This is a genomic window from Mesorhizobium sp. B2-8-3 (assembly GCF_006440815.1).
In the GTDB taxonomy this organism is placed as follows: Bacteria; Pseudomonadota; Alphaproteobacteria; order Rhizobiales; family Rhizobiaceae; genus Mesorhizobium.
Genome location: NZ_VFTW01000010.1, coordinates 1 through 111,386, shown reverse-complemented (window position 1 = coordinate 111,386; position 111,386 = coordinate 1). Strand labels below are relative to the sequence as shown.

109 protein-coding genes, 2 pseudogenes and 1 riboswitch (1 of these 112 running past the window's edge) are annotated in these 111,386 nt (G+C 64.1%); of the genes and pseudogenes, 47 read left to right on the top strand and 64 right to left on the bottom strand.

Annotation, left to right across the window (positions count from 1 at the left end):
* From FJ418_RS17065 to FJ418_RS17040, 6 genes are all read right to left on the bottom strand, one after another.
* Window positions 1-674, bottom strand: the 5' portion of a protein-coding gene (locus FJ418_RS17065) for a carbohydrate ABC transporter permease (RefSeq protein ID WP_140867488.1). 184 nt of this gene lie to the left of the window's left edge; 674 of the gene's 858 nt are visible here — the first part of the coding sequence; the start codon lies at window positions 672-674; the stop codon falls past the left edge of the window.
* Window positions 674-1,594: a sugar ABC transporter permease gene (locus FJ418_RS17060; RefSeq protein WP_140867485.1), complete on the bottom strand. Its 921-nt coding sequence runs from the start codon at window positions 1,592-1,594 to the stop codon at window positions 674-676. The genes FJ418_RS17065 and FJ418_RS17060 overlap by 1 nt, the downstream gene beginning before the upstream one ends.
* Window positions 1,595-2,055: 461 nt before the next feature.
* On the bottom strand, window positions 2,056-3,303 hold the full coding sequence (locus FJ418_RS17055) for a sugar ABC transporter substrate-binding protein (RefSeq protein WP_140867482.1): 1,248 nt from the start codon (window positions 3,301-3,303) through the stop codon (window positions 2,056-2,058).
* Between the two features lie 75 nt (window positions 3,304-3,378).
* Window positions 3,379-4,422 (bottom strand): LacI family DNA-binding transcriptional regulator, encoded by a 1,044-nt coding sequence (locus FJ418_RS17050; RefSeq protein ID WP_140867479.1) that lies wholly within the window; start codon window positions 4,420-4,422, stop codon window positions 3,379-3,381.
* 248 nt (window positions 4,423-4,670) lie between these two features.
* The gene (locus FJ418_RS17045) at window positions 4,671-5,528 is read right to left on the bottom strand and encodes an alpha/beta hydrolase (RefSeq protein ID WP_140867476.1); all 858 of its coding nucleotides are present in this window, start codon (window positions 5,526-5,528) and stop codon (window positions 4,671-4,673) included.
* 18 nt (window positions 5,529-5,546) lie between these two features.
* A complete protein-coding gene (locus tag FJ418_RS17040; RefSeq protein ID WP_140867473.1) occupies window positions 5,547-6,470 on the bottom strand; it encodes an Lpg1974 family pore-forming outer membrane protein in 924 nt (307 codons plus the stop codon).
* Between the two features lie 176 nt (window positions 6,471-6,646).
* Between FJ418_RS17040 and FJ418_RS17035 the strand changes: the two genes are divergently transcribed.
* Window positions 6,647-7,852, top strand: coding sequence for a cytochrome P450 (locus tag FJ418_RS17035; RefSeq protein WP_140867470.1), 1,206 nt, complete (start codon window positions 6,647-6,649; stop codon window positions 7,850-7,852).
* Here the strand turns inward: FJ418_RS17035 and FJ418_RS17030 are convergent.
* The 8 genes from FJ418_RS17030 to FJ418_RS16995 all read right to left on the bottom strand — a co-directional run bounded on the left by FJ418_RS17030 (window position 7,841) and on the right by FJ418_RS16995 (window position 16,376).
* Window positions 7,841-8,668 (bottom strand): Stf0 family sulfotransferase, encoded by an 828-nt coding sequence (locus FJ418_RS17030; protein ID WP_140867467.1) that lies wholly within the window; start codon window positions 8,666-8,668, stop codon window positions 7,841-7,843. The genes FJ418_RS17035 and FJ418_RS17030 overlap by 12 nt on opposite strands.
* Before the next feature lie 12 nt (window positions 8,669-8,680).
* The gene (locus FJ418_RS17025) at window positions 8,681-9,547 is read right to left on the bottom strand and encodes an alpha/beta hydrolase (RefSeq protein WP_140657005.1); all 867 of its coding nucleotides are present in this window, start codon (window positions 9,545-9,547) and stop codon (window positions 8,681-8,683) included.
* The gene (locus FJ418_RS17020; protein WP_140657003.1) at window positions 9,547-9,978 is read right to left on the bottom strand and encodes a hypothetical protein; all 432 of its coding nucleotides are present in this window, start codon (window positions 9,976-9,978) and stop codon (window positions 9,547-9,549) included. Before FJ418_RS17020 ends, FJ418_RS17025 begins: the two co-directional genes overlap by 1 nt.
* 142 nt (window positions 9,979-10,120) lie before the next feature.
* Entirely contained in the window at window positions 10,121-10,978 is an 858-nt protein-coding gene (locus FJ418_RS17015) for a patatin-like phospholipase family protein (RefSeq protein ID WP_140867464.1), read from the bottom strand.
* Window positions 10,975-12,369 (bottom strand): pitrilysin family protein, encoded by a 1,395-nt coding sequence (locus tag FJ418_RS17010; RefSeq protein ID WP_246683074.1) that lies wholly within the window; start codon window positions 12,367-12,369, stop codon window positions 10,975-10,977. Before FJ418_RS17010 ends, FJ418_RS17015 begins: the two co-directional genes overlap by 4 nt.
* A 2-nt stretch (window positions 12,370-12,371) precedes the next feature.
* Entirely contained in the window at window positions 12,372-13,733 is a 1,362-nt protein-coding gene (locus FJ418_RS17005; protein ID WP_140867459.1) for a pitrilysin family protein, read from the bottom strand.
* A gap of 83 nt (window positions 13,734-13,816) precedes the next feature.
* On the bottom strand, window positions 13,817-14,371 hold the full coding sequence (gene rsmD, locus FJ418_RS17000; protein WP_140867457.1) for a 16S rRNA (guanine(966)-N(2))-methyltransferase RsmD: 555 nt from the start codon (window positions 14,369-14,371) through the stop codon (window positions 13,817-13,819).
* Window positions 14,352-16,376 carry a pseudouridine synthase gene (locus tag FJ418_RS16995; protein ID WP_140867455.1) on the bottom strand — a complete coding sequence of 675 codons (2,025 nt, stop codon included), beginning with the start codon at window positions 16,374-16,376 and terminating at the stop codon, window positions 14,352-14,354. Before FJ418_RS16995 ends, rsmD begins: the two co-directional genes overlap by 20 nt.
* Before the next feature lie 181 nt (window positions 16,377-16,557).
* Between FJ418_RS16995 and FJ418_RS16990 the strand changes: the two genes are divergently transcribed.
* Window positions 16,558-17,034: a nucleoside deaminase gene (locus FJ418_RS16990; protein ID WP_140867453.1), complete on the top strand. Its 477-nt coding sequence runs from the start codon at window positions 16,558-16,560 to the stop codon at window positions 17,032-17,034.
* Window positions 17,035-17,140: 106 nt separating this feature from the next.
* Here the strand turns inward: FJ418_RS16990 and FJ418_RS16985 are convergent, their stop codons facing one another.
* From FJ418_RS16985 to FJ418_RS16960, 6 genes are all read right to left on the bottom strand, one after another.
* On the bottom strand, window positions 17,141-17,815 hold the full coding sequence (locus FJ418_RS16985) for a hypothetical protein (RefSeq protein ID WP_140867451.1): 675 nt from the start codon (window positions 17,813-17,815) through the stop codon (window positions 17,141-17,143).
* A gap of 202 nt (window positions 17,816-18,017) precedes the next feature.
* Complete coding sequence (gene ileS / locus FJ418_RS16980) at window positions 18,018-20,975, bottom strand: isoleucine--tRNA ligase (protein ID WP_140867449.1); 2,958 nt, start codon at window positions 20,973-20,975, stop codon at window positions 18,018-18,020.
* 249 nt (window positions 20,976-21,224) lie between these two features.
* Window positions 21,225-22,022 (bottom strand): MipA/OmpV family protein, encoded by a 798-nt coding sequence (locus tag FJ418_RS16975; RefSeq protein WP_140867447.1) that lies wholly within the window; start codon window positions 22,020-22,022, stop codon window positions 21,225-21,227.
* 128 nt (window positions 22,023-22,150) lie between these two features.
* A complete protein-coding gene (locus FJ418_RS16970; RefSeq protein WP_140704281.1) occupies window positions 22,151-22,363 on the bottom strand; it encodes a hypothetical protein in 213 nt (70 codons plus the stop codon).
* Between the two features lie 23 nt (window positions 22,364-22,386).
* Entirely contained in the window at window positions 22,387-23,937 is a 1,551-nt protein-coding gene (locus tag FJ418_RS16965; protein WP_140867445.1) for an acid phosphatase, read from the bottom strand.
* A gap of 262 nt (window positions 23,938-24,199) precedes the next feature.
* Window positions 24,200-25,282 (bottom strand): glycosyltransferase family 4 protein, encoded by a 1,083-nt coding sequence (locus FJ418_RS16960; protein WP_246683083.1) that lies wholly within the window; start codon window positions 25,280-25,282, stop codon window positions 24,200-24,202.
* A 309-nt stretch (window positions 25,283-25,591) separates the two neighbouring features.
* On the opposite strand from FJ418_RS16960, the gene FJ418_RS16955 reads away from it, so the two are divergent.
* The 4 genes from FJ418_RS16955 to FJ418_RS16940 all read left to right on the top strand — a co-directional run bounded on the left by FJ418_RS16955 (window position 25,592) and on the right by FJ418_RS16940 (window position 29,849).
* Complete coding sequence (locus tag FJ418_RS16955; protein WP_140867440.1) at window positions 25,592-26,485, top strand: hypothetical protein; 894 nt, start codon at window positions 25,592-25,594, stop codon at window positions 26,483-26,485.
* A gap of 119 nt (window positions 26,486-26,604) precedes the next feature.
* Entirely contained in the window at window positions 26,605-27,561 is a 957-nt protein-coding gene (locus FJ418_RS16950) for a glycosyltransferase (protein WP_246683080.1), read from the top strand.
* 10 nt (window positions 27,562-27,571) lie between these two features.
* Complete coding sequence (locus FJ418_RS16945; protein WP_140867434.1) at window positions 27,572-29,002, top strand: glycosyltransferase family 1 protein; 1,431 nt, start codon at window positions 27,572-27,574, stop codon at window positions 29,000-29,002.
* A gap of 292 nt (window positions 29,003-29,294) precedes the next feature.
* Window positions 29,295-29,849: an HdeD family acid-resistance protein gene (locus tag FJ418_RS16940; protein WP_140641117.1), complete on the top strand. Its 555-nt coding sequence runs from the start codon at window positions 29,295-29,297 to the stop codon at window positions 29,847-29,849.
* Window positions 29,850-29,856: 7 nt separating this feature from the next.
* Here FJ418_RS16940 and FJ418_RS16935 read toward each other — a convergent pair whose 3' ends face one another.
* From FJ418_RS16935 to FJ418_RS16925, 3 genes are all read right to left on the bottom strand, one after another.
* The gene (locus tag FJ418_RS16935) at window positions 29,857-30,183 is read right to left on the bottom strand and encodes a hypothetical protein (protein WP_140641115.1); all 327 of its coding nucleotides are present in this window, start codon (window positions 30,181-30,183) and stop codon (window positions 29,857-29,859) included.
* A gap of 213 nt (window positions 30,184-30,396) precedes the next feature.
* A complete protein-coding gene (locus FJ418_RS16930) occupies window positions 30,397-31,380 on the bottom strand; it encodes a bifunctional riboflavin kinase/FAD synthetase (protein WP_140867431.1) in 984 nt (327 codons plus the stop codon).
* Window positions 31,381-31,412: 32 nt separating this feature from the next.
* Window positions 31,413-32,273 carry a TIGR01459 family HAD-type hydrolase gene (locus tag FJ418_RS16925; protein WP_140867429.1) on the bottom strand — a complete coding sequence of 287 codons (861 nt, stop codon included), beginning with the start codon at window positions 32,271-32,273 and terminating at the stop codon, window positions 31,413-31,415.
* A 305-nt stretch (window positions 32,274-32,578) separates the two neighbouring features.
* On the opposite strand from FJ418_RS16925, the gene FJ418_RS16920 reads away from it, so the two are divergent.
* The 3 genes from FJ418_RS16920 to FJ418_RS16910 all read left to right on the top strand — a co-directional run bounded on the left by FJ418_RS16920 (window position 32,579) and on the right by FJ418_RS16910 (window position 37,411).
* The gene (locus tag FJ418_RS16920) at window positions 32,579-34,519 is read left to right on the top strand and encodes a pilus assembly protein (RefSeq protein ID WP_140867426.1); all 1,941 of its coding nucleotides are present in this window, start codon (window positions 32,579-32,581) and stop codon (window positions 34,517-34,519) included.
* 198 nt (window positions 34,520-34,717) lie between these two features.
* The gene (locus FJ418_RS16915) at window positions 34,718-36,691 is read left to right on the top strand and encodes a pilus assembly protein (RefSeq protein WP_181166968.1); all 1,974 of its coding nucleotides are present in this window, start codon (window positions 34,718-34,720) and stop codon (window positions 36,689-36,691) included.
* Window positions 36,692-36,778: 87 nt separating this feature from the next.
* On the top strand, window positions 36,779-37,411 hold the full coding sequence (locus FJ418_RS16910; protein ID WP_140867420.1) for a LysE family translocator: 633 nt from the start codon (window positions 36,779-36,781) through the stop codon (window positions 37,409-37,411).
* 25 nt (window positions 37,412-37,436) lie between these two features.
* On the opposite strand, the gene FJ418_RS16905 is transcribed toward FJ418_RS16910, so the two are convergent.
* Window positions 37,437-38,261, bottom strand: coding sequence for a DUF2189 domain-containing protein (locus tag FJ418_RS16905; RefSeq protein WP_140656965.1), 825 nt, complete (start codon window positions 38,259-38,261; stop codon window positions 37,437-37,439).
* 223 nt (window positions 38,262-38,484) lie between these two features.
* On the opposite strand from FJ418_RS16905, the gene FJ418_RS16900 reads away from it, so the two are divergent.
* Window positions 38,485-38,991, top strand: a complete 507-nt coding sequence (locus FJ418_RS16900) for a CAP domain-containing protein (protein ID WP_140867417.1) — start codon at window positions 38,485-38,487, stop codon at window positions 38,989-38,991.
* Between the two features lie 30 nt (window positions 38,992-39,021).
* Here FJ418_RS16900 and FJ418_RS16895 read toward each other — a convergent pair whose 3' ends face one another.
* The 3 genes from FJ418_RS16895 to FJ418_RS16885 form a co-directional block, all read right to left on the bottom strand.
* Window positions 39,022-40,554, bottom strand: coding sequence for a DHA2 family efflux MFS transporter permease subunit (locus FJ418_RS16895; RefSeq protein ID WP_140855430.1), 1,533 nt, complete (start codon window positions 40,552-40,554; stop codon window positions 39,022-39,024).
* Between the two features lie 413 nt (window positions 40,555-40,967).
* Window positions 40,968-42,266, bottom strand: coding sequence for an HlyD family secretion protein (locus FJ418_RS16890; protein ID WP_140867415.1), 1,299 nt, complete (start codon window positions 42,264-42,266; stop codon window positions 40,968-40,970).
* On the bottom strand, window positions 42,263-42,742 hold the full coding sequence (locus FJ418_RS16885) for a MarR family transcriptional regulator (protein WP_140656956.1): 480 nt from the start codon (window positions 42,740-42,742) through the stop codon (window positions 42,263-42,265). Before FJ418_RS16885 ends, FJ418_RS16890 begins: the two co-directional genes overlap by 4 nt.
* 132 nt (window positions 42,743-42,874) lie before the next feature.
* On the opposite strand from FJ418_RS16885, the pseudogene FJ418_RS16880 reads away from it, so the two are divergent.
* Window positions 42,875-43,052, top strand: a pseudogene (locus tag FJ418_RS16880) (phosphatidate cytidylyltransferase); the annotation flags it as partial.
* 7 nt (window positions 43,053-43,059) lie between these two features.
* Here the strand turns inward: FJ418_RS16880 and FJ418_RS16875 are convergent.
* From FJ418_RS16875 to FJ418_RS16860, 4 genes are all read right to left on the bottom strand, one after another.
* The gene (locus FJ418_RS16875; RefSeq protein ID WP_140867599.1) at window positions 43,060-44,046 is read right to left on the bottom strand and encodes an iron ABC transporter permease; all 987 of its coding nucleotides are present in this window, start codon (window positions 44,044-44,046) and stop codon (window positions 43,060-43,062) included.
* A gap of 395 nt (window positions 44,047-44,441) precedes the next feature.
* Window positions 44,442-45,389, bottom strand: coding sequence for an ABC transporter substrate-binding protein (locus tag FJ418_RS16870; protein ID WP_140641094.1), 948 nt, complete (start codon window positions 45,387-45,389; stop codon window positions 44,442-44,444).
* Between the two features lie 32 nt (window positions 45,390-45,421).
* A complete protein-coding gene (locus FJ418_RS16865) occupies window positions 45,422-46,210 on the bottom strand; it encodes an ABC transporter ATP-binding protein (protein ID WP_140641092.1) in 789 nt (262 codons plus the stop codon).
* Window positions 46,207-46,590, bottom strand: coding sequence for a DUF1636 family protein (locus tag FJ418_RS16860; RefSeq protein WP_181166967.1), 384 nt, complete (start codon window positions 46,588-46,590; stop codon window positions 46,207-46,209). The genes FJ418_RS16865 and FJ418_RS16860 overlap by 4 nt, the downstream gene beginning before the upstream one ends.
* A gap of 195 nt (window positions 46,591-46,785) precedes the next feature.
* Window positions 46,786-46,993, bottom strand: a riboswitch (cobalamin riboswitch).
* A gap of 334 nt (window positions 46,994-47,327) precedes the next feature.
* Here FJ418_RS16860 and FJ418_RS16855 point away from each other — a divergent pair.
* The 5 genes from FJ418_RS16855 (at window position 47,328) to FJ418_RS16835 (ending at window position 54,125) form a co-directional block, all read left to right on the top strand.
* A complete protein-coding gene (locus FJ418_RS16855) occupies window positions 47,328-48,485 on the top strand; it encodes an efflux RND transporter periplasmic adaptor subunit (protein WP_140867412.1) in 1,158 nt (385 codons plus the stop codon).
* Complete coding sequence (locus FJ418_RS16850; RefSeq protein WP_210243152.1) at window positions 48,482-50,056, top strand: FAD-dependent monooxygenase; 1,575 nt, start codon at window positions 48,482-48,484, stop codon at window positions 50,054-50,056. Before FJ418_RS16855 ends, FJ418_RS16850 begins: the two co-directional genes overlap by 4 nt.
* A 116-nt stretch (window positions 50,057-50,172) precedes the next feature.
* Entirely contained in the window at window positions 50,173-53,277 is a 3,105-nt protein-coding gene (locus tag FJ418_RS16845) for an efflux RND transporter permease subunit (RefSeq protein WP_281407573.1), read from the top strand.
* Between the two features lie 74 nt (window positions 53,278-53,351).
* The gene (locus tag FJ418_RS16840; protein ID WP_140855415.1) at window positions 53,352-53,765 is read left to right on the top strand and encodes a hypothetical protein; all 414 of its coding nucleotides are present in this window, start codon (window positions 53,352-53,354) and stop codon (window positions 53,763-53,765) included.
* A gap of 27 nt (window positions 53,766-53,792) precedes the next feature.
* Window positions 53,793-54,125: a hypothetical protein gene (locus FJ418_RS16835; RefSeq protein WP_246683071.1), complete on the top strand. Its 333-nt coding sequence runs from the start codon at window positions 53,793-53,795 to the stop codon at window positions 54,123-54,125.
* 114 nt (window positions 54,126-54,239) lie between these two features.
* Here FJ418_RS16835 and FJ418_RS16830 read toward each other — a convergent pair whose 3' ends face one another.
* Complete coding sequence (locus tag FJ418_RS16830; protein ID WP_140867409.1) at window positions 54,240-55,733, bottom strand: winged helix-turn-helix domain-containing protein; 1,494 nt, start codon at window positions 55,731-55,733, stop codon at window positions 54,240-54,242.
* Window positions 55,734-55,881: 148 nt separating this feature from the next.
* On the opposite strand from FJ418_RS16830, the gene FJ418_RS16825 reads away from it, so the two are divergent.
* Window positions 55,882-56,715: an AraC family transcriptional regulator gene (locus FJ418_RS16825; RefSeq protein WP_140867407.1), complete on the top strand. Its 834-nt coding sequence runs from the start codon at window positions 55,882-55,884 to the stop codon at window positions 56,713-56,715.
* 139 nt (window positions 56,716-56,854) lie between these two features.
* On the opposite strand, the gene FJ418_RS16815 is transcribed toward FJ418_RS16825, so the two are convergent.
* The 4 genes from FJ418_RS16815 to FJ418_RS16800 form a co-directional block, all read right to left on the bottom strand.
* Entirely contained in the window at window positions 56,855-57,790 is a 936-nt protein-coding gene (locus FJ418_RS16815) for a bifunctional helix-turn-helix transcriptional regulator/GNAT family N-acetyltransferase (RefSeq protein ID WP_140867404.1), read from the bottom strand.
* Window positions 57,791-58,111: 321 nt separating this feature from the next.
* Window positions 58,112-59,248, bottom strand: coding sequence for an alanine racemase (locus FJ418_RS16810; RefSeq protein ID WP_140867401.1), 1,137 nt, complete (start codon window positions 59,246-59,248; stop codon window positions 58,112-58,114).
* The gene (locus tag FJ418_RS16805) at window positions 59,245-60,525 is read right to left on the bottom strand and encodes a D-arabinono-1,4-lactone oxidase (protein ID WP_140867399.1); all 1,281 of its coding nucleotides are present in this window, start codon (window positions 60,523-60,525) and stop codon (window positions 59,245-59,247) included. Before FJ418_RS16805 ends, FJ418_RS16810 begins: the two co-directional genes overlap by 4 nt.
* A 14-nt stretch (window positions 60,526-60,539) precedes the next feature.
* Window positions 60,540-61,724 carry an MFS transporter gene (locus tag FJ418_RS16800; protein WP_140867396.1) on the bottom strand — a complete coding sequence of 395 codons (1,185 nt, stop codon included), beginning with the start codon at window positions 61,722-61,724 and terminating at the stop codon, window positions 60,540-60,542.
* 120 nt (window positions 61,725-61,844) lie between these two features.
* Here FJ418_RS16800 and FJ418_RS16795 point away from each other — a divergent pair, with 120 nt between their 5' ends.
* Window positions 61,845-62,471 carry a TetR/AcrR family transcriptional regulator gene (locus FJ418_RS16795; RefSeq protein ID WP_140641069.1) on the top strand — a complete coding sequence of 209 codons (627 nt, stop codon included), beginning with the start codon at window positions 61,845-61,847 and terminating at the stop codon, window positions 62,469-62,471.
* Window positions 62,472-62,694: 223 nt separating this feature from the next.
* Here the strand turns inward: FJ418_RS16795 and FJ418_RS16785 are convergent, their stop codons facing one another.
* Complete coding sequence (locus tag FJ418_RS16785; protein ID WP_140656930.1) at window positions 62,695-63,594, bottom strand: LysR family transcriptional regulator; 900 nt, start codon at window positions 63,592-63,594, stop codon at window positions 62,695-62,697.
* A 106-nt stretch (window positions 63,595-63,700) separates the two neighbouring features.
* On the opposite strand from FJ418_RS16785, the gene FJ418_RS16780 reads away from it, so the two are divergent.
* Window positions 63,701-64,462, top strand: a complete 762-nt coding sequence (locus tag FJ418_RS16780; protein ID WP_140656928.1) for an SDR family oxidoreductase — start codon at window positions 63,701-63,703, stop codon at window positions 64,460-64,462.
* Here FJ418_RS16780 and FJ418_RS16775 read toward each other — a convergent pair.
* Window positions 64,459-65,310 (bottom strand): hypothetical protein, encoded by an 852-nt coding sequence (locus FJ418_RS16775; RefSeq protein ID WP_140656926.1) that lies wholly within the window; start codon window positions 65,308-65,310, stop codon window positions 64,459-64,461. The genes FJ418_RS16780 and FJ418_RS16775 overlap by 4 nt on opposite strands.
* A gap of 76 nt (window positions 65,311-65,386) precedes the next feature.
* Here FJ418_RS16775 and FJ418_RS16770 point away from each other — a divergent pair, with 76 nt between their 5' ends.
* From FJ418_RS16770 to groL, 3 genes are all read left to right on the top strand, one after another.
* Window positions 65,387-66,187, top strand: a complete 801-nt coding sequence (locus FJ418_RS16770) for a class I SAM-dependent methyltransferase (protein ID WP_140867393.1) — start codon at window positions 65,387-65,389, stop codon at window positions 66,185-66,187.
* A 226-nt stretch (window positions 66,188-66,413) separates the two neighbouring features.
* On the top strand, window positions 66,414-66,710 hold the full coding sequence (groES, locus tag FJ418_RS16765; RefSeq protein WP_006203049.1) for a co-chaperone GroES: 297 nt from the start codon (window positions 66,414-66,416) through the stop codon (window positions 66,708-66,710).
* 63 nt (window positions 66,711-66,773) lie between these two features.
* The gene (gene groL / locus FJ418_RS16760) at window positions 66,774-68,426 is read left to right on the top strand and encodes a chaperonin GroEL (RefSeq protein ID WP_140641057.1); all 1,653 of its coding nucleotides are present in this window, start codon (window positions 66,774-66,776) and stop codon (window positions 68,424-68,426) included.
* 697 nt (window positions 68,427-69,123) lie between these two features.
* Here the strand turns inward: groL and FJ418_RS16755 are convergent.
* The gene (locus FJ418_RS16755) at window positions 69,124-69,738 is read right to left on the bottom strand and encodes a TetR/AcrR family transcriptional regulator (protein WP_140656922.1); all 615 of its coding nucleotides are present in this window, start codon (window positions 69,736-69,738) and stop codon (window positions 69,124-69,126) included.
* A 113-nt stretch (window positions 69,739-69,851) separates the two neighbouring features.
* On the opposite strand from FJ418_RS16755, the gene FJ418_RS16750 reads away from it, so the two are divergent.
* The 3 genes from FJ418_RS16750 to FJ418_RS16740 are packed head-to-tail and all read left to right on the top strand — an operon-like array spanning window position 69,852 to window position 71,741.
* The gene (locus FJ418_RS16750; RefSeq protein ID WP_140867390.1) at window positions 69,852-70,862 is read left to right on the top strand and encodes an NAD(P)-dependent alcohol dehydrogenase; all 1,011 of its coding nucleotides are present in this window, start codon (window positions 69,852-69,854) and stop codon (window positions 70,860-70,862) included.
* 37 nt (window positions 70,863-70,899) lie between these two features.
* Window positions 70,900-71,334: an OsmC family protein gene (locus FJ418_RS16745; RefSeq protein WP_140867388.1), complete on the top strand. Its 435-nt coding sequence runs from the start codon at window positions 70,900-70,902 to the stop codon at window positions 71,332-71,334.
* Window positions 71,335-71,354: 20 nt separating this feature from the next.
* Window positions 71,355-71,741, top strand: coding sequence for a nuclear transport factor 2 family protein (locus FJ418_RS16740; RefSeq protein ID WP_140785739.1), 387 nt, complete (start codon window positions 71,355-71,357; stop codon window positions 71,739-71,741).
* Between the two features lie 79 nt (window positions 71,742-71,820).
* Here FJ418_RS16740 and FJ418_RS16735 read toward each other — a convergent pair whose 3' ends face one another.
* Both FJ418_RS16735 and FJ418_RS16730 read right to left on the bottom strand, forming a co-directional pair.
* On the bottom strand, window positions 71,821-72,336 hold the full coding sequence (locus tag FJ418_RS16735) for an OsmC family protein (RefSeq protein WP_140711055.1): 516 nt from the start codon (window positions 72,334-72,336) through the stop codon (window positions 71,821-71,823).
* Window positions 72,337-72,392: 56 nt separating this feature from the next.
* Entirely contained in the window at window positions 72,393-72,818 is a 426-nt protein-coding gene (locus tag FJ418_RS16730; RefSeq protein WP_140656912.1) for a GFA family protein, read from the bottom strand.
* Between the two features lie 195 nt (window positions 72,819-73,013).
* Here FJ418_RS16730 and FJ418_RS16725 point away from each other — a divergent pair, with 195 nt between their 5' ends.
* Window positions 73,014-74,027, top strand: coding sequence for an AraC family transcriptional regulator (locus FJ418_RS16725; RefSeq protein WP_181166966.1), 1,014 nt, complete (start codon window positions 73,014-73,016; stop codon window positions 74,025-74,027).
* A gap of 7 nt (window positions 74,028-74,034) precedes the next feature.
* Here the strand turns inward: FJ418_RS16725 and FJ418_RS16720 are convergent, their stop codons facing one another.
* From FJ418_RS16720 to FJ418_RS16710, 4 genes are all read right to left on the bottom strand, one after another.
* Window positions 74,035-74,646 (bottom strand): LysE family translocator, encoded by a 612-nt coding sequence (locus tag FJ418_RS16720; RefSeq protein ID WP_140656908.1) that lies wholly within the window; start codon window positions 74,644-74,646, stop codon window positions 74,035-74,037.
* Window positions 74,647-74,910: 264 nt separating this feature from the next.
* The gene (locus FJ418_RS16715) at window positions 74,911-75,267 is read right to left on the bottom strand and encodes a YkgJ family cysteine cluster protein (RefSeq protein WP_181166974.1); all 357 of its coding nucleotides are present in this window, start codon (window positions 75,265-75,267) and stop codon (window positions 74,911-74,913) included.
* Window positions 75,268-75,329: 62 nt separating this feature from the next.
* Window positions 75,330-75,488: a hypothetical protein gene (locus FJ418_RS31935; RefSeq protein WP_181166965.1), complete on the bottom strand. Its 159-nt coding sequence runs from the start codon at window positions 75,486-75,488 to the stop codon at window positions 75,330-75,332.
* 1 nt (window position 75,489) lies between these two features.
* The gene (locus tag FJ418_RS16710; RefSeq protein ID WP_095768506.1) at window positions 75,490-75,897 is read right to left on the bottom strand and encodes a hypothetical protein; all 408 of its coding nucleotides are present in this window, start codon (window positions 75,895-75,897) and stop codon (window positions 75,490-75,492) included.
* A gap of 6 nt (window positions 75,898-75,903) precedes the next feature.
* On the opposite strand from FJ418_RS16710, the gene FJ418_RS16705 reads away from it, so the two are divergent.
* Window positions 75,904-76,215, top strand: a complete 312-nt coding sequence (locus tag FJ418_RS16705) for a hypothetical protein (protein WP_140641040.1) — start codon at window positions 75,904-75,906, stop codon at window positions 76,213-76,215.
* Window positions 76,216-76,267: 52 nt separating this feature from the next.
* Here the strand turns inward: FJ418_RS16705 and FJ418_RS16700 are convergent, their stop codons facing one another.
* Both FJ418_RS16700 and FJ418_RS16695 read right to left on the bottom strand, forming a co-directional pair.
* Window positions 76,268-77,023: an SDR family NAD(P)-dependent oxidoreductase gene (locus tag FJ418_RS16700; RefSeq protein WP_140867385.1), complete on the bottom strand. Its 756-nt coding sequence runs from the start codon at window positions 77,021-77,023 to the stop codon at window positions 76,268-76,270.
* A 67-nt stretch (window positions 77,024-77,090) separates the two neighbouring features.
* A complete protein-coding gene (locus FJ418_RS16695) occupies window positions 77,091-77,786 on the bottom strand; it encodes a glutathione S-transferase family protein (RefSeq protein WP_181166964.1) in 696 nt (231 codons plus the stop codon).
* Window positions 77,787-77,947: 161 nt separating this feature from the next.
* Between FJ418_RS16695 and FJ418_RS16690 the strand changes: the two genes are divergently transcribed.
* Window positions 77,948-78,127 (top strand): CsbD family protein, encoded by a 180-nt coding sequence (locus tag FJ418_RS16690; protein WP_140641034.1) that lies wholly within the window; start codon window positions 77,948-77,950, stop codon window positions 78,125-78,127.
* Window positions 78,128-78,184: 57 nt separating this feature from the next.
* On the opposite strand, the gene FJ418_RS16685 is transcribed toward FJ418_RS16690, so the two are convergent.
* Window positions 78,185-79,315, bottom strand: coding sequence for a metallophosphoesterase (locus FJ418_RS16685; RefSeq protein WP_140641032.1), 1,131 nt, complete (start codon window positions 79,313-79,315; stop codon window positions 78,185-78,187).
* Window positions 79,316-79,469: 154 nt separating this feature from the next.
* On the opposite strand from FJ418_RS16685, the gene FJ418_RS16680 reads away from it, so the two are divergent.
* The gene (locus FJ418_RS16680) at window positions 79,470-80,057 is read left to right on the top strand and encodes a hypothetical protein (protein ID WP_140785744.1); all 588 of its coding nucleotides are present in this window, start codon (window positions 79,470-79,472) and stop codon (window positions 80,055-80,057) included.
* Between the two features lie 49 nt (window positions 80,058-80,106).
* On the opposite strand, the gene FJ418_RS16675 is transcribed toward FJ418_RS16680, so the two are convergent.
* Entirely contained in the window at window positions 80,107-80,766 is a 660-nt protein-coding gene (locus FJ418_RS16675; RefSeq protein ID WP_140867383.1) for a TetR/AcrR family transcriptional regulator, read from the bottom strand.
* Window positions 80,767-80,996: 230 nt separating this feature from the next.
* Here FJ418_RS16675 and FJ418_RS16670 point away from each other — a divergent pair, with 230 nt between their 5' ends.
* A complete protein-coding gene (locus tag FJ418_RS16670; RefSeq protein ID WP_140867380.1) occupies window positions 80,997-81,755 on the top strand; it encodes an NIPSNAP family protein in 759 nt (252 codons plus the stop codon).
* On the opposite strand, the gene FJ418_RS16665 is transcribed toward FJ418_RS16670, so the two are convergent.
* Together FJ418_RS16665 and choX are read right to left on the bottom strand one after the other, a co-directional pair.
* Window positions 81,756-82,574, bottom strand: coding sequence for an alpha/beta hydrolase (locus tag FJ418_RS16665; RefSeq protein ID WP_140867377.1), 819 nt, complete (start codon window positions 82,572-82,574; stop codon window positions 81,756-81,758).
* Between the two features lie 14 nt (window positions 82,575-82,588).
* Window positions 82,589-83,527, bottom strand: coding sequence for a choline ABC transporter substrate-binding protein (gene choX, locus FJ418_RS16660; RefSeq protein ID WP_140867374.1), 939 nt, complete (start codon window positions 83,525-83,527; stop codon window positions 82,589-82,591).
* Between the two features lie 78 nt (window positions 83,528-83,605).
* On the opposite strand from choX, the gene betI reads away from it, so the two are divergent.
* Window positions 83,606-84,256 (top strand): transcriptional regulator BetI, encoded by a 651-nt coding sequence (betI, locus tag FJ418_RS16655; RefSeq protein WP_140867371.1) that lies wholly within the window; start codon window positions 83,606-83,608, stop codon window positions 84,254-84,256.
* A gap of 73 nt (window positions 84,257-84,329) precedes the next feature.
* Here betI and FJ418_RS16650 read toward each other — a convergent pair whose 3' ends face one another.
* Entirely contained in the window at window positions 84,330-85,301 is a 972-nt protein-coding gene (locus FJ418_RS16650) for a LysR family transcriptional regulator (RefSeq protein ID WP_140867368.1), read from the bottom strand.
* A gap of 105 nt (window positions 85,302-85,406) precedes the next feature.
* On the opposite strand from FJ418_RS16650, the gene FJ418_RS16645 reads away from it, so the two are divergent.
* From FJ418_RS16645 to FJ418_RS16630, 4 genes are all read left to right on the top strand, one after another.
* Window positions 85,407-85,889, top strand: coding sequence for a cupin domain-containing protein (locus FJ418_RS16645; RefSeq protein ID WP_140657019.1), 483 nt, complete (start codon window positions 85,407-85,409; stop codon window positions 85,887-85,889).
* Window positions 85,890-86,188: 299 nt separating this feature from the next.
* Window positions 86,189-87,586: a class II fumarate hydratase gene (gene fumC, locus FJ418_RS16640; protein ID WP_140867365.1), complete on the top strand. Its 1,398-nt coding sequence runs from the start codon at window positions 86,189-86,191 to the stop codon at window positions 87,584-87,586.
* A 385-nt stretch (window positions 87,587-87,971) separates the two neighbouring features.
* Window positions 87,972-88,394 carry a DoxX family protein gene (locus FJ418_RS16635; RefSeq protein ID WP_140710710.1) on the top strand — a complete coding sequence of 141 codons (423 nt, stop codon included), beginning with the start codon at window positions 87,972-87,974 and terminating at the stop codon, window positions 88,392-88,394.
* Between the two features lie 172 nt (window positions 88,395-88,566).
* On the top strand, window positions 88,567-88,989 hold the full coding sequence (locus FJ418_RS16630) for a DoxX family protein (RefSeq protein WP_140710712.1): 423 nt from the start codon (window positions 88,567-88,569) through the stop codon (window positions 88,987-88,989).
* Window positions 88,990-88,993: 4 nt separating this feature from the next.
* Here FJ418_RS16630 and ppx read toward each other — a convergent pair whose 3' ends face one another.
* Both ppx and FJ418_RS16620 read right to left on the bottom strand, forming a co-directional pair.
* Window positions 88,994-90,529, bottom strand: a complete 1,536-nt coding sequence (gene ppx, locus FJ418_RS16625; protein ID WP_140867362.1) for an exopolyphosphatase — start codon at window positions 90,527-90,529, stop codon at window positions 88,994-88,996.
* The gene (locus FJ418_RS16620; protein WP_140641008.1) at window positions 90,526-92,721 is read right to left on the bottom strand and encodes an RNA degradosome polyphosphate kinase; all 2,196 of its coding nucleotides are present in this window, start codon (window positions 92,719-92,721) and stop codon (window positions 90,526-90,528) included. Before FJ418_RS16620 ends, ppx begins: the two co-directional genes overlap by 4 nt.
* Before the next feature lie 252 nt (window positions 92,722-92,973).
* Between FJ418_RS16620 and FJ418_RS16615 the strand changes: the two genes are divergently transcribed.
* Window positions 92,974-93,219: a zinc-finger domain-containing protein gene (locus FJ418_RS16615; RefSeq protein WP_027169907.1), complete on the top strand. Its 246-nt coding sequence runs from the start codon at window positions 92,974-92,976 to the stop codon at window positions 93,217-93,219.
* A 29-nt stretch (window positions 93,220-93,248) separates the two neighbouring features.
* Window positions 93,249-94,481, top strand: a complete 1,233-nt coding sequence (locus tag FJ418_RS16610; protein WP_140867359.1) for an FAD-dependent monooxygenase — start codon at window positions 93,249-93,251, stop codon at window positions 94,479-94,481.
* 158 nt (window positions 94,482-94,639) lie between these two features.
* Here the strand turns inward: FJ418_RS16610 and FJ418_RS16600 are convergent, their stop codons facing one another.
* From FJ418_RS16600 to FJ418_RS16580, 5 genes are all read right to left on the bottom strand, one after another.
* Window positions 94,640-95,305, bottom strand: a complete 666-nt coding sequence (locus tag FJ418_RS16600; protein ID WP_140867355.1) for a TIGR02117 family protein — start codon at window positions 95,303-95,305, stop codon at window positions 94,640-94,642.
* A gap of 251 nt (window positions 95,306-95,556) precedes the next feature.
* On the bottom strand, window positions 95,557-96,360 hold the full coding sequence (locus FJ418_RS16595) for an amino acid ABC transporter ATP-binding protein (RefSeq protein ID WP_095768430.1): 804 nt from the start codon (window positions 96,358-96,360) through the stop codon (window positions 95,557-95,559).
* Window positions 96,361-96,374: 14 nt separating this feature from the next.
* Window positions 96,375-97,532, bottom strand: coding sequence for an amino acid ABC transporter permease (locus FJ418_RS16590; protein ID WP_140659337.1), 1,158 nt, complete (start codon window positions 97,530-97,532; stop codon window positions 96,375-96,377).
* A gap of 5 nt (window positions 97,533-97,537) precedes the next feature.
* Window positions 97,538-98,725, bottom strand: coding sequence for an amino acid ABC transporter permease (locus FJ418_RS16585; RefSeq protein ID WP_140641000.1), 1,188 nt, complete (start codon window positions 98,723-98,725; stop codon window positions 97,538-97,540).
* Window positions 98,726-98,787: 62 nt separating this feature from the next.
* A complete protein-coding gene (locus FJ418_RS16580) occupies window positions 98,788-99,816 on the bottom strand; it encodes an amino acid ABC transporter substrate-binding protein (RefSeq protein WP_140640998.1) in 1,029 nt (342 codons plus the stop codon).
* 466 nt (window positions 99,817-100,282) lie between these two features.
* Here FJ418_RS16580 and FJ418_RS16575 point away from each other — a divergent pair, with 466 nt between their 5' ends.
* From FJ418_RS16575 to FJ418_RS16560, 4 genes are all read left to right on the top strand, one after another.
* A complete protein-coding gene (locus FJ418_RS16575; RefSeq protein WP_140867353.1) occupies window positions 100,283-101,455 on the top strand; it encodes a cystathionine beta-lyase in 1,173 nt (390 codons plus the stop codon).
* 138 nt (window positions 101,456-101,593) lie between these two features.
* Complete coding sequence (locus FJ418_RS16570) at window positions 101,594-102,292, top strand: RNA polymerase sigma factor (protein WP_140867351.1); 699 nt, start codon at window positions 101,594-101,596, stop codon at window positions 102,290-102,292.
* Between the two features lie 99 nt (window positions 102,293-102,391).
* On the top strand, window positions 102,392-102,916 hold the full coding sequence (locus FJ418_RS16565; RefSeq protein WP_140640992.1) for a DUF4142 domain-containing protein: 525 nt from the start codon (window positions 102,392-102,394) through the stop codon (window positions 102,914-102,916).
* Entirely contained in the window at window positions 102,913-103,215 is a 303-nt protein-coding gene (locus tag FJ418_RS16560; RefSeq protein ID WP_140867348.1) for a cupredoxin family copper-binding protein, read from the top strand. The genes FJ418_RS16565 and FJ418_RS16560 overlap by 4 nt, the downstream gene beginning before the upstream one ends.
* Window positions 103,216-103,258: 43 nt before the next feature.
* Here FJ418_RS16560 and FJ418_RS16555 read toward each other — a convergent pair.
* Window positions 103,259-103,411: pseudogene (locus tag FJ418_RS16555) on the bottom strand (CGNR zinc finger domain-containing protein); the annotation flags it as partial.
* Between the two features lie 41 nt (window positions 103,412-103,452).
* Between FJ418_RS16555 and FJ418_RS32390 the strand changes: the two are divergent.
* The 3 genes from FJ418_RS32390 to FJ418_RS16540 all read left to right on the top strand — a co-directional run bounded on the left by FJ418_RS32390 (window position 103,453) and on the right by FJ418_RS16540 (window position 105,261).
* Window positions 103,453-103,623 (top strand): hypothetical protein, encoded by a 171-nt coding sequence (locus FJ418_RS32390; RefSeq protein WP_246683087.1) that lies wholly within the window; start codon window positions 103,453-103,455, stop codon window positions 103,621-103,623.
* Between the two features lie 61 nt (window positions 103,624-103,684).
* Window positions 103,685-103,969, top strand: a complete 285-nt coding sequence (locus tag FJ418_RS16545; RefSeq protein ID WP_140867344.1) for a hypothetical protein — start codon at window positions 103,685-103,687, stop codon at window positions 103,967-103,969.
* Between the two features lie 215 nt (window positions 103,970-104,184).
* Window positions 104,185-105,261: an HPP family protein gene (locus tag FJ418_RS16540; protein ID WP_140867341.1), complete on the top strand. Its 1,077-nt coding sequence runs from the start codon at window positions 104,185-104,187 to the stop codon at window positions 105,259-105,261.
* 46 nt (window positions 105,262-105,307) lie between these two features.
* On the opposite strand, the gene FJ418_RS16535 is transcribed toward FJ418_RS16540, so the two are convergent.
* Window positions 105,308-106,144: a crotonase/enoyl-CoA hydratase family protein gene (locus tag FJ418_RS16535; protein WP_140867338.1), complete on the bottom strand. Its 837-nt coding sequence runs from the start codon at window positions 106,142-106,144 to the stop codon at window positions 105,308-105,310.
* An 81-nt stretch (window positions 106,145-106,225) separates the two neighbouring features.
* On the opposite strand from FJ418_RS16535, the gene FJ418_RS16530 reads away from it, so the two are divergent.
* Complete coding sequence (locus FJ418_RS16530) at window positions 106,226-106,810, top strand: TetR/AcrR family transcriptional regulator (RefSeq protein ID WP_140867335.1); 585 nt, start codon at window positions 106,226-106,228, stop codon at window positions 106,808-106,810.
* Window positions 106,811-106,866: 56 nt separating this feature from the next.
* Here FJ418_RS16530 and FJ418_RS16525 read toward each other — a convergent pair whose 3' ends face one another.
* Window positions 106,867-108,090: an anion transporter gene (locus tag FJ418_RS16525; RefSeq protein ID WP_140867332.1), complete on the bottom strand. Its 1,224-nt coding sequence runs from the start codon at window positions 108,088-108,090 to the stop codon at window positions 106,867-106,869.
* A 638-nt stretch (window positions 108,091-108,728) separates the two neighbouring features.
* Here FJ418_RS16525 and FJ418_RS16520 point away from each other — a divergent pair.
* Window positions 108,729-110,588 (top strand): CHASE3 domain-containing protein, encoded by a 1,860-nt coding sequence (locus FJ418_RS16520; RefSeq protein ID WP_246683069.1) that lies wholly within the window; start codon window positions 108,729-108,731, stop codon window positions 110,586-110,588.
* 14 nt (window positions 110,589-110,602) lie between these two features.
* On the opposite strand, the gene FJ418_RS16515 is transcribed toward FJ418_RS16520, so the two are convergent.
* Entirely contained in the window at window positions 110,603-110,767 is a 165-nt protein-coding gene (locus FJ418_RS16515) for a DUF3309 family protein (protein WP_082048942.1), read from the bottom strand.
* A 94-nt stretch (window positions 110,768-110,861) separates the two neighbouring features.
* Window positions 110,862-110,999, bottom strand: a complete 138-nt coding sequence (locus tag FJ418_RS31930) for a hypothetical protein (protein ID WP_181166962.1) — start codon at window positions 110,997-110,999, stop codon at window positions 110,862-110,864.
* Window positions 111,000-111,145: 146 nt separating this feature from the next.
* On the opposite strand from FJ418_RS31930, the gene FJ418_RS16510 reads away from it, so the two are divergent.
* Window positions 111,146-111,313, top strand: a complete 168-nt coding sequence (locus tag FJ418_RS16510; RefSeq protein ID WP_140867329.1) for a Thivi_2564 family membrane protein — start codon at window positions 111,146-111,148, stop codon at window positions 111,311-111,313.
* Window positions 111,314-111,386: the final 73 nt, after the last annotated feature.

Genomic DNA, 111,386 nt, shown 5'->3' with positions numbered 1-111,386 from the left:
ATCAGCACGAGTGCTGCCAAGAACTCGTTCCAGGCGCCGAGGAAGGCGAACAGCGCGATGGTGACGATGCCGGGCCAGACCAGCGGCAGCATCACCTTCACCAGCATGGTGACGTTGTTGGCGCCGTCCATGCGCGCGGCCTCCTCAATCTCGCGCGGCACGGCGTCGAAGGCGTTGCGCATCATGAAGATCGAGAACGGCAGCTGCAGCGTGACATAGACGCAGACCAGCCCGGTCAGCGTGTTGTGCAGGCCGAGTTTCGTCAGCACCAGGAAGATCGGCGTCAGGATCGACTGGAACGGGATCATGATCGTCGACAGGATGAGGACGAAGAAGAAATCCCGGAACGGAAAGCGGAAGCGCGAAAAACCGTAGCCGGCGAGCACGCTGACCAGCACCGAGAGCAGCACCGTCATCACCGAGACATAGATGCTGTTCTGCGCCGAGACCCAGAGCCCGTCGCCGAAGGAGTTCAGCGTCTGATAATTCTCGATCGAGAAGCCGGTGGTCGGCCAGGGTGGCAGCGGCGGCTGGCGCGCTTCCTGCGCCGGCTTGAAGGTCGACAGCACCGTCCACACGATCGGCGCCAAAAACAGCACCGAGGCGACGATGCCGGTCGTGTGCCTGGCGAGGCTGAAGGCCGCTTTGCGGTTTTGCGACATCGCCTCGGCCATCAGTCGAGCCCCTCGGGCTTGCGCAGCAGCCAGAGCTGGATGAGGCTGAGCGCAACCAGGATGACCAGCAGCACCATGGAGAGCGCCGCGCCGTAGCCAAGCTTGAACGAGACGAAGGACTGGTTGAAGATCCAGTAGACGGCCGTCAGTGTCTGGTTGCGCGGGCCGCCGCGCAGGATGATGTAGAACTGGTCGAAGGCCAGGATCGAGCCGGCGACCGACAGGATCAGCGCCAGCGCCAGCGTGCGGCGCATCAGCGGCAGCGTGATCGCCCTGAACCTGGCGAACGGGCCGGCGCCATCGATGACGGCGGCCTCCTGCAAATCCTGCGGGATCGATTGCAGGCCGGTCATCAGGATGATCATGGTGAAGCCGGCGACCTTCCAGACCACCATGGCGATGATCGACCAGAAGGCCGGCTGGAAGGTGGCGAGAAGATTGACCTTCTTGCCGGTCAGGCCGAGGTCAAAGGCGGCTGGGCTGAACAGGCCGGAATCGACGTTAAGCAGCCACGACCAGAGCAGGCTTGCCGAAGCAAAACCCACCACCGCCGGCATGAAGAAGGCGGTGCGGTAGAGATTGGTGAGCGGGCGCGGTCTTTCGATGAAGATCGCCAGCGGGAAGGCGACGGCGAAGATCGCGATGGTGACGATCACCGTGTAATAGAAGGTGAATTTCAGCGCATTCCAGAAGCGCGTGTCGCGCAGGATGGCAAAGTAGTTGTCGAGGCCGATGAAGGAATGCTCGCCCATCAGCGGCCAGTTGTGCAGCGACATCCACGCCGTCATGCCGAGCGGGATGACGAAGAAGACGGTGACCAGGGCGACGGCCGGCAGGACATAGAGCAGGCCCACCCATTGCCGCAGGCTGGTGCGTGAGCGGGCTCGGGCGGGCGCGGAGGTGGTGGCGATGGCGGTCATGGCTGGGCCTCCCCTTCTCCCCTTGCGGGAGAAGGTGGATCGGCGCGCAGCGCCGAGACAGATGAGGGGTGTTCCAGCGGAGTGAGGCGTCGGCGTTCCCTGGAGCGCCCCTCATCCGACCGAGCTTCGCTCCCCCTTCTCCCACAAGGGGAGAAGGCGGAGCCAGCCCGCCGGCGCCCCCTCACCCGGATTGCCGACCGGATTGCGAAGGGCAATCCGGGGCAATCCGACCTCTCCCCAAGGGGAGAGGAGATCGCAAGCGTCGGCGCCAAACTCTTCTCCCCACCGGAGAGAAGGTGGCAGCGAAGCGGCCGGATGAAGGGGTCTTTTCTCAACGCGTCAGTCCCTGCCTTTCAGCGATGGATCATCCGGCCGCCCGGCCAGGGAGACGGAGCGGGCGGCCGGTCAGAGCCTTGGCGGCGAGGCGTTGCGCGATCCTCGCCGCCGGCTGGCCCTGGTGTTTACTTGTTCGGCGCCTGGTCGATGATCGACTGCATGGTATCCTGCGCGTTCTTGATAGCGCCGTCGACGTCGTCGCCGAAGAACACCTCGTTGATCATCTGCGTCCACGGACCGTTGGCAGAGTTGATCAGGTCGTTGAACACCACCGAATACGGCGTCTTGCCCTTGGCCATGGCCTCGGCTGCCACCTGGTAGCGCGGATCGAGATCCTTCAGCGCATCCTTGGCGATGTCGTTGCGCACCGGCAAGCTGCCATATTTGGCAAGGATGGTCTGGCCCTCGAGCGAATAGGCGAAGTCCAAAAACTCCTTCACCACGGCGATCTTCTTGGTGCCCTTGGTGACGACGAAATTGTCGCCGCCGGCGAAGGACGACCAACCGCCATCCTTGCCCGGCAGGAAGGTGATGCCGTAATCGACATCCGGGTACTGCGTGTTGAGCGCGCCGATGGCGAAGGCGCCGGACGGCGAGATGCCGATCTTGCCGCCGGCGAAGGCGGCGAAGAAATTGGCGCCGGTATCGGTCTGCGCGCCCTCGGGCACCAGCCCTTTCTTGACCATCGAGCGGTAGAGGTCGATCGCGCCGCGCAGCTGCGGGCTGTCGAGCGTCGCCTTCGAGCCGTCCTCGGACAGGATGTCGCCGCCCGAGGCCCAGATCAGCGGCGTGAAGGTGAAGATGTTGCAGCCGCCGCAATTGCCCGAGAAGTAGAAGCCCTTGATGTCGCCGCCAAGCGCGTTGACCTTCTCGGCGTCGGCCTCGATCTCGGCCCAGTTGGTCGGCCCTTTCTCGGGGTCGAGCCCCGCCTGCTTGAACAGCTTCTTGTTCCAGATCAGCACCGAGGCGTCGGCCGAGAACGGCAGGCCGTAGATCCGGTCCTTATAGGTGCCGGTCTTCACATGCGCCGGCGACAGGCTCGAAAAATAGGGCAAGGATTTCGCCCAGTCGGTGATGTCTTCCAACTGGCCGGCGGCGGCGAAGGACGGCGTGTAGATCAGGTCGAGCGAGAGCGCGTCGGGCGCCGTGCCGCCGGCGGCGGCCGCGCCATATTTCGGGATGATCTCGGCGTTGGGGATGATGTCGAGCTTGACCTGGTCCTTGTTCGCCTTGTTGAAGGCGTCGACGATGCGCGGCATGAAGTTCGAGCCGTCGGCGCGCACCCAGATGTTGGCAGTCTCGGCGGACGCCGCCTGCAGGCCGCCACCAATGACGGCTGCCGCAAGCGCCAGCCTGGCAAAAATGGTCTTCATCTTACTCCTCCTCATGGTTCTCCTCCCTGTTCTGGCCACGCCGCCCTGCTTGTTCGGGCGCGTAGCCTTGTTGCTTCATTGCGGCGGACTGCCGCATGACTGACGCACCACCAGCCGGCACGGCAGTTTCCTGATGCCCGGCACGGCCGGCTGGCCGTCGACGAGCGAAAGCAGGGCAAGCCCGGCCTCGCGCCCGAGGCTCGCCAGGTTCATGTCGATGGAAGTCAGCGGCGGACGCGTCGCCTCGGCCACGATCTCCCAATTGTCGAAGCCGATGACGCCAACATCCTCGGGCACGCTTATGCCGCGCTCGCGCAGCGCGTCGATGACGCCGCGGGCAATCTGGTCGTTGCCGCAGAAGACGGCGTCCGGCCACCCCTCCCTGCCCGCCTTGCTGAACAGTCTTGCCACGGCATCGTGGCCCCAGGCTTCCGACCATGCGCCCAGCAGCGGCTCGGCTGCGGGCAAGCCGTTCTCCGTCAGGACATCGCGGTGAGCCTCGGCCCGCGTGTGCACCACCGCGAAGCTCGCCGGTCCGGTGACATGGGCGATGCGGCGGCGCCCGAGCCGCACAAACTGCTCTACCGCCAGCCGCGCGCCGCCGGCGTCGTCGGAGACAAGGCCGACCGCGCCGGGATCGGGCTGGGTGAAGGCGTAGACGACCGGAATGCGCAAGTTGGAGAGATCGACCGGCAGATGGCGGTCGATGCGTTTTCCCGTGGCGACGATGCCGTCGACGCGCTTGTCAAGCATGGCCTCGACATGCAGCTGGCCGAGCCGCTGGTCATCCTCGACATTGCACAGGAACACCGAGACGCCCTTGTCGACCAGCGCATCCGAAACGCCAGCCATCAGCGGCAGCGAGAAGCGACCATAAGTATCGTTGGTAAGCAGCCCGACGGTGAACGAGCGTTTTCGCAGGAGGCTCTGGGCCAGGCTGTTCGGCCGGAAGCCGAGCAGCCGCGCCGTCTCGCGGATGCGCTCGCGCGTCTCCGCCGTCATCCGCCCCTGCCCGTTCAGCGCCTTCGACGCCGTGGCGACGCTGACGCCGGCCGCGGCAGCGACCTCGCGCAGCGTGACCGGCAGCTTGGCGGAGACAGGTGAGGCATCCGAAGACATATCGTGCAACCATTCCCTGAGTTGGGAAAAGGTTTTCTCTTGCCGGCCTGCGTGGTGATGACGGATGAGGTCAGCAAGCGCAGGGCGATTTGGGAAAAGGTTTTCTCAAGCGAAATCTAATCCGAAAACAAGGGTGAACGCAAGGGGGCATGAAGAGGGCCCAACGCCTTGTCCGGAAACCTCACAGCAACGAGGGCTCAAAGTGGCAACCGTGCTGACGCTGCCCGGCTCGATTGCCGATCGCGTCTCTATCCCGCGACCCGAAAGCTCGACAGCGGCCGCGACACCCAACCTTCGATCTCACGCGTGACGAAGGTGGCGGCCTCATGATGGATGAAATGGCCGGCGTCGGGCAGCGCCACCACGGAGCTGATGTTGTCGACTTCGCGGAATGTGCCTTCGAAAGCACTGGCCGGAACATAGGGATCGTGGGCGCCGAACATCACCAGCGTCGGTGCTTTGACCAGAGGCAATTGACCGATGTCCGGCACCCTGCCGAGCGGAATATTGGCCCTGTAGTAACCCAGCATCGCCTCCGGATCGGAATGCCGGAGCGACGCTGCGAGAGCCTGTCGGTCGGCCTCGTCGGCGACCCATCCGGCAAGCTCCTCCGGCGCCGGCATGGCGGACGCGCCTGCCTCCTGGAAGCGGCGCACATAGGCGAAATACCGGGTGTTGGCTGGATCGGCGATGGCGCGCAGATAGTTGCGCGGATGAGGGGAGGAAAGGACAACCAGATGGCGAACCACCTGCGGGATCCGCATGGCCAGCCACCAGGCAATGGTCCCGCCCCAGTCATGACCGACGATCGAGGCCTGGGAGAGTTGTTCGGCCACGAGCACCGAAAGCACGTCCTCGACCAGATGCGGCAGCAGCGTGTAGTGGGCATGTCCGCGCGGCGCATCGCTTCGCCCGAATCCGCGCAAATCCGGTGCCAGCACCCTGAAACTGCCGCACAGAGCCTCGATCTGCCTGCGCCAACCAAGGCCATGGTCGGGAAGGCCGTGCAGGAAAAGGATCGGCGGGCCGGAGCCCGCCGCGACGTAATGCAGTTTGACGTTCCTGTTAGATGCGAACCTGGACTCGAAACCTGTCTCCGAAGTCACCCTGACCGGCCGCCGCGATCACATTTTGACTTCGAGGCGCAGGAACGGGCCTTGGAAAACCTGATTCTTGTGATCTGCGTTCACAAGCAGATTGTGCCAAGCCTCGATCTTGTAACCAGCAGTGAAGGTGGCGTTCGTTATCGGCGTCCAGCTCAGGCCAAGCGATGCGTCGAGGTTCGAGACCGTTTCGTTCGAGCCCTGACTGGCCAGAGTTTCGGAAAAGTGTTCGTCTGGGTTTGTGGACGAGATATTGACACCGACATGCGCAGTGCGGCGGCCCCACATGACTGCGCCCGAAGCCGAGCCTGTCAGGCCCCAGTTCTCGCCAACCGGATAGTAAGCTTCCGCACCAACGCGCGGGCCGATGCCCCAGTACTCGGCCGTACCGATCTTGTCAGCGGCGATGCCCTTGTCGGCAGGATTGGTGGGGGTGAACTTTTCGGAAATCTCGCCCAATGTTTCATCGGAATGCACTAGCCGCAGGCCGCCGAAGAAACGGATATCGGCCTGTTGCACCTTGACGTGCTTGCCGACGTCAAAATCGAAAGTCTGGAAGCTGTAGCCGTCGCTGTAAGTCCCTGTAACAAGGCCGTCAGGGTTCGTCTCAGGCTGCTCGAAGAGGAGGGCAGAGCGGTCCTTGCCGAGTTGGACAGCGGCGGCAAGACGCCAATCCCAGTCCGGAGAGATCTGCTTGGTCAGCGAAACTGCCCCGGAAATATCACCGTTGCCTTTACCCAGCTTGTCGCTGCTCAGCTTGTCGTCGTTGTGGAGATTGTTCCAGAAGTACGAGCCTTCGAACGACATCTTGATGCGCGAATCGATGACCGTCTGATCCGAGGGCTGCGCCTCGGTTGCGTTAGCCGTGGCCACGCCTGTTGCCGTTAGGGAGGCAGCCGAAGCCGCCACCGTAGCTAAAAATTTACCCGTGCCCTGCGAATGCATTTAAGTCCCCACCCAGATTCCAGCCGGGTTGTTATTGCAGACAAGTTTATAACCGCCTATTGCCGCTGCGGGATGCCAACGACTTTGCGGCGTGACTGTCGCATTTTTGCAACAATAAGGGACATCGTTAGCTGAACGAATACCGAAGTGGTCGTGCGTTCAGACATGGAGGTAGGGTGAGCGATCCAGCACAAATTGAAGGCATGCTCAACAGTCTCGTCTACAACCTATTCGCGCGGAGCGGGCAGGATGATGGACGAGCAACCGGCGCTAAGGAAATCGGCAACCTCGTCGTATTCGACCATCCGGAGAGCGTCGACGAGATCGTCAAGTCGCCTGCCCTGTTCCGGAAGAACTTCTCGCTGATCTCGGCCCTCGGCTTCAGCCGCTTCAACACCAATGACGAGGAATGGGCGACAAGACGCGCCATCACCCAGGATCGCTATCTCGCGGCGGCCAAACCCCCCCATGGGCAAAGCGTGTCGGATATATTCAGCGGCGACCTTGCCGATTGCGAGACCTCCCTCGCAGGAATCCACCAGGCGCTTTTCACCGGCGCCATGACCATTTTCTATCAGGCCTTCGGACTTGTCGCGGAAGCGCGACCAACCGCTGTGCTTTTCGACCGAGTCCGTGAGACATTGCGCCGCCTGCAGTATTATTCCTGGGTCACGCCAACCAATGCCGAAAGAGACAGCGCCATCCAAGATGCCCGCGCGGTCATCGCGGATTTCGGTTCGCAACTGATGGCGGATCCACGGGCGGCCGCGGAAATGGACCGTTTCTCGGAAAGAGCAGCCGGGATCGACGGCTTTTCCCCGATCGAAGAATTCGTGATGAATCTGTTCGCTGGCGTCGAAACCACCGTCACGACAGTGCAGTGGGTGATCGATAGGCTCGGCGCCAACCAGCAGGTGCAGGAGCGTATCTATAGTGAGATTGCTGACGGCAAGGCACAGACACCGTTTACTGACTGCTTCATCAACGAGACGATGCGCTATTTCCCACCTATACCGTTCCTCACCCGCGAAGTAAGCACCGATGCGGTTCTGGATGGCACGTCGCTACGGGCCGGGCAACTTATCATGCTGTCCGTCGTCGGTGTGCACCAGCATCCTGAATTCTGGGAAAATCCGAGGACTTTCGATGCCAGCCGCAAGGAGTTCATCAACAACAGTTTCGACCGCCGCGCCTTTATTCCCTTCCTAACCGGACCGCGTATGTGCGGGGGCGCACGCCTGGGCCGACTCGAGGTGGAGCAGGCGGTTCGCGCGGTCGTGCGCCAGTTCGCCTTTACTCGCGCCGACGACGTTATCCGCTTCGACTATGCGCTGGCGCTGCGCCCGGCGAGCGGCATGTCCGTCCAAGTGTCAAGGCGCTGATCGGCTCTGCTCCGCCTCGACAGGCATGTCGCGCCAAAGCTGACGGATCAAGCCTCCGAACTGTCTTGCGATAATCGACTTTACGGAGGCGTCGTTGCTGTAGCGACCATTTGCAGCGAGGGCATCATTGCGCAGATTGCGGGCTGGAAACCAGTTCCGCATCGTCGCCTTCACATTGCCGTGGGGATTGACGACGAAATCCTCATAGGCCACATGGGCAACCCTCGTCACGTCAATGGTCGAAAGGTAGCTCCGCCACTTTGCCTCGGAGTCCGCGATGTGTCGCACGGTGTCAATAACCGCCTTCTGACTTATCGTTCTCAACATAGGGACACCGGGCAGCGTTTCCCCGCCATCGAATGGCTGACCAGTATGCAGCATCGAAAGCAGGCTGACCGTCTGATCGACTTTGTTCCGGCGGGACAGGAATACATAGAACGAGCTTGCATCATCCTCGCCGATCGAGAGGCGGGCGAAGTCCAGATTGCCGAAAAACAGCTTGGCCGCGAATACGCCTTCGACTGAGCGCCGCATCAGAAGATGCTTTCCATATGACGACGCACCGCGATCGAGCGCCGGGACGTCGAATGTGTCGTCTCCCGTCCAGCGCCGCATGAGCGGTACCGCGAATTGCCACTGGAAGTATTCGGTGGGCAGGCCAAGTCCAAAATGCCGCATGACCTGGCAATAGGTATGGCCGGCGGTTCTCGGCGTGGTGCAAATCAGGATTCTATACGGATTTTCGGCCGCGTCGTCGCGATCGAGATCAGCTGAGAGCAATCGGGTATATGTTTCATCGAAGTGCGATGCCGCCATGACGGATACTGCTCACATGGCGGACAGAAACCCGAAGATCAGGAGAGCCTGATCGGGCGTCATCAGCGACGGCGGATGGCCGACATCGATATTGTCGACGATGCAAAGACCGGGTCGGACGCAACGGGTCCGCTCAAAGGCCTGCCTGTCGATAAATACGCTCTCGCGACCGTACAATAGCATGATTTGGGCGTCGAGCTTAGCGACCATGGGAAACAGGTCGTATTCGCGGCCGGTCATGGCCTCGAAATTCCCGGTCGTGGCCGGATCGTAGGCCAAACGAAACTCGCCAGCCCTCGCGGCAATTCTGTTATCGATGAAGCGGTCGAGGACCGGCCTCTCCACCCGCCCCATGCCTGGATTTGAGGCACGCAGATATTCCCCTGCCTGGGCGCGCGTCTGGAATACAAGCGCGGCTTCGCGGATGGCTTCGTTTCGCAAAGCATCGACCTTCGGCCCGCCAATCAGGGGGACATCGTTGAGGATGATCCTGTCGACGCTGCCGCGGTTCGCGTAGAGAAAGAGAAGCAGGATCAGCCCGCCCCATGACGTGCCGACGAAATGGTTCTCCTTGCCGGCAAACTGGCTGAGCGCGCGCAGGCACCTGGAATAGAGATCCATATCGTAGCCCGCGCCGAGATAGGCGCTGCGCCCCCGTCCGAGCAGGTCGGGGCAGATCACCAGATAGCCGTTGCGGCAGAGGAAGGACGCGAGGTAATCGAAATCGCAGCCATTGCCGGCAAAGCCGTGCAGGCAGAACACGGTGCCGCGCGGTTGGCCGGCCGGTTGCCAGATGCGCACGAACATCGAGGCGTAACGGTCGCCGAGGCGGATCAGGATTTCCTGGGTCAGCGCCTCGCCTGGGGTAGCCTGTTCCATCACGCGTCCCGCTTGCGGACGGCGCGTTTCATGGCACCGCGGGCGTCGATGAAATCGCGCTTCCAGTAGACCGACTTGTCGAGGTTGAGCAGTTTCGCTTCCTTGATCATCGGCAGGATGTGCGAGGACGAGCGCGTAGCCATAATCGTCGCGGCAATCGCGTTGCCGCCGGGATCGGGGTTGAGTGGCCCTCTGTTTGCAACCCACGTCTCGGCAATTTCGCGGCTGGTCACGATCCAGCCGACGTAAGCGACGATCGCATCGTCGATGGAACCGATGAGGTGCGTCTGCTGCTCGATCTGGTAGCGCAAGGACTTCACCATCTGTCCAAACTCGTATCCGTCGAAGGGCGGATAGTGCGCAATGAAATTGCAGACGAGCCCGAGAGAGACCGGGTTGAAAGGAACGCGGGTGAAAAGGAGCTTGGTCATGCGGCCTCAAGGCACTTCGAATGGGCGCGACATTATGATGTGCGGTCTGTTCGCCGCTAGTGGTAAAATGCGCGCCGCGACAGGTCGAGAGGCGGCTTACACCGGCGATCCAGCCTGGCCGAGGCCTGAGCCTTCCACGGATCTACCTAAACCGCCCTTCTCCCCGCCTGCCGCTATGCGCTTCCACGGCCTTCTCGACGGCGCGCTTCAATTCGTCCTTGATCTCGACCGTCTCGGCCATCAGCGTCTCGATCTTGAGGAATTCGAGCACGCGGTATTTCGAGACATTCGGCCGGATCAGAATGTCCGGCGGGTGCTGCCTGAGCTTGTTGGCGATGATCGACTGCATCATCAGCTGGGTGGCGCCATACATCAGGTCGACTGTGGTCGGATGCCTGCGCTCGGCCTCGCTCGGCGCGCCGACGACATCGACGGCGATGATGATGTCGGCGTCCTTCTCGATGAGGTCGAAAGGCACGGGGTTGTAGATACCGCCATCGATCAGCACGCGGCCCTCGCGCGTCACCGGGCGGAAGACCGCCGGGATGGCCGCCGATGCGGCAAGCGCCGAATGCAGGTCGCCTTCGGCGAATACCGCAAGGCTGTGGCCGAAATAGTCGGTCGCTGTAACCTTGAGCGGCACCTTCAGCGCCTCGAACGTCTGCGGGATCGCCTCGGGCAGGAACGCCTTCAGAATGCGCTCGATGTTGAACTGGCTGACGCGGATGCCGCCCTGCATGGCCTCAGCGATCGTGCCCGGCCGCGAGCGCCACATGCGCGCGGCCACTTCAGCCCGGCTGCCGAGGATCGACCGGGCATAATCGTGAATCTCGGCACCCTTCATGCCCGACGCCATGCCGGCGCCCATGATGGCGCCGATCGACGAGCCGGCAATCGCCACCGGCTTGATGCCGAGATCGTCGAGAGCCTCGATGATGTGGATATGCGCGAGACCGCGCGCGCCGCCGCCGCCAAAGGCCACCCCGAAGGTCGGGCTCATCCCTTGCCGCCTCCCGCCACCTGCACCAGCGGCGGCCCGATGACCATCACCGCGGGGTCGGACGACAGGAGCTTCTTCGCCGCCGCCTTCACGTCGGCCAGCGTCACCGCGTTGATGAGAGCCGCGCGCCGCTTGATATAATCGATGCCGAGATCATCGATCTGCAGCTCCACCAGCGTCGCTGCGATGGAGCTGGACGAATCCAGATTGCTGATGGCGTAAGCGCCGACCATGTATTTCTTGGTCGCCGCGAGTTCCTCCTCGGTGGGGCCGTTCTCGGCCATGTCCTTCACCACCTGGCGCACGATCGAAAGCGTTTCGGCGGCGCGGTCGGAACGCGTCGCCGTCGTCACCACCAGCGCGTTGGAATGCTCGTGATCGACGAGATCGGAGCTGACGCTATAGGCAAGGCCGCGTTTCTCGCGCACCTGCTCATACAAGCGCGACGTGAAAGTCGAGCCGCCGAGAATCTCGTTCATCAGCACGGCGGCGTAGAAATCGGGATCGCTCCGCTTCACGCCCGGCCAGGCAAGCTGCAGGGAGGTCTGCGGCAGATCGTAATTCACTTCGAGCTGCTGGCCGAGCTTGGGCGTGATGTCGGCAACCGGCGCCAGTGTCTGCCTGTCCGGCAGGTCGCCGAACACCTCGTCAAGCCTGCCGCTCAACGTGGCGGCGTCGATATCGCCCACCACCGCCACATGCAGGCCGTCGCGGGCGAAATTCGCATTGTGGAAGGCCTTGAGGTCGTCGGCAGTGATGGTGGCGAGGCTGTCTTTGTTGCCCTCGTCCGGCCGCGCGTAGGGATGCTGGCCATAGATCGCGCGCAGCCAGCGCTGCTGGGCGATCGTATTGGGATCCCGCTCATTGGCGAGGATGCCGGAGAGTGTCTGGGCGCGGATGCGGTCGATCGGCGCCTGATCGAAGCGCGGGCTGTTCACCGCCAGCTTCAGCAGGCCAAAAGCCTCGTCCTTCTGGTCGGACAGCATGCGCATCGAGCCATAGGTGCCGTCGCGCGCCGCCTGAAAACTCATCTCCGCGCCGGCATCGTCGAGCTTCAACTGGAAGGCCTCGCTGTCGAGGTCGCCGGCGCCCTCGTCGAACAGGCCGGTCATCAGGTTGACCAGGCCTTCCTTGCCGGCGGGGTCCTGCGCCGTGCCGCCGTCGAAAACGAAACGGATCGCAACCAGCGGAATCGAATGGTCTTCCACCAGCCAAGCGGTGACGCCCTTCTTCGACTTCACCTCCTGGATGTTCATTTCGGCGCGCGCGGCAAGCACCGGCAAAAGCAGGAAGAACAGGGCGAAGCAAAGGGTGGCGACGGCGCGATAGAGCTTGCCTTCCTCGCTCGCCGGAGAAGGAGAAGCGATCGTATGGCCAAGAACCATGCTCATCATCAATTCCCCGCCTGCTGCTGCGGCAAGAGATAGCCGGTTGTGGAACGATCGAGCACGAGGTAGCGGGCGGCAGCCGCCTTGACTTCATCGGCGGTCACGTTGCGGATGCGGTCCGGCCATTCCTGGACGTCCTTGACATTGCCGCCCGTGGCAAGCGTCGAGCCATACATGTTGGCCATGTCGTCCTGCTTGTCGCGCGCAAAGATCATGTAGCGCACATAGCGGGTCTTGGCCCGCTCCAGCTCATCGTCGCTCACGCCGTCCTTGACGATGCGGGCGATCTCGGCATCGACAGCCGCCTCGACATCGGCAAGCCTGGCGTCGCCGCGCGGGGAGCCATAGACGGTGAAGTTGGTGGCGTCGAGCATGGTGCCCTGGAAGTAGGCGCCGGCCTCTGAGGCGATACCCTGCTTGACGACGAGCTGCTGGTACAACCTGCTGCGGTTGTCGCCGCCGAGGATCTCGGCAAGCAGGTCGAGCGCCTCGGCTTCGCCGGGCTTGGCCGTGTGATAGGACGGCACGACCCATTGCGTCGAAAAGCTCGGCACCGAGACGCGCGCGTCGGTGAGCGTCACCGTGCGCTTCGTGTTCTGCTCCGGCTCCACGGGGCGGATGCGCGGCCGCAGGTCCGGGCCGCGGGCGACCTTGCCGTAGGTGCGCCCGGCCATCGCCTTCACCGCGTCGGGATCGACGTCGCCGGCCACCACCAGCACCGCGTTGTTCGGCCGGTAGTAGGCATCGTAGAAGGCTTTCGCGTCCGGACGGTTCAACTGCTCCATTTCCTGCATCCAGCCGATCACCGGAATGCGGTATCGCTGGTTCTGCCAGAGCGTCGCGTCGACCTCCTCGTCGAGCACCGCCTGCGGATTGCTGTCGATGCGCGAACGGCGCTCCTCCAGGATCACGTCGCGCTCGGTCTTGATGACATCGTCTGTCAGGATGAGGTTGCGCATGCGATCGGCCTCGAAGCCCATCATCTGTTCGAGGGCGGAAGGCGGCACCGTCTCGTGGAAGGCGGTGTAGTCGTAAGAGGTGAAGGCATTGTTGGAGCCGCCGATCTCGGACACGGCGCGGTCGAACTCGCCGGCGGCGTGGTTGGTCGTGGCCTTGAACATCAGGTGCTCGAAGAAATGCGCGATGCCGGATTTGCCGAGAGGCTCGTCGGCGCTGCCGATCTTGTACCAGACCATGTGAGTGACGATCGGGGCGCGGTGGTCCGGGATGACCACCACTTCCATGCCGTTGTCGAGCAGGAAATCCTTGACCTCGCCGTCATCGGCTGCGCGGGCCGGAGCGGCCGCCGCAAGCGCCAGCGCGCTGGCCAGAAGCGCTGCGCGCAGCCCAATTCCTGTTCGTCTCATCAAGTTCTCCGGTCGCGGTTGCGCGACGATAGGCAAGGTTGTTGGCAAGGCAAAGTGAATTGTGAGTCATTTTCGAGGCGGCGCTAGCCAACCTCGATGAAGCGAATGACCGTTTCGCCATAGCCCCGCTCGTCCACCACGGAAAAACCCGGGCCTGCCTCGAACGGCGCCGAGGCCGCCTCCTCGACCACGAACAAGGCGCCGGGCAACAGCCAGCCGCCGGCCTTGGCCGAGCGCAGCGCGCGTTCGCCAAGCCCCTTGCCATAGGGCGGGTCGGCGAAGATCAGGCCGAAGGGCGAGAGCGTGCCAGCCTCACCCAAATGAGCGGCGTCGCGACGAAAAATCTTGGTGCGGCCGGTGAGTCCATAGGCCTCGACGTTCTCGCGGATCAGGCCGCGCCCCTCCGTCGATTCCTCGATGAAGACGCAGTAGGAAGCGCCGCGCGACAGCGCCTCAAGTCCGAGCGCGCCGGTGCCGGCGAAGAGATCGAGCACGCGGCCGCCTTCGAGCTTTTCGGCATAGCGATGCGCGAGCACGTTGAACACCGCCTCGCGGGTGCGGTCGGTGGTCGGGCGGATGGCACTGCTTTTCGGCGTCGCCAGCGGACGCCCGCGGAACTCACCGCCGACGATCCGCATTGCCGCCCCTCTTCGGACCGCGCGGCCGGTCGCCGCCATCGCCTTCAGGACGCTCGCCGCGGGGCTTGCCGAACGGCTTGCCCTTGCCGCCCGGCTTGTAGGACGCCTTGCGCGCCTTCGCCTCGGCGGCCCTGGCGGCATCGGCTTCCGCCCTGCCCTTGCCGATCGGTCGAGCGCCCGGCGCCATCCAGACATTGGCCTTGCGCTGGCCCGGCGGTTCGATCGGCCGCTGCTCGCGCTCGGATTTCTTGCCGCCGAAACGGGGCTTGTCGCCGAACCCACCGCGCGGCTTTTCGCCGAAACCGCCGCGGTCGGATTTAGGGCCGCGCTCGCCGAACGCCCGGTCCGGCCCAAACGCCCTGTCCGGCTTTGTCGAGAGCTTGCTCAGCGCCTCGTCGCGGCTGCCTTCGCGGCGCTTGCGCGCCTTGATCAGACCGCCCTCGCCGATCGGCCGGTGGTCGCCGTCGCGCGTGAATTTCGGCCGGTCGACCTCTTCGCGGCGAGGGCCGCCGCCGCGCACCGGCTTGTTGGAAAACGGCTTTTGGATGTCGGCATCGAAATTGGCGCCGGACTCCTCGATCAGCCGTTCGCCGAGCTGTTCGCGCAGCACGCGGCCCTTGATCTCCAGCACATGGCCCTCGGGCAGATCCTCGAGCTGGAACGGTCCGTAGGAGATGCGGATCAGCCGCGTCACGTCGAGGCCAAGCGCGCCGAGGATGTTCTTCACCTCACGGTTCTTGCCTTCGCGCAGGCCCAGGGTCAGCCACGCATTGGTGCCCTGCTCGCGGTCGAGCGAGGCTTCGATCGAGCCGTAGAAGACGCCGTCGACGGCGATGCCTTCACGCAGGCCGGCGAGCGCGCTCTCCTCGACCTTGCCGTGGACGCGCGCGCGGTAGCGCCGCAGCCAGCCGGTGGCCGGCAATTCGAGCACGCGCGACAGCCCGCCGTCATTGGTCAAAAGCAGCAGGCCCTCGGTGTTGATGTCGAGCCGGCCGATCGTCATCAGCCGCGGCAGGTCGGACGGCAGCACATCGAAGACGGTCTTGCGGCCTTCCGGATCGCGGTTGGTGGTGACGACGCCCGCCGGCTTGTGGAACAGGAAGAGACGCGTGCGCTCGATCGGCGGGATCTCGGTGCCGTCGAGATGGATGATGTCGTTGGCGCTGACATTGAAGGCCGGCGAGTCCAGCACCTTGCCGTTGACCTTGACGCGACCGGCCGCGATCAGTTCCTCGGCGTCGCGGCGCGAGGCGATGCCGGCGCGCGCCAGCCGCTTGGCGATGCGCTCGCCGCTTTCGGGCGCAGCTTCAGAGGGCCGCGGCCGTGGCTTGAAGCCGCCTTCCGGCTTTCCGCCAGTTCCGCGTGGACGATCGCTGAAGTCTCGCTTCGGCCGGTCGGCGAAATCGCGTTTGGGACGGTCGTCGAATGCCCGCTTGGGGCGGTCGAATCGTCGTTCGCCCCGATCGCCTTCGGCAGCCGCCGGTCGGTCGCCACGCGGTGCGTAAGGCTTGCGGTCCTCACGCTTCTCGAAAGGCTTGCCATCGCGCGGCGGACTTTTGCGGAACGGCCTGTCGCCACGCTCCCCGCCTTCACCCATTTCACGCGGCCCCATCTCACGCGGCTTGTAGCTGCGCTTGAAATCGCGCGCAGGGCGCTCACCCTCCGCGGCCATCGGCCAGTCGCCGCGCGGTGTGTAAGGCTTGCGGCCCTCGCGCTTCTCGAAGGGCTTGCCTTCGGGGCGCGGACCTTTGCGGAACGGCCTTTCGGCGCGCCCAGCGCCTTCGCCTGTCTCGCGTGGCTTGTGGCTGCGCTTGAAGTCGCGGCGTCCCCCGTCGACATCGCGGCGTTGGCCGTCAACGTCGCGGCGCTCGCCTTCGGCAGCCATCGGTCGTTCACGCTTGGCGAACGGCTTCTTGGCGCCGTGGGCCGGTTTTCCGTCACGCCCGCCCGTCGGTCTGGAGTAGCCCTTGCGCCGCCCGCGTGGAGATTTCTTGTCGTCGTCCATTACTTTGCTCGTCTTCACCTGCTACAGCGCCGCGCGCCCTTGCGGACGCCCAGCGCAGGCGGTGTCATCTTGATTATTGCGCATATGCCAGCGCGGCAAAAACCGATTCCGGTTTTCAAGGTCTCGCGCTAGATAACAGGATCGCTCTCGGGTGGCGAGGAGTAATCGGAATGGAAACCGCTTGAAACGACCGGATTTCATGGCCCTGGCGCTTGAAGAGGCCGAGGCGGCCGCCAGCCGCGGCGAAGTGCCGGTCGGCGCTGTGATCGCCAATGGCGGCACGGTGGTCGCGAAAGCCGGCAACCGCACGCGCGAGCTGGCGGACCCGACCGCGCATGCCGAGATGCTGGCGATCCGCGAGGCCTGCCAGAAGCTCGCCAGCGAACGTCTCACCGGACATGATCTCTATGTGACGCTGGAGCCCTGCGCGATGTGCGCCGGCGCGATCTCCTTCGCCCGGCTGCGGCGGCTCTATTTCGGCGCCGCCGATGTGAAAGGCGGCGCGGTGGTCAACGGCGTGCGCTTCTTCGCCTCACCCACCTGCCACCACACGCCGGACGTCTATCCGGGGATCGGCGAGAGCGACGCCGCCCTCATCCTCAAGGACTTTTTTCGCGAGAGACGGAATGGCGGGCGAGGTGAAGTGAGTAGTGGTTAGTGAGTAGTGAGTAGTGAGTAGGTCACTACTGACTACTGACTACTGACTACTGACTACTGACTACTGACTACTGACTACTGACTACTGACTACTGACTACTGACTGTTCACAGCCCTAGCCAGTCGAACCAGCCGCCCTTCTTGCCTTCGGCCTGCGCCTTGAGACGGCGCTCCTTCTTGTACTCGTCCTCGCCGAGCTCGTTCTGCGGCGCGGCGGCGGAGGGCTGGCGATAGGCAAGCGGCGGCTCGCTCAGATATTTGCGAGTGGTCGGGTCGCCCTGCTTCTGTTCGGCCAGCCGGCGCTGAACCTCGGCGCGGCGCGTGGCACTGGAATCATCCGGCGACCAGCGCGGGGGGTGGCTGGAACCCGACTCCGCCATCGCCTTCTTCACCGCTTCGGGATCGGTCTGGACATCCTCGGCCGCTTCGGGCTGGTAATTCGGATCGTTCTGGTGCGCGGTGGCGTCGGCGCGGATGCGGGCGCGGCGCGCCTCCGGCGATTCGGGCCAGTCGGCGCTCGCCGTCTCGATGCTCTGCTGCGGCGGCGGCAGGTTTTCCTTATGCCCCGGAGCGGGCTTAACCAGCTCAGGACGCGGCTTGTAGTCGATCGGATCGCGGCGCTTCGGCGTGATCGCGGCGGCTCCGGAAACGTCGTCGAAGAGCTGCGCGGCGGCCGTCTTGCCGGTTCCGTAGGTGGGCGAGCTCATGCAGCCGGACATGGCGACGGCCGATACCACAAGCGGCGCCATCAGCGCGGCGCGCGCGAACGTTCTGTCGGTCATGCCAAAAAGTCCCACTCTAACAGCCTTTCAGTCGCCACCGGCCAAGGGCACGGTCCCCTTCTTCCCCGCATTTGCGATGGAAATCCGGCGACAATTTGTCTGCCGGAGTGTCGCGTGTTTACCTCAACCACTTGTTAAGGGCAACGCGCGGGCGGTTTCAGGCCGCCCGGCGTGGCATTTGTGCACCGGCTTATCGACAGGACTACAGCCGCCCAAGGGCCTTCAGCTCATGCAACACGGCGGCATCGCGGGCCGAGACATCCGGAAATTCCGGATCCTGCCCGACATCGGCGGTGTAGCGCCAGGAGCGCGCGCATTTGACCAGACCGCGATCCTCGGCTTTCCCGACCACGACCGCCACCCCCTTGACGTCGTCGAGCGTGAAGGCGCCTTCCGGGGCCTTGCCGTGTTTGACGACGAGATCGCTGGTGATCGCCATCTCGGCCATATCGACATCGGCGATCGCGGCCTCCAGCGCCGCGTCGTCGAGCGTCACCACCGGCACCGCCTCGAGCGAAGAGCCGATCAGCTTGTCGGCGCGCGCGATCTCCAGCGCGCCGGTGACGACGCGGCGCACCTGCCTCACCTTGCGCCATTTCTCGGCCAGCGCCTCGTTGCGCCAGTCCTGCGGGATCGCGGGGAACTGGCCGAGATGCACCGACACGGCTTGCGGATGGCGGTCGAGCCAGGCTTCTTCCGTGGTGAAGGGCAGCATCGGCGCCAGCCACTTCACCAGGCATTCGAAGAGGTGGCGCACCACCTGCACGGCCGCCCTGCGGCGCAGGCTCGACGGCCCGTCGCAGTAAAGCGCGTCCTTGCGGATGTCGAAATAGAAGGCCGAAAGCTCCACCACCATGAAGTCGAGCAGCGTGCGGGTGATGCGCTTGAACTCGAAGGCGTCGTAGCCCTGGCGCACCATTTCGTCCAACTCGGACAACCGGTGCAGCATCAGCCGCTCCAGTTCCGGCATCGTCTCGACCGGCACGTCCCGGCCGTCGTCATGCGCAAGCGTGCCCAGCATCCAGCGGATGGTGTTCCTGAGCTTGCGGTAGGCGTCGATGTTGGTCTGCAGCACGTTCTTGCCGAGCCGCTGGTCTTCCCAATAATCGGTCGTGACCACCCAAAGCCGCAGGATGTCGGCGCCGGATTGCTTGATGACGTCCTGCGGCACGACGGTGTTGCCGAGCGACTTCGACATCTTGCGGCCTTCCTCGTCCATGGTGAAGCCATGGGTGATGACCGTGTCGTAAGGCGCCCTGCCCCTGGTGCCGCAGCTTTCGAGCAGCGAGGAATGGAACCAGCCGCGATGCTGGTCCGAGCCTTCGAGATAGACGTCGGCCGGCCATTTGAGGTCCGGACGGTCCTCCAGCGTGAAGACATGCGTCGAACCGGAATCGAACCAGACGTCGAGGATGTCCATCACCTGGTGCCATTTCGAGGCGTCGTGATTGCCGAGGAAGCGTGCCTTGGCGCCCTCGGCGAACCAGGCGTCGGCGCCTTCCTTCTCGAAAGCGTCCATGATGCGTTCGTTGACGGCCTCGTCCTTCAGCACATTGCCGTCCTCGTCGGCGAAGACCGCGATCGGCACACCCCAGGCGCGCTGGCGCGACAGCACCCAGTCGGGGCGCTCCTCGATCATGGCGCGGATGCGGTTCTGGCCCGCCGCCGGAACGAAACGGGTGTCGTCGATCGCCTTCAGCGCGCGGCTGCGCAACGTCGTGCCGTCGCCGAGGTCCTTGTCCATATAGACGAACCATTGCGGCGTGTTGCGGAAGATGACCGGCTTCTTGGAGCGCCAGGAGTGCGGATAGCTGTGTTTCAGCCGGCCGCGCGCGAAGAGCGCGTTGCGCTTGATCAGTTCGTCGATGACGGCCTGATTGGCGTTGCCCTTCTTGCCATTGTCGTCGATGACGCGCGCCGCGCCACCTTCGCGCCCCGGGCCGAAGCCCGGCGCATCCTTGGTGAAGAAGCCGGCATCGTCGACCGTGAAGGGGATCACGGTGTCGACGCCTCGCGCCCGCAGTTCGCTCGCGGCCTCCATCCAGGCGTCGAAGTCCTCGCGGCCATGGCCGGGCGCGGTGTGCACGAAGCCGGTGCCGGCATCGTCGGTGACATGCTCGCCCGCAACCATCGGCACCGGGAACTCATAGCCGCCGCCGAGGCCCTTGAAGGGATGCGAAAGCGTAAGCTTCCCAAGCTGTTCGGCCGAGACGCTGTGAAGCCGGTTCAGTGCGACCTTGGCCTTGGCGGCGCACTCTTGCGCCAGCGCGTCGGCAAAGATCAGCTTCTCCCCGGGCTGCGGGCCGAAGGCGTTCTCGGCCGCCGTGACCTCATAGAGGCCATAGGCGATGCGCGGCGAATAACTCACGGCGCGGTTGCCGGGGATGGTCCAGGGCGTGGTCGTCCAGATGACGACATGCGCCTCGACGAGGTCGAGCGCTGCCTCGTCCAGCGCGGCGCCGGCGACCGGCTGGGCGAGGCTCGCCACCGGGAACTTCACCCAGATCGTGTCGCTCTCGTAGTCCTGATACTCGACCTCGGCCTCGGCGAGCGCGGTGCGCTCGACCACGCTCCACATCACCGGCTTCGAGCCGCGGTAGAGCTGGCCGGACAAGGCGAATTTCAACAGTTCGCCGGCGATGCGCGACTCGGCATGATACGCCATGGTGGTATAAGGATTGTCGAAATCGCCGATGACGCCAAGACGCTGGAACTCGTCGCCCTGCACCTTGATCCAGTGCTGGGCGAACTCACGGCATTCCCTGCGGAACTCGTTGACCGGCACCTCGTCCTTGTTCTTGCCCTTGGCGCGATACTGCTCCTCGATCTTCCATTCGATCGGCAGGCCGTGGCAGTCCCAACCCGGCACGTAGTTGGCGTCATAGCCGCGCATCTGGAAGGAGCGGTTGATGACGTCCTTGAGGATCTTGTTCAGCGCATGGCCGATATGGATGTTGCCGTTGGCGTAGGGCGGCCCGTCATGCAGCACGAATTTCTCGCGGCCGGCGGCCTCTTCGCGCAGCTTCCTGTAAAGGTCCATGTCCTGCCAGCGCTTGACCAGACCAGGCTCCTTCTCGGGCAGGCCGGCACGCATCGGGAAGTCCGTCTGCGGCAAATAGAGCGTTTTGGAATAGTCGATCGTTTCAACGGTGTCGGTCATTGATCTGCCATCTGCGTTGCCCGGCGGCGGGAAGCCCGGGCGTTGAACCAGCATTTTCTTGAAAAGCGCGAGGGGCGCGCGCGAAAACTCCCGGCGGCTCCAGCGGCGCTCAGGCCGCCCGGAACACCGGGCCCGTAATTCGTATCGCGATCGCGAAAAGGCGCGAAAAGCTCGTCATGGCGTGGCTTTTAGCGGATGGCGCGGCAGGAATAAAGCGCGGATTTCAAGGCATGAAGCCGCTTTCACGGCCTACATGGTGAAATTGAAGCGGTAAGTGGTCGAGACACCGAAGGTCCACTGATTGCGGTCGCCGCGTTCCTTGACCAGGCTGGAATCGGCCGCCGGCCCCATCAGGCGCGAATATTCGGTGAAGACGCTCGCCGTCATCGGCTCGGTCACTTTCCAGGTGATCGCGCCACCGAGCCCCGTCGACTTCAGCCCGCCGCCGGGATGGTACTCGCTCAGGCCCGAAGCGACCGCTTCCTTGGCGTTGACGCCGTAATAGGCGTCGAAATAGTCGGACGATGCGAACGAAACGCGCGGACCACCGGAAATGCGCACGGTCGGCGTGATGTCATAGAAGGCGTCCGCGGCGATGTCCGCGACGAAGCCGTTATGGGAGCGGATGCCGTGCCTGAGCTCGGCGCGCGCCCTTAGCCAATCCAGCGGATAGAATTCGAAGAAGCCGCCCACCTCACCGCCCCAGCGCACGGGATCAAGGCCCTTGAGCTCGTCCTTGCTCTCGCGCGAGAATATGAACTTGCCGGTCAAGCCGGCGCGGACGGAACCGTCATCGATCAGCGCCAGCGAGATGTTGTCGTTGCGCGAGGTAAAGCGCGCCTCCGGACCGACCTTGCCGAGCGAGACGATCGGTTGGGCGCTGAGCATGTATTTCTTGCCGCCCTCGAAATTCGGCGCGACCAGCGCGGTGGCGCCGAGCGTCAGGTACCAGTCGCCGGATATCCAGCTGCCCTCGCCCGCCCGGGCGACAGGCGCGCTGAGCAGGCCCATGGCGACGGCCAGCGGAATCGTCCCGACAATACGCATCGTCACCCCTTACGCGAAACGCGCCGGCAGCACCATCTGCCAGCGCTCAAGCCATGCCGTGCGTTCGGTAAAATTTGACTTAAATCCGTAACATGGTCGGCAGCATCCGGATGAGGACGGCCACCAGATCAGGTGTCGCGCGGCGCGACCGGCTGGTCCAGCAACCTAGCCACGGCCTTGGTGCCTTTTCCGCCAATGCGCGCGGAGCCGTCGTCACCCACTTCCACCGTAGCACCGTTGGCGAAGCTGAGCGACCAACCGTCATCCGTAGCGTTACGCCGGCGGTCGGTGAGCTCGATGCCGCCAGCGGTGACCAGCGCGACAATTCTGTCAGCGTCCATCCTCGTTCTCCGGATACGGGCCATCAATTCAGGTCGAGCCCGCCGGTAAGGTCACCGAGCGGTGGCTCGCCATGCGCGGCAACGGCCCGGTCGCGAACCACGATGCCGTGCAGCACAGGCAGTTCGAAACGCTCCGTGATGAGGCGAAGGATCGAGGTGGTGTCATAGGGCGCGTGATCGACATAGCCGTGCTTGGCGAAGGGCGAAACGATGATTGCGGGGATGCGCGTGCCGGGCCCCCAGCGATCGCCCTTGGGCGGCGCGGCATGATCCCAGATGCCGCCATTCTCGTCATAGGTGACGACGACCAGCATGTGCGGCCATTGCGGGCTCTTCTCCAGATGCGCGATGACATCGGCGATATGGCGGTCGCCCGCCTGGATGTCGGCATAGCCGGAATGCTCGTTGAGATTGCCCTGCGGCTTATAGAAGGAAACCTGCGGCAGGGCGCCATCGTCGATCGCCTGGGTGAAGCTCACGCCTCCCAGCCCCGCGTCGCGCAAATGTTCGCGCCTGGCCTCGGTGCCAGGCGCGAAGTTGGCGTAATAGTTGAACGGCTGGTGGTGATACTGGAAATTCGGGATCGGCGTGTGGTTGCCGTGGTCGAGGGTGTACTGCCAGGCGCCTGAATACCATGCCCAGCTTATGTGCTTGAGGCTGAGCATGTCGCCGATGGTCGGCTCGGTCTGCGGTGGGAGGGTCGTCGGCTTGGCCGGATCCGCTAGGCGCGGATCGCCGCCAGGCGCCGGATCGTTGCCGCTCGGCTGGAAAGGCGGTTGCATCGTGTTTACCGCGTAGAAATCCGGCGTCAGGTTGCCGTCGGAGACGAATTTCGGGATGCCGTCGCGCGCCGATTTCGGTGAATTGTCGGCGACCTTCAGCGCCATGCCACTGTCGTCCGTCACCGAGATCGACGGCTTGGCAGGGTTCTTGTCGGCATCGGCGTAGTAGGGCGCGCAGGCGCAGATCAGCCATTGGTGGTTGAAGAATGAGCCGCCGAACCCGCCCATGAAGAAGTGGTCGGCCAGCACGTATTTCTGCGCGACCGCCCACATGTCGGTCTTGGAGGCGTCCCAGTTGCTCATCGGCATGGCGCCCGAATCGGCCCAGGCGACGAACATGTCGTTCTTGCCGCCGTCGATTTGCATCTGGTTCTGGTAGTAGCGATGCCAGAGATCGTGCGTCACGACCGTAAGCGGGACGTTGAAACCCTTCGCGTCGTTCACGGTGAACGGCGCGTTCGCAAGGTGTTCGGTCATCGCCTGTGTCACCGGCGGCGTGACGCCCTTGGCGGTCAGCCCGTCCCACACCGGCGGCAGTTCGGACAGCACGGAGCCGTCACGGTCACGCTGCTGCAGGCTTTCCTGGCTCGCCTTGTCGATGCCGTCAGCGCCAGGAAAATGGCCATAGAGATTGTCGAAAGCGCGGTTCTCCGCGAAGATGACGACCACCGTCTCTATCTTGGCAATGCCGGCCGGCGGATCGCCAGGCTGGGCTGCGGAAGCGGACGCCGAAGCGGCAGCGCACAGAGCGAGAGTTGAGGAAAACAGGGTAAGCCCAAAGGAGCGCTTCATCACCGTGCCTCACCAGTGGTGCAAAACGGGATGACACCAGCTTCGGCACATCTTTGCAATAGCGGCGACTCTGGACGGCAGTGCCATTGGGACTACCTTCCCTCACGACAGGATGCGCCGGCCACATCTGGAGGGAAGTCGACCAAAGCGATGCCATGAAGGACGCGATCGGCCGGCCGTGGCCGGTGGGGGTCGCTTTTCACCCAATGCCGCCGATAAGCGGCATCGCCCTTGACGATTTGTAATCGCCGGTGTCGCTGCGCTAAGCGGAGCGCCGGTTGCGGCGCAGCGTCTCTATCAGATCGCAGGCTGCTTCCAGTCCGCCGGTAAGCGGGTTCGACGCGCCGTAGGCAAGAGCCGCCTCGCGCCATTGGTCCCGGACCGCCGGGTTGCCGGCTTTCAGGATTGCCTGCCGCCAGATTTCGGGGTCGTCGCGACTGGCCACAACCAGTCCCGCCCCGCTGGCTCCGACATATTTTGCATATCCGCAGGCGTCCGATGCGATGACCGGCAGGCCGTTTGCGAGCGCCTCGAGAATAACCGTGCCCGTATTTTCCAGGCGAGCCGGGTGCAGCATGAAGTCGCTCGCGACCACGACCGCCGGGATGTCCTCCTGGATGCCCAGCAGAGTGACCCTTTTCGATATGCCGGATTTGGCAATCAGGCCGAGAAGCCGCGTTTCCTCCTCGCTGTTTTTTCGAAGGCCGGCGACCAGCCAATGGATCTCCGGGAACGGCTGAAGCGCTTTTATCGCCCGGTCGAGACCCTTCACCTTCAATCTGTTGGCGATGGTCAGGGCGATGACCGTTTCGCGCGGAAGCCCAAAACGATCGCGGATTTCATTGCGGTCGACAGCCAGCAGCTCCGGTCTGCGGCGTTTCGGATCGAGCGTCGGTCCGACGACGTGAATGCGCGATTCCTCCGTCCGCCAGAAGTTGCGGTAAAGCGTTGCCTGGTGTTCGCTGAGTGCAATGATCTGCACGGCGTTGCCAGGGGCAAAGATCATCGATTCGAGCTTCTGCTGGCGCATGAAGCGGGGCGAAAACGGCCGCCACCACCCGAGCTTCGACACAAAATAGGGCGGGTCGCCGGCATAGTAGATATCCAGGCCCGCCATCTTGTTGAAACCGACCACGCAGTCGAAGTCCCGCCTGGCCGTCAGCACGGTCCTACCCAGCGCATATTCGGTGCCAGGGTTCGAGAGAACCCGTGCCGGCTGGATTTTTATCGCAGCCGAACTCTCGACATGACCGACCTGGCGGGTCGTCAGGATCGTCACGCTATGGCCGCGCCGGACCAGTCGGTCGCTGATGTTGAGACAATCCCTTTGCAGCCCTCCATTCATGAAGAGGGCAGAGATTGCGCAGCAGATTTTCATCTCATTTTCCGGAGCGCCGCCTTATCCCCCAAGTCGGATCGACGGAGAGAGACTCCGGGTGCGCCCCAGACTTCCCCAATCAAACAAACACGGCCGGGCGCCTAAATGTTGGCCGTGTTGAAACCACGAATATGCTGTATATAGCCGGTTATCAAGAGACTTGGATGCTGTCGCGTTCTAGCTTTCTCCCGCCAAGACCAACCGGAGCGCGCTCATGAAAGTTCCACAGGGCGATCGCGCCTGCGAAGCCGGGTTCGACTGAAAGCCGCCACAGCCGTGCCAAGGGCCCTGCGCGAATATGACTGGCGGCAATGGCTGAGGCTGCAGCCGCTGCTGCACACCGTTAAAACTGCCCGTTACCGGAAAATCGACCGGAGGTTTCTGGGCCAGCCGGCCAAGGATGGCGACATCCAGGGCATCCGCGCGGCCGCCCGGGGTCGCCATGTCCTGCTGACCGTTGCCTTCGGCGATGCTCAATGCCTGGATCTGCAGTTGCGGCTGACGAGCGGACTTGTTCGCCACGATCTCCACATCGTGGCCGACAACAGCGTCGGCGAAGCTTCCGCGCGCAAGAACAGGCAGGTATGCGCGGCTCACGGCGCCGCCTATGTCAGGCTGCCGGCCAATCCATGGACCGTAAGGAACCCGAGCCGGTCCCACGGCGCGGCGCTCAATTGGATGTGGCACAACATCCTGAAGCCTGGCGCGCCGGCCGCGTTCGGATTCCTCGACCAGGACCTTTTCCCGACGAAGCCATGCGACCCCTTCGAACCTCTTGAAGACGCGGCGTTTTACGGCGATCTGCGCTGGGCAGGCGCGCGATGGTATTTGTGGGCCGGCTATTGCTTCTTTCGGTTCGACGCCGTCGGCCGCGAGCCTCTCGATTTCGGGCTCGACTGGTTCGCCGGCCTCGACACCGGCGGAGCCAATTGGGAAGTGCTCTATCGGAATGCGGATCCCAACACGGTGCCGCAACGGCCGATAACCGCATTCGCCGCCTTGCCGGGAATTGAGCTCAGACAGGCCTATTGCGAATGGCGGGGAAGCTGGCTTCATGAAGTCGGCCTCGACGGCGACCTTTCTTTGAAGGCGAAAAAGCGCGAGGCGGTCCTGCGACTGCTCGCTCCCGCGCTTGAGATCGCACTCGGATCGGCCGGACAAAGAGATTGACAGTCGACAGACCGACGAAACTTTGGAATTGGAATTTTGAAACCAGGCCGCCGACATTCGACAATTCAACGGCCATTCGGTCACGACCGATTATCGCAAGGAAAGTTCCATTGCCGACAGTGAGTGTGATCATTCCGGTGCGAGACGGCGCGCAATATGTCGGCGAGGCCCTGCAAAGCATCCTGGACCAGGATCTGGCGGATATCGAAGTCATCGTCGTCGACGATGGATCTCGCGACGACAGCGCCGCGATCGCGACGTCGATCGGCGACCGCGACAGCCGCGTCAGGCTTGTCGCCAACCGCGGCAAGGGGATCGTCGATGCGCTGAACATGGGGCTTTCGCTCGCGCAGGCCCCTCTTGTGGCGCGCATGGATTGTGACGATGTCTCGCTGCCCGGCAGGTTGCGCCTGCAAGCGGCGTGTTTCGACGCGGATGCCGACCTGCAGCTGCTCGGTACGGCGGGGTTGCAGATCGACCGGGACGGAAATCCGTTGAGGCCGCTTGACGTCCCCGCCGGCGGCGACCCGTTGCGCGAAGCGCTTGCCAGATACAATCCCATGCTTCATCCGACAGTGATGTTTCGGACCGAGGCCGTCCGGCGCGCGGGAGGCTACCGCCGCGCATTCACCCATGCGGAAGACTACGATCTATGGCTGCGGCTTTCCGAAACGGGAAAACTGGCCAACATGGATGCGCGGCTCGTGAAGCTGAGATCGCATCCGGGACAGGTATCGCGCATGAAGGAAGATCAGCAAAAGGCTGCCGCGGCATTGGCCAGGCAGTCGGCGCTGCTGCGTCGCCATCGCGCCGAGCCGTTCGACGCGAACGGCCAAGCCGCGCAGGCCATCGCAAGCTTTCTGGCGTCGCGCGCCGCCACGGGGGTCGGCATCTCCAGCCAGGAAAGACGCGACATCGAGTTGCTGCTGCGAACCGCGGACATACCCCTCACCCTCACTCTAAAGCTGCTGTTCCTCGCGGCTGTCGGCGCGCCCTCCTTCAGGACGCTCGCGCTGGGACCTCGACTGGCCTGGCGCAGGATGATCGCGCGTCCCGCAAGAATGCGGCTCAACTGATGCGGCCCGAATGATGCGTCTCGTCGTCGATCTCTCGAGCATGGTGCGTTGGCTCGGCCCTCCGGTCGGCCTGGTCCGCGTGCAACGCCACTACGCGGCCGCGGCGGCCGCATTCAAGGCTTCCGATGTGGCGTTCACCGTGTTCGACCCGATCGAGCGGGTCCTTAGACAGGTTTCGCCTGGTATGGCAGCGGAAATCATCGCGGGCGACATTTCATGCGACATGAGCTTTTACCCGGACCCGGCCCGCATCAAGATAAGGTTCTACGATCGCTGGCCGAAATGGGCGCGGCGGTTGCTGATGACGATCATAAGACCGCGCCGGATGCTGATAACGGAAATTGGCGCGTTCGGCCGGCGCCATCCCGGCAGCCCTTTTCTTCGTTTCCTCGAGCGGATCGAAAACCGGCTGATGAAGGAAACCGAGCAGCGGCAGGTCGCTCGCGAGGACCGTTCACGCGCTCGTATCGTCCCGCTCAGGACTGTGGCCGGCGACAAATACGATCTTTCGCCCGGCGACCATCTGCTGTTGATGAACAACGACTGGGCGCATACCGATATCGAGGTCATTTCGCGCGAGGCGCGCTTGGCCGGCGCAAAGCTGATCGTGCTCTTGAACGACATCATTCCAATCCAGTTTCCCGAATGGTACAAGCCGCACGACGTCAAGAGATTCACCGACTACGTGAACCTAGCGTTCGGGCTGGCAGACCGCTTCATCCTGACGTCGAGGTGCGTCACCACTGACGTCGAGGACTACGCCGCCAAGCTCGGCGTCCATCTGCCGGAGCTGAAACAAGTCCCTCTCGGCTGCGACAGCGCCCGCGAATCGAAGGCGGACGGCGGCCTGCCGGACGGGATCGAGACCGATCGCTATATCCTGTTCGTTTCCACCATCGAGCCACGCAAGAACCATTCGCTGCTCATGGATGTCTGGAGGCGCATCGTCCTGGACGGAACGGTTGCGCGCAGCGGCATGAAGCTGGTTTTCGTCGGCCGCAGCGGCTGGATGGTCGACGGGATCCTGGCGAAGCTTCACAGCCATCCCGACTACGGCAGGAGCCTTGTCCATCTCGACAACGTCGACGACGCAACGTTGTCCCGCCTTTACCGCAACAGTGCGTTCTGCGTGTATCCGTCGCTCTATGAAGGATATGGGCTGCCGCCCGTCGAGGCGCTGGCCTATGGGAAGGCGCTGATCGCCTCCACGGGCGGAGCCATCGCCGAAGTTGTCGGCTCGTCGGGACTCTGCCTTGATCCGCTCGACGTCGAAGGATGGGAAAACGCCATGCGGGAGTGGATCACCTCGCCCGCGGCCCGTGCTCCATACGAAGCGAAGGCCAGAGAATTCGTGGCGCGAGGCTGGGAGCAGGCCGGCCGGGAGACACTGGAGGCGACGCTTGCGCCGTTCCCGGACGAAGGCCGGCCGTCGCGACCATAGCCGCCTTTATGGTTGCCGGGATACGCGGCTTGCCTGTCCGGTATTCCGGAACCGGCTCAGGGTTTCGTCGACGATGTAGCGGCCGAGCTCACCTCGGCGCTTGAAGGAAAGCGCATGCTCTCGCGCCGACCGCCCGGTGGCTATCAAATCGTCGCGATTCTCGATCGTGGTGGAAGGTCATGGAACAGCCGGCCGCCCGCAGGCTGGGCCCGTGTTGCTGGACGGACAATGCCATTGGGTTTAGCTTCCTTTCGCCGCACGACCGGTGGTGAATTTCGAGGGAGATGAAGCCATGACTCTGCCAAGCGACGCTCTCAAGGACGCGATCGGCCAGACGCGGGACAAATGGGGATGGTTCGTGGCGCTCGGCGTGTTGCTGCTGATCTTCGGCGGCATCGCCTTCGGCAATCTGTTCATCGCCACCGTCGCCTCGGTCTATGTCGTCGGCTGGCTGATGCTGATGGCAGGTGTCATCGAGATCATCCACGCCTTCGGGGTCAAGACCTGGGGACGTTTCTTCTACTGGCTGCTGAGCGGCCTGCTCTATGCCGTCGCCGGCTTCTTCGCCTTCGACAACCCGTTGCTCGCCTCGGCGGTGCTGACGCTGCTGTTGGCCATCGCGCTTGTCGCGTCGGGGCTTCTGCGGTCCTGGGTGGCCTTCAATCACCGGCCGCAGCAAGGCTGGGGATGGCTGCTCGCGGCCGGCATCATCACCATTCTGCTCGGCCTGATGATCGCCATGGGCTGGCCAGTGAACAGCCTTTGGGTGCTTGGCATCTTCCTGGCGATCGACCTGGTCTTCCAGGGATGGAGCTTCATCGCCATCGGCCTGGCGCTGAAGCGGTAGACTTACGTCAGTCGGCGTTGAGAAGCGTGACGGCGGCAAGTGCCAGCGCAATGCCGAGATATTGGGCTTTCGAAACGTCCTCCTTGAAGACGACCGCGCCGACCAGAACGGCGCCGGCCACCACAATCGTATTGACCAGAGCGCCGGTAACGGCAAGATTCAGTCGCGTGTTGATGAAGGCAAACATGAAGTAGGATACCGGCGACAGCAGCATGACGATGGCCAGGCTGCGGCCGCTGCCGGTCTTGCCCCAATGCGCGCTAAGTCCGTCGCAGAGGATGAACAGCGCCGCGCAGGGCAGGACAACGGCCCACACCATCAGGTCTATCTTCATTAGCGCTTTCTGCGCAATCAAGCGCCCGCGGTCGGTGAAATGCTTCACCCATGCGAGTCAGCCTTTGATCGAGCGGCAGACTGAAGACGATCCGAGCAATTCCAGGAAAAGTGTGCAGCGGTTGGGCTCCGCGACTTCGCCGTGGCCTTCCGTCCGGAATTGCGTCAAAACAAGGAGATAGGGCGGTTCGCCGTTTCCGTGAAACGCACTAAATTAGAACGCGATCTCGGCGTCCAGTTGCGAGAGCGGGCGCACGCCCGCCAGCAGCGCTCGCGCCTCGGCCTCGTCCTTTTTCATCTGCGCCACCAGCGCATCGAGGCCGTCGAATTTGAGCTCCGCCCGCAGGAAGCCGAAGAACGACACCTGGCAGGTCTGGCCATAGAGATCCCCGGAAAAATCGAAGACGTAGGTTTCGAGCAGCGGCGCGCCATTGTCGTCGACGGTGGGACGCCGGCCGAAGCTGGCGACGCCATCATGGAGCGTGCCGTCGGCGCGACGGAAGCGGACGGCATAAATCCCTTCCTTCAAGGCCGCTTCCGGCGAAAGCCGCATATTGGCGGTCGGGAAGCCGAGGGTGCGGCCAAGCTGCTGGCCGCCGATCACCTCGGCTTCGACGGTGAAACGGTAGCCGAGCAGGCCGGCAGCCTCCTCCACCTTACCTTCGGCGAGCAGTCCCCGGATGCGACTCGATGAAACCACCTCCGCGCCCTCATCGCGGAAGGCATCGACCAGCGTCACGCCGAAGCCATGCCGTTCTCCGGCAGCCATCAGAAAGGCCGGGCCACCCTGGCGGTCCTTGCCGAAATGAAAGTCGAAACCGGTGATGGCGTGGCGGATGCCGAGGTTCTTCTCCAGCACGTCGGTCACGAAAGCCTCGGGTGACAGCGAGGCGAAATCGCGCGTGAACGGCTGCTCGACCAAGGCCGCAAAGCCAAGCCCGGCAAGCAGCCGCGCCTTCATCGGTGGCGGCGTCAGCACGAAGAGCGGCACCTGTGGCCGGAAGATCTTGCGCGGATGCGGCTCGAAAGTGAGCACCAAAGCGGGCACGCCGTTGCGGCGGGCTTCGGTCAGCGCGCGCTCCAGGACGGACTGGTGGCCGCGGTGGACACCGTCGAAATTACCGATCGCCACGACGCCGCCGCGCAGATGCGCGGGCAGCGGCGCGACCGCGGAAAGACGTTCGAAAGCTTGCTTCATATCGAGGCGTCCGTCATGGCCAGACCACCAACCTATTGCAGACGCGGAATGACGGCGACCGGCCGGTAGCCGTGCTTTTCGAGAAAGCCCGCCAGCCTTTCGGGGTCGGGGCGGAGCGGATCGCCATAGTCGCGAGCGTGGATGCCGCCCGAGACATAGAGCACGTCGAAACCGTTGTCGGCCGCGCCCTTGACATCCGTCATCATGCCGTCGCCGATGGCGAGAACCTCGCCGCGCTCGACGGCGCGGCCAAGAAGGCCAGCGACCTCCTTCATGGCGACATCGTAGATCGGCGCGAAGGGCTTGCCTGCGATCAGCGTGCGCCCGCCCAACTGCGCGTAATCCCGCGCGAGCGCGCCGGCGCACCAGATGGTGCGCTCGCCGCGCTCCACCAGGATATCCGGATTGGCGCAAATGAACGGCAGATTGCGGGCACGCAGCCGCTGCAGCAGTTCGGCATAGTCGGCAGGCTTCTCGACCTCGTCGTCATAGAGGCCCGTGCAGACAATACCCGAGGCCTCGAATTCCTCGACCAGATCGACATCGAGCCCGTCATAGAGCGTGAAATCGCGCTCGGGGCCGATATGAAAGATCTTCCTCGGGCCATCGGCGATCAGGTCGCGGGTCACGTCGCCGGACGTGACGACCCGGTCGCAGGCATCGCCAGGGACGCCGATCACCTTCATCTGGGCGACGACGTCGGCGCTGCGACGCGGCGAATTGGTGATGAGCACGACAGGCACATCGGCCGCGCGCGCCCTTGCAAGTGCGGCGGCAGCGGCCGGAAAATGCCATTCGCCGTTGTGCACGACGCCCCATACGTCGCACAGTATGGCGGCGTAGCGCCCCACCAGATCGTCGAGCGAAGCGATGATGTCAGGCGAATCCGCCATGCCGTGTCCCTGATTTCGATCATGAACCGCATCGCGCTGAAGGCCGCCGCGGTCCGCCCCGCATAGCCGAAGCGCCTCATCCTGTCACCAGCTTTCCCGACCTGTCCTTCCGTCAAGCGCAGACGGGGCAACAGGTATCCGCCATGGGCGGACCGCCGGTTGCACAGGGTTAACGCGCAGTCAAAGAGGCGCCGCGTTCTTGACAGTTTCGCGAAAGCTGAAATTTAACGATTTATGACCATAGTACCAAACCAACTGCGACCATGGTCGTACTCCAACATGGATCTTTGGCGGGGGTAAGCACAATGATCCGCGATTTTTTTCACGACAGGCGGGGAAACTACGCCTTGATAACGGCCATCACGATGATACCACTGATGGGCGGCGTCGCGGTTGCCATAGACTACACCGAATTGGTGCGGGAACGGCAGGAGACGCTCAATGCGCTGGATGCCGCCGGCATCGCGACGGCACAGCAGATCGTCGGCGGGGCCAGCGACACGGACGCCAAGGCATATGCTAAAACCTTCTTCGAGGCCAATCTCAGGCACGTTCTTCCGGCGAACACAACGCTGACGGTCACATTGCCGAACAACAATGCCGGCGGCGGCACGCTGGTGCTCGAAGCCGGCCTGAAGTACCAGCCCTACTTCCTGCCGGCCGCGGTCGCGCTGCTCGGCGGAACACCCGGCCAGACCACTATCAACTTATCGGCGCGGTCTGAAATCCGACTCAAGAACACGTTGGAAGTGTCGCTGGTGCTCGACAATTCGGGCTCGATGACCGAGTTCGGCCACGGCTCGAGCCAGGTGCGGTTCGACCTTTTGAAGAGCGCCGCCAAGCAGCTTGTCGACCAACTTGCCGGCCAGGCGCAACTGATGAAGCAGGTTTCCAAGCCGGTTCAGTTCAGCCTGGTTCCGTTCGCTGCCTCGGTCAATATCGGCTCGGCGAACGCGTCGGCGGCCTGGATGGACCAGGACGGCATCTCGCCCATCCAGCACGAAAATTTCGACTGGACGACGATGACCCAGGCGAATTCGCCCTGGCCACAGAGATATGTCGAGAAGGTCGGCAGCATCTGGTATGCGCGCGGCACCGATTGGGACGCCTCCCAGAAAGACAAGCCGCTGACGCGTTTCTCGCTTTACAAATGGATGCAGCGGATTTCGGCGTGCACCAAAGACTGGAACAACGTTTGCACGTCCAACATAACCTACGCCCCGATAGCGACTTGGGGCGGATGCGTCGAGTCCCGTCCCTATCCTTATAACATCCAGGATACGGCCGCCTCGACCTCGACGCCGGCGACACTGTTCGTGCCGATGTTCGCGCCTGACGAAACCGACAATACCGACAGCAACTCCCGGCCGGCAAACAACAACTGGCACCTCGACGTCACGCCGAGCACCGACAACCCGACGCGCCAGAAATACATGCCGAAATATTTCAACTACGGCACCAAGGTCACCCCGGCCTACGGCAGCAATGCCGGCCCCAACACCAGTTGCAGCACGACGGCGATCACGCCGCTGACCGATGTCTCGACCTCTGGCGGCGCCACGACGGTCAAAAATGCGATCGACGCCATGGTCGACGTCGGCGCCACCAATGTCCCGGAAGGCATGGCGTGGGGCTGGCGTACGCTGTCGAGCACCGCGCCCTTCACCGAGGGACGCGCCGAGACCGAAAAAGGCAATGACAAGGTGCTGATCGTGCTCACCGACGGCGCCAATACCTATTACACGCCGACGTCGGTGACCGCGCAAAGCTATTCAGGATCGAACTGGAACCAGGGCGGCAACGATCTCTCCGGCAACAAGGCGATCTATTCGTCCCTTGGATACCTTGCCTATGGCAACGGCTCGAGCAGCCAGACGAAGCCGTTCGGAAGCACCTACACCTATGGCCGGCCGTTCCTCGGCACCAGCACCAATGTCAGCAAGACCGATTATTCGAACGCCAACTACACCAAGGCGATGAGCGAGCATCTTGCCACGCTGTGCGACAACGCCAAGGCCGCTAACATCATCGTCATGACCATCGCGCTCGACCTCGACTCCAGCAACACGGCCGAGGCGGCGCAGATGACAGCCTTGAAGACCTGCTCGTCGGACTCGCGTTTCAGGAAGGATCCGACCGACTCGACCAAGCCGGCGAAGCTGTTCTGGAACTCGACCGGCGCCACGCTGTCGGACGACTTCAAGGCGATCGGCAACGAGCTGTCGAACCTGCGCATCGTCAGCTGATCTGCTCGGACAAACGATCGAGGACGCCCGCCGCGAGACGGGCGTTTTTCATCGTGGGCCATGCCGTAGAATTGGTTTGGTTAGCGGTTGGTGAAGCCGCCGTTAAGCAATCGAGCGGTTTGCCAAACCGGTCCTTCAGCGTTTTGTGGAAGTGTGGCCCGACAGAAAATCCGTCGGCGCGGGGGCCGCTTACCTGAAATGCGTGAATTCTGGCGTCACTTCTGCCGCGACCGGCGCGGAAACTATGCGCTCATGACGGCAATCGCCATGGTGCCGCTGATGGGGGCGGTGGCGATGGCGGTCGACTTCAGCGAGCTCAACCGCCAGAAGCAGATGGTGTTGAACGCGCTCGACGCCGCCAATTTCGCCGCGGCGCGGCGGCTTGCCGAAGGCGCCACGGACGATCAGATCAGAGCCTACGCGGTCGACTTCTTCAACGCCAACCTCAACAACATCGACCCCGCCAACATCTCGCTCGACATCACGTTGCCCACCAGCCAGGCCGGCGGCGGCCTGCTCACGATGAGCGCGACGCTGAACTACCACCCTTATTTTTATCCGTCCTCCTCGCTGCTTGTCGGCGCATCCACGGCCGATGCGAACAAGTCGATCAACCTCGACATGGACTCTCAGGTGCGGCTGAAGAACACGCTGGAAGTGGCGATGGTGCTCGACAATTCGGGCTCCATGACAACGCCTGGCACAGGCACAGGACAGAAGCGCATCGACCTGCTCAAGCAGGCCGCCAAGCAGCTTGTCGACACGCTGGCGCAGCAGGCATCGCAGATCAAGCAGATCGACAAGCCGGTCCAGTTCAGCCTCGTGCCGTTCGCGGCATCGGTCAATGTTGGGCCGGACAACGACAACGCCCCGTGGATGGACGTCTATGGGCTGTCACCGATAGCGAATGAGAATTTCGACTGGTCGACGCTGAACGCGCCCGACAAATACGCCCAGAAGATCAGCGGCATATGGTACAAGAAAGGCACCGGCTGGGGGGAAACCGAAAACCAGGTGCTGAGCCGCTTCTCGCTCTATCGCGACATGCAGGTGGTGACCAGCCACGAGCGCATCGTCGGCAGCAAACGCGTCGTATGCGACCAGTACCGCTCCGACAACACCTGCAAGCGCAGCCACAACGAATACGACTACAACGACACCTATGGCCCGTTCGCCAGTTGGCAGGGTTGCGTGGAAGTGCGCCCCTATCCCTACAATGTCGACGACACGCCGGCCTCGGGCGGGCCCAACAACACCGGCATCGGCGTCGGCGATCCGGCGACCATGTTCGTGCCGATGTTCGCGCCCGACGAGCCAGGCAACCAGTGGAGGGTGACCCAGGATCCGGATGAGCCGAACCCAGTCACCTACGGCGCCGCCAACAGTTGGTGGAACGACGATCCGTCGAGCACCACCGGCAAGACCCGCCAATCCAACATGGCCAAGTATTTCATGCCTCGGCCGATCGATGCGCCGGTGCTGTCGAAGGGCGCCGGCCCGAATTACAGCTGCACCACCACGCCGATCACGCCGCTCACTGACGTCACCAATGCGGACGGGCTTGCGGCCATCAAGGCGGCGATCGACCTGATGCAACCCAACGGCAACACCAATGTGCCCGAAGGCACGGCCTGGGGCTGGCGCAGCGTATCGAGCGCCGAACCATTTACCGAAGGCCGTCCGGAATCCGAGCGCGGCAACGACAAAGTCGTCATCGTTCTCACCGACGGCGAGAACACCTATTCGACGGTCAATTCCGACCCGGCCGGCAACAAATCGACCTATGCCGCCTACGGCTATACCGGCGTCGGCTATAACGGCACCTCGGTCACCCGCCTGTTCGGCGGCACGTCGAGCGCCATCGGCCAGTTCAACTACTCGTCGAGCAACTACACCGCGGCGATGAACGAGCAGATGGCGAAGCTGTGCGACAACGCCAAGGCGGCCAAGATCATGGTGATGACGGTGGCGCTCGACATGTCGTCGACCAGTTCAAGCGACCAGAAGGCGATGGCCGCGCTGAAGGCCTGCTCTTCCGATTCCCGCTTCCGCAAGGATCCGACCGACCCCAGCAAACCGGCCAAGCTGTTCTGGAACGCGACCGGCGCAACGCTCTCCGACAACTTCAAGGAGATTGCCAACGAGTTGTCGAACCTGCGCGTGGTCGGATAAGGCGCACTGGCGCAACGGGTACCAGCCGCCAACCCCTTGCGAGTTCCCGCGAAGCGGCGCACATCTCGGGCACTTCCGGAGCCATCGATGCCCGACGCCGCCAACCATCTCACTTTCGCGCTGATCTGCCTCGGCATGGTGCTCACGCCGGGGCCGAACATGATCTACCTGATCTCGCGCTCGCTGTCGCAAGGGCCGAAAGCCGGGCTGATCTCGCTCGGCGGGGTGGCGCTGGGCTTCCTGTTCTACGTGGTGTCGGCGGCCTTCGGCATCACCGCGCTCATCTTCGCCGTGCCTTATGCCTACGACGCGCTTCGCTTCGCCGGCGCGCTCTATCTGTTGTGGCTCGCCTGGCAGGCGCTGAAGCCCGGCGGGCGCTCGCCCTTTCAGGTCCGCGAGTTGCCGAGGGACAGGCCGCGCAAGCTTCTCGTGATGGGGCTGATGACCAACCTGCTCAATCCGAAGGTGGCGGTGCTCTATCTGTCGTTGCTGCCGCAGTTCATCAATCCGGCAAAGGGCCATGTCCTGTCGCAGCTTCTGGTGCTCGGCGTGACGCAGATTTCGATCAGCCTCACCGTTAACGCCATCATCGCCGTGACGGCCGGCTCGATCGCGAATTTCCTCGCCGGACGGCCGTTCTGGCTGGTCGTCCAGCGCTGGATGATGGGCACGGTGCTGACGGCGCTGGCCCTGAAGATGGCGACCGAGGCGCAAAGATAGCCGTCACCTCCAAGAACGCAGCCGTCTACATCGGCCGGCGTACAGGCCGGATCTGCTCCGGCTCGACCACCTTGCGGTAGAGATGCCAGGTCGCGTGGCCGAGGATCGGCATGACGACGGCAAGCCCGGCAAACAGCGGGATCGAGCCGACCACCAGCAGCACGGCGACCGTAAGCCCCCAAAGCGCCATCGTCAGAGGATTGGCCATGACGGCGCGGGCCGAGGTTTCGATCGCCGAGACGGCGCCGACATCGCGGTCGAGCAACAGCGGAAAGGCAATGACGGTGGTGGCCAAAACGACGACGGCGAAAACGAAACCGACGGCGTTGCCGACGAGGATCAGCGTCCAGCCCTTGCCGGTCGTCAGCACGTCGCGCACAAAGGCGCCGACCGAGGCGGGCGGCTCGGCGCCGAACAGGCCGGTATAGAGCGACTGCGCGGCGAACAGCCACAAAAGGAACAGCGCGAAGAGCAGGATACCGATGACCGCGATCGAGGGCAGCGCCGGCGAATGGCGCACGTCGAGCGCATGATGCCAGCGGCTGCTCATGCCAAGCTCGCGCCGGCGGCTGATCTCATAGAGGCCGATGGCCGCGAAGGGCCCGATCAGCGCGAAGCCCGACATCAGCGGATAGACGAGCTGAATGGCGTTGGAGCCGGAGCTCCACCGCGTCAGGATCAGGCCGACGATCGGATAGATCAGGCACAGGAACACATAGTGCGACGGCTTGGCCCAGAAATCCTCGGCGCCGAGCTTCAGCGCATCCCAGAGGTCCGAGGTGGAGATGTGGCGCACCGTGGGCTGCACATGCATCCCGCGCGCGTCCGTCATGACATGAAAACCGGCCATAACCGTCCTCCGTTTGTCAGTGCATGAGCCCGAAAACCAGGAGGTTCTCGCCAAGCAATCATGCGCCAGATCAGCGCGGGTCGGTCACCGCCTGCGGTGACCGCCCGTGGCTGCCACTTCAAGAACGACCGCATCATAATCGATCTTCCGGGAAAAGTCGCCGCCTCATGCGATTTTCATCGCCTGCCCGGCAAAAGCCACGATCGCCGGTATCAGAGGCCGGATGAGCACCTCGATCACAGCCTTCCCCAATCTCAACCGCCGCACGCTGCTCGCAGCCGCCGGCCTTGCGGCGCTTGCCGGCATCGCCGCCTGCAGCACCGTCACGGTGCCGACTGGCGAAGGCGCCGGCGTCTCTTCGTCCGCCACGGCGACACTGGCCGGTCTTCGCGCCTCGGCAGGGCTGCCGGCGCTGGCCCCTGACACGCAGCTCGAACAGGCGGCATTGCAGCAGGCCGGCTATATGGCCTCGCGCGAGCGCATGAGCCACACCACCGGCTGGGGCAAGGATTTCGCCTCGCGCATGAAGGACAATGGCGTGCGTGGCGCCGCCGCCGAAAACATCGCCGAGGGCCGTTTCGACCTTGAGAAGCTGTTCGACATCTGGATGCATTCGGCCGGCCACCGCCGCAACATGCTCGATACGGACTTCAGCCGTTTCGGGCTGGCTTACGTGCGCGACGGCCGAGATCCGGCGTTGCGCTATTGGGCGTTGGTGCTGGGCCGTTGAAAAGGCGGCCGGCTTAGATCAGCGACTTTATCAATCCATATGCGCCGCTGGCGCCCCGCCTACGGGCGCGGCCCTGGGCTTGCGCAGCAGAACGACGAATGGAATCGCGGCCAGCGTCATCACCATCAGGATCTTGAAGTCGTTGATGTAGGAAATCATCATCGCCTGGACATTCACCGCACGGTCGACCTGCGAAAGCGCTGCGGGATCGCCGGCGGCCGCCGCCGGAGACGCGGCCCACAGGTTCGGGTTGTACGGGTTGATGAAGGCCGAAAGCTCGGTGTGGTTGATCTGGGTGTTGCGCACCATCAGCGCCGCGACCACCGATACGCCGATGGACGAGCCCAGATTGCGCACCAGGCTGAACAGCGAGGTGGCGTCGGTGCGGTAGCGCGCGTCGAGCGTGGCGAAGGCGACCGTCGACAGCGGCACGAACACCATGCCCATGCCGAGACCCTGGACGACGCCCGAAGAGATGATCAGCCAATTGTCCATCTGCGGCGTGAAGCTCGCCATCGTATAGAGCGACTGCGCGGTGAGCAGGAAGCCGATGGCGACGAGGACCCTGGCATCGATCCTGTGCATGATGCGGCCGACGACCAGCATCGAAATCATCGTGCCGATGCCGCGCGGACCCAGCACGACGCCGATGGTCACGGTCGGGTAGCCGAAGATGTTTGCCAGCATCGGCGGCAACAGCGACATCGAGGCCAGGATCAGCACGCCCATGACGAAGATGAAGCCCAGCCCGGTCACGAAATTGCGGTCGAGAAAGATTTTTGGATCGATGAAGGGATGCTCTGATGTCACCGTGTGGATGATGAACACCCAGAAGCCGGTGAGCGACAGAGCGAGCTCGATCCAGATCTCGGCCGAGTTGAACCAGTCGACCTCGCCGCCGCGGTCGAGCAGAAGCTGCAGCGCGCCGACGCCGATCGACAGCATGGCGAAGCCGAAGAAGTCGAAGCCGCGCATGCGCTTGGCGACGACGGGCAGATAGGCGGCCATGCCGAGGAAGGCGAGGATGCCGACCGGCAGGTTGATGAAGAACACCCAGCGCCAATTGAAGTTTTCCGTCAGCCAGCCGCCGAGCGTCGGCCCCAGGATCGGCCCAAGCATGATGCCGGCGCCCCAGATCGCCATCGCCTGGCCATGGCGCTCCTTCGGGTTGATGTCGAGCAGGAAGGTCTGCGACAGCGGCACGATAGCCGCGCCGAACACGCCCTGCAGCAGCCGGAAGAGCACCATCGTCTCGAGACTCCAGGCAAGGCCGCAGAGCATGGAGAAGATGGTGAAGCCGACAACGGAGGCGAGGAACAGCTCCTTGCGGCCAAGCCGGTCGGCAAGCCAGCCGGTGACCGGCGTCATGATTGCCGCGGCCACGATATAGGAGGTCAGCACCCAGTTGATGTTGTCGGGCGACGCGCCGAGGTCGCCGGTCATGGTCGGCAGCGCGACATTGGCGATCGTGGTGTCGAGCGCCTGCATGATCGTCGCCAGCATCAGCGCGACCGTGATCAGTCCGCGATGCGGCACTTCCTTGAAGGCTTCGGGCGTGCTCATGATGCTGAACTTCCAGCAGGTAACAAAACCGTGTACACTAGAGCATGATGCCGAAAAGTGTGAAGCGGCCTTCGGACGACATCATGCTCTATCTCTTTGATTTAGAGGCGGATTCAGATTTCAGGCCTAACAGACCTGAAATCATCCGGCTCTAGGTTTCCGGGCGGCAAAGCCTTCCGTTGAGAGACCTTCATCGCGGTGGGACGCGACTATCGATGTGGGGGTTACATCGACCGAAAGTCTCTGTTGGAGCGGATGCCTACCGCCCGGAAACCTGAGGACCGACGGGTCTGCGACGAGGCCCCAGCTTTCGGACCAGCCGCCATGCGGCTTGCCTCGCTGATCCTTGTCACTCCTCCCATCAGACCAATCCCCTCAATGCCCGCGCCGCGTCGCGACGGGCCTCGCTGTCGTTACTGCGCGTGCTCCCCTGCCGCGGCGTGGCCGAAGATCGACGGCAGGCCGCGCGCCACGCCGGTGTCGACGGTGACGGTGGCGCTCATGCCGGTGCGCAGCGCCATCTTGGCATCGGGATCGGTCAGTTCCAGGCGTACGGGAATGCGCTGCGTGACCTTGACCCAGTTGCCGGTGGCGTTTTGCGCGGGCAGCAGCGAGAACTCCGCGCCCGTGCCGGCGCCGATCGCCTTGACGATCGCCTCGAAGGTGCGGCCCGGATAGGTGTCGACGACGATCTCGGCCTTCTGGCCCGGCTTCATGTTGGTGAGTTGGGTCTCCTTGAAATTGGCGTCGATCCAGGTGTCGCCGGTCTCGACCAGCGCGAACAGCGGCGTGCCGACGGACACATACTGGCCGACCTTGAAGGAGGCGGCCTGGTAGATGACGCCGTCGGCCGGCGCCTTCACGGTTGTCTGCGCCAGATCGTAGGCGGCCTTGTCGCGCGCGGCCAAGGCCGCCATCACGGTCGGATGCTTGTCGGTCTCGATATCCGGATTGCCGCCGAGAGCCGCCTTGGCGCTGACGATGCCCTGCTGCGCGACAGCCAACTGCTGCTTGGCCTTGTCGAGGTCGTTGCGGGCCTGGTCGAGCGAGGACTTGGCGTTGATGCCCTTCTGCGCGAGATCGGCGGCGCGGCCATATTGCGACTGCGCATAGTCGACTTCGCTGGAGGCGGATTTTTCCTGCGCCGTTGCCTGGCTGTAAGCGGCGCGCAACTGCTCGACATTGAGGCGCGCGGCGGCGACCGCCGCATCGGCCTGGGCGAGCGCGATCCTGTAAGGCTCGGGATCGATGACGAAGAGAAGGTCGCCCTGCTTGACCAGTTGGTTATCGGCGATACCAACCTGGACGATGCGGCCGGCCGTGTCAGAGGCGACCGAAATCCTGGCCTGCTGCAGATTGGCGTTCTCGGTTTCCTGATAGCGGCCGCCCGTTACCCAGACATACGCGCCGCCGACGAGCAGGGCCAGCGGCAAGGCGACCATCAACAGGAAGCGGCCGAGACGGCGCTTCTTCTTCGGCGCGGCCGGAGCCGGCTGCGGCGCAGGCGCGACCGCGACCGGAGCGGCAGCCGGCTGTACGGGGGCCTCGGCGACCGGCTGCGCCGACGCATTGGCGACCGGCTGTGCCGGCGCATTGGCGACCGGCTGCGCCGACGCATTGGCGACCGGCTGTGCCGGCGCATTGGCGACCGGCTGTGCTGGCGCACTCAGTTTCGTGACGTTGTCGTCTTCCCGCTTGGCTACCGCGCTCATGCCGCCGCCCCTTCCCTGCTCTTTATCTTTTCGAGGGACGATGCCTCGCCATCCGTCAGGTTCTGCACGATCGTGTCCAACACCCGGACCAGGATGCGCCGCTCTTGAGGCGAAACACCGGTCAACGACTCCTCATAGACCTCGCCGGCAAGGCTTTTGACATCGGCGTAAGCGGCGCTCGCCTTCTCGGTCGGGAAGATCATGCGCACGCGCCGGTCGGTCGCATCCTGGCGGCGCTCGATCCAGCCGCCCTCCTCCATGCGATCGACGAGGCGCGAGACGCTGATCGGCTCGATTTCGAGCAGCTCAGCCAGCCGCGCCTGGGTGATGCCTTCTTCCTTGGCAACGCGCACCATCAGCCGCCATTGCGCCGAGGAAAGACCCAACCCACTGGCACGCACCTCGAAACGCTTGCGCATCAGGCGCTGCACGTCGTGGATCAAAAATCCCAATCTGTCGATACCATCTGAAACCATGAGCGATACATATAATAAGCGTGCTTACTATTCAAGTGGATGCTTTGCGCCAGATAGCCGGCAAATCGAGATATCAGGCACCCGATGCGTCGATGGTTAGTGTCCGGTGAAGATAGCTCCGATGCCTTCGTCGCCTGCACGATGGGATTTCTCGGCGGACTCGTCGCCTCGGCGATCAAGCGCGACCAGGGCGTCAAGGACCGGGGCTACCTGATCGAAGGTTCATGGCGGCATGCTCGACCGCACCGACAGCCTGGTCTTCGCTGCGCCGGTCTTGTTCCACATCGTGCGCTATTTCTGGACGGTCTAATTACCGGTCAGAGCCGGTTACGCATCAGCAACGTGACGACGAAGAACGCGCCGAGCGAACTGGTGATGATGCCGATCGGCAGTTCCTGCGGCGGCAAAAGCGTGCGGGCCAGCAGATCGCTGGCCAACAGCAGGATGGCGCCGAACAGCGCGCAGGCGATGACCAGGTTGCGATGCAAGGGGCCGGAGAGCGGCCGGCTGAGATGCGGGATCATCAGGCCGACGAAGCCGATGACGCCGGCCACGGCAACGAGAATGGCGGTCGCCAGGGCGGCGACGAGGAATGTCGCGCGGCGCATCCTCGCCACCGGCACGCCAAGGCTCTCGGCGGCGCTTTCGCCGGCGAGGAAAGCATCAAAGCGGCGGTGGTTCCGCAGGCCATAGGCGAGGATGATGCCGGCGCCAAGCGCCGCCAGGCCGATATTGTCCCAGCGGGCAAGACCGAGCCCGCCCATGGTCCAGAACAACACCGAATGGGCGGCGCGCTGGTCACCGGCGAACACGAGATAGTTGGTCAAGGCAGTGAACAGAAATGAGACGGCGAGGCCGGCCAGGATCAGCCGCTCAGGCCCCTGCCCCTTCACCCGCGACACCAGCAGAAGCACGATTGCCGCCGCCAGCACGCCGCCGGTGAAGGCGGCAAGCGGCAGCGTCCAGACGCCGAACGTGTCGCCGAATAGGGTGATGACGGAGACCGCGCCGGCCGCCGCGCCCGAGGAGAGACCAAACAGAAACGGATCGGCGAGGTCGTTGCGAGTGACCGTCTGTAGCAGCGCGCCGACCACGCCAAGGCCTGCTCCGACGGCGATCGCCAGCAACGTGCGCGGCAGCCTCAGGTCGACGACGATGCTGCCGACCGGGCCGGATGGGCTCTGGCTGCCCAGTCCGGCCGCATGCGCCAGCGCGCCGACGACCTGGCGCAGAGGTATCAGCGTTGAGCCATAGGCGATCGAAAGCAGCCCGAGCGCGACCAGCAGCGCCGCGCCAAGCATCATGGCCAAAGCGAACGATCGGCGGCGCAGATTCACGGCGTGGGACCTGGCGCCGCGATGCCGGCGTCCGGGATCAGCCGAGGCATCCGCGACTTCGTCGATGCCGCAAGGAGCCGTCCACCCATCATTCCAGGGCGAAGCAGGCGCGAAGCGCCGTCGCGCAGACCCTGGAATTCATGGCGTGGCCTGGCACGAGAAATGCCACGGTGCGGAATTCTGAGCAGCGGCGACGCCTCGGCGTGACGGAATGGATCCTCGGGTCTGCGCCGCGTCGCTTCGCTCCTTGCTCCGCCCGTGGATGACGAAGTCGCGAGTGTTTTGGCCAATCTCCAAGGCGGGCGATTCACAGGCAGGCGATCCGTCAATGAAGCCATCCCCATCCCATCAGAACTCCAGGCCTAAAACGCTTCCGGATGCATGGCCCTGGCGATCTCGCCGATCGCCTCGATATTGGCGGGTCCGGGCGTCAGCTCGGCGTAGCGCAGCGCGACGAAGCGCTCGTTCCTGACAGCGTCGGTCTCCTTCATGGCCGGATGGACTTTAAGGAAATCGAGCAGCTTCCTGTAGCCGCCGCCATCCTGGTAATCGAGCAGGATAAGGAACTGCGGATTGCGCGAGGCGACCGTCTCCCAGTCGGTGTTGCCCCAGCTCGTCTCCATGTCGGCCATGATGTTTTCGCCGCCGGCGGCTGCGATCATGGCGTTGGGAATGGCGAACTTGCCGGCGGTGAAGGGCTTGTCCTCGCCGGAATCGTAGAGGAACACGCGCGTGCCCTTGCGGTCGCCGACCTTGGCGGTGATATCGGCAAGCTCGGCCTTCCAGCCGGCGACCAGCTTTTCGGCCTCCGTCTCCTTGCCGAAGATCTTGCCGAGCTTCTCGACGTCGCCATAGAGCAAGTCCATCGAGGCGACGGGCCGGTTCTTGTCGAGATGGACGCAGCTTTCGGTCAGCACCAGCGTCTTGATGCCGTGCGGGGCGAGCGTGTCGGGCGTGACCTCGCCGCCCGGCTTCATGCCGTAATACCAGCCGGCGAAGAAGAAATCCGGCTGCACGGCGACGAGGTTTTCCAGCGTCGGATATTTTGGCGCCAGCTCCGGGATGGAGCCTTGCTCCGCCTTGAACTCGGGGCCGACCTTGTACCAGCCGGTGATGCCGGTAAGCCCGACGATCGACGGCTGCAGCTTCAGCGCGAAGGCCATCTCGGCCATGTTGAGGTCCTGGATGACGGCGCGTTTTGGCGGTGCATCGAAAGTGAGCGCCTTGCCGCAGCTGTCGACGGTGACCGGGAAGGCGAAGGCGGCCGAGGCGAGAAGCGAGAAGGCAAACGACAAAGCGAGGCGTTTCACGGGATGGTGCTCCTTGTTTGGGTTGGGCAGGTTCAGGATGGCGAGGAAGCGCGCGTGGGCAGCTCGAAGACGGTGAGCTCGCGGTCCTCGGTCGGGTGCCGCAGGCGCAGCACGTCGATGCCGAAAACCTCGCGGATATGCGGCTGCGCCAGCGCCTCGCGCGGCGGTGCCAGCGCGTGCAGCCGGGCGTTGCTCATCACCGCGACGTTGGTGGCGAAGGGCGCCACCAAGGCGAGATCGTGCAGCACGGCGACCACGGTCATGCTGAATTCGGCCACCAGTTCGAGCAGTTCTGCGCGGGCGCGCGGGTCAAGGTGGTTGGTCGGCTCGTCGAGGAACAGGATCTTCGGCTCTTGCGCGATGGCACGGGCGAGCTGCGCGCGCTGGCGCTCGCCGCCGGAGAGCGAGCCGATGCTGCGCGCGAGCAGTGGCAAGAGCCCGGTCCGGCGCAGTGCTTCGACGACGATGTCGCGGTCGTCGTGCCGGCGCCTCAGGCCGGCATGCGGGACGCGGCCAAGCTCGACATAGTCGATGAGCGCCAGCCGTGGATCCGGCTGGTCCGTCTGGCCGACCACGGCGATGCTGAGCGCCCGCTCGGCGGCGGTGATCCTGTCCAGCCGGCGGCCGGCCAGGCGAACCTCGCCGTGGCTCGGCGACAACGCCCCGCACAACATGCGCAGCAGGGTCGTCTTGCCGGCGCCGTTCGGGCCGATGATGGCGAGGCGCTCACCCGCCGCCAGCGACAGGCTGACATCCTCGACCAGCGTCCGGCCGTTTGCCGTGGCGCCCAGATCGCGGGCTTCAAGCAGGGGCACGCTCACCGGACTTGCTCCCTGGCCTTACCCGCGGCGGGGATGCGCGCCAGTATCTTGCCGGCGAGCCTTGCCGGGCGCTGGCCGGAATTGCACCAACCGTCGGGCAGCGAGGCATAGAGCCTGGCAAATTCGACCAGCGCGCCGGCGTCGGTGCCCCTGTCGATGGAACCGAAGAGATAGGTGGCTTTGCCTTGCGCCATGAAGGCCACGGTGAGCGGCCGCGCGCAACCCGCCATGCAGTCGATGGTCTCGATGGCAAAGGAAGGCGCCGGCTGCAAGGAAAGCCTGGAGCGCAGGTCGGCGCACAAACCCTCGCCGGACCTCAGCCCAGTCACGGTATCGCGGCACAAAGAACAGACGATGATGCGATGGCTCGAGCGTTTCACCGTTTCACGGAAACGGCGAACCGCTCTATCTCTTTGTTTTGACACAATTCCAGACGGAAAACCGCTACACACTTTTCCTGAAATTGCTCTCGAGGCGTCCAACATTTCCGTCACTTTCCAAAATGGCGACGGAAGGATGCTGGACGAGCCGGCCGACAAGACCGGTGCTCGCGTCTCCTCCCGGCACACCCCGTCCGGTCAACTCATGTCGATGGCAGGTCTCCTGGCTCGCGGGTCGTTGCGCCATCCGCCTTCCCAGCCTTGCCGGCCAGTGGCGTTTCGGATGGAGCTCGCCGCTCACAGTTGCGGGGGCAGCCACGGGTTCGATCCAGACCGGATCTCACCGTGTTCCCTTTTTCACCCCTCGCCTTGCGGCTCGGGGACCATGACGCAGCCATCGTAGGTTGTCCGCGCGCGAGTCGCAACGGCTTCTGCGCGCGTTCATCACCGCGTGAAGCGACCTGCCTGGAGAAATGCATTCGTGGTTCGATTCTCGTTATGATATGTAATAACGTTACACACCAACGAATGCGTAGCAGTCAATCCCTCCTCGCGCCGTCTCACCCAAACATCGGAAAATTTTCAGAAACCGTTCGGGATTTGCCGGAGCCGAAATCGCAAAAAGATCGGGCTGGCGAAAGACAGGTTGCAACGCCTCGATCCCCTGCCAGCCAACGCAGTTTTCCCGACCGCCGCGTCCTCCCAAGCGCGGCCGCAACCTTGGGCACGGAGACGACATGATTGCCGCACGTTTTCACAACAGTCCTCTTGGGCACAACAAGCCGCTCAGGCGCCGCCTTGTCGCCGGCTCCATCGCCGCGCTCGCTTGCGGTGCCGTGATGGTCTGGCACGGCGCCAGAAGCGAAGCATCGAACGTCGCGCCGGGCACGCCCGAAACCAAGCTGGTCAAGGCAGTTTCGGTCTCGCCGGAACCCGTCGCGGATAACCGCGTCGCCATCGGCGAGATCAAGCCGAGGCTGGAGAGCGATCTCGGTTTTCGCGTTTCCGGCAAGCTCATCCAGCGCACCGCCGAGGTCGGCGCCACGGTGAAGAAGGGCGAGGTGCTCGCCCGGGTCGACGACCAGGATTATCGAAACCGGCTGGCCAGCGCGGAAGCCGATGTGACAGCGGCCGAGGCCGTGCTGGTGGAAGCCAGCGCCGCCGAAGCGCGTATCAGCGCGCTGCTCGCCAAGGGTTTCACGACACGCGCCAACCATGACGCGACGCTAAAGAATCTGCGCTCGGCCGAGGCCAAGCTGAAATCGGCGAACATCGCCTTCGCGATGGCCAAGGACCAGCTCGGTTACACCGAGCTCCGGGCCGAATTCGACGGCATCGTCACCGCCACCGGCGCCGAGGCCGGCCAATCGGTCAATGTTGGGCAGATGGTGGTACGCGTCGCCGATCCGGAGAGCCGCGACGCGGTGTTCTCTATCGCGGAAGCAGCCTTTACCAGCGACCGGCGCGGTCGAAAGATACCCGCCGTCACCGTCTCGCTGCTCAGCAATCCGGCGGTCTCGACCGCCGGCACTGTGCGCGAGATAGCGCCGATGGCCGACGCCGCCACCCGCACCTTCCAGGTGAAGGTTTCGCTTGAGAATGCGCCTGACGAGATGCGCTTCGGCGCAAGTGTCGCCGGCCGCGTCGAGATCGCCGGCGCGCCTGTCGTGCTGCTGCCGGGCAGCGCGCTGTTCGACAAGGAAGGCAAGCCCGCCGTCTGGGTGGTGTCGGCCTCGTCGGCTGTCGAGCTCAAGCCGGTCACCATCGCCCGCTACGAGACCGACCGCGTAGTCGTCAGTGCCGGGCTCACCAAGGGCGACCGGGTCGTCACTGCCGGCGTTAACCGGCTGCGGGAACACGAAAAAGTCCGTATCGTTGAGGGAGAAGGAAAATGACCATGTCAAAGACCAAGGTCCTCATCGCCGGCGCCGGCCCGACCGGGCTGACGCTCGCGCTCTGGTTGACCAAGCTCGGCGTTCCGGTGCGCATCTTCGACAAGGCCGCCGCTCCCGGCGAAACCTCGCGCGCGCTGGCCGTCCAGGCGCGCACGCTGGAATTCCACCGCCAGATCGGCATCGTCGACGACGTGCTTGCCGCGGGCGTGAAGATCGAACAGCTCACCGTGCATACGCCGGCAGGCGTCGCCGCGAGACTCCCGCTCGCCGATTTCGGCCGCGGCATCAGCCCCTATTCCTTCGCCTTCGCGCTGCCGCAGGACATCCACGAGCGCGTGCTGATCACGCATCTGGAGCGCGCCGGCGTCGAGGTGGAGCGCGGCACGGAGCTCATCGCTTTCCAGGACAAGGGCCACGCGGTCATCGCGACGCTGAGCAAGGAAGGCCAGACGGAAACCGTCGTCGCCAACTACCTCGCCGGTTGCGACGGCGCCCACAGCACAGTGCGCCACGGGCTGAATATCGGCTTTCCCGGCGGCGCCTACGAACAGTCCTTCTACGTCGTCGACGTGAAAGGCCGTGGCGACATCACCCGCAACGGCATGGACACGACCATCAGCACCTACGGTTTTGCCATCGTCATGCCGGTCCGGCAGTCGGGTTCGATCCGGCTGATCGGCATCGTGCCGAAGGCGCATGAGGCGGACGAGACGATCAGCTTCGAGGCGATACGCGCCGACGTCGAGCGCGACACCGGCGTAACGGTCGACGAGGTCAACTGGTTCTCGACCTACCGGGTCCATCATCGCGTCGCCGAGAATTTTCGCGTCGGCCGTGTGTTCCTCTGCGGCGACGCTGGCCACATCCACAGCCCGGCCGGCGGACAGGGGATGAACACCGGCATGGGCGATGCGGTGAACCTTGCCTGGAAGCTCGCTGCCGTCGTCCAGGGCCGCGCCGATCCGCGCCTGCTCGACAGCTATGAGCCGGAGCGTATCGCCTTCGCCCACAGACTGATCGAGAGCACGGACCAGGCGTTCCGCATCGCCACCAGCCGCTCGCGGCTCGTCGGCCTGTTCCGGCGCTATCTGATGCCGAAGATCCTGAACATCGCGCTGCACACGTCATACGGCTCGCGCGCCTTCTTCGGCGTCATCTCGCAGGCGGCGATCCAGTACCGCGCCGGCCCGATCAGCTCGGGCACAGCGGGAAAGGTCAGCGGCGGCGACCGCCTGCCCTATGTGCCGATGCCAGGCAGCGACAATCTCGAGCCGCTGCGCTCGCTGGACTGGCAGGTGCATGTCTATGGCGAGGTCAATGCGGAATTCCGGGCCATGCTGGCATCGACCGGCATTCCGGTTCACGGCTTCGCCTGGTCGGAGACGGCCGCGAAAGCCGCCTTGCAGCGCGACGCCGCCTATCTGGTGAGGCCGGACGGGCATGTCGCGCTCGCCTCGCCGGTGCAGGAGGCGGCGAGCTTCCAGCGCTACCTCGCCGGCCTCGCCATCAAACCAAGGACGGCCGAGCGGGCGCCATACCGCGTACCGGGCACCATGCACAGCCTGGCCTGACTTGCCGCGGCGCCCGCCAAATGGCGGGCGCTGACCGGACCCAAACCATCACTTGTTTTCGCCAGCCGGCAGAAGCCGGCGGAACGCGCCTTCGCGCGCTGAGAGGGCTTTGCATCATGACCAGCTTCAATCTTTCCGAATGGGCGCTGCGCCACCGCAGCTTCATCGTCTACCTGATGATCGCCGCCGCACTCGCCGGCCTCTACGCCTATCGCGGTCTCGGCCGCGAGGAGGACCCGCCCTTCACCATCAAGACCATGGTGGTGAAGACGATGTGGCCAGGCGCCAGCACCAGCGACACGGTCGAACAGATCACCGACCGCATCGAGAAGAAGCTCGAGGAACTGCCCGATCTCGACTACGTCAAGAGCTACACCAAGCCGGGCGAATCCATCGTCTTCGTCAACCTGAAGGACACTGTTGCCGGCGACGAGGTGCAACCGCTCTGGTACCAGGTGCGCAAGAAGCTGGACGACATCAAGCCGACGCTGCCGTCGGGGGTGCAGGGCCCGTTCTTCAACGACGAGTTCGGCGACACCTATTCGCTGATCTACGCGCTCACCTCCGACAGCCTCAGCCATCGCAAGCTGAAGGATATGGCGACCAGCCTGCGCGCCGGGCTGCTCACGGTGAAGGACGTCGCCAAGGTCGACCTGATCGGCCAGCAGGACGAGAAGATCTATCTCGAATTCTCGACCCAGAAGGTGGCGGCGCTCGGCCTCGACGTCGGCACGCTGACGCAGGCGTTGCAGGCGCAGAACGCGCTGACGCCGAGCGGCACGGTCGACGCCGGTCCCGAGCGCATCGCCATCCGCGTGTCCGGTTCCTTCACGTCGGAAGAGAGCCTGAAGGCGATCAACTTCTACGCCAGCGGCCATTACTTCCGATTGGGCGACGTCGCCGAGGTCAAGCGCGCCGATTCCGACCCGCCGCAGCCGATGTTCCGCTTCAACGGCAAGCCAGCGGTCGGCATCGCCGTCTCGATGACGGCAGGCGGGGACGCGCTGGCATTGGGCGAAAACGTCAAGGAGAAGATGCATGAGATGGAGGCCGAGCTGCCGCTCGGCGCCGAGCCCGGCATGGTCGCGGACCAGTCGCATGTCGTGGAAGAATCCGTCGGCGAATTCACCAAGAGCCTCGGCGAAGCGATCGCCATCGTGCTTGCCGTGTCACTGCTGGCGCTTGGCTGGCGCCCCGGCGTCGTCGTGGCGGTTGCCATCCCGCTGGTGCTGGCGATCACCTTCGTCACCATGCAGTATTTCGGCATATCGCTGCAGCGTATCTCGCTCGGCGCGCTGATCATCGCGCTCGGCCTGCTGGTCGACGATGCGATGATCGCGGTCGAGATGATGATCGCCCGCATGGAGGAAGGCCACGACAAGATCTCGGCCGCCACCTATGCCTATACCTCGACTGCCTTCCCGATGCTGACCGGCACGGTGGTGACGATCGCCGGCTTCGTGCCGGTCGGCTTCGCCAAGAGCGGCGCCGGCGAATACTGCTTCTCGCTGTTTGCGGTCGTCGCCATCGCACTCGTCGTCTCCTGGGTCGTCGCGGTGCTGTTCACGCCGCTCACCGGCGTCGTCATTCTGCCGGACCGCATCAAGGGACATGGCGGCAGCCACCAGCCGTCGCGCATTGCCCGTGGCTTCCAGGTGCTGCTCGAAACCGCGATGCGGGCGAAGTGGCTGGTGCTGTCGGCGACCGCCGGGCTGTTCGCGCTCTCGGTCGTTGCCATGGGCTTCGTCGGCCAGGAGTTCTTCCCGAAGTCGGACCGGCCGGAGGTCATGCTCGATCTCACACTGCCGCGCACCGCCTCGATCAAGGCGACGGACGCGGTCGTCGAGCGCGTCGAGAAGCTGCTCGCTTCCGATACTGACATCGACCATTGGAGCTTCTATGTCGGCCAGGGCGCGGTGCGCTTCTACCTGCCGCTCGACGCGCAGCTGGCCAACGACTTTTTCGCCCAGGCGGTGGTGGTGACCAAGGGCCATGCCGTGCGCCAGGCGGTCATCGACCGGCTGGAGAAGGAGCTGTCGACCGGCTTCGACGACGTCATGGCCCGCGTCACGCCGCTGGAACTTGGCCCGCCGGTCGGCTGGCCGCTGAAGTTCCGTGTCAGCGGTCCAGACCCGGACAAGACGCGGAGTCTCGCGCAGCAGTTCGCGCAGGTGCTCGGCAGCGACGCAGCGGTCCGCAACATCAACTACGACTGGAACGAGCCGGCCAAGGTCATCAAGGTCGAGGTCGACCAGGATTGGGCGCGTGCGCTGGGCATCTCCTCGCAGCAGCTGTCGGAGACGATCAACGCGATCCTGTCCGGCTCGAAGATCACCGAGATGCGCGACAACACCTATCTCGTCGACATCGTCGCCCGCGCCGTGGATTCGGAACGCGCCAGCATCGACACGCTGCGCGGCCTGACGATCAGCGCCTCCGGCGGACGGCGCGTGCCGCTCGAACAGGTGGCGAAGCTCAGCTACCAGACCGAGCCGCCGCTGATCTGGCGTCGAGGCCGCCTGCCGACCGTGACCGTGCAGGCCGACGTCGCGACGGGCGAGAACGCCACCATCGTGTCGAAGCGGCTGGAGAAGGCGATCGCCACGTTTAAGGCCGAGCTGCCGGTGCGCTACAGCGTCGAGCAGGGTGGCGTCATCGAGGACAGCGCCAAGGCGCAGGCCAGCATCTTCGTGGTCTTTCCGCTGATGCTGTTTATCATGGCTACGGTGCTGATGATCCAGCTGATGAGCTTCCAGCGCTTGGTGCTGGTGCTGCTCACCGCTCCGCTGGCCATCGTCGGCGTCGCCGCTGCGCTGCTTCTGTCAGGGGCTCCGATGGGCTTTGTCGCCATCCTCGGCGTGATGTCGCTGATCGGCATGGTGATCCGCAACTCGGTCATCCTGATCGCGCAGATCGACCAGCATATCGCCGCCGGCGAGGAGCCGTGGGCGGCGGTGATCAGCGCCACCACGCACCGGCTGCGGCCGATCCTGCTGACGGCGGCGGCAGCCATCCTCGGCATGATCCCGATCGCGCCGACCGTGTTCTGGGGACCGATGGCCTATGCGGTGATGGGCGGCCTGATGGTGGCGACCGTGCTGACGCTGGTTTTCCTGCCGACGCTCTACGTCGCCTGGTTCCGCATCAAGGTGCCGGAACACGCCGCGGCGGGGACCGAGCCGGTCACCGCCACCGCCGAACCGCAGGCCATCGCCGCCTGAGCGGCGAGGCACGGCAAGCCACGGCGGCGACGCCGCCGTGGCCGCATCCCAACAACAAACAGAAAAGCAAGATCATGTCCTCCTTCTACGGAAACCTCTTCGTTCGCCTGAACGCCGGCTTCCTGATGCTGGCGTCGGCCGGCGGGCTCTTCACCGACATTGCCGGCTCCTTCTTCGGGCGCGGCCCGGAAGCAATCCTGCTCGGCGATGCGCCCGGTACCGGCATCGGCTTCATCGAGGCGCACGGGCTTGCCCTGATCATCGGCGTGACGCTCTGGCGCATCGCCTATTCCCGCAACTGGCATGCCGTCCTGGCTGCCGTGCACATGCTGCTTGGAACGGCGAACCTTCTGTTCTGGCAGTTCTTCGTCGCCGCGGACGTGCTCGTCGTCGGCTACGTCACAACCACGGCGCACTGGGTGCTCGTGGTTGCTCACCTGGCGGCGCTGACGGGCTCGACCCGGCTTGCCGCTCAATCCTCCCACTAGACTTCAACCAACATCTGGAGAACCAACATGCCCATGAAATCCTTGAAGAAATACCGCTCGGCCGCAGCTCTGCTCGCTCTTGCGATCACCGCTGTCGAAATCGTCGGCAGCGCCGTGCCCGCTTTGTCGCCGGTCAGCACCGCCGAGGCCCGCATCGGGGCGCCGTGGACGCCGCGCAGCGCCGCCGGAGTCGCCCGCCGCACCACCACCTGGCGCGTGCTGCGGCACACCACGACCTGGGTCGCGACGCTGCCCACCGGCTGCGTCCGCACCAAGGTCAACGGTTTTGACGTCTGGCGCTGCGGCGGCACTTACTACCGGCTCTATCAGGGCCGCTACATCGTGGTCGTGGCCGATTGATCGCCTCGGCGTCAGCTAAAGCGCGTCGCCCTGAAACGGATTCAGTCGACGCGCTTTTAAGTCGCTGTTTTTGATGCATGTCGCTATCCGCTGCACACTTCCGGGCGACGTGCCTTAGCCGAGGGCAAGCCTGACACCTTCGGCGAAATGCTCGGCATCAGCCTTGTTCTCGAACGGCACGCCGCGCAGCGCATAGTCGATCGGCGAGAACGGGGCGCCCTCCTCGATGAGTGCGATCTGCCGCCGCGCCTTCTCCATGTCGCCCATCTGGGCATAACAGGCCGCGAGCCGCGTGCGGATCCACGGCGCTGGACGCGTTGCCAGTTCCAGTGCGTCGGCCGCCTGCCGGTACTCGCCCATCATGTAGAGCGCCAGCGCGCGATCGAACTGGTACCAATGCGGGTGCAAGGGATCGATACGGATGCCGCGTGCCAGCCAGGTCAGCGCTTCCAGCGGCCGGCCGCGCATGGTCAGCAGCATGCCCATCTGCTCGATGCTGTCGGCATCGTAAGGGTTGAGCTGCAGCGCAATGCGCATGTGGTGCTCGGCCGCCTCGTGATCACGCATGTAGAGGCGGATCAGCGACTGCACGCGATGACCGGTCGGCTGGTCCGGCGACAGCGCCAGGCCCTTGTCGGCAAGGTCGCGCGCGTTTTCCAGCACGGCATCGCTGGCACGCCCGAATTCGCCGTCGAGCGAGCGCGCCAAGCCGAGATAGGTGTAGGCCAGCCCGTAATTCGGATCCTTGGCGATCGCCGCCTCGAACAAGGCCTCGGCGCCGCGCTGGTCGGTCTGGGCCGGGTCGCGCAGCAGCGCAAAGCCACGTATCAGGAGCTCGTAGGCGGCAAGGCTGGTGACCGGCTTGCGTGACGCCTGCTGCAGCCCGGCATTGGCGACCCGCGTGACCAGGCGGCTGACGATCTGCTCGACGATCTCGCGCTCGATGGCGAACAGGCCTTCGCCATGCGACTGGTAGCGGTCGCCCCAGAGTTGGCTCGCGGTGGCGATGTCTACCAGACTGACAGCGACCACGACATGCTCGCCCTGACGGCGCAGCGAGCCCTCGACCAGATAGTCGGCGCCGATGCGGGCGCGGATCTGCGGCCACTCGTCTCGGCCGAAGGAGGCAAAGGAGAAGCTGGAGTTCCGCGCCAGCACAGTGACGGTGCCGAAGCGCGCGACGCCATTGATCAGGTCTTCCGCGAATCCATCGACCATGGCCTCGTCGGCCGGATCGCCGCTCTCATTGCGGAAGCGCACCACGGCGACGATCGGCTGCGTGCTTATCTCGGGCGCCGCTTCGGCTTCCGCTGCCAGCATGTAGCCACGCTTGGAGACGGTGCGCACCATGTCGTCGCCCAGCACCTTGCGGATCTCGCGCACCGACTGCGTCAGCGAATCCTCGGTGACGTAGACGCCCGGCCACACGACATCCATCAGTTCCGATTTCGGCACCACGCGGCCCATGTTGCGGGCAAGATGGGACAGCAGCGCGAAAGCCTTCGGGCGCAGGAACAGCGGCTCGTTGACGCCGCGCAGCGTGCCCATGGCAAGGTCGAGCGTGAACCCGCCAAAACGAAAGACCTGATCGGCTGTCGCCGGCGCCATCGGGACACCCCTCCCCGGACAATGCTTTGCGCCGCATCGCTTCCACTCGACGCGGCATGGTCTAAGCGCATTATTGCCCAGCGCGCAATTTCGATCAAACTGGCCGGCGGCGCGAGGGCTAATGTCGCCGCGCCAAATGCGAGGAACCATGAACCCGACCGAGAAAGCGCTGTGGTTTGTCGAAAGCCATCTGCCGGACGCGATCAGTCTCGACGAAATAGCGCAAAGCAGCGGCGTATCGCGCTTCCATGTGACGCGCGCCTTCGGCGCCGCCACGGGACGGTCGGTCATGGGTTATATGCGGGCGCGCCGCTTGAGCGAAGCGGCGCGCAAGCTGGCCGGCGGCGCGCGCGACATCCTCTCGGTCGCGCTCGATGCCGGCTACGGCTCGCATGAGGCGTTCACACGGGCCTTTCGCGATGAATTCGGCACCACGCCGGAGCTGGTGCGCGCGCAAGGCTCGACCCGAAACCTCAACCTCGTGGAGCCCATTCTGATGGACAGTTCGCTTCTCGCCACACTCGAGTCGCCGCGCTTCGAGACCAGCCGCCCCTTCCTCATCGCCGGTCTCGGCGAACGCTACAGCTGCGAGGCCAGTGCCGGCATTCCCATGCAATGGCAGCGCTTCGCCCCCTATATCGGCAACATTCCAGGCGAAGTGCCCGGCGTCTTCTACGGCGTGTGCACGAATGGCGACGATGCCGGCAATTTCGACTATGTCGCCGGCGTCCAGGTGACGGATTTCTGCGACCTGCCGAAGGATTTTTACCGTGTGCGGGTGCCGGCGCAGAAATATGCGGTGTTCTCGCATCGCGAGCACATCTCGACCATCCGCCGGACCATCAACACGATCTGGAACAGCTGGCTGCCGGCCTCCGGCCACGAGATCGCCGACGCACCGGAATTCGAGCGTTACGGACCCGAATTCGACGCGCGCACCGGCAATGGCGGGTTGGAGATCTGGTTGCCGGTGAAGGGGTGAGCGCCTTCCCTTCAGCTTGTGAGAGAAGGGAGAGAGCTAAAGCGCGTCGCGCTGAAGCGGATTCAGGCGACGCGCTTAAGCCTTTGTTTTCATGCATGTCGTTATCGCAAAACCGCTGCACACTTTTGCGCGACATGCATTAAAGCTCCAGATCCCATGTCTGCCCGACCAAGTCCTTGCCGAAGGAATGGTGGCGCTCCTCGTCGACCAGCTTGAACCCCACGGCCTGGTAGATGCGGCGGGCCGCGCCCAGTATGTCGTTGGTCCATAAGGTCAGCGTCTTGTAGCCTTTGGCGCGCGCGAAGGCGATGCATTCGTCGACCAGGCGCGCGCCGATGCCAAGGCCACGCGCCGATGGCTCGACATAGAGCAGCCTGAGCTTCGCCACCTCCGGCGACTTGCGCACGACGAAGACGGAACCGACAATCTCGCCCGCGCGCTCGGCGATCCAGGCACGCTCCCACTTCGGATCGAATTTCCTGACGAATTCGCCGAGGATCTCGGCGACCAGCGCCTCGAAGGTCCCGTCCCAACCATACTCCTGCGTATAGAGCATACCCTGGCGGCGCGTGATCCAACCGATGTCGCCAACCTGCAGCGGCCGCAGGATGTAGGCTTCCTTCGGTTCGGGTTTGTCGCCGAGCAGTTCCTGTACGGTACGCATGGCCTTGACCAGCCGCTCCTGGTCGACAGGCGCCAGGCGATCGAGCAGCGCGCGCACCTGGTCGTGCGAATCCTGGTTGAGCGGCGCGAAGGCCTGCCTGCCCGCGGGCGTCAGCGCGATCGAGGCGCGGCGCGCGTCCGCCTCGGTGGCTTCGCGCTCGACCAGGCCGCGCTCCTCGAATTTCTTGAGAAGACGGCTGACATAGCCGGGGTCGAGGCCAAGCTCGCGCACCAGGTCGCTGGCGACGAGCCCGTCGCGATGCGCAAGCTCATAGAGCACCCGCGCCTCGGTCAGCGAGAACGGGCTCTTCAACAGGCCCTCGTCGAGCAAGCCGATCTGGCGGGTGTAGAAGCGGTTGAAGGACCGGACTGTGTCGATGCGCTCCTTGCCGGGGTGGTCGTGGATCGTCATGGGGATTTCCTCCTGTCTTGGACAGGATCAATCATTTAGTTGACTGAGTCAATTAATAGGCCCGCCTTCGTATTCCAGGGCGGAGCAAGGAGCGCAGCGACGCGCGCAGACCCTGGAATTCATGCCGTGACCTACAAGCGCAGCAACGGCACAGACCTTGGCGCTGAAACGCCGGCATCGGATACCTTCTTCTGCACCGTATTCGTTCTACGGTAGGCGGAATGGCATGGATTCTAGGGTCTGCGCTCCGCTTCGCGTCGCTCCGCCCTAGAATGACGACCTCACGGTCACCAGTGCTAATAGCGAGCGCTGAAGCGTCCCTTACCCCATCGGCAGCACCGGCCAGAACTCCACGATGCGCCCGGCCGAAAACACGGCGATCGCACCGAAATGCTGCAGCACCGCCTCGCTCTGCGTCGGCCGCAGGAAGGCATAGTCGCCGGGTTTCACGGTCGCCCCGGCGGGCAGGCTCATGAACTGCTGGTTGGAGGACAGCCCGATCAGGCCGTTCGGCTTCATGCCTTCGGGAAACACCGGCTCGGCCATCCACTTGCCGCCATAGAGATAGCAGCCCTTGCGCGCGAAGAGACCGAGCGACTGCAACGCCCTGGAAACCGCCGGCGGCCCCGGCAGCATCGCATCGACCGCCTTGAGGATCGGCGTGGCGATGAAAGCCGCCGGCTGGAAACCGCCGAGGCCGGGCGTGTCGAAATCCTTGGGCAGCACGAAGGCCGAGCCGATCGACACTTCGTTAGCGACGCCCGAGCCATGCAGCAGCGCCGTCTTCGAGCCGCCGATGTTGAGGATGCGGCACGCCTCCGGCTCCAGCGCATCGATGAAGCCGGCAGCCTTGGTCGAGGCCTGCTTCAGCGCCTTCTCCGCCCCGCCGAATAAACCGGGGATTTCCGGCGCATGGGCCTCATAGGCCATGATGCCTTCGCAGTGCAGACGATCCGGTATCGGCAGCGCCTTGATCTCGGCGGGGCTGGAAAAGCCGCCGCGATGCAGGCCGACGTCCACCTCGAAAGCGAAGCGCAATTCGGTGTCGAGCGCGGCGGCCAAGGCGCCATAGTCGGCCAGCCGCTCCGGCGTATCGATCAGCCAGCAGACGCGCGACCGCCAGCCGGCGCCGCCTCTCGTCAGCGCGGCCCTGGCGGCGCCGACCGGCATCGGCTTGCCATAGAGCAGGTCGCCCTCGGGAAAAGCGTCGAGCACGGCCTGCGTCACCGGCGGATGGAAGGTCATGAAGCGGTTGGTTTCGAGTGCTCGCGCGATGTGCGAGAGCAGCGGCATGCAAGGCAGCGACTTGTCGACCAGTCGCACCGCCAGGCCCGGCGCCAGCCTCTCCTTAACCAGCGCGATGTTGCCGTCCAGCCGGTCTCGGTCGAGAACAAGGCAGGGCCGGAAAATCTCGGCGGCTCGCAATCCGTCGGACAGAGCGGTGAAATAGGCGCTCATTGTTGGATGCCGAACAGGCCGGCCATGTAAGGCGAGACGAAACGGTTTTGCGGATCGATGTCGCGCCGCACCGCCATCGCGTCGTCCCAGCGCGGATAAAGTTTCTTGAAATCCGTTGCCTTCAGGCCGTGCATCTTGCCCCAATGCGGCCTGCCGCCATACTTGTGGAAGATGGGCTCGGCGGCGCGCATGAAGGGCAGCGGGTCGTTCGCCGCATCGTGGTGGATGGCGATCGAGCAGGTCAGCCTTTTGTAGAAAGGCGAAAGCCAGAATTCGTCGGGCGCCACCGAACGCACCTCCATCGGGAAATAGACTTCCGGGAAGCGCTTCTCCGTCAGCGCGATGATCTCGGCCAACGCCTTGGGACCTTCCTCGTAAGGCAGGTGGTACTCCATCTCGTTGAATTTGGTGCGACGGTCGCTGGCGTAGACGTTGAGCCAGTCCTGCACATAGTCCTCGGAGGTCACTTTCTTCACCGCGCCCCTGATCAGCGCGCCGCGCAGCGACGGCAGCCAGCGCAAAGCGGTGCGCAGCTTGCGCAAAGTCGCCAATCCTTCCTCGTCATCCTCGGTCGGCCGCGGCGTCGGCGCTGCGCCACTGAGATCGCTGGCAATGAACTGCACGTAGTCGGCGAAGGGGATGTAGTAGAACTCGGCCGAGCGATGCGCGGCCATCATTGTCTCGAAGTTTTTGAGCATGTCGCCGACCGGCAGAACCCATTTGCGGCGGCGCAGCCGATAGGTCGCCATGTTGTTCATCGTCACTTCGGTCAGCACGCCGAAGCTGCCCAGCGCGACGCCGGTGGCGTGGATCATGTCGAGGTCGCCAGCGCGGCTGTACTCGCGCAGCCTGCCTTGCCCATCCACCAGCTGCAGCGCCTCGAGCTGCGTGTGATAGGCGCCGAGGGTCGGGCCCGAGCCGTGCGTCGCCGTGCCCAGCGCGCCGCCGATCGCCTGGCGGTCGATGTCGCCCATGTTGGGCAGACCCTGGCCGATGTCCTGCAGGATGCGCATCAGGGCGCCGAGCCGCGTGCCCGCCCTCACCCGCGCCCGGTTGGCCGCCGCCTCATGCGAGACCAGCCCCTCGATCTTCTCCAGCGAAACGATGGTGCCGTCGGACTGCACCAGCGGCGTGAAGGAATGGCCGGCGCCTGCGACGCGCAGCGGTCCGGGCGCCGAGCGCACCAGCTCGGCCAGTTCCCCGGCATCGGCCGGGGTCGCGATCAATTGCGGGGAAGCCGTGACGAAGCCCGACCAGTTGCTCCAGGCGATTGCCATCCCAATCCTCCCGCTCAGGCCCGGCCGCGCCGGCGCGCGACCAGCACGAAGACGCCGAGCAAAAGCACGCTGGCCAAGGCGGTGGCGGCGGCGAATTCGGGCACGGGCCGGAAATTCTCGCCGTCGATCAGCAGCGAGGCGGCAATCGGGCCGATGGCGAGGCCGAAGAGTTGCGCGGCCGGCACCAGGAGTGCGGCGGTGCGCGTCTCGTCGGCGGTGATGGCGAGGCGGATCTGGTAAGGCACGATGAAGAGCAGGATGAAGCCCATCACTAGCGCCACGGCCCAGAACGTCGAAAGCCCCGGGCCGGAGGCAAGCAGCACCGAGCTGATCGCCGCGATGACCCCGATGGCAGTGATGGCAAAACGATAGTCGATGCGCGCCTCGAAGATCGTCGCGGTCATGGCGCCGAGCACCTGCGCGGCAAGGCTCGCCGACACCATCAGGCCGACGGTGCGGCCATCAATGCCGAACTGCGCGCCGATGGGCTCGAGGAAAGCCCAGACGGCGCCGAAGAACATGAAATAGCAGAAGATAGACAAGAGCGCGGTGATCGCCGGCACGGTCGCCACGTTGGCGAACTGCTCTTCCTTGGGCAGGTCGGCATAGTCGTCCGGCACGGTCCAGGCGACGACCAGCGACAGCAGGCAGACGATGCCGAGCGCGATGAAGCCGCCGGCCGAGCCGGCTCGCGGCACGGCATAGAGCGCGAGGATCAGCGCCAGCGCGCATTGCGCCAAGGTCTGCAGCGTGACGAAATAGCCGCCGATGCGCTCGGCGCGACGCGAGCGGGCGATCAATTCGGTGGCGACCGCGACCAGCCCGCCCTCCGCCAAGCCGGCCAGCGTGCGCGCGCTGATCAGCGCATTGGGAGTACCGGCATAAGCGGTCCAGAAATTGGCGAGCGCGAGCAGCACGAGCAGCACCGCGCTCTTCCGGCGCATGTTCCTGGCAGGGAGCAGCATTGCCACTACGCCTGAGCCGATGGCGATCGCGATCATCTCGGCGGTGGCCACCAGAGCGAGCTCGTCGCCGGTGACATGCCCTTCGGTGTAGAGCGCACCGAGCAGCACCGGCTGCAGGCCAAGGATGAGCAGGCCGACCGAGCCGATCCACAGCGCCGAGGCGAGCTGCAGTCCGGTCGGATTGCCGACAAGCCATTCGTCATTTTCCGCCTGCGCGGCTTGCGATGCGGTCACGAGTGCCCCTCCCTTGCAGCTCGATCGAAAAACTGACAAGTTGTCAGTATTTCACGAAACTGATACTTGATCATGTTTCTTGTCAACCAAGAATTCGCGAGCTCCCACGGGATTTGGCGCATGACGCAGACAAGGCGAACGGCGACGGAACCGCGGCGCAGGCCGAAGCAGGAGCGCAGCCGCGAGCGCATCGACGCGATCCTCGCCACCACCATGCGGCTGATCGGCGAAAAGGGCATCGACGCGGTGACGATGAAGGAAGTCGGCGCGCTGGCCGGCGGGCCGATCGCCACCGTCTACCACTATTTTCCGTCGAAGTCGGCGATCCTGGCGATGCTCTATGAGCGGTTTTCCGAGGAAAGCCGGGCGCGCTTCGGCGCCATCATCGCCGGGATAGGCGGGCTGGGCGACGTGACCGCGGCGGCCGACCGCCTGCTCGACGATTATTATGCCCGCGTCGCCGCCGACCCGGCCATCCAGGACCTGCAGAACGCCATCCAGGCCGACAAGGCGCTGCAGCATCTCGACATCGCCGAGACCAGGCATCAGGCGAAGATGTTCTGCGACCATGTCGGTCCGATGATCGAGCCGGAGCGGCGCGAGGCGTTCGGGCGCGTCGTGTTCCTGATCTTCCAGCTTGCCGGCGGCGTCGTGCGGCTGGCGCTGACGCAGGACAAGGAAGAAGGCCGGCGCACGATCGACGACTATCGGTCGATCATTCACACGCAGTTGCGGTTGTTTCTATAGGTCTCGGCTTGCTGAAGAATGGAACCGTGGAGTTCCTTCGCGCCCCCCTCTGTCCTGCCGGACATCTCCCCCACAGGTGGGGGGATTGGCAGCTTCGCCGGCGGCGCCCTTTCTTCAACGTCGGAGAGTGGCGAAAGCCGGCGCCAGCTGATCTCCCCCCTCGTGGGGGAGATGGCCGGCAGGCCAGAGGGGGGCGCTGTCCCGCCAGCATTGCGAAGATCTCCTAAGACACATCCAGCTTCGGCCCCAGGATCTCCACCAGCCAGTCCACGAACACCCGCACCCGTGGCGACAATTGTCGGCTGCGCGGATAGAGCACCGAGATCGGCGTCGGCGTCGGCGGGTTGCCGGGCAGCACCTCGACCAACCGGCCGGCCTCGATGTCGGCGGCGAAGCGGCGGCGCGGCGCCTGGTAGAGGCCAAAATCCTGGCGCACCAGCGTGGCGGCGGTGTCGGAATTGGAGACCGTGACGCGCGATGGCAGCACGACCTCGCGGATCTTGCCGTCGACGGTGAACTCCAGCGGCATCACCTGGCCGGTGCGCGACGAGACGAAGCCGATCATCATATGCCCGGCGAGCTCGTCCAGGGTGCTCGGCAGGCCGTGACGCTCGATATAGGCGGCGCTGGCGAGTGTCGCTTCGCGCGCCATGCCGATGCGGCGCGCGATCATGTCGCTGTCGGGAAGCGTTCCGGCACGCACCACGCAGTCGACGCCCTCGCGCACCAGGTCGACGAAGCGATCGCCTTCGCCGATATGCACGCTGAGCCCGGGATGGCGCGCGAGCAGCGCCGGCAGTTCCGGGATGACCAGGGTGCGGGCCAAATGGCCGTTGATGTCGATGCTGAGCCGCCCGCGCACTTCATGCGCGCCAAAGGTGCCCTCGGCGTCCTCGATGTCGGCGAGAATGCCGAGGCAGCGCTGGTAATAGGCCTCGCCGTCGAGCGTCGTGGTGACGTGGCGCGTGGTGCGGCGGAGCAGTTGCACGCCGAGCCGCTCCTCAAGCTGCTTGATCGCGGCGGTGGCGCTGGAGCGCGGCAGGCCGAGATCGGCGGCAGCCGCGGTAAAGCTGTGGCGTTCCACGACGCGGGCGAAGAGCCGCATGCTGTCAAACCGATCCATCGCCGATTGTTCGCATAAACTGAATAGTGTTGGCAATCCATGCCCGATTATATCGAGCGATCAGGCGAGTATATCCATCTCCATCCAAGAAGAAGGAGATTTCGCCATGACCACTCGTCCCATTGCCCTCATCACCGGCGGCAGCCGCGGCCTCGGCCGCAACACCGCGCTCAACCTCGCCCGCCGGGGTGTCGACGTCATCGTCACCTATCGCTCTCGCGCCGATGAGGCGAAGACGGCAATCGCCGAGATCGAGGCCGCCGGGGGCCGGGCCGCCGCGCTTGGGCTCGATACCGGCGCCATCGCCAGCTTCCCGGCTTTCGTCGCGGCGTTGAAGAAGACGCTTCACGAAACCTGGCAGCGCGACCGCTTCGACTATCTCGTCAACAATGCCGGCACCGGCCTGCGCAAGATGATCGCCGAGACGACGGAAGAGGAATTCGACACACTGATGAACACCCATCTCAAGGGCGTATTCTTCCTCACCCAGGCGCTGCTGCCGCTGATCGACGATGGCGGCCGCATCATCAACATCTCGAGCGGGCTGGCCCGTTTCGCCGCGCCCGGATCGTCGGCTTACGCGATGATGAAGGGCGGCATCGAGGTGTTCACGCGCTACCTCGCCAAGGAGCTTGGCGCGCGCGGCATCACCGCCAACACCGTGGCGCCAGGCGCCATCGCGACCGACTTCAATGGCGGCCATGTGCGCGACAACGCCGAGATCAACCGCATGGTGGCCGGCGTCACCGCGCTCGGCCGCGCGGGCGTTGCCGACGACATCGGCCCGATGATCGCCTCGCTGCTGTCGGACGACAATCGCTGGGTCAACGCCCAGCGCATCGAAGTGTCAGGCGGCATGAACATCTAGGTGACCTGGCGGATCAGTCCCTCGAAGCCGTCGGCAAGGTTGGCATTGCCGGCGGCGATGAAGCTCGACAGGTTCCTGGCTCGCCCGGGCGTCTTGTTGGCGTCGAGCAGCACCGCCCTGCCCTCGTGCATGACGAAGTCGAATTTTCCGTAGTCAAAGCCGAGCCGGCGCCTTAGCGCGCGCAGTTCGTCCGGAACCGGAACCGCCTCGCGGCGGATGGTGTCGTCGCCCTTGACGAGGCTCTGCGGCGAGACATGGCGGGTGCAGCGCTCGCGCTCGCCGCAGAACAGCCAGAAGCGGGCGGCAAAACCGTCCGGCTCCGGTTCGGGAATGAATTTCTCGACGACCAGATCCTGGCGCTCGAAGGCCTCGGCCGGAACGTCGGCGAGCGAGGCATGTATCTCATATTTGTCGAAAGGTTCGACGCCGGGAAACGGCTCCGGCCTGCCGGCGCGCCGCGCGCGCTGGTTCAGTTGCTGTTCCGGCGTTCCCCAATGGTTGAGGCTGCTCTTGACGATGACCTGTCCCTGCCAGTCGTCGCCTTGGCCAATCACGGCGCCGCTGATGCGGCGTTTCGAAATATCGGCCGTCCCAAGGTTGAGGCAGAAGGCAAAGCGCCGCGCATAATCGACATAGTCGGGCGGCGTCACGGTCACGTCGAGATGCAACACCGCGATGTCGGCGGCCGGCTTCGCCGAGGTGCCTCTCAATATCTGGACCGAATGGCCGCGGCGCTTCAGCTCTTCCAGCAGGTCGAAGAGCATATATGGGCTATCGCGGCGCATCAGCAGTCCGCGCCGGCTCTGGAAGCGGTCGAACTCGTGCGTGATCACCGCGATGCGCGCCATGCCCGCCCCCCACTTGGCTTATCGAGCGTCGTCGATTATTCGATCGAATACAACGCGCTGCTGGGCTGGGGTTTGCATGACGCAACATTGGAATGCAATTCGCAAGCACTGGCAGTTGCTCGGCTCACCTCTGCGGCCGCCGGCGGAGGTGGTCGAAACTTACGACCGCGAGCTCGACCTTGCCCGGTCGCACGTCGTGATGTTCGGCGTGACGCCGGAGCTCGCCGGGCTGGGTGCCAGTATGACGGCGGTCGACGAATCCGCCGACATGATTGCCGGCATCTGGCCAGGCGACACAGAAACGCGCAAGGCGGTGCAAGGCGACTGGTTCGACCTACCGTTTCCAGGCGCAAGCGTCGATGCGCTGATCGGCGATGGATGTCTCTCGGTTATCGGCGCCGCGGACCTCAGGCGCACACTGTTTGCTTCGATCGCGCGCGCGCTGAAGGCAGACGGGCGCGCCGGCATCAGGCTTTATGCTTCCCCCGAAACCCGCGACGAACGTCAGGAAGTCCGCGCCCTGGCGCTGAGCGGTGGCGTCGCAACCTTCCACGAGCTCAAATGGCGCGTGGCCATGACCGCGACAGGCGGCGCGCCGGACTACACCATACCGGTTAGGGGCATCCTCGAACAATTCGAAGCGCTGTTTCCGGATCGCGAAGAGTTGGCGGCTCGCACAGGATGGGAGCTGCCGGTCATCGGAACCATCGACGTCTACCGCAACTCGTCGGTCATCTACAGTTTCGCCCCCGCGGCAGCACTCATCGAGGAAGCCCAGACCTTCTTCGATGATGTCCGGCTGGCCTCGACCGGCACATACGGGCTCGCTGAACGCTGCCCGCTGCTGGTGCTGCGGTCGCCGAAGCGCCGGGACTGACGGACGAGATTGCTCGTCGGCGCCTCGCGACACCCGGTGCTTTTCGGGCTGGCGTTCCGCGTGAGAAAAATTTCGCGTCGCCTCCCCCTTGCGCGCGCCTTGACTCCGGCAAGGCGCCGGCCTATTTCAGCGCCACGTTAGCACTCGTCTTTGGTGAGTGCTAACCCATATCCGGCCTCGCCGGATGGAGGAACAGTTCTCACCGTTCTCATTCGAGGAAGAAAACATGGCAAAGTCCAAGTTCCGCCCGCTTCATGACCGCGTGGTCGTTCGCCGGGTCGAATCCGAATCCAAGACCGCCGGCGGGATCATCATCCCGGATACGGCGAAGGAGAAGCCGCAGGAAGGCGAGATCATCGCCGTCGGTTCCGGCGCCCGCGACGAAGCAGGCAAGCTCGTGCCGCTGGATGTCAAGGCCGGCGATCGCATCCTGTTCGGCAAGTGGTCGGGCACCGAAGTCAAGCTCAATGGCGAAGACCTTCTGATCATGAAGGAATCCGACATCATGGGTATCATCGGCTGATCATCGGCCTCACCTGAATCTTCATCTTCGGGCTCTTCCCGAGCCCCTGCCAGGAGCTAAAACATGGCTGCCAAAGACGTAAAATTCTCCCGCGATGCCCGTGAGCGCATGCTGCGCGGTGTCAACATCCTCGCCGACGCGGTGAAGGTCACCCTCGGCCCCAAGGGCCGCAACGTCGTCATCGACAAGTCGTTCGGCGCCCCGCGCATCACCAAGGACGGCGTCACCGTCGCCAAGGAAATCGAGCTCGAGGACAAGTTCGAGAACATGGGCGCACAGATGGTCCGCGAAGTCGCTTCGAAGACCAACGACATCGCCGGCGACGGCACCACGACCGCAACGGTTCTGGCGCAGTCGATCGTCCAGGAAGGCCACAAGGCGGTTGCCGCCGGCATGAACCCGATGGACCTGAAGCGCGGCATCGACCTCGCCGTTGGCGACGTCGTCACGACGCTGATCAAGAACGCCAAGAAGATCAAGACCTCGGAAGAAGTTGCCCAGGTCGGCACCATCGCCGGCAATGGCGATGCCTCGGTCGGCTCGATGATCGCCGAAGCGATGCAAAAGGTCGGCAATGAGGGCGTCATCACCGTCGAGGAGGCCAAGACCGCCGAGACCGAGCTCGAAGTCGTCGAAGGCATGCAGTTCGACCGCGGCTACCTGTCGCCCTACTTCGTCACCAACGCCGACAAGATGGTTGCGGACCTGGAAGACGCCTACATCCTTCTCCACGAGAAGAAGCTCTCCAACCTGCAGGCCATGCTGCCGATCCTCGAGGCTGTCGTGCAGACCTCGAAGCCGCTGGTCATCATCTCGGAAGACGTCGAAGGCGAGGCTCTGGCCACGCTGGTCGTCAACAAGCTGCGTGGCGGCCTGAAGATCGCCGCCGTCAAGGCGCCGGGCTTCGGTGACCGCCGTAAGGCCATGCTGGAAGACATCGCCATCCTCACCGGCGGCCAGGTCATTTCCGAAGACCTCGGCATCAAGCTCGAGAATGTCGGCCTCAACATGCTCGGCCGCGCCAAGAAGGTGTCGATCTCCAAGGAGAACACCACCATCGTCGACGGCGCCGGCAAGAAGGCCGAGATCCAGGGCCGCGTTGCCCAGATCAAGCAGCAGATCGAGGAGACCACCTCGGACTACGACAAGGAGAAGCTGCAGGAACGTCTCGCCAAGCTGGCCGGCGGCGTTGCCGTCATCCGTGTCGGCGGTGCGACCGAGATCGAAGTCAAGGAAAAGAAGGACCGCGTCGATGACGCCCTCAACGCGACCCGCGCGGCCGTCGAAGAAGGCATCGTTCCCGGCGGCGGCGTCGCGCTTCTGCGCGCTTCGCTGAACATCAAGGCAACCGGCGCCAACTCCGACCAGACCGCTGGCATCAACATCGTTCGTCGCGCCCTGCAGGCTCCGGCCCGTCAGATCGCGTCCAACGCCGGTGCGGAAGCATCGATCGTTGCCGGCAAGATCCTTGAGAACAAGGGCGCGACCTTCGGCTACAACGCCCAGACCGGCGAATATGGCGACATGATCGCCATGGGCATCGTCGATCCGGTCAAGGTCGTGCGCACCGCTCTCCAGGACGCGGCCTCGGTCGCCGGCCTGCTGGTCACCACCGAAGCCATGATCGCCGAGGCTCCGAAGAAGGAGTCGGCTGGCGGCATGCCCGGCGGTATGCCTGGCGGCGGCATGGGTGGCATGGGCGGCATGGACTTCTAAGAAGTCCATAAAGCACGCCCATCAACTAACATTGCTCAAGCCCGCAAACGGGCTTGAGTGGCGGCATGGACTTCTAATCCAGGCTACCAAGCTGATACGGAAAGGGCGCCCAGAGGCGCCCTTTCTTGTTTTGCGAGGATTATCGGGGCGATCAACGTTTGATCGGCATTCCGAAACGAAATCGCTTCGCCGTGAAGATAAGTCGCCGCAACGCCTTCAGGCCGGCCGCGAGCTTTCCCTCAGCCTTCATTGCCCGGTCCGTCCAGCATGGCCTTCACGCCTTCCAGATCGACACCAACGAAGGAAGCGACGGCCCATCCGCTAGAGGCCGCGCAGCGACCAGCCTTTCCGCGAGGTCGACCGAAATACCTTGCTCGGCCAGCAGGAAACCGGCCCGCTCGTTTCTGCCACGCGAGAAACATGGCGCGTGTCCGGTTGCAGCGGCCGGCGCGAAAGCAGCGGCGTCCAGTCAACGCCGCCGGCAGGCACCTCCCCCGAGCCGGAAAGCGCCACCTCGGCGGAGGCGTTGTACTTGAAATGCGCGGTTTCAGTCGAGATTCCTGGCAAATTGCGGTCCGCGAACCGCCTGATCCGACTGTCTGCGCCCCAACGCCCGCGCCCGAAACCGCTTCGCCGCCGCCCCGTTGCGGCAAGACCTGGGGAGTTAAGCCGATATTTCCGGAGCCGGCAAAGCCCTTTATCCTAAGGCGGTAGCGTCCGCCTCCCGGGCTACCTTGCCGGCAAGCACCGCTTGCTCGACCAGCGCGGCCACTTCGTCGGCGACAGTCAAGACCGGCGTGCGGTCGCGGGTGGCGCGGGCGATCACCATAAGGCCCTCCAGCGAAGATTCGACCAGCAGGGCCAGCGCCTGCGCGCGCCGCTCCGGCACCCCTGCCCTGACGAAAGCCTGGCGCAGCAGTCCGATCCACTGCTCGAAGGCCGACCGGCAGATTTCAGCCAGGTCCGGCACATCGTTCGGAGCATCGAGCACCAACGGCGCGACCGGGCAGCCGAGCGAGAATTCGTTCTCTTCCAGCATGCGGGCCACCGACTGGTAGATGTGGTGCACGGCAACGGCTGGGTCGCTTTCCTCCAACAGCGCGGCGCCAAGCCGCTCGGTCACATCGGCGACACTGGCGCGCGTCACTTCGATGACCAGTTGGTCCTTTCCGCCCGGGAAATGGAAATAGAGCGACCCGCGGGGCGCGCCGCTGGCGCTCAAAATGTCGTTGAGCGACGTGCCGTGATAGCCACGCTGCCGAATGAGCAGCCCGGTCGCCTCGATCATGCGGGTGCGTGTGTCCGTCGCCACGTCGACCTCTCGACTGTCAACCTCTGTCAGGAGCTTGCATTATAGGACTTGCCCCTAATATGACAATCGGTCTACATAATATGTAAATCGGTCTACATATTTGAGAGACAACAATGCAAACCTATCGGCTCGAGGGGCAAGGCAGCATCGACAAACTGGCGTTGCGCGAGGAGGCGATGCCGCAGCCAGGTCCGCGTCAGATCGTCGTGCGGGTGCGCGCCACCTCGCACAATCGCCGCGACACGATGATCCTCAACGGCACCTATCCTCTGGCACCCCGCGCCGGCATCGTGCCGCTGAGCGACGGCGCCGGCGAAGTCGTCGCAGTCGGCGACGGTGCGACCCGCTTTGCCATCGGCGACCGCGTCACCGGCAGCTATTTCGCGCGCTGGATCGACGGCCGCATGCATCCGGGCATCGTCGATCAGCTCGGCTGCACGCTGGACGGCATGCTTTGCGAATACGCGCTGCTCGACGAGCAATGGGCCGTGCGGCTGCCCGACCACCTCTCCTGGCAAGAGGCGGCGACCTTCACCTGCGCCGGGCTGACCGCCTGGAGTGCGCTGACGGGCGCCGAGATTCCAAAGCCCGGACAATGGGTTCTCACCATTGGCTCAGGTGGCGTCGCGCTGTTTGCGCTGCAGTTCGCCAAGCTCATGGGTTGCCGCGTGGCCGCCGTCACCTCGCGCGCCGAGAAAGCCGAAAGGCTGCGGACGCTCGGCGCCGACCTCGTCATCGCGGTAGCCGGAACGCCGGAATGGGGCGTGAAATTGCGCGAGGCGACCGGCGGGATCGATCTCGTCGTCGAGACCGGCGGCCCGGCGACTTTTACGCAATCGCTGATCGCCAGCGCGCTTTACGGGCGCATCGTGCTGCTCACCGTGCAGGACCACAACGGCAAATCGGTCGAGATCCCGGGCGCCGTCTACCAGCGCAGCCTCGTCACTATCGGCCGGCTGTTCGTCGGCAGCCGCAACGAGCTGGAGGCGATGCTTGCCGCTGTCGCCGCGCACCGGCTGAAACCCGTCCTCGACAAGGTCTTCCCCTTTGCCGAGGCGCGCGAGGCCTGCCGTCATTTCCAGCGGGGCGACGTCTTCGGCAAGGTCGTCATCGATGGCGCGTGACCACCACACTTTCCTGCAAACAGAGAGGAGACCAGCCATGACAATCCGTGAAGCCTCGGCCCAGTGGCAGGGCATGCTCAAGGAAGGATCCGGCCGGCTGCGGCTGGGCAGCGGCGTGTTCGAAGGCGCCTATTCCTTCCCGTCGCGCTTCGAGAACGGCCCGGGCACCAATCCGGAAGAGCTGATAGCGGCCGCGCATGCCGGCTGCTTCTCGATGGCGCTTACCGCCATACTCGGCGGCGAAGGCCACACGGCCAAGAACATCCACACCATTGCCAAGGTGCATCTCGGCGCGACCACGGCTGGGCCGACGATTACCCGCATCGAGCTCGAGACCGAGGCGAGCATCGCCGGCATCTCGGCCGAGGACTTCGAGCGGCTGGCGCAAAAGGCCAAGGCAGCCTGCCTCGTCTCGCGGGCACTGGCCGGCGTCGCCTCGATCACGCTCAAGGCGAACCTTGCAGACCACTGAAACGGAAGGAGGAAAATCCAATGACCCAGGAATTGATCATCGACATCGCCGCGGCCAAGCGCTCCGCCGAGACGGCGGAAATCATGCGGCGCTACAACGACGTCTTCCAGCGTCACGATCCGTCGGCCCTGGACGAACTGGTGGCGCAGGATTGCGTGATCGAGAACACCACGCCGGCGCCGGACGGCGCCCGCCGCATCGGCAAGGCCGCCTGCGTCGAATTGTGGTCGGCGATCGCCACTGGACCCGGCACCCGCTTCGATGTCGAAGAGACGTTCGTCGCCGGCGACCGCGCTACGATCCGCTGGCGCTTCTGGATGTCCGACGGCAGTTCGCTGCGCGGGGTCAACCTGATGCGTGTCGCGGATGGGCAAATCGTCGAGGCGATGGGCTATGTGAAAGGATAGGGCCTGGCGCGGAAGACCGCGCTCAGGCCCAGTCCGGAATCCGTCCCCGCCAGGATCTGGATCCCGGGCAAGCCGCGACCTACGAGACAACCCGATTGAGTTTCACGAAGGTCTTGGGACTGCGCTGGATGGTCTGGAAGACCACGCAGTAGCGATCGGTGAGTTCCATGAGCTGGGTCAGCCGGCTTTGCTCGACATCCGACTCGATGTCGAAGCGCAGGCGGATTTCCTTGAAGCCGACAGCCACGCCTTCGGTGACGCCGAGCGTGCCGCGAAGATCGACGTCGCCCTCGGCGGAAATCTCCGCCGACTTGATCGGAATCTCCAGCACGGCCGCAGCCGCCCGCATCGAGACGCCGGCGCAGGCGATCAGCGCCTCCAGCAGCATGTCGCCGGAGCAAAGCTCCCGCCCGCTGCCGCCGGCCTTCGGATGGATGCCCGCCAAGGCAAGACCGCGTCCGGTCTCGACCTTGCAGGTCACCTTCGAGTCGTCGGCATTGCCCCTGGCCTTCAAGGTAAGAAGTGCCGCCCGCGCGTCCTTGCGATAAAGATCCTTGATCGGCTCCTGCGTGGCGCGAAACGTCGCGATATCCATTGCTGTTCTCCTGTCGTGAATTGCGGTTGTCTGAAATCGTCGGCCATCGTCCGGACCTATTCCGGGACGGCGATGCCGGAGCCGCCGAGCTCGGCGGGAAAATCCTTCAGCTTCGGCAGTCCGTCCTTCATCGGCAGGACCGTCTCTGCGTAATTGACATGGACCCCCGGCTTGAATTCCACCATCGGTATGGTGGCGGCATAGACGTCGACCAGCCCGAGCGGCGGATGATCCGTCATCAGATGACCGCCGCATTTGGTGCAGAACTGGCGGTCGCTCATTTCGGACTTCTTGAAGCCGGATAAAAACTCCGCGCCCTTGGTGACCTTGACGTTCCGTGGCTTCCACAGCGTGAAGGCATTCACCGGAGACGCCGACCACGACCGGCAGGAACCGCAATGGCAGTAGCCCATTGCCTCGGCGGTTCCGTGGACTTCGATTTCCACGGCGCCGCAAAAGCACCCGCCCTTATGTACCGTCATGACTTTCGATCCTTATCCAGGTTTGGTTTCGACCGTGCTCAGCGCCGGTTGAGACGGCACCGCACAGTGCTGGCGGGGTTTAAAGCTTCCGCCAACGAACGGAATGACGCGGCGTCCGCCTTACTTGACAGCTCGTCCGGAACTGGAAAGGGATGTCGCGCCGGATTGCCGCGCGGCTTGCGGGAAATGGGTGGAATGGCCGGGGATGCTCTTTCTGACCTTTTGAAAACGGTGCGCCTCACCGGCGCGACGTTTTTCGACATCGAAGGCCACGACCCGTGGGCCGTCCATTCGCCCGCGCCGTCGTCGATATTGCCCAAGGTACTTCCCGGCGCGGATCACCTGATTTCCTATCATGTGGTAACGGCCGGCCACTGCTTCGCGCGGATCATCGGCGACGAGCCGATCCCGATGGAAGCCGGCGAAGTCGTGGTCTTCACCAGAAGCGACCCGCACATCATGTCGAGTCATCCCGACTTGCGCACCGACCCGCCGACGGCCGACGTGCTCGACATAGCGACTGCGGGCCGAATGCCTTTCTACATCAACTGCGCCGGCGGCGGCTCGCGCTCGGTCAGGCTGATCTGCGGCTATCTCGCCTGCGATGCCCTGCCCTTCAATCCGCTGCTCGAAGCGCTGCCGCCCGCCATCAAGGCCGGCGATGCCAGGGGCGATGGCGGGTGGCTCGGCCAGTTCATCAGGCAGGCGGTCTCGGAGGTGGCTGACAAGCGGGCCGGCAGCGAAACAGTGCTCACCAAGCTCAGCGAGCTGATGTTCGTCGACGTGCTGCGCCGCTATGTGGAATCGCTGCCGCCGCAACAGACCGGTTGGCTGGCGGGCCTGCGCGATCCGCATCTGGGCAAGGCGCTGGCGCTGATCCACGACCGGCCGGCGCACAATTGGACGGTGGATGCGCTGGCGAAGGAGTCGGCATTGTCGCGCACCGTGCTTGCGGAGCGCTTCACCAGAATCGTCGGCATGCCGCCGATGCACTATCTCGCCAAATGGCGCATGCAGATCGCCTCGGAACTGCTCAGCGCCGGCAACAGCAACGTCGCCAGCATCGCTGCAGACATCGGCTATGAATCCGAAGCGGCGTTCAGCCGCGCCTTCAAGAAGATGATCGGCGTCCCGCCTTCTGCCTGGCGGCTCGGGGTTCGGGCTGCGGCCGGCTCCGGAAGCGACGAGGCTTCCGAAACCGAGGGCTGACCGTCCGTTAGCGATCGGCCAGCGCCAGCTTAGCGCCGAGCATGACGAAGGCGGCGGCAAAACTGCGGCGCATCCAGGTCAGCACTTTCGGCCGCGACACGATGTGGCTGCGCACCGACGCCGCGAACACGCCGTAGATGGCGAAGACGACGAAGGTCATCAGCATGAAGACGCCGGAGAGCTCGAGCATCTTGGGCAGCGCATGCGGCTCGTTGGTGCTGACGAATTGCGGCAGGAAGGCGAAGAAGAAGATCGACAGTTTCGGGTTGAGGATGTTGACCAGGACGCCGGAGGTGATGGTCCTGGCGGTCGAGCGCGGCGCGGCGTCCTCGTCGATGCTGAGCCCGCCTTTTTCCTTCAACGTGTTCCAGGCCATGTAGAGCAGATAGGCGACGCCGAGATATTTCAGCGTCTCGAAGGCGATGGCGCTTGTGTGCAGCACCGCTGCGAGGCCGGTGATCGCGGCCGCCATATGCGGGATGATGCCCAGCGTGCAGGCGAAGGCGGCGATAATTGAAGCGCGCGCGCCGCGCGAAAGACCGGCGCTCAGCGTGTAGAGGACGCCGGTGCCGGGCGAAGCCACGATGATCAGCGACGTCAACAGGAATTCGATGCTCATGGATTTCCTCCGCAGCCCTGCCCGACGGGAAGGTACCGGGAGGAATGGGTGTCGGCAAGCGGCGGAGAGCTTGATCTCCCCCCTGTGGGGAGATGGCCGGCAGGCCAGAGGGAGCGCGAAGGAACGCGGCCTCTCAGTCCCATTTCTTTGAAATCTATTCGGATGTCCGATCGAAGCTCGGCTGAGACGCCGGCGGGACAGCGCCCCACTCTGCCCTGCCGGGCTTTCGTCCTTCGCAAAGCCAAGCAGTTGGCTTCGCGTCCGCTAGGCGGACCAGTCCTCAACTCCCACAAGCGGGGAGATTGGCAGTTCGAGCCCATGCGCTGCCCTCGCCATCAGGCAGTCGTCACCGCCCGGCATGCAAGCGCGGCAGACATCGGGGCGGAGATCATAGATGCCGCAGGCCGTGTGCTTGCCCACCTCGCCGGTGAGCGCCGAACATCGGCCGCCCTCGCAGCGCATGCCGGACTGGTCCGCGGCTACCAGCTCGGCCGGAATGCGGTCGAGCTGTTCGTCATCCTCGGTCGAAAAACGCGGCCAGTCGGCCGAATAAGAGCAGCAGGCGCCGCAACTCTGGCAATCGAACACGGCGACCGCACCGGCATCCTCGTCGACAGACACAACGGACTGACCGGGCAGCCCGAGCGGCCTGGCTGTGCGACCGGCGTCCTGCGGCAAGGGCGCTACTTCTTCCTGGTCTTGCGCGCCGGCGCTTCGGCAGACGACTTGAACAGATCGGTCGCAACCTCTGCGGACGCATCCGGCTTCGCCGCCGGCTTGGCTGGCTTGGCAGTGGCGGGCGCAGCTGCCGGCTGGTCCTTGGCGGAGAATTTTATGGCCATGTCAGTCCTCGTCAGAAAAGCGCGATGATGGCGCATTGGGGTTGCGCAAGCGGCCGATCAGCGCCGAGACCGCCGTGATGTTCATTTCCTCGGGCGACCAGTTCCTGGCGTCCTCGATGTGGTGCGGCGCCAGCTCACGATGCGTGCTGCCGCTGTAGGCGGCATCCTGATAGCTGGTGCGCTGACGGGTCTTGGCGTCTTCCCGCACATACTCGATCAGATAGTTCGGGGCTTCGGCGCGGCCGCGCACGCCAACGCGCACCTGGGCATCGCCATGCGCGCGCTTGCAGCGTTCGAGCCTTTCCAGCACTCGGCGAACATATTCGATCGGCTTGTCAAGGGTGTCGACCATGTCGGCGATGGTCGCATCGGCGGCGATCGGCGTTGATGGCACGCGTTTGGCGGCCATCAGCGTGTGCCTGCCGGTTTCGGCAAGGCCTGCCCACATGATTCATTCAAGATAGCGGTCAAAATCTTCTCCTGCCCGGAGGCTGATGCCGAAATGGCAGAGCGTCTTTCGGCCATGACCACGCACAAAGCAACATGGCGTCAGATTAAATTGCGGACGTCCGCATCCCTGGCCTTGCAGCATTCCTATCACATCGTGGCGGGCGTTTGGGACTATCCGCAAAAAGGACAAAAAAATTCGTCGGCTGCGGAACCAATGTCATGGCAAGCCGTTTCTACTCAAGCCGTCGGCAATTCACGAGCAATCGAGAACGGTTGACGGCAAAAGCGCCTCCCGCGCCGTAACACGCGCGAGAGGCGTTTTCTATTGCTCAGCGCTCCTGATCGGTCGGACGGATAAGTATCTCGTTGACGTTGACCCTTGGCGGCTGGCTGACGGCATAGAAAATGGCGTTCGCAATATCCTCGGCGGTCAGCGCTTCCATCGTGGCGAGACGGTGTTCGAGGCCGGCCTTGGATTGCGCGTTGGTGATGTGATCGCCGAGTCCGGTACGCACAAGGCCCGGCTCGATGACGGTGACGCGCACCTTGTCGGCATAGACCTCCCGGCGCAGCGATTCCGAAAAAGCCACCACGCCGAACTTGGTCGCCGCGTAACCGGCCGCGCCCGGGTTGGCGACACGGCCGGCCACCGAGGAGACGTTGACGATATGGCCCTTCGAAGCCTTCAAGTGCGGCAGCGCCGCCTTGGTGGCCGCCATCAGCCCGATCAGGTTGAGCTCGATCATCTGGCGCCAGTCGTCGAGATCGGCTTCGGCCGCGGGGGCAAGCAGCATGACGCCGGCATTGTTGACGAGGATGTCGAGCCGTCCCCACTCGGATATGACCTTGTCGACCATCGCGGTGATGTCGCCGGCCTTGGCGATGTCGGCTTCGATGGCGCGCGCCTTGCCGTCCGCCTGTTCGATGCGCGCAACCAGTGCCTCGAGGCGATCGGCACGACGGGCGGCGACCGCGACTTTCGCGCCGGCCGCGGCAAGGGCCACAGCGGTGGCCTCGCCGATGCCGGACGAAGCGCCGGTGACAAGGGCGACCTTGCCCGTGAGTATTGAATTTGCGGTGGTCATGAGAAATCTCCAGGAGCCCGGCCCGCTTCTTCACATAGGCCGCGCCGCCAGGGCTTGAAGTCCCCCATCAGAGCCGTCGACGCAATTTGCTGACCCGGCCGCGCTCAATCCTGTTCGTGCGGCCGGGCTCCGGCCAGGGCTCCCTGGCGGCTTCCGCATACCAGTGACGCATCGCGGGCGTCGCCAATACCGCATCGACATAGGCGCGGGTGACGGGCGCCAGCTCACCGCCATAGGTGTCGAAGCGCGTCACCACCGGCGCATACATCGCATCGGCCGCGGTGAAATGACCAAACAGGAAGGGGCCGCCGTCACCATATTGCTCGCGGCATCGACGCCAGATCGCTTCGATCCTCGCCCGCTGCGCCTCGCCCTCGGCATCGAGCGGCTTATGGGATTTCGGCCGGCGCAGATTCATCGGCCAGCCGTAGCGCACCTCGCGGAAGCCGGAATGCATCTCGGTCGCCACCGAGCGCGCCAGTTGACGGGCGCCGAGGTCTTCCGGCCAGAGCTTCTTCCCAGGGTAGAGGTCGGCAAGATATTCAAGGATGGCAAGCGTTTCCCAGACGATCCTGCCGTTATGATTCAAAACCGGCACCAGGCCGGTCGGCGACACCTTGGCGAGGTTGGCTGCCGTCTGCGGCGTGCGCAGCCGCACGAAGCCCTCCTCGAAAGGTATCTCCAGCTGCTTCATCGCCACCCATGGCCTGAGCGACCAGGAGGAAAAGCACTTGTTGCCGATGTAAAGCGTGAATTCCGCCAAGATTGACCTCTCTTGATGCTGGTTGCGGCGCAAACCTAACCGCTTCACCTTCGAGCCGAAAGTCATTGTCGCGCCGCCGGTTTGCGGAACCAAAAAACTCCGCGTCCGTTTGGACGCGAGATGCGGTTCTCGCATCCAGGCTCCACCCAGGAGATGCGCGCATGGTGAACAGGGATCAGGTCGCCGGTCTTGCCAAGCAAATGAAGGGTTCGGTCAAGCAGGCGGCCGGCAAGGCCACCGGCAACCGGCGGACCCAGGTCGAAGGCGCTGCCGACAAGCTCGCCGGCAAGGTGCAGAAGGGCTATGGCGACGTGAAGGACAAGGTCAAAAGGGCGTTCTGACCGCTCAGCAGTTTGCCTTGACGACAGGACTATGGAGGTCGCCGCGAGGCGGCCTTTTCATGTCTGGAATTGCTTGGCCAAGGCGTTGGTGAAGACCATCTCGCCGTGGTCGCCGGCCGCTTCGCCCAGCACCACGTCCAGCTTGTCGGCCGTCACGCGCGCCAGCGCGAAGCCGCCCATATAGGCCGCCTTCGGCTTGACGATATCGAGCCCGTCGCGCTGGTAGATCATCGGCACTTCGTGCTGGTGGCCGTGGAAGACCGCGATGACATTATAGCCCTTGATCGCGGCCAGCAGCGCCTGGCGGTCCGCCTCGCCCCACCAGTGCGGGCGGCCGGAGCCGTCGTCATCGTATGTGCGTTTCACCGGATCCCAGCGCTCGATCGAGAAAGTGTCCCAGCCATAGTGCTGGAACAAGATCACTGGACGACCGTCGCCGGCATAGGTGGCGAGGTCCTGCTTCAGCCAAGGCAGGCTGCTCGGCGCGCCATGGCCGGTGTCGCCGGCGAAGCGGTGCGTTTGGATAAGATGCAGGCCACCCCAGTCCCAGGAATAGCAGTCGGTGTCGACGTCATATTCGGTCGCCGGCACCGGCGGCTTGAAGAACACGCCGGGGCGATGGTTGACCTCGACATAGTCGCGCAGTTCGCGGCGATACCAGTCGACATGCGGCGGCGAGCCGTTCTGGTCGAGATCGTGGTTGCCCAGCCCGACATAGACCGGGATGTGAACGCGGTCCGGCCCGACGCCTTCCTGATAGCGCTGGGAGAACTGCAGAAGCTGCGTGCCTTCGCTGGGCTCGGTGACCTGGCCGCCGCCATCGTCGGTGATGTCGCCGCCAGTGACGAGGCCGAGCGGCGTGCCGATGCGGGTGCCGGCCGAATGCAGCCCGGTGGAAACGCCGTTGATCTCGGCCGGCCACTCCTTGTCGGCAATGGCGTTCAGGGCCGCGACGTTGCGCAGAAGCGCTGCATCGGTCTTGCCTTCCTGCAGGCAGTTGGGGCTGAGCCCGCTCGCCATGCGGCAGGCATGGATATCGGCGATGAAGAGGAAGGTGGCGTCGACCGGCTGGATGCGCCGGCCCGTCTGGCCGAAGGCCACGCGCGGAAAGACCCCGGCGGCAGCGAGGCCGCCCAACCGAGCCATGAAGATGCGGCGCGAAACGGTTGTTGGCGAAGAGCGATTCATCGTCACCCGATTAAACACCCTTAAACCGCCTCGTCCAGTTCAATGCCCGGCCAGCGCCTGGAGACTTTCCATGCCTAGACATGAAAAGCTCTTGGGTCGACAGCGCGGCGGGGGTCTGTCATTGCTTTGGCACATGCATCCAGCGGAGGAAGGCATGAAAACCCTGATAACCGGCATGGCATTCGCCATGCTCGCCGGCGCCGCGCAGGCCGCGGACTGCGTGGACGCAAAAACCGCCAAAGCCGGCTTCGCGCTCGAAAAGGCCGGCATCCGCAGCGAATTCCGGCCGGCGTCCGGCGGCATGGTCGCGGTCGCCAACAAGTATGAATCGGACTCGCCGCAGACGCAGTATCTCTATGCCGGGCTGATCGAAGTGTTCCGCGACAGTGACACCGGACGGCTGTCGATGATCCCGCTCGGCGACCTCAAGAAGCTGTTCCCGCTGAAAGCGGGCGCCAAGAGCAAGACCGAATTCGTGCGACTGTCTTCAAAAAAGGCGCCGAAGGGCACCGAGACACTGGCTTTGGCCGTCAAGGGCAAGGACACCTACAAGCTCGGCGACTGCAAATACAACGTGCTCGTGGTCGGCGAAACGATCACCGGCGATACGGGCAACGTGATCGACACGTTCACGGCGCTCTACTCGCCCGACCTGCAGGCGGTGCTGGCACGGCGGTACGATGAGGGGACGAGCGCGCAGAGCGAGGTGGGATTCGAGACGATCAAGCCGTTGAGGGAGTGAGGTGTAATTGTCAAACGACGCGATCCTTCACGCCTGTGCTCCGCCGGCATCAACCGATCATCCGCCGCGGCAACACGCGACGCCGCCGCTTTGCCGTCAACCCGCTCTGCGATGGCTCGAAACCTTCCAGCGCCCTCAAACACTCCCGCAGCACCCCTGCATCCTGTGACGTCTTGGCCATCGACATGGCGCCGGAATAAGCAGCCACCGCAAGCGCGGCGAAGCGATCGGGATCGGTCCTGCCCTTTCCGCCGTCCAGTTGGTCGGCCCGGATCTTATCGGCGATCGCCCTTCGCCAGCCGGCGAAAATCCTGGCGAGCGCCAGGCGGAATTCATCGTCGGCCAGCGACAGCTCGTGCGCCAGGTTGTTGAGCGGGCAGCCGCGCACATAGCCCTGTTGCTCCAACTCCGCAGCCACCGCCTCGAACACGGCCCGCACGCCTTCGCGGGCCGAGGACGCCGCCAGCACCGGGTCGATCCAGGTCTTCTGCACCGCCGCCGCCACCCGTTCCTCGATCACCGCCAGCGCCAGCGCCTTCTTGGTCGGAAAATGGTGATGCAGCGCGCCACCGGTGACGCCGGCCGCGGCCATCAGATCACCGAGGCTCGAGGCGTGATAGCCGCGCGCCTGGAAGGAGTTCTCCGCCACGTCGAGGACGCGCCGGCGCATGCCTTCCGGGTCGTTTGTGCGTTTCTTGTGTATCGCCATGGCGATCTCCCCATCTCCGCTTGTTGGAGAAGGTACCTGAACGAAGTGAGGGCGGATAAGGGAAGCCAGCGTCTCACTCCGCTGGAGCACCCCTCATCCGTGTCGGCGCTGCGCGCCGATCCACCTTCTCCCACAAGGGGGGAAGGGGAAAATCACGATAGCAGATTGACAAAACAGGACAACCGGTCTGTTTATAAACAGGACGATCACCCTGTTTTGAGATTCTGGCCATGAACCGACCTTCCCGCCTTGCCTCACCCGTCGTCGAGCTTCGGCAATACACGCTGAAGCCCGGGCAGCGCGAAACGCTGATCGCGCTGTTCGATCGGGAGTTCGTCGAAACGCAGGAAGCGACGGGCATGACCGTCATCGGTCAGTTCCGCGATCTCGACCGCCCCGACATGTTCGTCTGGCTGCGCGGCTTCGAGGACATGGAGGCAAGGAAGGATGCGCTGAGCGCCTTCTATGGCGGCCCCATCTGGGCGGCGCATCGGGATGCCGCCAATGCGACGATGATCGATTCCGACAACGTGTTGTTGCTCAAACCGGCATGGCGGGGTGCGGCGTTCGACCTCTCAGACTTACAGCGGCCGACAGCCGCCGAAGCTGAAAGTATGAACTACGGAAGGCGTTTGCCTGGTTTTGTTGAGATTTCGATTCATCATTTGCAGCGAGGCGCCGAGGCCGGTTTTGCCGGGCGTTTCGAGGCGGCGGCGGTCCCGCTGCTCGCGGCAGATGGCACCCGGCTGCTCGGCGCCTTCGTCAGCGAGCATTCCGAAAACACCTTTCCGCGTTTGCCCGTGCGTGCCGCTGAAAACGTCTTCGTCATCGTCGCAGGGTTCGATGATGGCGATGCCCACGCCGGCCGTCGGGCCGCCCTCGCCGCTTCGCCGGCATGGCGGGCGATCCATGAAGCCTTGCAAGCCGCTTCCACAAAGCCGGCAGAGACGTTGCGTCTGACGCCTACGGCCCGTTCGCTGCTGAGATAGTCACGCGGCCGGCAGCATGCCCGCTATTGCCTCGGCGACAAAGGCCGGGTCTTCCCAATGCGGGTTGTGACCGCAATCTTGTGCCCACACCAGACGCGATCCGGCCAGCGCCCCGGTCAGTGTGTGCTGGTGCGCCGCGCCGAAGAGCGGATCGCGCCCGCCGGCGATGATCAGCGTCGGGACCTGCACGGCCCGCGCCGCGGCGGTCAGATCGGTGCGGCGGACTTCTTCGAGAATGGCGCGCCAGCGCGCCGCGGGAATCGCGGATGCGTCCTTCGCGAGGCGGGCGAGAAAGGCCCGCGGCACATCTGGCCGGCAGGCATGCCACCAGTCATAGAAAGGATCGGACGGCGAGATCGGATCACGAAGCGCTGCCACGCCATCGATCAGTTGGTGATGCGATCCGAAATCGGGCCTCAGCGTGCTGGCCACGATCACCAGCCCACTGACCAGTTCCGGATGCCGAGCGGCCAGCGCGATCGACACCATGCCACCCAGCGAATGCCCGACGACGACCGGTCGCTCGAGCCGCAGGCGCCGGATCAGCCCCGCCATGTCGTCGGCGAAACCAGCGACGCCAAAACTCTCACCCGCCTGCGAGCCACCGTGGCCACGCAAGTCCGGCATGATCAGCCGGCGGCCGGGAAGATGCGGCGCCAGCAGCGAGAAGCTGCGGCTGGTGTCGGTGAAGCCATGCACAAGGACAAGCGGCGGCTCCGAACCGGCGATCTCGACATAGGCAAGGTCGAGACCGCCGACCTCGGCGATACGCTTGCGCTCGGCCCAGGCGGCCTGCTCTACCTCCTGCTCCTCAGACACGGATCGCGCCGGCCTCACAGTCCGAGCTTTTCCTTGACCGCAGCAAGGCCGGGCTTGCCATCGAAGGTGGTGACGCCGGCAAGCCACGCATCGAGACGATCCCTGTGCTGGGCGATCGACTTCAGCGCCCCGTCCTCCGGCTTCATGCCGTCATTGATGAGGTAGCCCATGCCGACATTTTCCATGTCGATGTCGAAGGCAAGGTTCTTCAGAAACTTTGCGACGTTGGGGCATTCCTGCAGGAAACCCTTGCGCACCTGGGTGGTCACGGTGGCGGCGCCGAAATTCGGGCCGAAGAACTTGTCGCCGCCGGTCAGATATTTGAAGTCGTACATCGTGTTCATCGGATGCGGCGCCCAGCCCTGGAAGACGATGAACTGCTTCTCCTTGATCTCGTAGCCGACCTCCGAGAGCATGCCGGCCTCGCTCGATTCCACCACCTGCCAGCCGTCGAGGCCGTATTGCGGATCGGCAATGGCGTCCATCATGAGCTGATTGGATCCGGGCTCGATGCCATACATCTTCTTGCCGAACTTGTCGGCGAACTTGTGCAGGTCCGACAGGTCCTTGACGCCGGCATCCCAGACATAGGTCGGCACGGCGAAAGTGTATTTGGCGCCGACCAGGTTGACGCGCACATTCTCGATCGAGCCGTCCTTCTTGTAGGGCTCGTAATAGGTGACCATCGCCGGATCCCAGTAGCCGAGGAACAGGTCGAGGTCTTTGTTCTTCATCCCCTCATAGATGACGTTGATGCCGAGCACTTCGCTCTGCGGCTCGTAGCCGAGCGCCTGGAGCAGCACCTTGGCCACGCCGGTGGTGAAGGCGAGATCGTTCCAGCCGGGCTCGGCCATGCGGACCGTTTTGCAGCTCTCGGCCTCGGCGGCCCGGGCCGGCTGGGAGGCCAGCATCAGGGCCGTGAGACAAATCCCATTCGCAAGCATGCGCAACATTCCGGTTCTCCTCATCGCTTTTGACCTCTTGGTCTATTTATTGTCCCACTGGTCAATTGTTGATCTGGACGGACGAAAATGTCAACATGGATTCGCCATGCATGGATCGGTCCCGTGAAACTCACGCGCCTCAGCGACATACGCCGCAAGGAGCTGCGGCAGGCGGCCTTCGCCGTTCTGGAGCGCGAAGGCATCGCCGGCGCGACGCTGGAAAAGGTCGCGGCCCAGGCCGGCGCGTCGAAGGGCATCGTGCTGCATTATTTCCGCAACAAGCAGGAGCTGTTCGAGCACGCCATGCGCGAGGCCAACGCCGTGCTCTGTCACGCGGTGGTCGCCAGGCTTCAGCGGGCGCGGACGCCGATGGAACGGCTGGATGCGGTGATCGAAGGCAATTTCGAGGAGCATTTGTTCCTGCCGCCGCTCTGCCATGCCTGGCTGTCACTCTGCGCCGAGGTGCCGCGCGACGAGAAATTGGCACGTATCCAGAAGGTGATCCACGCGCGCATGCGTTCGAACCTTTTATCCGGCCTGCGCGGCCTCGCTGCGCCGGAACTGGCCGAGGAGATCGTGCTTGGCGTCACCGCTTTGATCGACGGGCTATGGCTCAGGCTCGGCCTGCAGCCGGGCAGCGTCACGCGCGAGCAGGCGGTACGCCAGGTCAAGGATTTCGTCGCGGGCCGGCTGGGCCTGCGCCAGCCCGCGCCGGTCGGGTTAGCCTCAGCCGGATAAGGTTCATACCGGCGATCGCTCCCGCGCTTGACCGTCCGCGTTGCTCAGCGCTGCACTCCCGCTCCAACGGCAGCTATACCCCCGGGAGAGCACTTGCGGTGCCGTCCCAGTCCTTGAAGCCGAGCGTTCCCACCTCATCGAGTATCTGCTCGCGGATCCAGCGATGCGGTGGCTCATCATCGCGGCGGGCGTGCCAGTACATTCTGACCGCCGGCGATGGTATCGGGATCGGCGCCCGATAGATGCCGATCGGCAGGGATTTTGCCGCCGCTACAGCGAACTGCGTTGGAACCGCAGCCAGATAAGGCCCGTTCGCCACGGCCAGCGCGACGGCCTGGAAGTGCGGCAAAGCAAGCATGACGCGACGCGCCCGGCCCATCCTGCCCAGCGCATCGTCGGTGAAGCCCGACATCGATCCATCGATGGAGCGCAGCGCATGCGGCAGCGCGCAGAAGAGGTCGAGTGGCACCTCTTCGCCCTCGGCGATGCTGGCCTGGCCGAGCGCGGCGTTGTCCTTCGCCGCGACAATGGCGAAAGGCGAGCCGAACAGCGCCACGCTTGAGACCCACTCCGCGACCTCCAGCGGGCGCTCCAGCGCAAGGTCGATCCGATCGTCCTGCAACAGCTTCGAGACGTCGCCGATGGCGCTGTCGAGGAAACGGAACGATACGCCGGGCGCCACCGCCGCAATGCGCGCGGCGAAGGGCGGCATAAGAAGCATGGAGAAGAAATCCGCGCCCATGAAGGTGAATGTCCGTTCCAGCCTTGCCGGATCGAAATCGGTCGCCGGCTGAAAGGCGCGCTCGATCTCGCGCAGCGCCGCGCGCACCGGCTCCGCCAGGCTTTCGGCGCGAGGCGTCGGCACCATGTCGTTGCCGCGGCGCACGAAGAGCTGGTCGTTGAGCGCATGGCGCAGGCGGTTGAGCGCGGCGCTCACAGCCGGCTGGCTGAGGCCGATCTGCTCGCCGGCGCGCGTCACGCTCTTCTCGCGCAGCAGCGCGTCGAGCACCCTCGCCAGATTGAGGTCGAGCGCGTTCAAATTCATCGCATCAATCCCCCCCATACGATCATTCGATTTCCATCACCGGCTCGTCCTTGCTTAGGTCGCCGTCGAAGCCGCTTTGTCGGCACTCAACAAGGGAGAGCAATGATGACAATGATCAACACGACGATCGCAGGCAAGGAACTCCTCTGGTTCAACAACACGCTCGTTGCCATCCAGGTTTCGTCGGCCGACGGCGAGGACGGCATCTGCATCATCGAGCACCGCCAGCCCTACGGCGATTCCGCGCCGCTGCACGTGCACCGCAATGAGGACGAGGTGTTTCATATCCTCGAAGGCCGGATACGTTTTGTCGTCGACGGTCGCGAGCGGCTTGCCGGCGCCGGCGAAACGGTGCTCGCTCCGAAAGGCCTGCCGCACACTTACAAGGTCGAGTCTCTCGAAGGCGCCCATACGCTCACCGTCACGCGCGGTTCGGATTTCGAGACGATGGTGCGCAAGGCTAGCCGCCCTGCGGAGCGAGCCGAACTGCCGCCGGCGGCAGCGCCGACGCCGGAGATGATTGAGGTGTTGACGAGCCTGTGCGCCGAGAACGGCATCGATATTGTCGGGCCGCCGCTGGGGTGCTGATCTCCCCCCTTGTGGGGGAGATGGCCGGCAGGCCAGAGAGGGCGCTGTCCCGCCAGCCCTTCGCTCCTGTTCGAAACAGCCCGAAGGATTTCCAAACGCCGTGATCCTTCGCGCCCCCCTCTGACCTGCCGGGCATCTCCCACGAGGGGGAGATTGGCCGTCACCGCCGTCTCGCCCAAAGCGAGAAGGAAGAGGCGCGCCCTTCAACCGATTTGCATCTTCCCCGCCCGCAATCTCCGCTTGATGCGGTTTGTGCAACGCGATACGCCCTTGCCCAAATCGACAGACGGAGACTTACCGTGAGCGCTGAAAAGACCAGAACCGAAACCGATACGTTCGGTCCCATTGAGGTCGCGGCCGACCGCTATTGGGGCGCGCAGGCGCAGCGTTCGCTGGGCAATTTCAAGATCGGCTGGGAGAAGCAGCCGGCCTCGATCGTGCGCGCGCTCGGCATCGTCAAGCGTGCCGCGGCTGAAGTGAACATGGAGATGAAACGGCTCGATCCCGCGATCGGCAAGGCGATCGTCGACGCTGCGCAGGAAGTCATCGAAGGCAAGCTCGACGAGCATTTCCCGCTGGTCGTGTGGCAGACGGGTTCGGGCACGCAGTCCAACATGAACGCCAACGAGGTGATTTCCAACCGGGCGATCGAGATGCTCGGCGGTATGATGGGTACGAAGAAGCCGGTGCACCCCAATGACCACGTCAACATGAGCCAGTCGTCGAACGACACCTATCCGACGGCCATGCACATCGCCTGCGCCGAGCGGGTCGTGCATCACCTGATCCCTGCGCTGCATCATCTGCACAAGGCGCTCGACGCCAAGGCCCGCGCCTTCAATCACATCATCAAGATCGGCCGCACGCACACGCAGGACGCCACGCCGCTGACCCTTGGCCAGGAATTTTCCGGCTATGCCGCGCAGGTTGCCTCCTCGATCAAGCGCATCGAGCAGACGCTGCCCGGGCTGCAGGAACTGGCGCAGGGCGGCACCGCCGTCGGCACCGGCCTCAACGCGCCGGTCGGCTTCGCGGAAAAGGTGGCGGACCGCATCGCTTCGATCACCGGCATTTCTTTCGTGACCGCACCGAACAAGTTCGAGGCGCTCGCGGCACACGATTCCATGGTGTTCTCGCATGGCGCGATCAACGCGGCGGCCGCGGCCCTCTTCAAGATCGCCAACGACATCCGCCTGCTCGGCTCCGGACCGCGCTCGGGTCTCGGCGAGCTGTCGCTGCCGGAAAACGAGCCGGGTTCCTCGATCATGCCGGGCAAGGTCAACCCGACCCAGTGCGAGGCGCTGACGCAGGTCTGCGTGCAGGTGTTCGGCAACAATGCAGCGCTCACCTTCGCCGGCAGCCAGGGCCATTTCGAGCTCAATGTCTACAACCCGCTGATGGCCTACAACTTCCTGCAGTCGGTGCAGTTGCTGGCCGACGCCTCCGTGTCCTTCACCGACAATTGCGTGGTGGGCATCGAGGCGCGCGAGGACAACATCAAGGCAGCACTCAAGCGCTCGCTGATGCTGGTGACGGCGCTGGCGCCGACCATTGGCTACGACAACGCCGCCAAGATCGCCAAGACCGCGCACAAGAACGGCACGACCTTGCGTGAGGAGGCCTTGGCCACCGGCTTGGTCAGCGAAGCCGATTACGATCGGCTGGTGCGGCCGGAGGACATGACGCATCCGGGGTAAGCACAGCTCCCCCATTCGACAGTTGCAGGCTGCCGCAGCCGATGTTGTCATTCCAGGGCGAAGCAAAAGCAAAGTTCCGTCGCGGAGACCCTGGAATCCATGAGCAGAATCTCCACCGCGGCGGCTGCTTTGAAGTCACGGAATGGATCCTCGGGTCTGCGCCGCGTCGCTTCGCTCCTTGCTTCGCCCGTGGATGACGAAGCGATAGGGATTTTGCGGCAGCACAGTTTACTCCCTCAAACCAATCCGACGACATGATTTTCGCGCCCGCCCGGCGGATGTCGAAACATCTTTCTGTGAACAATGTGTCGCCACATAGGCGACTTTTAGTGAACAGTCCACATCGTCTATTTGACTGGGTATTCAACCCATTCGGAGAACCGCCATGTCCATCAACTCTTCCGTCGCCGGTACCGGCGCCCAGTCCAACAGTTCCACGACGATCCTGCTCGGCCGCATCCTGCTCGCGGCCATCTTCCTGCTTTCCGGCTTCGGCAAGCTCACCGCCATTTCCGGCACCGCCGGCTATTTCGGCGCGATGGGTCTGCCGGTGCCGACCGTGACGGCCGTTGTCGTCGGCCTGATCGAATTGCTTGGCGGGCTCGCTGTCCTGCTCGGTTTTCAGACCCGGATCGCCGCTTGGGTGCTTGCGATCTTCACCATTGCGACCGCTCTTGTCGCCCACACCGGTTGGGCCGATCAGAACCAGATGATCCATTTCATGAAGAACCTCGCCATCACCGGCGGTTTCCTGCTGCTCGCCTCGTCCGGCGCCGGCGCTTATTCGATCGACGCAAAGCGCGCCTGAGGCACTGTTGTTTGACGCAATTCCAGACGGAAAACCGCTTCGCACTTTTCCTGGAATTGCTCCCCTCCCAAGCCTTAAACGCGAGCGGCGCGGAATTTTCCGCGCCGCTTTTTCGTTGCAGGCGTAGACTGCAGCGGCAGCCGGCCTCATACGCCGGCAAGGGAGGTCGGCCATGTTTCGCAACGCGTTGCTTCTGGTCTCACGGCTTCTGTTGGCCGCGCTCTTTGTGCCGTCGGGCTTCCAGGCGCTCACCAATATCGGCGGCACGATCAGCTATTTCACGGGCCTCGGCCTGCCGCTGCCGACCTTGGCCGCTTGGGGCACAGGCCTGTTCGAGCTGATTGCCGGGCTTTTGATCCTTGTCGGTTTCCAGACGCGGATCGTGGCGCTTTTGCTTGCCGCCTTCTGTGTGGTTGCAGGTTTCATCGGCCATTACGGCCAAGGTGGTGAAGATGCGACCCTCGCCTTCCTGCACCAGCAGATGCTGATGAAGGACATCGCCATTGCCGGCGGCTTCCTGGCGCTCGCCATGGCCGGCGCCGGCGCATGGTCGGCGGACGGGCGTGGGTTCGGGATCGGCGCCGACGTCACCTGATCCGTTACTTCACCGAAACGCTCGGCCCGCCCTCGACCGCCAGCATGAGGCGGCGGTTGGTGATACGTGCCAGTTGCGCCAGCCGGCCGGCTGGGCGCTCGCCATAGAGGTCGGCGAGCGAGGCCGGCAGCACCAGGGCCAGCGCGCCGTTGCCGCGGCTTTCCCATTTCAGCCGCGGCATTACGCCGGGCATCGCCGCGGTGAGCAGATAGACCACGCGCATCATCGCCGCCAGGACGCGGGCGCGCTCGAGCAGCCTGGGCGGCGCCAGCGCCTTGATCTCCGGCGCGATGCCGTCGTTGAAGATGCCGTCATGGCGGTAGGCGTTGGCCAGGGCCAGATAGGCACGGCCGGGATGGTCGACGCCGATGAAGGAAGCATGCGCGATGATGTTGAGCGACTGCCTGCCGCGATATTCGGGATGCGCGCGCCAGCCGATGTCGGCGAGCAGGCAGGCGGCGTGGCGGTAGCGCGCCTCGTCCTCCGTCTCGTCGATGCCGAAGGCCTTGAACGCCTTGCCGGTCCATTCGACCAGGTCATGCGCATGGTGCACCGAGCGCGAGCGTAAGAGCGCCAGTTCCTCCGCGGCCGAGATCAGCGGATCGGATTTCTGCTCCTCGGCGTCGAGCAGCGAATAGAGGAACCCCTCGCGCACGCCTTGCGCCGAGACGACGATCTTCGAGGGCTGCATCGCCGTCATGATCTCCTGCAGCACGACCGCGCCGTAGGGCAAGAGCGAGCGGCGGTTCTTGGAGACGCCCTCGATGCCCCTCACCTTCTCGACCTCGCCCTTGGCCACCTGCTTCAGGAAAGCCTGCGCGCTGTCGGCCGAAATCTCGTAGTTGTGCATGACGCCAAGCGGGTAGTTGGTCATCTCCATGTGCAACCTGGCGAGGTTTCGCCAGGTGCCGCCGACGGCGTAGAAGACCCTGCCCTGCCCGCCCTTGAGCAGCTTTGCCCGCGCCAGTTCCTGGCGCGCGATCTTCTGCGCCTGGACGAGCGAGTTCTTCGCCATATCCTGCAGGCGCAGGCCGCCGAGCGGCAGCGTGATGCCCTCGCCGATCGTTTCGCGATTGATGTCGATCAGTTCGAGGCTGCCGCCGCCAAGGTCGCCGGCGATGCCGTTGGCCGGATGGAAGCCGGAAATGACGCCGAGCGCCGAATAATAGGCTTCCTGACGACCGGTGAGCACGCGGATCTCGGTTTTCAGAACGTCCTCGGCGCGATGGATGAAATCGGGGCCGTTGCCTGCCTCGCGCGCCGCCGCGGTGGCCAGCACATACATATGCTCGGCGCCGGCTTGATCGGAAAGCGCGCGAAAACGGCGGAATTCCTCCATCGACCGCGTCACCGCCTCGGGGTCGAGCTTGCCCGTCGAAACGATGCCGCGCCCGAGGCCGGCCAGCATCTTTTCGTTGAACAGAAGCGTGGGCGAGCGTGCCAGCCCCTCATAGACGACGAGGCGGATCGAGTTCGATCCGATGTCGATGATCGACAGCGGCCGCCGGTCCTGAAGCCGGCCCTGGGAAACTGCAATCACGCGGCGCCGTTCTTCTTGCGGCGCTTGAACTGGGCGATGCGCTTGGGCGCATGCGATTTCAGCGCGTCGCCCCGTCCGGAGAGGCTCGGATTGGTCATGAAATATTCCTGCGCGTTGAACGGTTCTTCGCCTTCCTCCAGCACAACGCGCCGGGAGGTGCCGTCAGCCAATACGTCGAAACTTTGCTGGTTGTCCATGATGTTGCCCAGCATGATCTGGCCAAGCACCTGTTCATGCACAGTTGGATTGGTGATGGGCACCAGGGTCTCGACGCGGCGGTCGAGATTGCGCGGCATCATGTCGGCCGACGAGATGTAGACGACCGCCTCGTCCGACGGCAGGCCGTGGCCGTTGCCGAAGCAGAAGATGCGGCTGTGCTCGAGGAAGCGGCCGACGATCGATTTCACCCTGATATTCTCGGAAAGACCCGGCACCTGCGGCCGCAGACAACAGATGCCGCGCACGACGAGGTCGACCTCGACGCCGGCGCGGCTGGCGTCGTAAAGCGCGTCGATGATGGTCGGATCGACCAGCGCGTTCATCTTCATCCAAATGCGCGCCGGTCGGCCTTCGCGGGCATGGACGATCTCGTCCGAGATGTGTTTCAGGATGCGGTTGCGCAGCGTGAAGGGCGATACGGCAAGGCGCATCTCCTCGGCGGGCTCGGCATAGCCGGTGATGAAATTGAAGAGCTGCGCGACATCGCGCGCGATCGTCGGGTCGGTGGTGAAGAAGGACAGGTCGGTGTAGATGCGGGCGGTAACCGGGTGGTAGTTGCCGGTGCCGAGATGCACGTAGTTGCGCAGCCGGCCATCCTCGCGGCGCACGATCAAAGACATCTTGGCGTGGGTCTTCAGCTCCAGGAAGCCGAACACGACCTGCACGCCGGCGCGTTCGAGGTCGCGCGCCCAGCGGATGTTGGCTTCCTCGTCAAAGCGCGCCTTGAGCTCGACAAGCGCCGTGACCGACTTGCCGGCCTCGGCGGCGTCGATCAGAGCGCGCACGATCGGGCTGTCGTTGGAGGTGCGGTAGAGCGTCTGCTTGATCGCCACCACTTCCGGGTCGGCGGCGGCCTGGCGCAGGAACTGCACCACCACGTCGAAGGACTCGTATGGGTGATGGACGACGATGTCCTTCTCGCGGATGGCGGCGAAGCAGTCGCCGCCATGCTCGCGGATGCGCTCGGGAAAGCGCGGATTGTAGGGCGTGAATTTGAGGTCGTCGCGCGGAATGGCGACGATCTCGGAGATCTGGTTGAGCGCCAGTGGACCGGTGAGCACGCTGATGCGGCTCGACGAGACGCCGAGCTCGCCGGCGACGAAGTCCCGCAACGCGGCCGGCATCAGCGTGTCGAACTCGATGCGGATCACCGAGCCGCGGCGGCGTCGCTTCAGCGCCGTTTCGAACAGGCGCACCAGGTCTTCCGACTCTTCCTCGACCTCGATGTCGCTGTCGCGGATGATGCGGAACGTGCCGGAGCCCTTGACCTCGTAGCCGGGGAAAAGCTTGCCGATATAGATACCGACCACTTCCTCCAGCGGAATGAAGCGGACATGGTTCTTGCGGTCGGGCAGGCGGATGAAACGCTTGAGCGCCACCGGCAAGCGCAGCAGCGCGCTCATCTCCTCGCCATTCTTGCGATGGCGCAACTGCAGGGCGATGGAAAAACCGAGATTGGGAATGAACGGAAACGGATGCGCCGGGTCGATCGACAGCGGCGTCAGCACCGGGAAAACCTGTTCCTGGAAATGCTCCTCCAGCCAGGCCTTCTCGTCCTTGGTCAGCGCATCGCGGGTGATGCTTTCGATGCCTTCCTTGTTGAGCAGGACCATCAGCGCCGAGAGGCTCTTCTGCTGGTCCTCCTGCAGACGCTCGACCTCGCGCAGCAATTGCTCGAGCTGCTGCTCGGGCGTGCGGCCGTCGGGGCTCTTCAGCGCGATGCCCTCGCGCACCTGGCCGGCAAGGCCGGCGACGCGGACCATGAAGAATTCGTCGAGATTGGCGGCCGAGATCGACAGGAAGCGGACGCGTTCGAGCAGCGGATGATGCTCGTTCAGCGATTCCTCCAGCACGCGGCGGTTGAATTGCAGCCAGGAAAATTCGCGGTTGACGAAACGGTCGGGATTGCCGCCGTCCGGGCTTGCCGCCTCGACGGTGATGAACTCGCTCTGCACAGGCTTCAGTTCGTTCATGGTTTCCCGCTCTTGGCCGCAGCCGTCCCTAGGAGGCGCCGCATATTGCCGTTCAACGACGCTCTAACATGTCTTTGTGACGCATGATCGTCACGGAATCGCTCCGACACCGGCCCCATGCGCTTAACCGGCTCAACTTATCCTCTGCCAGCCTTTTGCGACAGTTTGATTTCATCGATCTTGCAAACGGACCTGTTATGCTCCAGATGCAGACTGGTCACACCCACTGGCCGAACCCAATTGGAGACGACGATGGCAGGCGGCAGCATTCCCCATTTCCAGAACGACGCGGGCCACCCGGTCATCGAGATCGGCGTCAAGGAATTCATGTGCACCGGCGCCAATCCGCCTTTCGACCATCCGCATGTGTTCCTCGACATGGGCGACGACAATGAGAAGGTCTGCCCCTACTGCTCGACGCTCTATCGCTATTCGCCGTCGCTGAAGGCGACGGAAACGCAGCCGGCCGGCTGCCTCTATGTCGACCAGGCCGCCTGACCCTGCAGATCATGAACGACTGCTAGATCATGGCTGAAACACGGTCCCGGCAAATCGTCATCGCCGGGGCTGGCATCGCCGGGCTGACGGCGGCGCTTGCCTTTGCCGAGCGCGGCTTCCCGGTAAAATTGTTCGAGCAGGCAAAGCAACTCGAAGCGGCCGGGGCCGGCCTCCAGCTTTCCCCCAACGCGACCCGCATCCTGCGCCGGCTCGGCGTGCTCGACCGCCTGCTGCCCAACGCGATCCGGCCGCAAGCGGTGGTGCTGAAGGACGCGGGAAGCCTGCGCGAGCTGGCGCGTGTGCCGCTTGGGGAAGCCGGAGAAAAACGCTGGGGCGCGCCCTATCTGGTGGCGCACCGCGCCGACCTGCAGGCAGCGCTGATGGCCACGGCTGCGGACTGGCCAGATATAGAGCTTGTCACCGGGGCGCGCGTGAGCGGCATCGCCCTCGACCCGCAAAGCGTGACCGCGACGGTCGAGATCGACGGCAAAGCGACGAGTGTCACGGGCGGCCTGCTGATCGGAGCGGACGGTGTCTGGTCTTCGCTTCGCGCGGGGCTTGCCAGGACGGCCGGCTTTGCGGCGAGTCGCTTTTCGGGTGAGCTCGCCTGGCGCGCGACGGTCCCTGCGGAAAGTGCCGCCGGCCAGGCCTTTGCGCAAATCGGCGCCGCAAACTGCGTCACCACCTTCCTGCATCCCGGCTTCCACATGGTCGCCTATCCGGTGAGCAAGGGCCGCGCCTTCAACCTTGCGGCCTTCACCAAGGGCGAGCGCATCGCCGAAGGCTGGTCCGGTCATGCGGACCCTGCGATCCTCTCAGGCGCCATCCGAGGCACAGCGGCGGCACTGTCGAGGCTGGTGGCACTCGCCGGCCCCTGGACGGCGTTCCCCATTCACACGGTCGAGCAGCGCCGCTGGGCAACGCCGGACGGCATCGCGCTGATCGGTGACGCCGCGCATGCCATGACGCCGTTCGCGGCCCAAGGCGCGGCGATGGGAATCGAGGACGCCTCGATGCTCGCCAATCTGGTCGCCGATTTTCCGGGCGATCCAAGGCAGAGCCTGACGGTTTGGGAGAATCTCAGACGGCCGCGCGTCGAAAAAGTGCTGAAACGCGGCGCGCTCAATCGCTTGGCCTGGCATGCCAGGGGACCGGTGGCGATCGTCCGCAACCTGGTGCTGGCGACGCGGCCGGCGGAGAAGCTCGCCGCGGACTTGGACTGGCTCTATGGCTGGGAGGAGCGGAAGGTGGTCAGGCGGTAGAGCGGCAGACGACCGAATAGGCGGCGCAAAGGAACGAGGCGCTCGCCAATTGCTACCAAAGCGCGTCGCGCTGAAGCGGATTCAGGCGACGCGCTTCAGCCTTTGTTTTCATGCATGTCGTTATCGCAAAACCGCTGCACACTTTTGCGCGACATGCATTAATCATACAACCGCAACGACCACCACAGCGTCACCGGCAGCGGGTTCCACCATCCCGTGCGCAGGCCGGCGGTGCGCAGCGCAGCCGCCGTCCAGGTGTTGCAGCCGACCAGGGCGTTGAAATGGCCATTGGCTTCGTAGAAGCGGTCGAAGGTTGAATACCCAGCATTCTCGATCGCCATCGGGCCACCCGGCCCCTGCCGAAAACTCGCCGCTATATGGTCGAGCAGCGCCGCAAAATGCGCTTCGTCGATGTCGAAGCCGGCGACGGCGGGATGCTGCTCCTTGATCGCGCCGGCGACATCGACATGCATCACCGAAGCGTCGATGGTGAGCGCTTTCAACACCGGCGCGGCCTTCAGCTGCGACCATGTCGGGGTCTCCAGATAGAAGGCGCGGCCGCCCCAACCGAAGACGATGTAGCGCGCGCCCGGCGCCTCGATCGGCAGACCGGCGTCGGCGAGAAAGGCAAAGCGCCGGCGCACGCCATCATCGAGGGGCACGGCGATGTCGGTGTGGATCGGGTTCCTCAGCACCAATATGTGCCGCGTCCCCCCGCCTTCGGCGGCAGCCGGCCAGAGCGGGCGCGGCACCAGCGTGCCGAGCGCGGTGGCAAGCACCACCGCTGCGACGAACATTGCCAGATATCGCAGGAATTTTCGCATCAGGCGCGGTAAGTCGGCCACATTTGTCGCAGCTCTCGAGATTGGCCGAACCCGTTCGTGACTTCGCCATCCTCGGGCTTGACCCGAGGACCTCTGCCGTAGGGCGCGACGGTGCAGAATTCTGAACCGCAGCAACACCTCGATGTCACGGCATCGATTCTTGGGTCTGCGCCGCGTCGCTTCGCTCCTTGCTTCGCCCTAGAATGACGAAGCCGAGGGGTGGTTCGAGCAACCTGTTACCGGGCTCCGCCTCAGTGCAGGATCTGGCTGAGGAAGAGCTTCGTGCGCTCATGGCGCGGATGGTCGAAGAACTCGGCCGGCGTGTTCTGCTCGACGATCTGGCCCTGATCCATGAAGATCACGCGATTGGCAACCTTGCGGGCAAAGCCCATCTCGTGGGTCACGCACAGCATGGTCATGCCCTCTTCCGCCAGCCCCACCATCGTCTCCAGCACTTCCTTGATCATCTCCGGATCGAGCGCCGAGGTCGGCTCGTCGAAGAGCATGATGCGCGGGTTCATGCACAGCGAGCGCGCGATCGCCACGCGCTGCTGCTGACCGCCCGAGAGCTGGCCCGGATACTTGTTGGCCTGCTCCGGGATCTTGACGCGCTTGAGGAAATGCATGGCGATCTCCTCGGCCTGCTTCTTCGGCATCTTGCGCACCCAGATCGGCGCCAGCGTGCAGTTCTCGAGGATGGTGAGATGCGGGAACAGGTTGAAATGCTGGAACACCATGCCGACCTCGCGGCGCACTTCGTCGATCTTCTTCAGATCGTTGGTGAGTTCCTTGCCGTCGACAATGATCTTGCCCTTCTGGTGCTCCTCCAGCCGATTTATGCAGCGGATCATGGTCGACTTGCCGGAACCGGACGGACCGCAGATGACGATGCGCTCGCCGCGCATCACCTTGAGGTTGATATCCTTCAGCACATGGAACTCGCCATACCATTTGTGCATGCCGACGATGTCGATGGCGACATCGGTAGTGGAGATGTGCATCTTGGCGGCGTTGACCTTGATTTCTTCCGCGCTGACGGCGTTTTCGGTGGCCATAACCTGTTCCCTTTTTATCGTTTATAGCCGGTGTCGAGCCGGCGTTCGGTGTACATTGAATAGCGCGACATGCCGAAGCAGAACAGCCAGAATACGAAGGCGGCAAAGATCAGGCCGGACTTCGCGGTCTGTGGCGTCGCCCAGTTGGCATCGGCGAAATTCTGCTTCACCACGCCGAGCAGGTCGAACATCGAGATGATCAGCACCAGGCTGGTGTCCTTGAACATGCCGATGAAGGTGTTGACGATGCCGGGGATGACCAGCTTCAGCGCCTGCGGCAGCACGATCAGGCCCATTTTCTGCCAGTAGCCGAGGCCGAGCGAGTCGGCGCCCTCATACTGGCCCTTCGGGATCGCCTGCAGGCCACCACGAATCACTTCGGCCATATAGGCGGCGGCAAACAGCGACACGCCGATCAACGCACGCAGATATTTGTCGAAGGTGACGCCCACGGGCAGGAACAGCGGCAGCATGACGCTGGCGAAGAACAGCACCACGATCAACGGGATGCCACGCACCGTCTCGATAAATATGACACTAAGCACCTTGATGATCGGCATCTTCGAGCGCCGGCCGAGCGCCAGGATCACACCGAGCGGCAACGACACCGCAATGCCGACAAAAGAAAGGCTGAGCGTGACCAGCAACCCACCCCAGCGCGCAGTCTCGACGGCCGGCAGGCCGAACACGCCGCCGAGCAGCAGGAAGAAGGCGACGACCGGCAATCCCGCGAAAAGCAGGATCGCGTTCAGTCTTTTGCCCGGCACGCGCGGGATCAGCATCGGCACCAACAGCACCACGAACAGGATGGCGACCAGGATCGGCCGCCAGCGCTCCTCGATCGGATAGGTGCCGAACATGAACTGGCCGAACTTGGCGTTGACGAAGGCCCAGCAGGCGCCGGTCCAACCGTCGGGTTGGATGCCACCTTGTGTGACGGTGGTGCAGACGGTGCGGTCCGGCCCGGTCCACTGGGCATTGAGGAAAGCCCAGCTGATGACCTGCGGCAGTATCCACAGCACGATGGCGATGCCGAGAATTGTGAGGACGGTGTCGCCGATCGAACCGACCAGGTTCTTGCGCACCCAGGCATAGGCGCCGCGTTCGGTAGGCGGGGCCGGCTGCGCAAGCGCCATCTCGGTGCGCACCCAGGACATGTCGTGTTCCTGCATGGCCCCTACCTCTCCACCAGCGCCATTCTGGCGTTGACGATGTTCATGACAAAGGACGTCACCAGGCTCAGCACCAGATAGGCGATCATCATGATGAACACGCCCTCCACCGCCTGGCCGGTCTGGTTGAGGACCGTGCCGGCGGTCGCGGTGAGGTCCGGATAGCCGATGGCGATCGCCAGCGAGGAGTTCTTGGTCAGGTTGAGATACTGGCTGGTGAGCGGCGGGATGACGATGCGCATCGCCTGCGGGATGACCACAAGCCGCAGGATCGGACCGGAGCGGAGGCCGAGTGCCGCCGCTGCTTCGCTCTGGCCTTTGCTGACGCCCCTGATGCCGGCGCGCACGATCTCGGCGATGAAGGCCGCCGTGTAGAAGGAGAGCGCCAGCAACAGCGACAGGAATTCCGGCTTGACCCAGAAGCCACCGGTCAGGTTGAAGGTCGACTGCTTCGGAAAATCGAACGTGAGCGGCATGCCGCTAAGCAGGTAGGCCAGCACCGGCAGGCCGACGATAAGCGTGACCGATGTCCAGAAGACCGGAAATTGCTGACCGGTCGCCTTCTGCCGCTGTCGCGCCCTGTGGGCGACGAACCAGGCCATTGCAATGGCGAGCAGCAGTGCGACGCCGATCAGCCAGGAGCCATCCCCCCAAACGGCGCGCGGAAAATAGAAGCCGCGCTGGTTGAGGAAGGAGCCGAAAGGCAGGTGGATGCTCTCGCGTGGCGGCGGCAGCACGGCCAGCACGCCGGAATACCAGAAGAAGATGACCAGCAGCGGCGGGATGTTGCGGAATATCTCGACATAGACGGTGCAGATCTTGCGGATCAGCCAGTTCTGCGACAGGCGGCCGATGCCGATGGCGAAGCCCACGATGGTCGCAAGCACGATGCCGGCGACGGCAACGATGATCGTGTTGAGCAAACCGACGACCAGCGCGCGGAAATAGGTCGAGTCAGACGTATAAGCGATCGGCGTGTCGGAAATGTCGAAGCCGGCCCTGCTTCTGAGGAATTGGAAGCCTGAAGCGATGTGCAGGCGCTGAAGGTTCTCGATGACGTTGTTGACGATCCACCAGATCGAGCCAAAGAGGAGGATCACGACCAGCGTCTGAAAGAACAGGCTGCGTATTCTCGGGTCATTGATGAAGGAGCCGCGACTCGGCTCCCCGCGAAGAATTTCCTGCGAAGCCATGGACCGTCCCCTGGAAAGAGAAACCGGGAGGCAGACGATCTGCCTCCCGGATCACGTTTCAATCAGCGGATCGGCGGACCGTATTGCAGGCCGCCCTTGGTCCACAGCGCGTTGATGCCGCGCGCGATCTTGAGCGGGCTGCCCGAGCCGACATTGCGCTCGAACATTTCGCCGTAATTGCCGACCGCCTTGACGATGTTGACAACGAAGTCGTTGGAGAGGCCGAGATCGGCACCGTATTTGCCGTCGGGTTCAGTGCCGAGAAGGCGCTGGATGTTCGGGTCGGTCGACGTCTTCATCTCGTCGACATTGGCCTGCGTGATGCCGGCTTCCTCGGCGTTGAGCAGCGCAAAATAGGTCCAGCGCGCGATATGCGCCCACTGGTCGTCGCCCTGGCGCACGGCCGGGCCGAGCGGCTCTTTGGAGATGATCTCAGGCAGCACGACATGGTCGGCCGGCGAGGAGAGCGTCAGACGGATGCCATAGAGGCCGGACTGATCGGTGGTGTAAGCATCGCAGCGGCCGGCGTCATAGGCGGCGTTGACCTCTTCGAGCTTCTCGAACACGACGGGGTTGTACTCCATCTTGTTCTTCTTGAAGTAGTCGGCGAGGTTGAGCTCGGTTGTGGTGCCGCTCTGCACGCAGACGGCCGCGCCAGAAAGCTGCAGCGCTGAGTTCACGCCGGGCAGCTTCTTGGCGTTGATCATGAAGCCCTGACCGTCATAGTAGGTGATGCCGACAAAATCGAGGCCGAGCGCGCTGTCGCGGTTGCTGGTCCAGGTGGTGTTGCGCGACAGGATGTCGATCTCGCCTGACTGCAGGGCGGTGAAACGCTCCTTGGCGCTGAGCGGCGTGAACTTGACCTTGGAGCCGTCACCGAAGACAGCGGCCGCAACGGCGCGACAGAAGTCCGCGTCGATGCCCTTCCAGTCACCCTTGTCGTCCGGCGCCGAGAAGCCGGCGAGGCCGGTCGAGACGCCGCACTGGATAAAGCCCTTCTGCTTCACGGTATCGAGCGTGCCGGCCGAAGCGGCGGACGCCATGAACCCGAGCGCGGCGGCGCCAAGAATGCCGATTGCAATGTGTTTCATGACCCACAGACCCTTTTCTGTTACAGGCGCCCCTATCGCCAGGCGACGCTTGATCTTTTTTCGTTTGTGAACGCAGCTCCCACTTCAAGGCCCACTCCCGGACCCGCATCGGTTGCCGATGCGCTGCCTCCCATTCACGAAACGCATCGAAGGCGATTATTCCTGTGAGGTCAAGGGAAATGACCGATTCCAGAGAGGTTTGAAAAGCAATTGCCGCAAATGCCTGAATTACGGACAAGAGCACATGAAACCGGCAGGCGATGCGAACAAATCAGCCAAGTTGCGCCGCCGCGAATCGGTGGTCCGGCGCCAGAATCCGCAGCGGCAATAGCGGTGCTTTACTGGGCTTGCGCGCCTTTGCATTGGCCCAGCGGAAGATCGGCTTTTGGCGGGCTCGGCGCGGTTGCGCCGGCATTGCCGCCGCTTTATGGCTGGTCCGCTGACATCATTCGACAGGCGACGAACCATGGCTAGAAACGGCATCGAAATGGGCATCAACACGCTGCTTGCCCATTCGGGCAACAACCCGCACGACTATTTCGGCTTCGTCAACCCGCCGGTCGTGCATGCCTCGACGGTGCTCTATCCCGACGCCGCTTCGATGGCCAGGCGCAGCCAGAAATACACTTACGGCACGCGCGGCACGCCGACGATGGACGCGCTGACGCTCGCCGTCGATGCGCTGGAAGGCTCGGCCGGCACGATCGCGGTGCCTTCCGGGCTGGCGGCGGTGACGATACCACTACTCACCTTCCTTGCCGCCGGCGACCACCTGTTGATCGTCGACAGCGTCTACCACCCGACGCGCCACTTCGCTGATACGATGCTGAAGCGGCTCGGCGTCGAGGTCGAATACTACGAGCCGCGCATCGGCGCCGGCATCGCATCGCTGATCAAGCCGAACACAAAGGTGGTGTTCACCGAATCGCCGGGATCGAACACCTACGAGGTGCAGGACATCCCGGCTATCGCCAAGGCTGCGCATGCTGCCGGCGCTATCGTGATGATGGACAACACCTGGGCGACGCCGCTCTATTTCAAGCCGCTCGACCATGGCGTCGACATCTCGATCCATGCGGCGACGAAATATCCGGCCGGCCATTCCGACGTGCTGCTCGGCACGGTGTCGGCCAACGAGACCCATTGGAAGCAGCTTTATGATGGCTTCTGCACGCTCGGCTGCTGTTCGGGACCCGACGACATTTACCAGGTGCTGCGCGGCTTGCGCACGATGGGAGTGCGGCTCGACCATCACCGCAAGAGCGCGCTCGAGATCGCGGGCTGGCTGGAAGAGCAGCCCGGCGTCGCGCAGGTGCTGCACCCGGCTCTGGAAAGCCATCCCGACCATGCGCTCTGGAAGCGCGATTTCTGCGGCTCCAGCGGCATTTTCTCGATCGTGCTCAACGGCGGCGGGCAGAAGGCGCAGCACGCCTTCCTCGATGCGCTCAAGATCTTCGGTCTCGGCTATTCCTGGGGCGGCTATGAGAGCCTCGCCGTTCCGGTCTTCCTCGGCGACCGCATACTTGCCAGGGGTTCGTATGCCGGCTCGCTGATCCGGCTGCAGGTCGGGCTGGAAGATGTCGAGGACCTCAAGGCCGATATTCTGCGCGGGCTGGCAGCGGCAGCCGCGGCCGGGTGACAGGCTAATCGGCGCAAGATTCCGACCGGCAGACAAGCCTCGGTCGAAGAAGTAGCATTGCCGATGCTACACTCGGGAACCTTTTGTCGGCAGGCGCATCCAATCGCGGATGTAACGTTGCCGGGAGATCGGGGCGAGATGAGACAGCCTGCTATTGAAGCCGCCGAAATCGGTGCGGCCAGGGCCGGCGACATGGCATTGGTCAGACGGGCGCTTTCGCGCGATCCGGGTGCGTTCCGCACTATCATCAAGACGCACAACCAGCGGCTCTACCGCATCGCGCGCGGCGTCGTGGGCAACGACGCCGAGGCCGAAGACGTCGTGCAGGAGGCCTATATGCGCGCCTTCGCCAATCTCGGTGCCTTTCGCGGCGAGGCTTCGCTTTCCACCTGGCTGTCACGCATCGTCATCAACGAAGCGCTCGGCCGGCTGCGCAAGCGCAAGCGCGTCGTAGCGATGCCCGAAAACCCGGAGGCGCAGATCATCCGGTTTCCCTTGAACCAAAACGACTTGAATCCAGGTGACGATCCGGAGCGGACGATGGCGCAGCGGCAGATTCTGGGACTCGTCGAACGGGCGACCGACAGCCTTCCCGATGTCTATCGCACCGTCTTCGTAGCCCGTGTCATCGAGGGCCTGAGCATCGAGGAAACCGCCGAGCTTTTGGGTATCCGGCAGGAAACGGTGAAGACGAGGCTGCACCGGGCGCGTGCCCTCGTGCGCAAGGCGCTCGATGACGAGATCGGCCCGGTGCTGCTCGACGCCTTCCCCTTCGCCGGCCGGCGCTGCGATCGGCTGACACAGGCGGTGATGACAGGGCTCGGATTCGAGCACTGATTTCGGTCTTTTCCCGGGAACATTTCGTTCTCGCCCGCATCCAATGGCCGTCAACACCAGATGAGCCCAGGGCCATGCGCGCCGGGCGAAGGAGATATCATGTTCATGCGACCGACCGCCGCCCTCGCAGCCCTTTTCTTCGTCAGCACCGCGCCGCTGGCGCTAGCCGCCGAAAAGCCCACCGACCCGCAGATCGCCCACATCGCCTATACGGCCGACGCGATCGACATCGAAGCGGCCAAGCTGGCCATCAAGAAGTCCAAGAACAAGGCGGTCGTCGACTTCGCCAAGGACATGGCGCGCGACCATGAGGCGGTGAACAAGCAGGCGCTCGACCTGGTGAAGAAGCTGAAGGTCACCCCCGAGGACAATGACACCAGCAAGGCGCTGGCCAAGGCGGCGGAGGAAGAACGCGCCAAGCTGGCGAAGTTGAAAGGGGCTGCCTTCGACAAGGCCTATATCGACAACGAAGTCGCCTATCACAAGCAGGTCAACGGCGCGCTCGAAACCCTACTAATCCCATCGGCCAGCAATGCCGAACTGAAGAGCCTGCTGGAGACTGGTCTCAAGATCTTCCAGGGACACGAGCAGCATGCCGAACATGTCGCCGGCATGCTGAAATGAGATCGCTGCTTCTTGCCATGGCGCTGACGCTCATCGCTTCGCCGGCGCTTTCGACCACGATCAAGGTGACGATCGACAAGCTGGTCTTCTCGCCGGCAAGCATTCAGGCCAAGGTCGGCGATACGATCGAGTGGACGAACAACGATATTCTCGCCCACACCGCCACGGTCAAAGGCGGCTGGGATGTGATGATCCCGACAAAGTCGAAGGGCAAGGTCACGCTGAAGGCGGCGGGAGCGGTCGACTATTTCTGCCGCTTCCATCCCAACATGAAGGGCCGTATCGAGGTAGCCCCTTGATCCGACCTACCAATCGAGCGAGGCGCGCCGCGCCTCGCCCGATTTAGTTGTGGTCATGATCCTTTTGCCTGTGCCGGTGCGCGGCCTGCTTTGCCCGGTTGCCACAGGCGGCCATGCTGCACCAGCGGCGTCTGTGACCGCGCGTATGGTCGGCGAAAAGCAACGTCCAGGCGGAACCTTCACAAGCCTTCACATTGCCGATGGCGTGCAGGTCAACAGCGTGTGCCGGGACCGGTGATGACCGGCCGGCGACGCTCCTATCTCGAGCACTGGGCACCGCTGCACAAGATGAGCGTCAAGGATGCGGCGGCGAATTTTCCGAAAGAAGCCGGCATCGCCCGATATGGAGACCCGGAGGAGATCGCCGAGCTGATGGCCTGCCTCGTCTCGCCGCGGCACGCTGGATGACCGGCTCGACGCTGCGCATGGACGGCGGTGAGGTGAAGTCTGTCCGAAGGAGGACAATGCAATGATTGCCTGGGATCGCGTGACGCGCGCGCATATCTTGCGCGCGATAGAGGACTACGACCGGCTGGGGCCTGACCGATTTTTCGCCGAGCACGGCTTTGCGCCGACCACGACCTATGAATTGGCCTGGGAAGACCGTCTTTATCCACCAAAGGCGATCCTCGGCACCGCCTATGAGTTCGCTACGGGTGCGCGGCTAGCCTCTGGCGATTTCAAAGGGGGCAAGAGTGGTGCGGTGAAGGTGCTCGGCGCGCTGGGATTCAACGCCCGGCCAAAGCAAAGGTAGGGGTGGCCGGCGATTGCAGGGCCGATTCCGCAAACGGCCGTAACGCCTTGGCGCGATTGAGAAAGCCGAGGCCGCTGGCGGCATGTCCTACTCAGCTGGCGGCGCAATAATATTCTCCCAGGCTGCGAATATACGGATTGGTTTGGCTTCCAAATCCGTGGTTTCAACGGCATTGCGAGCAACGCAATTCCACCCCAATCGATCCAGGACCTGCCATGGCGTTCCGCCTCTTTGTTCCGATCCTAGCCGGCGCCACGCTGCGCGAACGGCTGATCGCCTGCATCGGTGCCGTGATCGGCATCGCGCTGACCGGCGTGATCAGCGGGCTTGCGATGGGCAAGGGCGCGGATGTAGCAATGCTGGTGGCGCCGATGGGTGCTTCGGCGGTGTTGCTCTTTGCCGTTCCCTCGAGCCCGTTGGCGCAGCCCTGGTCGATCATCGGCGGCAACACGATCTCGGCGCTGGTCGGCGTGACGGTGGCGCATTTTGTGCACGACACGGTGATCGCCTCTGGCCTTGCGGTGGCGCTGGCAATCGCCGCCATGTCATTCTCGCGCTCATTGCATCCGCCGGGCGGCGCAGCAGCGCTTACCGGCGTACTCGGGGGGCCGGCCATTGCCGCCGCTGGCTTCCTGTTTCCTTTTTTGCCGGTGGCGCTGAACTCAATCATATTGGTGACGCTCGGTTTTCTGTTCCACAAGCTGTCACGACGCAGCTATCCGCACGTGCATCAACCCGCGGGCGGCCACGGCACCGCCGACCGGCCGCCGGCCGAGCGTGTCGGTTTCCGGCCCGAGGATGTCGATGCGGCGCTGTCCGCGCTGGACGAGACTTTCGACATCGACCGCGACGACCTGGAGCGCCTGCTGCGCCAGGTCGAGTTGCAGGCGATGGTGCGCTCGCAGCGCACGCTCCTGTGCAAAGATATCATGTCCCGCGATGTGATCTCGGTGCCGGAAACCGCCTTGGCCGACGAAGCACGCAAACAGCTGATCGATCACAACATCCGCACTCTGCCGGTGGTCGACACGGACGGCAAACTCACCGGCGCGGTAGGCCTGCGCGAGCTGACGAGAGCCACCGATACGGTGAAAGGGGTGATGTCGAAGGCCGGCACCGCCTTACCCGACACGCCGGCGATGAGCCTGCTGCCCGTGCTGACCGACGGGCGCAGCCATGCCGTGGTGATCGTCGATAGCGAGCGGCATATACTCGGCCTGATCACTCAGACCGACATGCTGGCGGCAGCCGCGCGCGTACAGGCGCCGGCGCAGCTCAAAGCGGTGGCATAGTGCTGGACCAATCACCTGGCATGCCCCCGCTCGCCGTTCGATTGCGCTACCGCGCCGCTCGTCTTGTCCCGGCCGGCCGGGTGATATGCATCCATGTGCCGTCATAGATCGGCTTGCGTCGTTCCATCCAGGCACTCAGGCCTTCGCGCAGATCGGCCGTGGGAGCCATGCGCGCGAATTGCTCTGCCTCGACGAGCAGGCCTTCGGCGGTGCTCTGGTTGAGGCCGCGCGCGACAGCGGTGAGGATGCTCGCCACCGCCGCCTGCGAGTGGCTGACGATGCGCCGCGCGAGGTCGAGCGCGGCCGGCATCAACTGACCGTGCGGCACGACCTGATTGACGAGGCCGAGCTCCAGCGCCCGGGCGGGTGAGAACGCATCCCCGGTGAGCAGCAGCTCCAGCGCGCGCTTGCGGCCGGCCAGTCTCGGCAGGCGCTGCGTGCCGCCGAATGTCGGCGGCATGGCGAGTTTTATCTCGGGCTTTGCAAACAGCGCGCGATCATTGGCGATCGCCAGCGGCACCGCTTCGGTGATTTCGCAGCCGCCGCCAAAGGCGAGGCCGTTGACGGCGGCGATCACCGGCTTGCGGAAGGCCTCCAGCCGGGCCGTCAGGCGCTGGCCGCGCGCCACGAAATCGCGCAGCGCGACATCGGCGCCTTCGGCCACGCTCAACGAGAATTCACGGATATCGGCGCCGGCGGAGAAGGCGCGCTCCCCTGCCCCGGTAAGGATGACGGCGCGCACGCCATCGTCCGTCTCGATCAGGTCGAGAAGCGAAAGCAGCCGGTCGATCAGCGCGTAATTCAGCGCGTTCAGCTTGTCGGGGCGGTTGAGGGTGAGGATGACGACGTCGTCGCGCGTCTCGCTCAGTACAAGGTCGGTCATGACTTTTCCTTTCCGGCAGTTCGGCGGGATAGGAGCAGGCTTTCGATTGCTTGTATATTCACTAGTCAGTATACTACGAACATGAGCGAAAAGGCCAATCCCACCCGAAAGCGCCTCGTCGATGCGGCGACCAAGCTGTTCTATGCCGAAGGCATCGGCCGCGTCAGCGTCGATGCGGTGGCCGAAAAAGCGGGGCTCACCAAGCGCACGCTCTACTATCACTTCAAGAGCAAGGACGACCTGATCGCGGCCTATCTCGACGGCCGCGACCAGCCCAATCTCGAACAGATGGCCGGCTGGTTCGAGGCGTCGGAGGGCGGCGCGGATAAAAAGGTGGAAGCAATCTTCACCAACCTGGCGCGGGTGGCGCGCCACCCCAAATGGAAGGGCTGCGGCTTCCTGCGCACGGCGGCAGAGTTGGCCGCGACGCCGGGGCATCCGGCGGTGAAGGCTGGAGCGCGCCACAAGACCAATTTCGAAAAATGGCTGGCAAGCGCGCTTTCAAGCCACGATGTCGCCGAGGCGAAAATGCTGGCGCGCGAGATCGTGCTTCTGATGGACGGCGCCTTTTCCAGCATGCTGATCCATCACGACCCCGACTACGTCGCCGCCGCCGGCCACGCCGCCGCGACGCTGATACGGGCAAGGATGACGGGCAAAGGCTAAGCCGGATCGTAGCGCTCCCTGCGCTCCGAATAGAGCGGTCCGAAAGGACCGCATCCTCAGGACCAGGCCAGCCAGGCCGTACCGACCAGAAGCGTCACCAGCGTCAGCGGCAGGCCCACCTTGAAGAAGGCGGAGAAGGAAAGCTCCTTGCCGGCCGCCTTTGCCTGCTCGGCGACAATCAGATTGGCGACCGAGCCGAGCAGCGTGAAATTACCGGCAAGCGTCGAGCTCATTGCCACAACAAGCCAGGCGCGCTCCGGGTTTTCCAACCCAGGGATGAAGGGCCGGAGCGCCAGTACCGCCGGCACATTGCTCATGATGTTTGAAAGCACCGCGGTGAAGCCAGAGAGCCGCCAGACATCGTCGAGGCCGATGTTCTTCGCCCAAGCGATCATATCGGGCGTGAGCAGCGTGCGCTCGGCTCCGGCCACCACCACGAACAGCCCGGCGAACATGAAGAGCAGCGGCCCGTCGATCTCGCGGTAGATGCGCCGCGGCTTGATTGCCCGGGTGACCAGCAGGAAGGCGCCGGCAATCAGTGCTGCCTTGGCGACGGGAACGCCGGCAAAGAAGGCGAGCGCCAGCAGCACGCAGACGATGGTGGCCTTCAACACCTGCCCGGGCAGCATGCGGCCGCGATAGACTTCCGGGCTGAGTTCGGCGGGGCGGGAGAATTCGGTGCGGTAGACGATGCGCACGATGACGATGACGCAGAGCAGGCCGAACAGCGCCACCGGCGCGAGCGCCAGCGTGAAAGCCGGATAAGAAATGCCAGACAGCGCGCCGATCACCATGTTCTGCGGATTGCCCGTGATGGTGGCGACGCTGCCGCAGTTCGAGGCCGTGCAGGTGGCGATGAGGTAAGGCACCGGGTTGCGGTTGATGACCCGTGTGACGTGGACGACGATCGGCGCCATCACCAGGCAGATCGCGTCGTTGACCAGGAAGGCCGAGAGCAAGCCGGTCAACAGCGTCACCATCACCAAAAGCATGAAGGGCGCATGGGCATGCTCGATGGCAAAGCCGCCGAGCGCCCGAAACGCGCCCGAGACCTTCAGATGCGCCACGACGATCATCATGCCGAGCAGCAACGTGATGGTGTCGAAATTGATGGCTTTGTAGGCATCATCGATGCCGATCGCGCCGATGGCGATCATGGCGGCGCCGCCCAGCAGCGCAATGCCGGCGCGGTCGAGGCGCAGGCCCGGGATACGGCCGACGGCGACGCCAGCATAGGTGAGCACGAGGATGAAAAGCGCGCCGGCGCCAGTCCAAGTCATTGCAAGAAGGTTCCCGTTGCCTGCCCTGCCCCCGCCAGAATCCGTCGACGCATCGGGCGGCACCACATTTAACAAGGCCAGCGCAAAGGGAAAGCGCGCAAGCGCATGAAAGCCTTGTCCCGCTTTCATGCCTTTCACGTTCATAAACCCTAATGTAAAGAATAGTGAATTAACATATGTGACCGATATCCAGGCGTTGGGGACTAAACGGATGAATACGGTCGTTGAAGCGGAACATCGCGTCCCGCCACGGGAGGAATTGATGCGTCCGCAGGAATGCTCCCGTTGTCATGGGGCCAAGAAAGTTTTCGTTTGCGCGCGCTGGCTGAGCTCAAATGGCCATTGCTGCCCAGGAGGCACGCATCGGCTGAGTTGTCCTGGACACAGCATTGTCTGCCTCGAATGCAGCGGACGCCAGAGCTAACGAGATCCGTGGAGGAGTGCCGGTCGACCGCCAAACGCAGCCGCGGCGGAATCTTCCTTTTGGCATCGGCTGAGCACGCTGTCGTTAAAGTTTGACGTAGCCAGACCTGGCTAACTTGCTGCATTCATTGCCTGATGGACTTGGCTATTGCCTTGCGCTTTGCCGCCGCCTACGACTTGGCGAATTTCATGATTTCCTCAGGGCTGACAAAGCAATGATCGTCCGACTGCGACGCGCCCTGCGATGGCAAGCGCTTCCGCTCCTTGCCGGCTTTGCCACTGTCGCACTGATCATTGGCGCACGCGCCATCCTCGCCGAAGCGCAGATCGCGGATCGCGACGCCAGCCGCGAAGCGTTCGAAGCCCAGCAGTTGCTATCGAGCCTGCTATCGCTCGCCCAGGACGCCGAGACCGGCCAGCGCGGCTATCTGCTGACAGGCGAGAAGAACTACCTGCTGCCATATCAGCATGCGGTCGATGCGCTGCCGGCGCTGCTCAGGCGCATCGACGAGATGTTTCCGGCCGCCAGCGACAGGGCGCAGCAGGCCGTCGGCATCAAAGATGCGATTACCCGCAAGCAGGCCGAACTCGCGGACACGATCAGGCTCTACGACACGGGCAACACGGCCAAGGCCCTGGACATCGTGCGCGGCGGCCGAGGCAAGCTGGATATGGACCAGATCCGCGCCAATATCGACGCAATCCGGCGCATCGACGGCGCGAGCCTCGCTTCCCGCGCGGAGCGCATGGAGCAAATCGAAGGCTGGTTGCGCGCCGGCTCGTTCGCCGCGCTGCTGGGCATCTTCCTGCTCGGCATCTACACGATCCGCCAATCCAGCCGCCGCTTCCACGAGGTGGCTACGGCGCAAGACGCCTTGAGCGCGAAGAACGCTGCGCTGCTCAACGAGATCGAGACGCGTGAAAAAGCGGAGTCGCAACTTCGCCAGGTGCAGAAGATGGAAGCGGTTGGCCAGCTCACGGGCGGCATCGCGCATGATTTCAACAATATGCTGGCCGTTATCACCAGCGCCATGAACATCGCGCAGCGCAAGCTAGCTCGCGGCGAACATGACGTGCAGAGCTTCGTCGAGGCGGCCGCCGACGCGGCGGCGCGCGCCGCCAATCTCACGGCCAGGCTGCTTGCCTTTTCCAGGCAGCAGCCACTGGCGCCACAGATCGTCGACGCCAATCGCCTCGTCGCCGGCATGTCGGACCTTTTGCGCCGCGCGCTCGGCCATGCGGTCGAGATCGAAACGGTGCTGGCGGGCGGACTCTGGAAAACGCATGCCGACCCGAGCCAGGTCGAGAACGCGATCATCAACCTGGCGGTCAACGCGCGCGACGCGATGGACGAAAAGGGCAAGCTCACCATCGAGACGGCCAATTGCTATCTCGATGAAGCCTATGCGGTGGGGCATCCGGAGGTGAAGGCTGGCCAGTATGTCATGATCGCGGTGACCGACACCGGCGCTGGCATGTCACCCGACATCATGGCCAAGGCTTTCGAGCCGTTCTTCACCACCAAGCCTGCAACCAAGGGAACGGGGCTCGGGCTCAGCCAAGTGTTCGGCTTCGTCAAGCAATCGGGCGGACACGTCAAAATCTATTCGGAGCCCGGCGAAGGCACGACGATCAAGATCTATCTTCCACGTTTCACAGGCCCGGAAGAGACGGCAGCGCCGCCAAAAGCAAGTGGCAGGAGCGATGTCCCGGCCACCGAAACCGTCCTGCTCGTCGAGGATGACGCCCGCGTGCGCTTTTCGACGGCCGCTACGCTGCTGGAGCTCGGCTACACGGTCGTCGAGGCCGCCAGCGGTGAGGAGGCGCTGCGCACGCTCGCCGAGAATGCGGCCATCGCACTGATGCTGACGGATATCGTTATGCCGGGCATGAACGGCCGTCAGTTGGCCGAACAGGCACGCGGGCATTCCCAATCGCTGAAAGTGGTGTTCATGACCGGCTTCACCCGCAACGCGGTCGTGCACAATGGCGTGCTCGACCACGATGTGCACTTCATCGCCAAGCCGTTCACGCTGGAACAACTGGCGGCGAAGCTGAGGGATGCGCTGGCTTGATTGCTGGGCGGCTATCAGATCCGTCCGAGCACAACCAGAATGATGACAATGACAAGAACCAGCCCCAGACCACCGCCGCCATAGTAGCCCGTGCCGTAGAACGGCCCGCCGCCCAAGCCACTGAAGCCGCCCAGCAGGGCAAGGATAAGAATGATTATAAGAATTGTGCCGAGGCCCATGGACTTTTCCTCTTTCTGAAGCGCGAACCCAGCGCCGTTATGACCAAGTCAACTCGCAAGCGGCACGCATGTTCCGCTCACCTCCGGGCCGATGCTATTCAGGACTGGCCGAGTGAGCCGACACCATTGGCTGCCCGGGGTTGGCCTCAAGTTTGATGGGAACCAAAAACATAAGCGCGATGGCGATCGCGATCGAGGCGATAACGGTAGCGGTGCTGAATACGTCTTTCACGTTCCCATCCTTTAATATTCAAAGATGCTGAACAACGCCTTCGCCAAGTCTCCTGTTCCACTTGACCTTCGTGGAACCATTCTCCCGTCCGCAACGTTTGAGGCAGCCCGATCTGGGCAACCTTGGGATAAAACGGAGGCAGGCATATGGGCGCATCGGTTCTCATCGGCATATTGATCACCTTCCTGGTGGTGATCCTGGTGCTCTACCTTGTGCAACGGCTGCCGCTCGATGCCCGCGCGCGGCAGATCGCGCAGATCATCGTCATCATCATCGGCATCATTTCGCTGCTCAAATATCTTGCGGTGCTCTAGGCGGTGGTGACGATTTAACTATTTGAGCCAGATGGCGATAGCGGCGAGTTTGACGAAGCCCATGAAGTTGGCG

What these genes read in the sequence shown, in the direction of transcription:
- FJ418_RS17060 (WP_140867485.1), bottom strand. Translation starts at nt 1,594, where the DNA reads ATGACCGCCATCGCCACCACCTCCGCGCCCGCCCGAGCCCGCTCACGC.
- FJ418_RS17055 (WP_140867482.1), bottom strand. Translation starts at nt 3,303, where the DNA reads ATGAAGACCATTTTTGCCAGGCTGGCGCTTGCGGCAGCCGTCATTGGT.
- FJ418_RS17050 (WP_140867479.1), bottom strand. Translation starts at nt 4,422, where the DNA reads ATGTCTTCGGATGCCTCACCTGTCTCCGCCAAGCTGCCGGTCACGCTG.
- FJ418_RS17040 (WP_140867473.1), bottom strand. Translation starts at nt 6,470, where the DNA reads ATGCATTCGCAGGGCACGGGTAAATTTTTAGCTACGGTGGCGGCTTCG.
- FJ418_RS17030 (WP_140867467.1), bottom strand. Translation starts at nt 8,668, where the DNA reads ATGGCGGCATCGCACTTCGATGAAACATATACCCGATTGCTCTCAGCT.
- FJ418_RS17025 (WP_140657005.1), bottom strand. Translation starts at nt 9,547, where the DNA reads ATGGAACAGGCTACCCCAGGCGAGGCGCTGACCCAGGAAATCCTGATC.
- FJ418_RS17020 (WP_140657003.1), bottom strand. Translation starts at nt 9,978, where the DNA reads ATGACCAAGCTCCTTTTCACCCGCGTTCCTTTCAACCCGGTCTCTCTC.
- FJ418_RS17015 (WP_140867464.1), bottom strand. Translation starts at nt 10,978, where the DNA reads ATGAGCCCGACCTTCGGGGTGGCCTTTGGCGGCGGCGGCGCGCGCGGT.
- FJ418_RS17010 (WP_246683074.1), bottom strand. Translation starts at nt 12,369, where the DNA reads ATGAGCATGGTTCTTGGCCATACGATCGCTTCTCCTTCTCCGGCGAGC.
- FJ418_RS17005 (WP_140867459.1), bottom strand. Translation starts at nt 13,733, where the DNA reads ATGAGACGAACAGGAATTGGGCTGCGCGCAGCGCTTCTGGCCAGCGCG.
- rsmD (WP_140867457.1), bottom strand. Translation starts at nt 14,371, where the DNA reads ATGCGGATCGTCGGCGGTGAGTTCCGCGGGCGTCCGCTGGCGACGCCG.
- FJ418_RS16995 (WP_140867455.1), bottom strand. Translation starts at nt 16,376, where the DNA reads ATGGACGACGACAAGAAATCTCCACGCGGGCGGCGCAAGGGCTACTCC.
- FJ418_RS16985 (WP_140867451.1), bottom strand. Translation starts at nt 17,815, where the DNA reads ATGACCGACAGAACGTTCGCGCGCGCCGCGCTGATGGCGCCGCTTGTG.
- ileS (WP_140867449.1), bottom strand. Translation starts at nt 20,975, where the DNA reads ATGACCGACACCGTTGAAACGATCGACTATTCCAAAACGCTCTATTTG.
- FJ418_RS16975 (WP_140867447.1), bottom strand. Translation starts at nt 22,022, where the DNA reads ATGCGTATTGTCGGGACGATTCCGCTGGCCGTCGCCATGGGCCTGCTC.
- FJ418_RS16970 (WP_140704281.1), bottom strand. Translation starts at nt 22,363, where the DNA reads ATGGACGCTGACAGAATTGTCGCGCTGGTCACCGCTGGCGGCATCGAG.
- FJ418_RS16965 (WP_140867445.1), bottom strand. Translation starts at nt 23,937, where the DNA reads ATGAAGCGCTCCTTTGGGCTTACCCTGTTTTCCTCAACTCTCGCTCTG.
- FJ418_RS16960 (WP_246683083.1), bottom strand. Translation starts at nt 25,282, where the DNA reads ATGAATGGAGGGCTGCAAAGGGATTGTCTCAACATCAGCGACCGACTG.
- FJ418_RS16945 (WP_140867434.1), top strand. Translation starts at nt 27,572, where the DNA reads ATGATGCGTCTCGTCGTCGATCTCTCGAGCATGGTGCGTTGGCTCGGC.
- FJ418_RS16940 (WP_140641117.1), top strand. Translation starts at nt 29,295, where the DNA reads ATGACTCTGCCAAGCGACGCTCTCAAGGACGCGATCGGCCAGACGCGG.
- FJ418_RS16935 (WP_140641115.1), bottom strand. Translation starts at nt 30,183, where the DNA reads ATGAAGATAGACCTGATGGTGTGGGCCGTTGTCCTGCCCTGCGCGGCG.
- FJ418_RS16930 (WP_140867431.1), bottom strand. Translation starts at nt 31,380, where the DNA reads ATGAAGCAAGCTTTCGAACGTCTTTCCGCGGTCGCGCCGCTGCCCGCG.
- FJ418_RS16925 (WP_140867429.1), bottom strand. Translation starts at nt 32,273, where the DNA reads ATGGCGGATTCGCCTGACATCATCGCTTCGCTCGACGATCTGGTGGGG.
- FJ418_RS16920 (WP_140867426.1), top strand. Translation starts at nt 32,579, where the DNA reads ATGATCCGCGATTTTTTTCACGACAGGCGGGGAAACTACGCCTTGATA.
- FJ418_RS16915 (WP_181166968.1), top strand. Translation starts at nt 34,718, where the DNA reads ATGCGTGAATTCTGGCGTCACTTCTGCCGCGACCGGCGCGGAAACTAT.
- FJ418_RS16910 (WP_140867420.1), top strand. Translation starts at nt 36,779, where the DNA reads ATGCCCGACGCCGCCAACCATCTCACTTTCGCGCTGATCTGCCTCGGC.
- FJ418_RS16905 (WP_140656965.1), bottom strand. Translation starts at nt 38,261, where the DNA reads ATGGCCGGTTTTCATGTCATGACGGACGCGCGCGGGATGCATGTGCAG.
- FJ418_RS16900 (WP_140867417.1), top strand. Translation starts at nt 38,485, where the DNA reads ATGAGCACCTCGATCACAGCCTTCCCCAATCTCAACCGCCGCACGCTG.
- FJ418_RS16895 (WP_140855430.1), bottom strand. Translation starts at nt 40,554, where the DNA reads ATGAGCACGCCCGAAGCCTTCAAGGAAGTGCCGCATCGCGGACTGATC.
- FJ418_RS16890 (WP_140867415.1), bottom strand. Translation starts at nt 42,266, where the DNA reads ATGAGCGCGGTAGCCAAGCGGGAAGACGACAACGTCACGAAACTGAGT.
- FJ418_RS16885 (WP_140656956.1), bottom strand. Translation starts at nt 42,742, where the DNA reads ATGGTTTCAGATGGTATCGACAGATTGGGATTTTTGATCCACGACGTG.
- FJ418_RS16875 (WP_140867599.1), bottom strand. Translation starts at nt 44,046, where the DNA reads ATGATGCTTGGCGCGGCGCTGCTGGTCGCGCTCGGGCTGCTTTCGATC.
- FJ418_RS16855 (WP_140867412.1), top strand. Translation starts at nt 47,328, where the DNA reads ATGATTGCCGCACGTTTTCACAACAGTCCTCTTGGGCACAACAAGCCG.
- FJ418_RS16850 (WP_210243152.1), top strand. Translation starts at nt 48,482, where the DNA reads ATGACCATGTCAAAGACCAAGGTCCTCATCGCCGGCGCCGGCCCGACC.
- FJ418_RS16845 (WP_281407573.1), top strand. Translation starts at nt 50,173, where the DNA reads ATGACCAGCTTCAATCTTTCCGAATGGGCGCTGCGCCACCGCAGCTTC.
- FJ418_RS16840 (WP_140855415.1), top strand. Translation starts at nt 53,352, where the DNA reads ATGTCCTCCTTCTACGGAAACCTCTTCGTTCGCCTGAACGCCGGCTTC.
- FJ418_RS16835 (WP_246683071.1), top strand. Translation starts at nt 53,793, where the DNA reads ATGCCCATGAAATCCTTGAAGAAATACCGCTCGGCCGCAGCTCTGCTC.
- FJ418_RS16830 (WP_140867409.1), bottom strand. Translation starts at nt 55,733, where the DNA reads ATGGCGCCGGCGACAGCCGATCAGGTCTTTCGTTTTGGCGGGTTCACG.
- FJ418_RS16825 (WP_140867407.1), top strand. Translation starts at nt 55,882, where the DNA reads ATGAACCCGACCGAGAAAGCGCTGTGGTTTGTCGAAAGCCATCTGCCG.
- FJ418_RS16815 (WP_140867404.1), bottom strand. Translation starts at nt 57,790, where the DNA reads ATGACGATCCACGACCACCCCGGCAAGGAGCGCATCGACACAGTCCGG.
- FJ418_RS16810 (WP_140867401.1), bottom strand. Translation starts at nt 59,248, where the DNA reads ATGAGCGCCTATTTCACCGCTCTGTCCGACGGATTGCGAGCCGCCGAG.
- FJ418_RS16805 (WP_140867399.1), bottom strand. Translation starts at nt 60,525, where the DNA reads ATGGCAATCGCCTGGAGCAACTGGTCGGGCTTCGTCACGGCTTCCCCG.
- FJ418_RS16795 (WP_140641069.1), top strand. Translation starts at nt 61,845, where the DNA reads ATGACGCAGACAAGGCGAACGGCGACGGAACCGCGGCGCAGGCCGAAG.
- FJ418_RS16785 (WP_140656930.1), bottom strand. Translation starts at nt 63,594, where the DNA reads ATGGATCGGTTTGACAGCATGCGGCTCTTCGCCCGCGTCGTGGAACGC.
- FJ418_RS16780 (WP_140656928.1), top strand. Translation starts at nt 63,701, where the DNA reads ATGACCACTCGTCCCATTGCCCTCATCACCGGCGGCAGCCGCGGCCTC.
- FJ418_RS16775 (WP_140656926.1), bottom strand. Translation starts at nt 65,310, where the DNA reads ATGGCGCGCATCGCGGTGATCACGCACGAGTTCGACCGCTTCCAGAGC.
- FJ418_RS16770 (WP_140867393.1), top strand. Translation starts at nt 65,387, where the DNA reads ATGACGCAACATTGGAATGCAATTCGCAAGCACTGGCAGTTGCTCGGC.
- groES (WP_006203049.1), top strand. Translation starts at nt 66,414, where the DNA reads ATGGCAAAGTCCAAGTTCCGCCCGCTTCATGACCGCGTGGTCGTTCGC.
- groL (WP_140641057.1), top strand. Translation starts at nt 66,774, where the DNA reads ATGGCTGCCAAAGACGTAAAATTCTCCCGCGATGCCCGTGAGCGCATG.
- FJ418_RS16750 (WP_140867390.1), top strand. Translation starts at nt 69,852, where the DNA reads ATGCAAACCTATCGGCTCGAGGGGCAAGGCAGCATCGACAAACTGGCG.
- FJ418_RS16745 (WP_140867388.1), top strand. Translation starts at nt 70,900, where the DNA reads ATGACAATCCGTGAAGCCTCGGCCCAGTGGCAGGGCATGCTCAAGGAA.
- FJ418_RS16740 (WP_140785739.1), top strand. Translation starts at nt 71,355, where the DNA reads ATGACCCAGGAATTGATCATCGACATCGCCGCGGCCAAGCGCTCCGCC.
- FJ418_RS16735 (WP_140711055.1), bottom strand. Translation starts at nt 72,336, where the DNA reads ATGGATATCGCGACGTTTCGCGCCACGCAGGAGCCGATCAAGGATCTT.
- FJ418_RS16730 (WP_140656912.1), bottom strand. Translation starts at nt 72,818, where the DNA reads ATGACGGTACATAAGGGCGGGTGCTTTTGCGGCGCCGTGGAAATCGAA.
- FJ418_RS16725 (WP_181166966.1), top strand. Translation starts at nt 73,014, where the DNA reads ATGGCCGGGGATGCTCTTTCTGACCTTTTGAAAACGGTGCGCCTCACC.
- FJ418_RS16720 (WP_140656908.1), bottom strand. Translation starts at nt 74,646, where the DNA reads ATGAGCATCGAATTCCTGTTGACGTCGCTGATCATCGTGGCTTCGCCC.
- FJ418_RS31935 (WP_181166965.1), bottom strand. Translation starts at nt 75,488, where the DNA reads ATGGCCATAAAATTCTCCGCCAAGGACCAGCCGGCAGCTGCGCCCGCC.
- FJ418_RS16710 (WP_095768506.1), bottom strand. Translation starts at nt 75,897, where the DNA reads ATGGCCGCCAAACGCGTGCCATCAACGCCGATCGCCGCCGATGCGACC.
- FJ418_RS16700 (WP_140867385.1), bottom strand. Translation starts at nt 77,023, where the DNA reads ATGACCACCGCAAATTCAATACTCACGGGCAAGGTCGCCCTTGTCACC.
- FJ418_RS16690 (WP_140641034.1), top strand. Translation starts at nt 77,948, where the DNA reads ATGGTGAACAGGGATCAGGTCGCCGGTCTTGCCAAGCAAATGAAGGGT.
- FJ418_RS16685 (WP_140641032.1), bottom strand. Translation starts at nt 79,315, where the DNA reads ATGAATCGCTCTTCGCCAACAACCGTTTCGCGCCGCATCTTCATGGCT.
- FJ418_RS16680 (WP_140785744.1), top strand. Translation starts at nt 79,470, where the DNA reads ATGAAAACCCTGATAACCGGCATGGCATTCGCCATGCTCGCCGGCGCC.
- FJ418_RS16675 (WP_140867383.1), bottom strand. Translation starts at nt 80,766, where the DNA reads ATGGCGATACACAAGAAACGCACAAACGACCCGGAAGGCATGCGCCGG.
- FJ418_RS16670 (WP_140867380.1), top strand. Translation starts at nt 80,997, where the DNA reads ATGAACCGACCTTCCCGCCTTGCCTCACCCGTCGTCGAGCTTCGGCAA.
- choX (WP_140867374.1), bottom strand. Translation starts at nt 83,527, where the DNA reads ATGTTGCGCATGCTTGCGAATGGGATTTGTCTCACGGCCCTGATGCTG.
- betI (WP_140867371.1), top strand. Translation starts at nt 83,606, where the DNA reads ATGTCAACATGGATTCGCCATGCATGGATCGGTCCCGTGAAACTCACG.
- FJ418_RS16650 (WP_140867368.1), bottom strand. Translation starts at nt 85,301, where the DNA reads ATGAATTTGAACGCGCTCGACCTCAATCTGGCGAGGGTGCTCGACGCG.
- FJ418_RS16645 (WP_140657019.1), top strand. Translation starts at nt 85,407, where the DNA reads ATGACAATGATCAACACGACGATCGCAGGCAAGGAACTCCTCTGGTTC.
- FJ418_RS16635 (WP_140710710.1), top strand. Translation starts at nt 87,972, where the DNA reads ATGTCCATCAACTCTTCCGTCGCCGGTACCGGCGCCCAGTCCAACAGT.
- FJ418_RS16630 (WP_140710712.1), top strand. Translation starts at nt 88,567, where the DNA reads ATGTTTCGCAACGCGTTGCTTCTGGTCTCACGGCTTCTGTTGGCCGCG.
- FJ418_RS16620 (WP_140641008.1), bottom strand. Translation starts at nt 92,721, where the DNA reads ATGAACGAACTGAAGCCTGTGCAGAGCGAGTTCATCACCGTCGAGGCG.
- FJ418_RS16615 (WP_027169907.1), top strand. Translation starts at nt 92,974, where the DNA reads ATGGCAGGCGGCAGCATTCCCCATTTCCAGAACGACGCGGGCCACCCG.
- FJ418_RS16610 (WP_140867359.1), top strand. Translation starts at nt 93,249, where the DNA reads ATGGCTGAAACACGGTCCCGGCAAATCGTCATCGCCGGGGCTGGCATC.
- FJ418_RS16600 (WP_140867355.1), bottom strand. Translation starts at nt 95,305, where the DNA reads ATGCGAAAATTCCTGCGATATCTGGCAATGTTCGTCGCAGCGGTGGTG.
- FJ418_RS16595 (WP_095768430.1), bottom strand. Translation starts at nt 96,360, where the DNA reads ATGGCCACCGAAAACGCCGTCAGCGCGGAAGAAATCAAGGTCAACGCC.
- FJ418_RS16590 (WP_140659337.1), bottom strand. Translation starts at nt 97,532, where the DNA reads ATGCAGGAACACGACATGTCCTGGGTGCGCACCGAGATGGCGCTTGCG.
- FJ418_RS16585 (WP_140641000.1), bottom strand. Translation starts at nt 98,725, where the DNA reads ATGGCTTCGCAGGAAATTCTTCGCGGGGAGCCGAGTCGCGGCTCCTTC.
- FJ418_RS16580 (WP_140640998.1), bottom strand. Translation starts at nt 99,816, where the DNA reads ATGAAACACATTGCAATCGGCATTCTTGGCGCCGCCGCGCTCGGGTTC.
- FJ418_RS16575 (WP_140867353.1), top strand. Translation starts at nt 100,283, where the DNA reads ATGGCTAGAAACGGCATCGAAATGGGCATCAACACGCTGCTTGCCCAT.
- FJ418_RS16570 (WP_140867351.1), top strand. Translation starts at nt 101,594, where the DNA reads ATGAGACAGCCTGCTATTGAAGCCGCCGAAATCGGTGCGGCCAGGGCC.
- FJ418_RS16565 (WP_140640992.1), top strand. Translation starts at nt 102,392, where the DNA reads ATGTTCATGCGACCGACCGCCGCCCTCGCAGCCCTTTTCTTCGTCAGC.
- FJ418_RS16560 (WP_140867348.1), top strand. Translation starts at nt 102,913, where the DNA reads ATGAGATCGCTGCTTCTTGCCATGGCGCTGACGCTCATCGCTTCGCCG.
- FJ418_RS32390 (WP_246683087.1), top strand. Translation starts at nt 103,453, where the DNA reads ATGACCGGCCGGCGACGCTCCTATCTCGAGCACTGGGCACCGCTGCAC.
- FJ418_RS16545 (WP_140867344.1), top strand. Translation starts at nt 103,685, where the DNA reads ATGATTGCCTGGGATCGCGTGACGCGCGCGCATATCTTGCGCGCGATA.
- FJ418_RS16540 (WP_140867341.1), top strand. Translation starts at nt 104,185, where the DNA reads ATGGCGTTCCGCCTCTTTGTTCCGATCCTAGCCGGCGCCACGCTGCGC.
- FJ418_RS16535 (WP_140867338.1), bottom strand. Translation starts at nt 106,144, where the DNA reads ATGACCGACCTTGTACTGAGCGAGACGCGCGACGACGTCGTCATCCTC.
- FJ418_RS16530 (WP_140867335.1), top strand. Translation starts at nt 106,226, where the DNA reads ATGAGCGAAAAGGCCAATCCCACCCGAAAGCGCCTCGTCGATGCGGCG.
- FJ418_RS16525 (WP_140867332.1), bottom strand. Translation starts at nt 108,090, where the DNA reads ATGACTTGGACTGGCGCCGGCGCGCTTTTCATCCTCGTGCTCACCTAT.
- FJ418_RS16520 (WP_246683069.1), top strand. Translation starts at nt 108,729, where the DNA reads ATGATCGTCCGACTGCGACGCGCCCTGCGATGGCAAGCGCTTCCGCTC.
- FJ418_RS16515 (WP_082048942.1), bottom strand. Translation starts at nt 110,767, where the DNA reads ATGGGCCTCGGCACAATTCTTATAATCATTCTTATCCTTGCCCTGCTG.
- FJ418_RS16510 (WP_140867329.1), top strand. Translation starts at nt 111,146, where the DNA reads ATGGGCGCATCGGTTCTCATCGGCATATTGATCACCTTCCTGGTGGTG.